A 113,845-nucleotide genomic window follows, 5' to 3' on the forward strand; every position below is an offset into this window, starting at 1 on the left:
GGCCTTCGGCGTTTTCATCCACCGTTCGGATTCGATCTACGACGACAGACCCGACGAGCGCTATCAGTTCCCCCGTCCGTACCTGACGCGCGCCGAGCAGACCGTCGGCGACTGGATCCTCTATTACGAGCCGCGCAAGGTGCCCGGGACGCGCGGCTATTTCGCCGTCGCCAAGGTTGCGCGAATCATTCCCGATCCGGGGACGCCGGGCATGTACATCGCCGTGATCGAGCCGGGCAGCTATCTCGATTTCGCCAATCCCGTATCCTTCGGCACGCCCGGCGATCCAGTCGAGCGCGGCTTACTGAATGCGGCGGGCGCCATATCCGGCCGCGCGCAATCGGCGGTGCGGCCGCTGTCGGCGGAGGATTTCAACCGCATCATCGCGCTTGGCCTGGGCGGGGACGATGCGCTGTTGCCGCGCGATGACGATCCGGCGCTCGCCAATCTGGTGCAGGACGAGCGCACGCCCTTCGCCTTCGAGCAGGAGCGCGATCGCATCGCCTATGTCGGATCGCGCATCGTGCGGGATCGCATCTTCCGCCGCGTCGTGCTGCGCGCTTATGACGAGCGCTGCGCGATCACCGGGCTGAAGCTGATCAACGGGGGCGGCCGGGCCGAAGTGCAGGCAGCGCATATCCGGCCGGTCGAGGCGAGCGGGCCGGATATCATCAACAACGGCCTCGCCCTTTCCGGCACGGTGCACTGGATGTTCGATCGCGGGCTGATCAGCCTCGATGACGATCTGAAGATCCTCGTCTCCCGCCAGATCAACGATCCCGACGGCATCCACGCCATGATCAACAAGAGCGGCCACGCCCTGCCGCCGCTGCGCCCGGCGGATCGGCCGCATCCGCATTTCCTGCAATGGCACCGCGACACCTGCTTCAAGCTTTGAGCGGCGGTGGTCTCGGTCGCCGGCCGCCCCTCACGGTTTCGCGCGCATAACGTCGATAAATGCGCGCAAGCTCGCCGGCACATGCCGGTGCCCCGGATAATAAAGGCACAGGCCGGGCAGACGCGGGCACCATGGATCGAGTACCGCGGCCACGCCCTGGCGTGCGCGATTTGCCTGAAGCGCGCGGCCCGTAAGCGTCGGCCGGGCGGCAGGACATTGAAGATCGACATCCGGTGCGACGTCCCGTTAGGGATCATCGCTCACACTCGGGAGAGATGATGGTGCGTTCGAAGATAGTCTTGCTTGGCCTGTGTTTGTGCCTCTCCGCTTGCGGCAAGCGATCCGATGCAGGAACCGAAACGAACGCAGCGGCAGTTTCGGTCGATGGAACAGAGAATGCAGCGGCGGCAATCCCTGCAGCCGGTGCTCCCGCGACCGCGGCGTTTTCCGTCGAATCCGTACCACTGTCGACCGCACCGCTTGGCGCCTTTCCCGAGTTCGCGCTGCCGACCGGCTACAAGATGCTGAACAAGCCGGTGACGCGCACTTTCGACCGGATCCCGTTCTGGACCGGCACGGCGTTCAGCCAGATCGAGGGCAAGACCTATCTGGTCGGCATCCAGGGCGAGCAGGAAAGCAGCTATAATGCCCACGAACTGAAGAAGAACATGGAAGCGATCTTCACGCAGATCGGCGCGGTGAAGATTTTCGAGGGCAAGGTTTCGCGGGAGGCGCTGGAAAGTCTGGCGCAGGAACAGCGCGACAATCTCCAGGAGCATTACGCAGCGCCGTATAATGACGATCTCGTCGAGATCTGGATCGTCCGGCGCAGCGACAAGACCCTGTGGATCAGCTTCGCCAATGGCGGCGCCAGCAGCCACATGATCGTGGTGGAGGAAAAGCCAATCGCGGTGACCGCGAAACTGCTCCCTGCCGACGCCTTGCAGACCGCGCTGGATACCACCGGCAAAGCGGTGATCCAGGTGAATTTCGCGACCGACCAGGCCGCGATCCTGCCGGATTCAAGACCGCAGATCGCCGAACTGACGGCGTTGCTGAAGGCCAGCCCGAAGCTGCGCCTGGCCATCAACGGCTATACCGACGAAACCGGATCGGACGCGCACAACCTGGCCTTGTCGGATGCGCGGGCCAGGGCGGTGATGACGACGCTGGTTGCCGCCGGGATCGACAAAGCCCGGCTGGAGGCGAGAGGCTTCGGCAAGGCCAATCCGGTTTCGCCCAACAGCGACGAAGCGGGCAAGGCGCGCAACCGGCGGGTGGAGCTGATCAAAAAGCCGTGACACCGTGGCGCGCGCCGGCCGATTTCGTCATCGGCCAGCGCGCGCCAGGTTCAGTCGATCAGGCGCAGAATTTGGCGAAATAGCCCTTCAGCCCGGCGCCGGAATCGGGCAGCGTGGTCTTCATCGCGCCGGTCTTTCCGTCGACGGTCTTCAGCGTGAACGCCAGGGTCTTGCCGGCGACGATGGCATCGCGAAACGCGACTGCCTGATCGGCGGCGACGTTGAAGGTGCTGCGCGAGAACTGAACCGCGTCGAACGGCTTGCCGTCGACCTCGATCGCCATGGTGCCGCGTTCCTTGCTGTTCGATTCGTACGCGACATCGGACGGCAGGTCGATCGACGCGCTCCATTGCTGATTGCTCGGCCCGCCCCAGTCCGCCGGGCAGCGCAAATCGATGCGGGTGTTGCGGAATGCGATCGGGCCTTCATTGGCAAGCGTGGCGAGAGTCAGGAGCGCCGAGCCCTGGAAACTGTCACTGCCGCCGGGGCTTGGCGCCGTGATCTGCCAGGTTTTGCCCGCCATGATGTCAGCGGCGCCGGCCAGTTTTTCGACCCCGGCGACATCGCCCTGATCCTTGAAACCAAGCGCCGCGTAGCAAGCCAGCTTCGCCTTGTCGTCAGCGGTCGCGACGCAGTTCGCCAGAGGATAGGCCTCGGCCGAAAGCGTGCGGGCGGCGGTGTCGAACGCGGCCGGGATGTCCTGCTGCGGGGCGTTGCCCGATTTGGAGGCGCCACCACAGCCGGCCAGTGCAAGCGCCACGCAGCCCATCAGGCCGGCACTCATGCCGCGCGCGGCGTTGACGTCGTACTGATCGAAAATCGAGATGTTCCGCATAGATACGCCTTACCCTTGGTGACAGGAGCAGCCGCGATAGCCCGCGCGGCGAGGGGCTGGCAACCGGGCGCGGCCAGGCCACCCTGGTTCTGACGAGCGCCGTCATCGGTACTCCGGTATCGGCGAAGCGGCCGCCAGTCGGCGCGACACCGCGACAGACCGGGGAAGGTCCGCGCTCTCGTGAAAGCGCTCGCGAAGCCGGCCATGATGCGCCACGCTGGTTCGCATGAATGCCGACTTTCCCCCGCCCGGCCCATCGGGTCCGCTCGACCGTCTTGGCCAGTGGATTCGTGCCAGCAAGCTACGGTTATGGCTGGTGCTCGGCCTGTGCTGGCTGGTCGGATGCATCTTGCTGTTCGCGGCCTGGATCGGCGTGGCGATCCTGCGCGGCTCGACCGAGCGGGACGCCGCTGCCGTGGCGCTCAACCTCGTGCTGGTGATCTTCCTCGCGATCGTTTGCCTCTTCGTGACGCACAGGGCGATGTATCGCTGGTTCTGGCATGTCGACCGCAAGCGCGCCGCCGGCAAGCTGCGCCCGGGAGATGCCGACCCCGCCTATGCCTCCGAGCCGACCCAGCCACCGCCGCGCATCGCCTGGCCCTGGGCCTTGCGGCTCCGCCACGCGCTGATCTACCTCGTGGGGATCGCGACGTTGGTGTACGTCTTTGCGCCCTATGAAAACCAGCGGGCCATCGTCCGTTTCCTGATCGCGCACAGCGCAGGCCCGAGTTCAGCGGCAAGCCTGAGCGAGCTCATCTTCGGCTATGTCCCGATGGCCTTTCTGGCCGCGCTGGCAATGATCCTGACCAGCCGGCAGATGCGGCGCCGCGATGCCGGGCTGCTCGATGCGCACGAGAAACTGGTGCTTCAGGCGGAGATATCGTGGCTGTTTTCGTTCGCGGCCGCCTTCACCCTGACGATGTTCCTGTGCCGGTGGGTGGGTAGCATGACCCTGGCCTATCTGTGAGGGCCTGCTTACCCCCCGAGATTGTCGGGCGCCGCCCCGCCGCTCACTGCCTGCACCCGCAGCCGCGGGAACACCGCCTCGATCGGCTTGGTATCGGGCAGCACATAGACATATCCGCCCTTCCTCTGGAACAGCGGCCGCACGCGCTTGCCGTAGAAAGCCTGGGGCACGTTGATGCAGCCGAAGGTGATGCGGTTGTCTTCCGGCGTGGGGGAGAGCATGCGCTGGCGGCGGCGTTCCTTCTTGCTCGCGCCGGGCGGGATCGGGTGCAGCGCCACCGACGTGGCGTAATCGACCCACAGCACGCGCTGCTTGCCCGCGGCCATGCCGTATTTGGCCAGGAAGCGCCCGGCCGGCGTCGTCTTTTCCGCCGGGCCGATCTCGGCGAGGTTCTTGCTGCCGATGCCGGGGGTGGCCTCGTCCCCCGGGGCGACGCCGATCAGCACGGGCGCGCGGCCGAGCGGCTTGCCCTTCGCGTCGAACAGGAACAGCGCCGCATCCTGCTTGTCGACGATGATGTAAGGCAGGCCGCGATTATCCCCCGAGGCGGCGATCCAGTCGGCGACGCGGGTTGCCGCCGCCGATGGGATCGCCGGCTCCTCGGCTGGCGCAGGTGCCGGTGCGGCGGGTTTCGGCCGCCGCGCCTTGTCCGCCGCGCAGGCGGGCGCGGACGCGGCGAGGGCAAGACCTGCCCCCGCCAGCCCCGTAACCAGCCATCGCTCGAAATGCCCCCGGCGGGAGCCGATACCGGATCTCACTGCCGGATCAGCCCCGATCAGCGCCGTGCCGCGTCAATTGCGCGGCCGCTTGCGCTGGCTCTCCCGCTGCCGCTGCTCGATGCCGTCCACCCGGCCATTGAGCTGATCGATGCGCTGTCCGTTGTTCTGCGCCTGGCCCGACGCGGCCTGCGCCTCGGCAAGGGCGGATTTCGCGGTGCCGTCGGTCGCCTGCAACTGCGTTTCCAGCGCATCGACGCGCTGGCTCACCGGAGCGATCTGCTCCCGCACATATCCCTTGGTGGCACAGCCTCCCAGGCCCAGCGCGCCGACCAGAATCACCAGCGCCGGGGCCATTTTCGTTACGTTGGGGGACATAGAGTTCTTCCAATAGTTAACGATGCGCCAACCCAAAGCGGAGCCTCCGGCTCCCGACAAACCGATTTGGCCCGGCTGTGCATCGCCTCGGATGAAACGAGCCTCCTGCGCCTATCCCGTTGATGCGACGGCGGAAGCGCGGCGGGCGATTTCCTCACCTCCCGCTCGTCAGCGCATCGATCTCGTCGATCATCCGGCGCAGCCGCGCCGCGCCGTGCCGGTTGAGCAGCCAGACCCCGGCGAAGGTCACGGTCGCGCAGATCAGCACGATCCAGGCCGCCCGCGGGGCATGCAGCAATCCGGCCACGCCGCCGCGCTCGATCACCGGGCCGATGGTCATGACGAGCACGCCCGGGATCAGCGGCAGGAGATACCAGGTGAAGATGCCGGCAAGCGCATCGCGCTGACGGGCGAGCTGGGCGCGCTGATGGACCAGGATCGGTTCGGCCGCGGCGCGCTCGGGCGGCGGCGCCGCCGATGCGAGGCGGTGCAGCTGCCGGACGACGATCAGGGTGCCGAGCACTACCATCGCCGCCCCGATCCGCATCGTGGGCAGTGGAAGGAACACGGCATAGGCCGAAAAGCAGATCACGACGAAGACGCTGGCGGCATATTCGATCGCATTGCGGCGACGGACCCGGCGGTAGAACCGGTCGGCCCCGGCGCGCACCGCGGCGAGATCGGGCAGCGCCGGATCGGCGGCGCTCGCCTGCCAGGCGTGCCTGGCGCTATCGGTATCGTTCATTCCATGGCTCCTTTCTCGGCATAGGGCCTGGCGAGCAGCGCCTTGATGCGGTGGATGCGCACCGCGACGGCGCCCGCGGACATGCCCGTCACCTCGCCGATCTCGGCCGCGCTCAGATCCTCGAGGTACAGCAGCATGACCTGCCGGTCGGCCGGCGCGAGCCGGTGGATCGTCGCCAGCAATTGCTCGACGATCCAGCGACCGGCCGTCTCGCGTTCGAGATCGCCGCCGTCGGGGATCAGCTCGACAGCGTCGAGCCCGGTCAGGCTTTCCCGCTTCAGCCGCCGCCGGGCGATGAGATGGCTGACCGCCACATTGTGCGCGATGCGATAGACCCAGGTCCGTTCGGAACATTGCCCCTCGAAATAGCCATAGCTGCGCCACAGCGCGGCGTGGATTTCCTGGACGAGATCGCGCCGCAGCTCGGCATCGGCTTCATAGCCGCGCGCGAGCCGCTCGATCGCGGCGCCATGGCTGCGCGCGGCCACCGCATAGCGGGCGTCCCGATCCTGGTTGCTGCGGCTGTGGCCCATCCATTCCCTCCGTTCGAATGTATAGTCGGACGGACGGGGGAAATCTTACGCGGGGTGGCCCGAAAAAGGCGATGGTCTTCCAGGCATGATTGCCCCTCGGAGACGAGCCCATGATCCCGCCCGCCTTCTCCCCGCCATCAATCGCTGGCACAGCGCGCGGCACCGGATGCCGCCGGGGGGAATAGCCACATGATCGATCGACTCCGCGCCCTTGCCGTCGTGCTTGCCGCCACCTTGCTGACCGGGTGCCTCACGGTGCCGCCGGCGTACGGCCCCGAAGCGGCGGATTGCAGTGCACAGACGGCCGATCCCGCCACGGCTCAGGGCCCGGTCTATTTCGTTTCCACCGGTCTGCCCGATTGCCTGGCGGGCCAGCCGCTCGCGTTGTCCGTCTCGCGCGGCACGTTCCGCCCTTATGGCGCGCCGGCCCCGCAGGCAGTGCATTATGGCCTGGCCGTGCCGGGTACGCCGGAACTGCCAGCGCTCAGCCTGGCGCCGGCCGCCGCGTGGCACGATCGGTTGCGGCGCGACCTTGCCGGGCCGCCGCGGCGGATCCTGCTCTATGTCCATGGCTACAACACCAATCCGGTGCAGGCTTTGTCCGAGGTCGACCAGATCGCCATGGCGGCACGGTTCGACGGGCCGGCGATCGCGTTTCTGTGGCCGTCGCAGCGCCGGCTCGCCAAATATACCTGGGACGAGGAAAATGCCCGCTGGACCCAGGCCTATTTCGATGCGGTGCTGGCCGATCTGGCGAAGCTGGCGCCGGAGCTGGTGCTGGTATCGCACTCCATGGGCAATCGCATTGCGATCGACGGGCTCGGCCGGCTTCAGGCGACGGCGCCCGACCTTGCTGCGCGGGTGCGCACCGTCGTGCTCGCCTCGCCGGATGTCGACCGCGAGCTGTTCGACCGCGATCTGGCGCCGGATATCGTGCGCGACGGGCGGCGCATCGCGCTGTTCGCCTCCGGCCATGACGTGCCGCTGCGCAGCAGCTGGGCGGTCCATGGCAATCCCCGCGCGGGCGATGTCGGCTGCGCGTTCCGGCTGCGGCGGAACAAGCCGGTCGACACCGAACGCTGCTATCCCGCGCCGCGCGGCGGGCCCGGCGCGCTGACCGTGATCGACGGGACGGACCTGCCCGGCAAGCCGCTCGGCCACAGCAACCATATCGACACGCCGGAGGGCCGCGCCGCGCTGCGCCAGCTGCTCGCCAGCCCCTCCGCCCTGCCCGCCGGCACGAAGGGCGTGCTGCGCCTCACCCCGGATGCCACGCCCGATTGCACAAGCGGACCGAGCCGGCTGAAGCTGGACTATAATGTGGCGCGGTGCCCGACGGCGCAGAAAAGCAGGAAGGCGAAGTAGCGCCGCTACGCCCGGCGGAGCGGCCGGGCCGGAACGCCGACCATCGTCGATCCCGCCGCCACATCCCGCGTGACGACCGCGCCCGCACCGATGACGACATCGTCGCCGAGGCGGAGCCCAGGCAGGATCGTCGCGTTCAACCCGACGAACAGGCCCGCCCCTGCGGTGACACAGCCACCGAGCCGAGCGCCCGGGCTGATGTTCGCATGGTCGCCGAGACGGCAATGGTGATCGACGCTGGCGCCGTGATTGACGATCGTCCCTCGCCCCAATTCCGCCTGCGGCCCGACGATCGCCCCGGCAAGCAGCATCGCGCCACCGGCGATGACGGCACTGGGCGAGACGATCGCGGCGGGATGGACGACGTTCCCGAACGAAGCGCCGCGCCCGGCCAGCATGTCCACGACGCGGCGGCGCAGAGCGTTCGTGCCGCACGCGACGACGAACGTCGCCCCGTCCGCGATCGCCGGCCCGGCGACGGCGTCGAGCAGGCCGAGCGGCGGGCAATCGAGCACGGCGTCGGGGCCGTCGCCCGCGATCGCGGCGAAACCGGCGACCGCCATGCCCGCGAGGCACGCCGCCTCATATACGACGGCGGCATGCTGGCCGCTCGCCCCCGCCACGATGATCAGCGCCATCTCGCCTCCGCCTGATGCCACGTCCGACCATGTCGGGTTTCGGCCGGTGTGCAAAGTCGCGGGCGAGGACAATCCCCGCACGCGCGGCGAAATCGGCGATCTCGACAGTTCCTCCCTAGTGTATTATTGTTGCAATACACTGAGGGGCACAGTCATGATTCGTCGAGCCGTTACCCGTCGATCCGGCGCAGCATTCAGAGCCGCCGCCGCGCTGCTGCTCGCAAGCGCCGCCACGCAGAGCCCGGCACAGTCCGGGAACAGCCAGCCGGTCGCGACGGAGCAGCTCTTCACCGCCGAACAGGCCAGGGCCGATTTCCGGGATCTCTATGCCGGGCTGAAGGAAGCCCAGTACGACATCAATGCCCATGTTCCGGCAACTGAGCTCGATCGTGCCTTCGCGGCGGAGCTCGCCGCGCTCGACCGCCCGATGAGCCGCTTCGAGCTGCAGACCCGCTTCCAGCGGTTCGTCGCGCGCGTGAAGATCGCCCACACGCGCATCCCGTTTCCGGCGGACACCTATGACCGCTACCTGCAGGGCGGTGGCACGGTCTTCCCGCTTGAGGTGCGGATCGACGACGGACGGGTTTTCGTGATCGGCAACCGGAGCGGCCTGCCCGATCCGGCGCCGGGCGACGAGATCACTGCGCTTGACGGCAGACCGACCGCGACCTGGCTGCCACGCCTGGCCGCTCAGGTTTCGGCTGACACGCCCTATCTGGCCTATTCGATCGTCGAATACCGCCTGCCGGGCTATCTGTGGATCGACTATGGGCGCCGGGAAACATTCGCCCTCACCGTGCGCAAGCCGGACGGGCGAGTGCGGCGCCTAATCGTTCCCGCCCGCACCGCCGCGCAGCTGGCGGAGGCCGGCAAGCAGCAGCCGCCTGCTTTCGCGCTCGACGACAAAAGGACCGCGAAGATGCTGCCCGGCGGCATCGCCTATCTGCGCCCCGGACCCTTTTACAACATTGATCCGGGCGGCAACGACTGGGACAATAAGAGCTTCGTCGCTTTCATCGATGCGGCATTCCAGGGCTTCATCGCGGCTGACGCCCGGACCTTGCTGATCGATCTGCGCAACAATCCCGGCGGCGACAGCAGCTTCAGCGATCCGATGATCGCCTGGTTCGCCACCCGGCCGTTCAGCTTCGTGTCGGATTTCCGCATTCGGGTCAGCCGCCAGACGATCGCCTCCAACCGCAAGCGGCTCGACGCGGCCGCGGCGGCCGGCGTCACCGATGCCGTCTCACCCAGGTTTGCGGCGCTGTACGCCGCTGCCCCGCCCGGCGGCATCGTCCCGTACGCGGTGGCGGCGGCCAATCCGCGCGCAAGCGCCCGCTTCACGGGCAAGGTCAATGTGCTGATCGATCGCTATTCCTATTCGAACACCGTCAACGTGGCGGCGATCGTCCAGGATTACGGCTTCGGCACGATCCTGGGCGAGGAGACGACCGATCTGGCGACGACCTATGGCGCAATGGAGAGCTTCGATCTTCCCCACACGGGCATCCCGGTCGGTTATGCCAAGGCCCTGCTGATCCGCCCCAACGGCAGCCGCGAAGCGCACGGCGTCGTGCCGGATATCCCCATCGCGACGCCCGTGGTGCTGACGCACGACGTAGTGCTGGAACGGGCGCTTGCGGCGATCGGCGCTCGGGGGAAATCACCGGGTGGCCATCGCCGGGAAAGGCGAACGCATAACCCCGCCGCCCCCCCGGTCGTTTCGCAGGACCGGCGTTATCTCAGTTTGACAGCACGAAGTCGGGGCGGGCCGTGGGACACGATTTCATTTGCAGCAACAGCGCCCCGGGCACCACGGGAGGCTGAGGCAGATTTTCCTGGCATTGCCGCAGCGAAAACTGAATCGGGGGCAACTGGACCTGAACATAGCGCCCCGGAAACCCCACCGGGCGGATCCCGCGCGCGCGCTGCGATAACAGCCTCGCCACCGTCTTGCCGAGCGTCGGACTGGCTGAACGCGTGATCATCACGGCCATGACCGAACCCTCCGGCGACAGGATCGCCGAGGCCTCGACCACGCCCTCTTCGCCCGCTCGGACGGCTTCGCGTGGATAGCTATCGTCCGTGAAGATGCTCGTGAGATTCCCCTGCTCGCGCGACAGCGGACCCGCCCGCGCGAGACCGCCATGCCGCCTATATTCGGTGCTCAGAATCTGCTTGCCGAGCGGCACTTCTTCCGCGGCGAGCCGCTGCGTTTCCCGTAGAGCGACAACTTTCAGCGGGCCGTCGACTCCCCGCAACGCGCGCTCCGTCCAACGCAGCAGCGGCAGTTCCGCTTCCTTCGTGCCGCGAATGACATAGTCCGTCAGGGTCACTACCGCCTTTGTCTTCACCCCATCATCGGGTGACGAGAGATCATCTGCAAACAGCGGCGTCAGCGCCGTACGTGCCGCGATGCCGGCCGGGGTTGGCTGGCCCGACCATGCGGACAAATGGGCAATTGCATCGTTTCGGATAGCCCGGTCGCCGCTCGACAGCCTCGGCCGGAGCAGATCCGCGAACAGGACGCGCGCCGCTTCGTTATACTGCGCCGCGTCGGCCAGCAGGGCTTCGGCCCGTTTGGCAGGATCGCTGCCTGCCGCGGCGGGGAGCAGGAGTTGGGCGGCGCTGAACTTCCGTTCCGGCGATGCGTGGTCCGTTTCAGCCAGCGCGGCACTGCGTTCGCGATCGAACCGCGGCGATTCCGGGTCGCTCAGCGCCGCAAACAGCAGCTGATCCTGCGACCAACCCAGCCGCACATCCCGCCGGTTCAGATACGTCCAGACATCCTGACGCGCGACGAAGGCGCGCAGGTCGCCAGGGGACCATGCTATTGGCGGGAGGCCCGAATAACTTTTGCCGCGCAACCAAAGCACCCGCCGCAACTCGATCGACCGTTCGGCGTCGGCGACCGCACCGCGCGCGCGGAGATAAACCGCCAACTGCGCGACGGCGTCCGGCGGCATCGCGATCAGCGGTTCGGGGCCGACGACCCGCTCCATGATCCGGATCGCCAGGGACCGATCCTGCCGGCAGCCCTCGCCCTCCCACAAGCGCTGGGCAATCCGGGACATCCCGGTCGCGCCAAGATCATGGGTTGCGAGAAAGCGATCGAGCGCGGCATGGCGCCGCAAGATCCGGCGACACATGGCGATTTCGGCCCGTTGCTCCTTCAGCGCCTGTCCGATGTCTGTTTCGGAATGCACCACTATGATCGACTGCGGCTGCTGCGCATGTCCCGTGGCGGCGCCGAGCAATGACCAGACCAGCGCGCCCGCCATCACGGCGAGATAGGTGCGATCCATGGAACTGGGCCGATCAGACATCGTCGGGCCTTTGGCAGCCCGACGAGCCGGCGAATCTCGTCACAGTTCCCTCAACCACGCATCGAAGGCAGAGATTTCCCGCAAGGCGTTATTCAGGAAAAGACCGAGATAGGAAGCATCCTCAGGACCGTAATAGGGCGCGACGGCACCCATGCCACAGCTGGATCCCGCCGCTTCCTCTTCCGTTTCGCCCGCGTGAAACGCGTCGCGACGCAGCGTGAACTGATACAGCGCAACACCTGTCCCGCTCTTGAGCAGATTGATCTCGCGCAGCACGACGGGTGACCGATCCGGCTTTCCATCCGACATACCCCAGGCCCTGATCAGATCCGCATCTTCGATCGGATGAACGCGCGGATAGTTCATGATCGGGTCGATAACGGTTGAATCGAACGCTATCGACAGTGCCGATGCACGGCGAGCGATATCGTCGGCTGAGGAAGTTGCGGCCGCATGAATCAGCGCGATCAGACGCTGGAGAGAGCGCCGGCATGCCGCATCGGAAAACCCGATGGGGCGCAGCCTCGGGACGAACGAGCAGGCTGCTGCCGGGTGGGCGAGCAGCCCGCTGGTGACGAAACCCGCCCCCGCCAATATGCCTCTTCTCGAAACATCCATAGCGCACCGCCTCCGGCCTGTCGCCGAGCAGGTTTCGCTCCCGCCGACCAGGCAGTCGATAGTGACCTATCCGCCCCGGCTTGTCAGCAGGCGCGCGAGGCAGGCGTCAGGCGTTGGGCAGCGCCAAGTGCATCGCGCAGCGCTGCTCGCCCGGCAGGCCCGCCGCGCTCTCTGCGTCCAGAATCCTGGACAGCGCGGCCGGCAGTGCGTCGGTGGCGCGTGTCCGGAAGCCGATCGAGCTGTAAAATGGGTCGTTCCACGCGACTTTCCGGAAGGTCGCGAAGGTGATTGCGGACAGGTTGCGCCCGATGGCCCAGCGGCGCGCTGCCTCGATCGAAGCCCGCCCCACCCCTAGGCCCTGCTGATCGCGGCGGACGGCGAGTTCCCGGAACCGTCGGCAAAGTGATCCGTGCGACGCGGACGTCGAACCTTCGAGACCCATCACCCCTCGGCCGAAAAGCGCCGCGCCAGATCCTGCTCGCGGAACGCGTCGGCGATGTGCTCGATGAACGCCCGGGTCTTGGCGGGCAGAAGTTTCCGGCTGGGGAAATAGCAGGATATCGCCCCGAGATCGGCGTGCCAGTCCGGCAGCAGGCGGATCAGCGCGCCGCTGGCCAGATGCCGCTCGACATAGGGAATGGCGATCATCGCCGCGCCCAGGCCCATCAGCGCCGCGCGGCAGATCGCCTCGGGATCGTTCGACACCAGCCGCGCCTCGTGCTCGAGCGTCGCTTCGGCGCCCGCGCGGTTGCGCATCCGCCACACGCGCACCCGGCCGGTGAGCGCCGAGCGCATGCCGACGCCATCGAGCGACGCCAGCTCCTGCGGGTGCTGCGGCGGCGCGCGGCCGGCCAGACAGGCGGGCGAGGCCACCGCCATCACGTGCAGCGGCGCCAGCCGCCGCGCCACCACGCCCGCCGCCAGATCCATGCCGCCGCCGATCGCCGCGTCGAAGCCCTCGCCGATCAGATCGACCTGGCGATTCTCCAGGCTCAGGTCGAGCTGGACATCGGGATTGCGCGCCATGAAGGACGGCAGCAGCGGCAGGACGTGATCCAACCCGAACGTCTGCGGCATGCTCAGCTTCAGGATTCCCGCGGGCGTCCCTGACTGCTTCGTCACATCGGCGATGGCCGAGCGGATCGATTCCACCCCGCCGCTGACCGAGGCGAGGAACCGCTCGCCGTCCTCGGTCAGCGCCAGGCTGCGGCTGCTCCGGTGGAACAGCCTGACGCTGAGATTGCGCTCCAGCATCGCCACGTTGCGGCTCACTGCCGCGGGCGTCACGCCCAGCCGCCGGGCCGCCGCGGAGAAGCTGCCGCATTCGGCGCTGCGGATGAAGGATTCCAGATTGGCCAGCGATTCCATGCAGCCATCTTAAACGAATCGTTGAAGCTGGTTCCAGCCATCAATGCCTAATCCGAACCGCATCGCCCGGTTATCTAGGCAGCTATGCCGGCCATTCGCTCCGGCGAAGATGCCGCGGAGAAGCTTTCATGGATTATGATTCAGTCATGCAGGCGAACCTCGCCCGGGTGTTCGGCGAACGCGATGCGACGCGGCGCCTGGCCGCGCTCGGCGAGCTATATGCCGCGGACGCCGTCTTTTACGAGCCGGATGCCGTGGCCACGGGCCATGCCGCGATCAGCGAGACGGTTGGACGGATATTGTCCGGCGTGCCGGCGGATTTCGCCTTCACCGCGCTCGCCCCCGCTGCCGGCCATCATGATCTCGGGCGGCTGCACTGGAAATTCGGCCCGCCCGACGGCCCGGCTGCGGTGACCGGTACCGATATCGTCCGCTTCGAAGGCGGCCTCATCAAGACGCTTCATGTCTTCCTGGATGCCCCAGGCGACTGACCCGCCGCCAATACCCCTCACGGGCGGCAAGCCGCCCCGCGCCCACCGCACCCCAAGGAGTCCTCCATGCCCCGGACCGGCCTCGACGCACTTCTGCGTCCCGAAGACAGCATCCTCGTGCTGATCGACCATCAGCCCTTTCAGTTCGCCAATCTGCACAGCCATGAGCCGACGATGATCATCAACAACGTCATCGGCCTGGCCAAGGCAGCGAAGCTGTTCGACGTGCCGACGATCCTGACGACCGTAATCGAGGAGCGCGGCGGCCATATCATCAAGGGCCTGCAGGACGTGTTTCCCGACCAGAAACCGATCGACCGCACCTTCATCAACACCTGGCAGGACCCGAAGGTCACCGACATGGTCCGCCAGAGCGGCCGCAAGCAGCTCATCCTGGCCGCGCTGTGGACCGAGATCTGCCTCGCCATGCCGGCGATCCAGGCGCTCGGCGAAGGATATGACGTGTTCATCGTCACCGACGCCTCGGGCGGCGTATCGGCGGAGGCCCACGACATGGCCGTACGGCGCATGGTCGCCGCCGGCGCGGTTCCGGTCACCTGGATGGTGGTGGTGAGCGAATGGCAGCGCGACTGGGCGCGCGAGGAGACGGCCGCCGCGCTCGCCCCCACGCTGATCGATCATGGCGGCGCCACCGGCACGGCGCTGGCCTGGGAGTTCCAGCTGCTGGCGACGCGCGCCGGCGCAGGCGCCTGACCCCGGTCACTTCCCTTCGCTGGCCAATCGTCTGGCGAGCGAACGCTTCGAGCGGTCGGCATAAGCGCGGCACGCGCCCGGCACGGTGGTGAACCGGCCCTTGCCGCCCGCCTGATCGGGATGAGCGGTGATCAGGATGTCGCACGGCATTGCCCGCATCGCGGCATAGCTGCGCTGGTATCCCGCCAAGATGGCGCGGCTCGACGGCGCGCCATAAAGATAGCCGTCGGCTGAAACCGGATTGAGGCTGGAGGCGAAGACGATCGCCCGGCAGCGCCGCGCCGCGCACGATCGCCAGCTCCAGCTCATGCTGCCGAGCGTATGGCCGGGCGTGGCGCGCGCCGTGATCACCGTGTCGCCGAGCCGCAGCGTCTGCCCGTCGCCGATCACGCGCACCGCGGGAACGGGCGGGAAGCGGCTGTCATAGCCGCGCTGCGGATCTTCGGCGGCCAGCCGGCCCGAGCGCAGCCCCTCGGCCCCGCGCGCGCTGGCGATCACGGTCGCGCCGGTATCGCGGGCAAGCGCTGCCAGCCCGCCGGCATGATCGAAATGCGGCTCGGTGCTGAGGATATATTTGATGTCGCGCGGGCGGAAACCGAGCTTCGCCACATTCGCCAGGATCGCCGGGGCGGCCTGGGGCAGCGCCCCGTCGATCAGGATCAGCCCCTTGCCGGTATCGATCAGGGCCACGCTGAGGCCGCCAAAGCCCACAACATAGCTATTGCCGAACACGCGCGCCGGCGGACGGGGCGCGAGCCATTCGGCGGCACGGTCGGCGGCGATAGGCCGGGTGAGCGGATCGCTCCGGTCCTGCGCTGGCACAGCGGCAGCCAGGGAAACGGCAAGGATGGCGGCGATTCTGGCGAGCATGGGTTCTTCTCCTTGGCCCCCAGAATGGAGTTGGCCCGCGTCGTCCGCAAAGCATCTTCTCTCGACAGAGCCATGAGCTTTGCTCATGCTTGGGCATGGAACGTGCTCAGCTGCCGCTCAATGCCCTGCGCGCCTTCGAGGCGGCGGCGCGCCATCTCAACTTCACCCGCGCGGCGATCGAATTGTGCGTCAGCCAGGGCGCGGTGAGCCACCAGGTCGCGCAGCTCGAACGCCGGCTCGGCACGCGCCTGTTCCACCGTCTGCCGCGCGGCCTCGCGCTGACGGACGACGGCCAGGCGCTGGTGCCGGTGCTGGCCGATGCGTTCGACCGGGTCGGCGCGACGCTCGATCGCTATGCCGAGGGGCGCTATCAGCAGGCGCTCAGCGTCGGGGTGGTCGGCACCTTCGCGACGGGCTGGCTGCTCGAACGGCTCGATGGCTTCGCCACGGCGCATCCGCAGATCGACCTGCGCCTTTCCATCAACAACAACCGCGTCGATCTCGCCGGCGAGGCGCTCGACTGGGCGATCCGCTTCGGCGACGGCGCGTGGCACGGCACCCAGGCCGCGCCGCTGATCGAAGCGCCGCTGACGCCGTTATGCGCGCCAGCCATGGCCGTGCGGCTGACGGCGCCGGCCGATCTCGCCCGCGAGCGGCTGCTCCGCTCGTACCGCGCCAATGAATGGACGCGCTGGTTCGCCGCCGCCGGCGCCGCGCCGCCCACGCTGCGCGGCCCGATGTTCGACAGCTCGGCGCTGATGGTGGCCGCGGCGGTGGCCGGGCTGGGCGTCGCGCTCGCGCCGGCCGCGATGTTCGGCCGCGAGCTGACCGCCGAACGGCTGGTGCAACCCTTCCCCATCGCGATCGACGCCGGCCGCTACTGGCTCACCCGCCTGCTGTCGCGGCCGGAAGGCGACGCTATGCGCTGCTTTCGCGAATGGCTTGTCGGGGAGCTTGGGTGAGCGGGCGGCCGACTTCGGCAGCGCCCTTTTCCGATCGCCCGAGTCCGAGCTATGTCAGGCGAGAAAGGCCCGACCGATGAGCGTTAAAAAGACTCGCATCATGTATATCGAGGACAAGACGGCGGGTTTGAACGGGCCAGCGCGGATCGGGCGGGTAACGCTCTCGAAATCGGGCCAGTCGCTTCACTATGGCGGGCGAACGTTTCAGCGGCTCGGCGGCCATGGCTTCAAGGCCAATTACGTCGATGTTGAAACCGGGGACCATTTCTGGATTTCCGGTCCACGAAAGGATTGCCGCGATCGGCTGCACGATGGCAGCACCAAGCCGATCGAAATCGATGACGACGTCACGGACGAATATCGAGAGATGAGGGGCCGGTAAAACGCCGTTCGCCGCAACTCCTCCTTCCTGCTGCCCTAACGATCACTGTTACGCATGTAACCTGTTCGGCGCGGTTCGCAGCGATCAGGCAACCGGCGCAGGGCAAAAACCGCTCGACTGCTGTTGCAGCAATCGCGCGACCCCGCCGCATGCTCATCTCTTCGCGGTGCAATCCCTGTGGGCTGACGTCCATTTCCGAGAGGCTCAAAATTGACTATGACCACATCCGCAAGGCTTGGGCGCCTGTTGCTTCTGCTCGCCGCAACTCTCCTGCTTATCGACGGCGTCCTGCAGTTGACGTCGCCTCCATCGATGATCGCCGCACTGGAGCATATCGGGTACCCGGCTAAAGCGGGCCCGAGCCTTTCGCTCCTTACGATCGCCTGCGCTCTTTTTCTGGCCGTTCCGATGACAAGCTTAGTGGGCGCAGTCCTCACGACTGGCTTTCTCGGCGGCGCAATCGCGGTACATGTGCCTGCCAGCGGAGTCGGGTCGCCGCCCCAGCTCGTCTGTCTGGCTCTGGGCTTCCTTGTCTGGGGCGGACTCTTCCTCGCAGATCGGCGGCTCCCCGCGCTGCTCGGATTCGGCGCAGCCACACCGGAATAATCTGCTGCTTTTATCGATTTTTGGCCAAAATGAATTTTGAGTCATCAACGACAATCGACAGCTGCGGGCGGGCTTCGAGCAATCACGACTTGTCAAACGCTAGCGCCGAGTGCGCCTGAAGCAAAGGTTGAGACGCTTCAGCTATTCACCATGAGATCAGGAAACCATGAATATGAACGAGGTCGCGGGACCTGCCACACGCATGCTCGGAATGATTACCGGGTTCTGGGTGACACAGATTGTCCATGGGGCTGCGGTAGCCGACTATGCCGAGCACCTGCAAAACCGCCCGTCAACCGCGGAGGAGCTCGCCGCACTTGCCAATATGGATACGTCGGCGGTGTTCCGTCATTTGCGCGCCTGCGCTAGCCTCGGCCTTGTCAGTTTCGACGGCCATAGGTTCGCGGCAACCCCACTGCTCGACACATTGCGACGGGATCATCCTCAGTCGATGCGCGGGTTTGCATTGTCGCAACCCGCGGCGGGCCATTGGCTGCCGTGGGGGCGTTTTACCGAGGCACTTCGCTCAGGCCGTCCGCAGGCGGCCGCTGCGCTGGGCTCAGAGATCTTCGAGTATTTCGGACGGATGCCGTCCGAGGCGGATGCATTCACTGAATCGATGGAAGGCATGACAACAGTCGTGGCCAGCGAGGCTGCACGCGTGCTCGATACATCCGGGGTCGACCGGGTCGTGGACATCGGAGGTGCAAGCGGCGCGCTGTTGGCACCACTGTTGGAAGTTAATCCGGCACTGAAAGCGACGTTGTTCGATCTGCCGAACGTAATCGAAGGTCAGGCCCTCACCAACATACCGAATCAGATCCGTCGCCGGATAGACAAGGTTGCGGGCGATTTCTTCAAGAGCGTTCCTTCGGCAGACCTCTACCTTCTGAAGTGGATTCTGCACGACTGGGACGACGACCAATGCATCACCATTCTGCGCAATTGCCGGAACGCGATAGCACCGGGCGGTCGCGTGGCGATCTTCGAACTCGTGTTGGGTGAAGTGGGCGAGACAAGTCTCGCGCCGCTTATGGACCTGAACATGCTGGTCATGTTGCCCGGTCGCGAGCGTTCGCTGGATGAATATGGCGACCTGCTCGCGAAAGCAGGCTTTGGCGATGTGGCGATCACACACACCAAGTCTCCAATGGCAGTCATCACCGCCAAACCCCGCTAGCAATGGTCAGGTCGGCGATTTCGGGCATCAGCGCGCCGGGCTCCCCGCCCGACATCGGAACGGAAACTGCACCGTCCTGTTCTTCGGCCGCTGCTCGCATTCGATGCGCGAGCGGAACTGCGCGGGCACGGCGGGCGGCGGACCGGCGGGGAGCGCGGCGAATTCCGGGCGGATGCCGTCCCTGATCGCCCGCCACCGGACGCCATAGCCTTCGTCAGAGAAGCGATCGTCGAACAGGTCGAAATTATCGAGATCGACCTCCTTGGTATATTCGATGACGAAGTCGCCGGCATCCGTCACCGCGCCGGGCGCAACCTCGATCGTCGGCGATCCGGCGACATAGGCTTTGGTCGGGAGCGGTCTTCCGCCGAAGAAGCAGATGCTGCCCGGCGGCGGCAGCTCGCCGCATGCCACGGTATAGGCCAGCAGCCGGTACCGGCCGGCGGGCACGCGGTAATATTTGGCCTTCACGTCGATCATGTTGGTGCCCATCACGGGCACGCCGGCGCCGCGCTCGAACCGCAGGACCTGCTCCGCGTCCGAACCATCCGGCCGCACCTGAATGAAATAGAGATAGGCGGTTTCGATGAACTGCCGCTGCGAGCGAACGGAGAGGCGGACGATCCCCTCCTCCGGCTTCAGCCCCTGCACGCTCTTGATCTCCCGCGGCTCGACCACCTTGGCGGGCGGAGGGGACAGGCCAGCCAGCAAGGCCAGCGCGACCATGTGCAGCATGTTCATATCGCTCCCCTTTTCCGTCGACGCCCTCTCGCGCGGAGCTGTCGCGCAGCTTTACTACGGGACAGGCTCAGTGAACAATCGAGGACGATGTGGCGCCCGCTGCGCGACCTGTGATAGCCACCGCAGCCGGATCACCCGGGGGCCACTCATGAGAATCGCCGTCATCGCCGACGTTCACGGCAATCTTGCCGCGCTCGAAGCGGTGATGGCAGATATCGCGGCGGCCGCGCCGGATGTCACCGTCAATCTAGGCGACCTGATCTCGGGCCCGTTCGATCCGGCCGGCAGTGCCGACGCGCAAATGGCCGCCGGCTATGTCACCATTGCCGGCAACCATGAACGGCAGTTGCTCGACGGAAGCCAGGGCGCGCTCGATGTCCTGTCGCGGCCGCTGCTGTCGCCCGAGCACTGGGCGTGGCTCAGGAGCCTCCCGCCCACCGCGACGCTCGCCGATGGCGACGTATTCGCCTGCCACGGCAGCCCGGCCGGGGGCGATCTGGAATATCTGCTGGAGGATGTGCGCTCGGGCCAGCCGGTGCTCGACACGCCGGACGCCATCCGGGGCCGGCTGGCCGGCATTGGCGAAGCGCGGCTCGTGCTGTGCGGCCACACTCATATCGCGCGCATCGTCGCCTCGGGCGCGGTGCTGGTGGTGAACCCCGGCAGCGTCGGCATGCCCGGCTATCGCGACGGCGGGCCCGTGCCGCACGTGATCGAGGCCGGCAGCCCGCTGGCGCGCTACGCGATCGTCGAGCGCCGCCGGCGGGGCTGGTCGGCCGCGCTTCACGCCGTGCCCTATGATTACGAAGCCGCGGGGCGCCAGGCGGAGGACTGGGGATTTCCCGGCATCGCCAGCGCCGTGCGCACGGGGCGGATGCCGGCGGCGTAAAGATCGAACGGCGTGGCGGTGGCCAGCATCACGCCTCTTCCACGCGCCTCCGCTCCAGCTTCGACGCGAACGCCGCCGACTGCATCACGATCAGTACGCCGATGCGTGGATCGAGGATCGGCAGGGTCTTGCCGAAGCACTGGACCGCCGCCCACGCGCTGACCGCCGGCCAGATGCGCACCGGCGCGGGGAAGGCCGTGCCGCCGAGCTTCGCGAAGCGGCCAACCAGGCAATCCTGCACGAGCGGCCACACCGCCTTCAGCAGTTCGTGGATCGGCAATAGCGGCTGGTGGCCCGGCCCGGTCGACGGGCGCCCTTCGTCAGCCTGGCCCAGCGTCGCCGCCATGGGGCTGAATATCTCGGCCGAGGTCGGCACCTGCGCGGGCGGAAGGCCGTTGGCCATGGCCGTGCCCGTCAGCAGACGCCACAAATTGGCGTTCGCCGGCACGGCCGGGCCGGGGCCGCCATAGAACATCTCGTTCAGCGCATCGCCGGCATGGTAGGTGAATCCGTTCGCGGCCTGCAACGTCAGCAGCCGGTCTCCGGCGATCGCTTCGCCCAGCGCGACGCGCTCGAGCACGGCGCGCTGGCAGCAATAACCGCACACCGCGCCCGCCGCCGCCAGCAAGGTCTCGGCATGCAGCCGCCCGTCGACCGCCAGGCGGATCGGCAGATTCTCGGTGAGATGCGCAAAAGCGAGATTGCCCGCGACCATGTCCGGCGTGCCCTGCCACGGCATCGCGGCGCCCGATCCACCACCCTCCCCACCGCCGCCACGCGGCGACGGGGGTGGGGATGGGGGCGGGGGCGGTGCGCTCACCTTCCGGCCGAAGAGGGGCTTGTTCATCGGGATGGGATAGGAAGGAAACGATAAGCTTTGGTATATGTCCGCATCACCAAGGCGAGACTTCGATCGGCCCTTAACCGGTTGGCGACGTAGCCGAGACTATCGTTGCGCCGGCATCGAAGGATCGGACCATGTGGCGCTGGCTGGTGATATTGCTCGGGGGCATCGTGATCGCGCCGCTTGCGCTGGAGTCGTTCCACCGTACGGGCGGTTCGCCGGCGCGACATCGCGATATGGGGGAGACCATAGCGCCGGAGAAAATTCACAGCAGCTGGGGCAAGCGGCTCGATCCGCGCGGCGCGATTCCGAACAGCGGCTTCAAGGCGTTTTATTTCAGCCGCGACAATCCCGGCAGGGTGGTGTTCGAGGAGAATGTCGACAGCATCGCCATCAAATATGCCTGGGCCGAGTTCCATCAGATCAACTCGCCCCAATTCGGCGCCTATTGGGTCGGCAAGCTGAAATTCTCCAGGCCCGTTACCCGGCAGATCAGCGTCAGCCAGAGCTGGGCCAAATCGCGCATCCTGATCGACGGCGAGATCGTGTTCGACGAAAGCAATGACAGCAGGACATTTTCCCACGATTTTTCCAGGGGAGAACATGTCATGGAAGTGGAGTTCATCAACAACTGGCACACGGTCGAATATAAAGTGACCGTCGATGATCGTGTCGACACGATCGAGGATAGTCAGATTCCCGAATATATCGCGGACAACGGCAAATATCCTTCGAATCTATATTATGTCGGCCTGTACGAAAGCGCATCCCGGGACACGAGTGTGAATGTCACACTGCCGCACACCGGAAAGCCAGTGGCGCTCTGGCTGACGTCTTACGAAGCGATCGACTGGAACATCCTATCGTCCGATGAGGTATCCAGTGTGATCGTCAGCTCATATGCCCCCGGAACGCGCGTGCGGGGGACGCACGTGTCTCGGGTAGCGCGGATCGGCCGGGCGATCGGCGTTCACAGCGAGACCAGACGGTGCAGCTGCGCCGGGGGCATGTTCCACTGCGAGGATGAACGGGATCTGGAGGATGTCGCGCGCGCGCTGCGTTCGGTGACGAACATGGCGCTTACCGGCTACGCCGTGAAATACAGTGCATCCGAACTAACGATACGCCCTTATGGCCGGGACGACGAGCGCCGGATTCTGGACCAGCGCGCGGCGAGCGAAGCGGCGCGGAAAGTTTGCGTGGGCAACGCAAATCCGAACTTCGACAAGCTGATGAACTGAACACGTCCCGGATCGCCGGCCTCGAACCCGGGAACCATGCACCACAGCCTGCCGTTCCTGATGTCGAACTCAGGGGAAGGCACGCGTCATGATGAAGTCCAAGCCATTCATTATCGTTGCCACGATCATCGCCGCCATCATCGGCGCCTGGGTCGGCATGAACATGTTCAGCTCCGGCTTTGCGCTGTTCGTCGCGATCGCTGGCTTCGCGCTGATCGGATACCTTATCTATAACGCCCTGCGCCGGAATCGCCGCGTCGAGACGGTCAGCGCCGGCGAGCGCGCGCGGATCCTGGCCGAGAGCCCCGTCGCGGGCGCGCGGGCGCTGATCTATCGCGAGGGCTTCATCGGCAAATTATCCGGCTTCGACATTTCGATCGACGATGTGCCCTATGCTCAGCTCAGGAGCCCCCAGTCAGTCGCGATCGATCTGGCGCCGGGCGATCATCACATGCTCGCCAGAGTCGCCGGCAAGAATCAGCCGCCATTCGCCTTTTCGGTCGGTGCCGGGGAAACGGCGGTTATCCGCATCGGCATGGGTATCGCCGGCCCGGAGATCTCGCGCGACGAGGGCATGCGGATACCCGCGAAGCTGGCCACGATCCCGATGGTTCGCCCCGACACGGCCTCTGCGCCGGGCCTGGCGCCGGCCGGCAGTTTCGCGTGATCGCGGGCCGACATTGCTCCGTACCTGACGCGTGAAGAGCATGACGATCCCATCCCCGGATGAGCGAGCCGCAGCAGGGCGTGGCACAGAGTTGTCGCGCCGACTCGTGCTGCTTGGCCTGATCGCGGCGCCGCTGGACGGGCTGGCGGCCGCCCGTCCCCGACGAACCGCAACGGCCCTGCTTGCCGCGGCGCGACGGCAGATCGGCGTGACGCTCACTTATGATCCCAGTTATACCGGCCTCGCCTTCCCGAATGGCGACGTGCCGCGTGCAAAAGGCGTCTGCACCGACGTGATCATCCGGGCCTATCGCGACGCGTTCGGCATGGATCTGCAGTTGCTGGTGAATACCGATATGCGCAGCGGCTTTGCCGCTTATCCGCGCCGCTGGGGGCTGAAGGCGCCGGACCGCAGCATCGATCATCGCCGCGTGCCCAATCTCGCGGTATTCTTCGCACGCCAGCATGCCCGGTTGCCGATCCCGCAGGACCCGAACGACTGGCAACCGGGCGACATCTTCACGAGCCTGATCGATGGGCGCCTGCCCCACACCGGCATCGTATCGGATCGGCGGCCCGGTGGCCGGGCGGGCTATGTCATCCACAATATCGGCAACGGCACGCGCGAGGAGCTGGCGCTGTTCCAATATCCGCTAACGGGTCGCTATCGCTGGGCGCTGGATGGCTGAAAGGACCGTTTGTCCGCTCTCCGATTGCGAACCTGACCAGGCTTGGTAAGCCAGCACGCATAGTCGGGAGGTGCATTTGGTCGATTGGCAGAAGCGCGATGCCAGGGCAGTGAACAGGCGCTACGAGGTGTTCGCCGATTATTTCCAGTTCTATCTCTGGGATGCCGGCGAGCGGCCCGATCCGCCGGTGGATTTCACCGAGGAAGACATCGAACGCCGGATCAAGGCGGCCTCCTTCATTGTCGTCATCCAGCCCGTCCGCAATATGACCGTCCCCGTGGAGATCACAATCGCGGACGCGCCTCCACCGCTCGCGCCGGACGATTGGGATCACATCGTCGAGGCAAGCATCGAGCTGCCCTCCGGCCGCCTTGAAATTCACGAATGCACGGGCGGATCGATCGACATCATCTCCGTCCCGCCCGGAACCTACCGGATGAGAGCATGCTTCGGCGGCCTGGACAGCCTGAGTGACGATGGGCTGGATGGTGACGATCTGTACCGGATCAGCCTGTGGCCGGCTCCCTTTGCACCGGTCGAGATACGGAAACACCATGCGGAGCCCGGCTGACCGGCCGTGCCGGCACATCCTGCACCGCGACGCCCTCGCTCATCTCGGGGACCCGGGCCATGACGCGGCCGTCCGGCGCCACGATCGCCGTGCAGCCGAAGCTCACCAGGTCGCCACTCGCCCCCGTCACGTCGGATGATGCAATCCAGCATCCGGTCTCGCGCGCACGATCCTTCAGGTTCGCGAGGCTCTTTTCCCGCCAGCGTTCGGCCGTTTCCGGGCGAAGCAGATTGTTGAGCGGATAGAGGACCAGCGCAGCATGCTGCTCGGCGATGCGCCGCGCGGCATCTTCATGGTTCGCATCGTTGCAGATGTTGATGCCGTAGCGGGTCCCCGCTTTCAGAAAGGTGGGAAAGGCGCTGCCGGCGGTGACGCCCGGTTCGTTGGGATGGGCCTTGTCATATCGGCCGACGATCCGGCCGCGCGCGATCACGAACGCGCTGTTGACGACGCGCTCTCCCGAAAGCGCGAAAGCGCCGATGACCAGCGTGGCCCGGAAAGCCGCCACCCGGCTGCACAGAGTGGCCAGGGCATGATCCGATGCCGCGCGGGCGCGCGACCGGATCGTCAGGGGATCATAGGAATGCCCCAGCAGGAACGCTTCGGGAAACACGACCAGGTCCACCGCTTCTTCGTCGGCCCAGCGCAGCCGACGCGCCACGATGTCGCAGGTCACTTCGGCATCATCGGATATGGGTGAACATTGTACGGCGGCGATACGCATGGGACACGGCCTAGCGCACTTGCAGCTGGCGACGAAGGTCCCTGTTGAGCCCCTGTTACGGAGGGTGCAGCCAGCCTTCGCCCCCAGTTGCGCGAACGACCAAAGGGTATCAGAGCAGCCTTCACTCGATTGGGGGGCCCGAACGGTGAATATAGTCAAACTGGCCGGCATCATCGTCGGCGCCGCTCTCCTTTGCGCGGCGTCTCCGCCATCGCGGACCGATCCGGCGCTCGACAGGGTGCTGGCGACCTTCGACCAGGACGAGCACCCCGACCTGCGCGGGGTCGTCGTGCTCCGCGACGGTCGCGTGGTGGCGGAACGTTATTATAATGGCGAAACTGCTGACACGCTCCACGACGTCCGCTCGGCCGGGAAAAGCGTGACCGCGCTGCTGCTCGGTATCGCCATCGATCGCGGCAATATTCGCAGCGTCGCCGATCCGGTCTCGGCTTATTGGCCCGAATCCAGCGGCAGCGCGATCGGGGATGTCGTCCTCAGCGACGTGCTGACGATGCGGTCCGGCCTGGCGGCGTTCGACGAGGATCCGGCATCGCCGGGCAATGAGGACAAGCTGGATGAGGCGGCCGATCCGCTGGCGTTCCTGCGCGCCGTTCCCCGCGCCGATTCGCCGGGCTCGCGCTATCGCTACAACTCGCTCACGGCCTATACCGCCGGCGTGGTGGTGGCGAAGGCGACCGGCGGGACGATGGCCGATTTCGCGCGATCGTCGCTGTTCGGGCCGCTGGGCATCACCCGCTGGAGCTGGGCGGCGGACGCCGCCGGCTACACCAAGGGCCAGGGCAATCTGTCGCTCACCACGCGCGGTTTCGCGACGATCGGGGAGATGGTGCGCGGCAAGGGCCTGTATCGCGGCCGCCGGATCGTCAGCGCGGGCTGGATCCGCGATGCGCTCGCGCCGAGAGTCGCGATCGCCGACAGCGACCCCTATGCCGATGGCTATGGCTATTTCTGGTACTCGAAGGTGCAGCAGATCGGTGGAAAGCCGGTCGCCGTCTCCTTCGCTTCGGGCAATGGCGGCAACAAGATCTATGTCGTCCCCAGCCGCCATATGGTGATCGCGATCACCTCGAGCGCCTATGGCCGCGGCTATGGGCAGCGACGGTCGGAAACGATCCTCAAGGCAATCCTGTCGGCGGATGGCTCATAACAGGGGCTATGCCGGATCGAGGATGCGGGCACGCCTCAATCGTCGGCAACCGCTCTCGGGCTCAGAAAGCCATATGTGCAGACGGGGCTGACGTCGCCGGCAAGACAATCCGACCAGCGAAAGAGCTTTTCTATCTCGACCACAGGGCCGGTGCTGCCGCCGCCGCCCATGCCGATATAGGCCGTGCCGGTGATCCTGCCGACGATCGTGACGTTGGTGAGATCTTGCACCAGCTCCGGGTCGTAAGAGCCAGTCGTGCAGGCGTTGAAGGTCTGATTGGTCGCATCGGGCGTCCAGCGCGGTTCGCCGGCATCGCCGCTGACGGCATAGATGATCGTCAGGCAAACGCCCTTGTCGGTTGCGGCCATGTGATGCACGGCCCCGGCCCATCGGATGCGTTTGCCGAGATTCCGCGCCTCGATCGCCTGATCGGGAGAGAGCCGGGCGGCCTGGATCGTCCGCAGCACTTCCGTCTCGGCCGGACCGGCGGTTGCCCAGGCGGACATTGGGCTCGCCGCCGGCTTCGCGATTTCGTTCTGCGCGGGCGGGATCGACGAGCTGACGCACCCAGCCAAACCCACGCAGCAGCAAAGCGCGCCGGATATCGATCGGTTGAACCGTCCGATCGGGTGACGTCGCGCTCGCGAGAGGGGTTTGGCGGTCATGGTGGCGCCCTAAGCGCCCCGGCAAGGGAACACAATTCGTCCAACGGCCTTCTGAAGCGTCCGGCTTCCGGCCTGTTCCCTCTCGAACCTGCCGGACGGTTCTCAGACGATGCCGACGGCGGCAGGTCCGGCCTTGCCCCCTTCAGACATTCTTTGCCGCCACCGCCGCGAGTTCCTCGAGATCGAGATCCAGTTCCAGATTGTGAAGCGTCTTGTCGTCGATATCGCCGGCGCGGTGCAATCGAACGAGTTCGAGGCGCCCGGCGGCGACGGCGGCAATCACCAGGTCGAAGTGCCTGGCGATATTCTCGGTAAACGCTGACTCGTTTTCGGAATATCTCGCGGTCTGCCTGGCCCGAAGGCCGTAATTTTCGAGCAGCCGTGGATGCAGGGGGCTGCCATCGGGACCATAGGCGCTGCGTTCCACGAGCTCGAGTTGCGCCTGCGCCATCGCTGCCTCCGCAGCGCCCAGGTTCAGGCGCGCCGGCGGCGCCGTCTCGCGCAACCCCGCCGCACGGATCACCAGCCCAAGCGTCGTACCCTGGAGCAGCACCGTCACCAGGATCGCCGCGAACGCCGTTACCAGCATCAGGTCCCTTCCCGGCATCGCCTCCGGAAGCGTCAGGGCGACGGCGAGGGTGACGACGCCGCGCATGCCCGCCCAGCTCATCACGGTGGCGGCACGCAAACCCAGCGGAGGCTTCGCGACCAGCCCTGCGCGATGAAGGAGCGCGAGAACACCGTCGCTACCGAACACCCAGAAGAACCGCGCAAGCGTCATCGCCAGCACCACTCCGAAAACGGGCACCGCCATGTCCGCCCAGACGGTCTCTACACCGCCCACGCGATCGAGCACGCCGCGCAGGGAAAAGCCGATCAGGATGAACACCAGGGCCTCGAACAGGAACACCATCACCTGCCAAAAGGCGGTGCCGCGCATTCGCGCGTTCGCGCTGAAGACCACGTGCTGGTACCAACCGCAGACCAAGCCCGTCGCGACCGTGGCGATCACGCCCGAAGCATGGACCGCCTCGCCTGCAAGATAAGAGGCCCAGCAGACGATCATCGAGCTGATGATCACCAGCATATCGTCCTTGAGACGCCGCATCAGCAGCACCCACGCACCGCCTATCGCGCCGCCAACCGCGACACCGCCAATGGCGAGGGTCATGAAGCTCATGCTCGCCTGCCCGGCATCGAACACGCCGGTGAGCGCAGCGGCGACCGCGAAGCGAAACAGTACGAGCCCTGTTGCGTCGTTGAGCAGGCTTTCTCCCTCAAGCAAGGTGATCAGGCGACGCGGGAGCGTCACGCGCTGCAGCACCGCCCGGGCCGACACCGCATCGGGCGGCGACACGATCGCGCCCAACGCAAAACAGGCGGCCCAAGGCAAGGCTGGCGCCAGCATATGCACGACGACACCCACCACCAGCGTGGTGAACAGCACCGCCCCGACAGCAAGCGACACTATGCCGCCGATGTGCCGCCTGAACGAGGCGATCTCGGTGAAATAGGCACCATCCATCAGCAAGGGCGGCAGAAATAGCACCAGGACCAGTTCGGGATCCAGCGCCACCGCGGGCAAGCCCGGCACGAAAGCGAGCGCTCCGCCGCCGACGAGCAATGCCACGGCGGGCGGAAACCCGACGCGCGTCGCCGCCCAGTGGAGAACCAGCACCGCGATCAACAGCGCGAATATCAATTCGAATGTCTCGACCGGATGCACAACAATCTCCCGATAGCCTGGCACCTGGGCGCCTCGTCGGGGTGGCTGTCGGTGATCGGGGACGGCTCGGCAATCGCTCTTTTGACGATCGAGCACGCCCGACGCCCATCGCAAGCGCGGATGACGCGGTCCGATGGTCAGTGGCGCACGTCAATAATGGACTTATTTGCCGGTCGTTGTCGGATCCACGGTCCAGCCACGATCGCTCGGCGTCACAGGGATGGAGCATCCGCGCGAACAAACCGGGTCTGGCGACCACACCACCCGTCATGGTCGCTGTCTTCTTCACTTTCTCGACAATGATCGACTTGATAGGTGCAGTCAGCCTTGCTTGCGACTTCGGCTCTGCAGGCAGCGGCACGGACCCTGACGCGCGACATCCGGTTCATTGACGTCGTGTCCGCCACACCGACTATCTGTAGCTGGTCGAGCAACACGATACCGCTCTCGATCCGCGCGATCGTCCTTGAACTGGGAACGGCGTTGTCCCCGTCCATGCCGATAAGGGCCAGAACGGCGAAAGCTATGGGCATGAGTTTGAATCTCTCACAAACCTGTAATGCGCGCAAATCGCCATCAGGCAAGTGCGGGTGTGTCAACCAATGCTGCGGTGCCAGCCAAGAGCAATGAAGGGGGAAAGCGCCTTCATGTGTTCGCCATCTGCGATATCGTCCTACCCCCCAATTTCGGCCGAAGCCGTCGTCCACCCGAGGCCCGGAATCGTGATCGATCGTTTCCCCGCCAGATCGACCCGCGTCACGAAGATGTTGCGGCCTTCGATATAGCTCATCACGCGGCGCGCGCGGCCGAGCGAGCTGGTGCCGTAGGTGCGCGCGACCGCCTCATCGCTCGGGCACGGCTCGCCTTCGCGCGCGGCGCGGGCGACCAGCAGGAAAGCGCCGAGCATGTCGTCGGGCAGCTCATTCGCCGTCTCCAGCGCCTGCTGCCATTCCTCGTCGAGCCGGTCGAAGATGCCCGCGCGCGCCGCGGCGAGGCGGCGGGCAAAGGCGGAGGGGTCGAGCGGCGAGCGCTTCACCCCGGCCATGCGGCAGCGGACCTGGAAATCCTGGAACAGCACCGCGGCGCTGCGCAGCGTCGCCTCGGGATCGTCCATGATCGCGCGGAGCACCTGGACGGTGACCTCCTCCAGCTCCTCGGGCGACTGCTCCGGCGCGCTGTCATGCTCGCGCGGCGGGGTGGCCGCGAGATCCTGCAGCAGCTGCGCTGCCGGCGCCGTGCGCGGCGCGGGCGAGACGCCGGGCGGGAGCATCGGGAACAAGGTGCTGGGCGGCTCCTCTATGCCTTCGCGCAGGAAGGTCATCATGTCGTCGGACGGGGCCTGGGGCAGCGGGGTCAGCACCGGGCTGGAGCTGCGCGCGCTGGTCTCCACCGTGCCGATCTTCACCATCACCGGTCGGCGCGAAATGGCGGGGCCGAGGCCGAGAAAGGTGCCGCGCTGGAGATCGCGGATCGATTCGGCCTGGCGCCGCTCCATGCCGAGCAGATCGGCCGCGCGCGCCATGTCGATGTCGAGGAAGGTGCGGCCCATCAGGAAATTGCTCGCCTCGGCCGCGACATTCTTGCTGAGCTTCGCCAGTCGCTGAGTCGCGATGATGCCGGCCAGGCCGCGCTTGCGCCCGCGCGACATCAGGTTCGCCATCGCCGACAGCGAGGCGCGGCGTATTTCCTCGCTCACCTCGGCGCCGGCCGCGGGGGCGAAGATCTGCGCTTCGTCGACCACCACCAGCGCGGGATACCAATGCTCGCGCGGGGCATCGAACAGGCCGTTGAGGAAGGCGGCGGCGCAGCGCATCTGCCCCTCCATCTCCAGCCCTTCCAGGCTGAGCACGACCGAGGTGCGATGCTCGCGGCAACGCCCGGCGAAGCGGGTGATCTCGCCCACCGAATAATCCACCGCCTCGATCGCGACATGGCCGTACGGCGCGAGGGTGACGAAATCGCCCTCGGGATCGATCACGACCTGCTGCACCTGCCCGGCGCTGCGTTCGAGCAACCGCCGCAACAGATAGGATTTGCCCGATCCGGAATTGCCCTGCACCAGCAGGCGGGTGGCGAGCAGTTCCTCCAGATCGACGCAGATCGCCTTGCCCGCGCCGTCTATCCCCATATCTACCTGAAACGTCATGTCGCAGCGCATGGCGGATCGGCATGCGCAAGGGCAAGCGTTTAGCGCCGGACCGACCGCGCCGCCGCGATCCGATATGGCACGTTGGCCGTCCCACGGCGCCAACGAGCGCGGGCGCAGCTATGCGATTCGGCATGGCGCGCTGCGCAGGACGCTCGATCCGGCCCGTGAGAGTCCGCAAAACCCCTTAGTTCAATTATGCGACGCGTTAGCGCTACCGCCGTTCACGCCGACCGATTTGGAACGCGTTCCTTTTGCGGTGGTGGGATGGGCCGGGGGCGATGCCTCCGGCCCATCTTTTCAGCCCCAGTTTCTCGAGGCGCGACTCAGTCCTTGTCCTCCTTCGGCGCGGCGATGGCCGGCGGCGGCGCTGCCGCGGGCGCGGCGGCGCCGGTGAGCAGGCCGTTGAGCGTGCCGCCGGCCATGCCGATCTCCGCCATCAGCGCATCGATCAGCGGCCCGCCGACGCGGTAGCGCATCGCCGCGGCGACTGCCGAATCCGCCAGGTTGCCGCTGCCATTGCCGCTTCCGTCGGCCCCGCCCCCGTCGCCGTGCAGGCCGCGCGCGTCGAGAATCGAGATCTTGTCGATCTGCTCCATCGGCTTGCTTGCCGCGGCGATGATCGCCGGCAGCGCTTCGAGCATGGCGCGGCGCACCAGCAGCGCGGTCTGCGCGTCGTTCAGCACGTTGGTCGCTTCGTTGAGCGCGGTCTGGCCGGCGGCATCGACCTTGAACGCGGCGGCGCGGCCTTCGGCGCGGGCCTTTTCCGCGTCGGCGTCAGCGGTCGCCTCGGTGCGCAGCGCGATCGCGCGGGCCTCGGCCGCTTCCTTCTCGGCGGTGGCGGCGACGGTGATCTGCACTGCCTCCTCCTGCGCGCGCTGAGTCGCGGCGATGACCGCGACGTTCTTGTTGCGGTTGGCGATCTCGGTCGCCTTGGCGGTCGCGACGCTTTCCTCGGCACGCACGGCGAGCGCGCGGGCTTCGTTGGCGGCGGCGGTGGCGGTCGATTCCTCCTCGGATTTCTGCGCGGTCTGCACAGCCGTGGTGATCCGGGCGAGCTCGATGTTGCGGTCGCGCTCGATCGTCGCCGTCTGCACTGCGCCGTCGCGCGCGATGGTCGCCGTCTGCACCACCTTGTCCGCCTCGGTCTGCGCGACCGTCTGCGCCTGTTCCGCCGAGATGCGCGCGAGTTCGGCGAGCCGGGTCTGCTCGGCCTCCGCCGTCGCGATCGCCGTTGCCTGTTCCGCGCGGCGGGCGGCGAGCGTCTGCTCCTGCGTCAGCCGCGCCTGCTCGGCCGCCTGCGCGATTTCGAGCGACTGGTTGTTGGCATCCAGGTTGCGCTGCTCGATCTCGACCCGATTGGTCGCGACGATGTCGTTGCGGATCTTCTTCCGCTCCTCGATCGTGCGCGTCAGCACGGTCAGGCCCTCCGCGTCGAAAGCATTGTTTTCATTGAAATGTTCGAACGCCGTCTGGTCGAAATGGGTGATCGAGACCGATTCCAGCTGAAACCCGTTCATGTCCAGATCGGTCATCAGCGCTTCCTGCACCTTCTGGATGAAATCGGCGCGGTTGGCGTGGAGATGCTCCATCGTCATCGTCGCCGCGACCGAGCGCAGCGCCGAGACGAGCTTGCCGTCGAGCAGCGACTTCACCGCATCCGGGCTGTTGACCGATTCGCCCAGCGTCTGCGCCGCGGCGGCGATCGATTGCGCGTCGGGCTTCACCTTAATGTGGAACAGGCCGACCACATCGACGCGCAGCTTGTCGAGCGTGATCAGCGCATCCTTGTTGAGGCGCGACACTTCGAGCTTCACGGTGGTCAGGCGGACCTGCATCAGCTCGTGCAGCACCGGGATGACCATGATGCCGCCGTTGAGCACGACCTTCTCCCCGCCGAAGCCGGTGCGGATCAGCGCGACGTCCTTGGTCGCGCGGCGATAGAGCCGGGTCAGGATCAGGCCGATAACGATCAGGCCGAAAAGGATGATCCCCGCATAGATGAGGATGTTCAGTAGTGAACCGTCCAAGAAAGCCTCCTGTTGGTGAAGATCAGATCGGGCGCAGCGTGGTGCTGGCGTCCGGGACGACGAAGAAGGTCGGGCCGTCCTTGCGGACGAGCAATGCCGTCTCGCCCTGGGCGACGACATCGGCGTCGTCATGCGGCTCGACCATGATGTAATGGGCCTGGCCGTGCTGGTCGATCACCTTGGCCCGGGCCGGATGGCCGCGGCGGGCAGTGCCCTCCAGCACGGTGCCGCGGCGCATGATCAGGTCCTCCGCATCGATCACGGTCGATTCATAGCCCGGCATGATCCGCGCGAGCCCGGCCGAGGCAAAGGCATTGGCGACGCCGCCGGCGACGAGCGCGCCGCCGGTCGCCAGGCCCCAGTGCAGCGGCGCGCCGAGCAGGCCCTGCGCGATCTGCTGGATCGCGATGCCCGCGAGGGTGAAGCAGCCGAGCAGCGCGGTCAGCCAGATCAGGATCGGCAGGCGATCGCCCAGGCCGAGCCAGTCGAGCAGGCCGTCGGCATGCGCATCACCGATATGGGGATGCAGGTCGAAACTGCCGAAGCCGAGCCCGATCGCCTCGATCAGGCCGATGCCGATCATCACCACGAAGGCGATGGCGAAGGGCGCATATTCGGGGGTGAGGAACTGAGCGAACATTCCGGGATCATATCAGCTTCCCGGGTGGGACCTAGCGAATCCGGACAGGGTGGTGCCGGTTTTCGGGACGGCCCAACCTGACCCGCCGCGACGAGACCGGAACAATCGGCCCCGCTCGGCCATTGTGCGGCTGGGAAGCGCGGGGGCGACGAACGGAGTTGTTGCCATGAACGCGAAGATCATCGGCGCGGCATTTGCTGCGGCTGCCCTGCTGTCGGCATCGCCGGCCCTGGCCAGCAAGCGCGATACCGCGCGTACCACGGTCGCCGCTGCGGAAGCCAAGATCAGCATGAACGACAAGGCGGCGCTGACCGGCCAGGCGGCCGACATCCAGGCCCGTGCCCGCGCCGCGCTGAGCGAAGCGCAACTGCAATGGAGCCTGAGCAAGGAAGACAAGACGATCGCCGCCGCGACCGAAGCAAGTGCGCTCGCCGATCTCGCCGCGGCGACCCAGCAGAAGCAGGTCGCCCAGGATGAAGCCCGAGCCCAGGAGACGGCGCTCGTCCCGCAATGACCGCGGACCGCCGAACCTATTTCAGGAGAGAATGATGCGTAAATTGATGATGACTCTGCTCGCCGGCGCGACGCTGGCCGTCGGCACGCCGGCGCTGGCCGACAAGACCGACCGCGTGGTGGTCGACCAGTATCGTGCCAAGATCGAGGCGGCGCGAGCCGATCCGCTCGTCGCCCGCTATGGCGCGGCGCAGCTGGATGAAGCGGCCTCGGCGCTGCCCACGCTCGCCACCGATCTCGACAAGGACCGGGCCGACCGGGCTCGTTCGACCATCGTTCGGATCGATGCGCTGATCGCCGCAGCGCGCGCCAATGCGCAGACCGCGATCGCCAAGGACCGCGCCGCCAACGCCGCCGTCGCCAACCAGGAACGGCTCGCCACCAGCGAAGCGCAGGCCGAGCAGGCCCGCACCGATGCCGCGCGGGCGCAGCAGGACGCCGCCGTCGCCCAGGCCGATGCCGCCAAGGCGCAGGCCGATGCCGAAGCCGCGCGGCGCCAGCTTGCCGACCTGCAGCTGAAACAGACTGCGCTCGGCGCAACTTTGGTGCTGCAGGACGTGGTGTTCGAAACGGGCAAAGCCGATCTGAAGCCTGGCGCCGAAGCACGGCTGCGGCCGCTTGCGCAATATCTCCAGGCCAATGCCGCCGTGAAAATCCGCATCGACGGACATACCGATGCGCAAGGGTCCGATGCGGCGAACCAGCAATTGTCGCAGGCGCGCGCCGGCGCAGTGCGCGCGGCGCTGGGCGCGATGGGTGTCGATGCGGCGCGGATCGAGGCAGTCGGGCATGGCGAAAGCGCGCCTGTCGCCGACAACAAGACTGTGTCCGGCCGTCAGCAGAATCGGCGGGTGGAGATTACGCTGATCGGCCAGCAGGCCGGGTAACGGCGCGCGGCGCCGGCACTAAAAATGCGCCGGCGCCGCTGTCGATCAGCGCGTGAAGACTGAGGATCGCGCCTCCTCCCCGGAAGAATGGATGAAGCGCGTGACCGCGTGCACCACCTTCGAGGTGTTTGCGCCGCGTGCCAGAGCAATGTCGCCCAGGACCAGCATGAGGATAGCGGCCAGGATGAACTTCATGATTCGCAGAATAGCGGAACTGGATTAACAAATTACCCACATGGCGGGCGGTAATCAGCCCAGCGGCACAATGAAGCGATCAGCCCCGCGAGACGCCGGGCCGGGTCGTCTGCCGCGCCCATGGCTCGACACCCAATTGCGTCGGCAGCGCCTGAAGCAGCTCGTTCAGCGCCTCGTTGCGCGGGGAGCGGCATCCGCGATCATGGTTCAGCGTCGTCACCGTGCCGTCCGCGGCCGTCCAGGTCAGGTGATACTGCTGAAGATCGGAAATGCGCGTCTCGCACGTCGTTTCGGCCGTCGCGCCGGTAGCGGGGCGATAGGGTGCCAGGCCGGCAGCGGTGCGGTCATAAGCGGTCCGGCCGGCTGCGCGGGTGCGCTGGCCCAGCACGGCGGTGTGGCGCTCGCCATCGAACGCGACGGTGCCGTCCGGCGTGATGCCGAGCTTGTACACCGGGCAGAAGCCGAAGCACGGCCCGACGGAAACCGCGATCGTTTCCAGCGCGGCCGGCGCGCCGGGCCCGGCCTTCGGCGCGGTGGCGCAGGCCGAAAGGCCGCCGATCGCCGCAATGCCGATCAACCCAGCTACTGATGCGAAGCGAAATCCAAGCATGTCTTCTCCCGTCGATACTGCCCGACCGCTACACGGGCCGACCTGAATGACGGGCAACGCGCGAGGGGCTCAGCGGGGCCCGGGGCCGATGATCCTTCCGCGGATCCACGCCGCCACCGTCTCCGCAGCAGTGATCGGGATCATGTGCCCGCCCTCGATCAGGGTCAGCTCGACGCGCGGGACCTCGACCGCGATGCGCCGCCCGTGCACCTCGGGATCGAGGATCGCGTCCTCCCGTCCGAACAGGATCGCGACGGGCACCGCCAGGCCGGCATAGCGCGCCGCCAGCGCCGCCATGTCGGCGCGCGCAGCGGCAAGATCGGCCGATGCGGCATCGAAGGCGCCGGGCCGCAGCACGAGTTGCGCGCCGCCGCGAAGGGCGAAGTCGGCCGGCACCGCCTCCGGCGCGAACACCGCGACGGCGCCCTTGCGCCCGGAGAGCAGCCCTATCGGCGTCGCCAGCGTCAGGGCGACAGCGCGTCGCACCGCGGGAGAGCGGATGGCGATGCCGCGAAACACCGGCGGCACCGCCTCCTGCGGCTGAGTGAGCGGGGAGATCAGCGCGAGCCCGCTGACCTTCTCGGGATGATCGAGCCCCAGCGCCAGCGCGACCGCGCCGCCCAGCGAGTGCCCCACGACCAGCGGCCGATCCAGCTCGAGCCGGTCGATCAGCCCGGCGATCAAAGCTGCCTGAGCCGGGATGGCGGCGGAGGGTGCCGCGGCGGAATAGCCCGCGCCCGGCCGATCGACCAGAATCACGCGGTGATCGGCGACGAGCATATCGGCCAACGCATAGCTGAAATTGCGCATCTGCCCGCCGAGCCCGTGGATCATCACGATCGCCGGGCCATGGCCGCGATCGGTGTAATGAAGGCGCACGCCATCAACGACGACGAAGCTGCCATCGGCGGGGATGCGGCGCTCGATCCGGTGCGCGGCGAGGCGGGAAAACGCCGCGAGACCGGCGGTCAGCGCCACTACGCCCGCCGCGATAGCGCCAATCATGTCGTGTCGCCGCCAGGGCAATGCGCGATGCTCATGGTCTCTCCCGTCGCGGCGCATCCTTTCACAGGCGCCGCCCGGTGTCACGCATCGCGGGCGGACTGACCAACGTCACACGCCTACAGTAGGAAATCCGATCCCGTCAGCGCCATCAGGCCGGTCAGCTGGACCTGGAAATCCGCCACACCATCCCCGTTCACATCGCCCGACACCAAAGTGTTGCCGCCCGACATCTCGTAGCGCAACTGACCCGCAGCCCCGGAAAAGGCAGAGGTGCCGATGAACGCGAAGGCCTGGTTGCCGCCCGCCATGCTGTTCGCGTCGATCGCGGTGAGCGCGATGACGTCGCCCTGGGAATGGACGAAATCGGTGATCACGTCGCGCACCGACGCCGTTGATTCGGAGACGGCGGAGAAAACGAACTGATCGGCACCCGCACCGCCGGTCAGGCGATCGGCACCGGCACCGCCGTTCAGCCAGTCATTGCCAGCGCCGCCCTGGATGATATCATTGCCTTCCCGGCCATAGATCGTGTCTTCCTCACCGGTGGGGCGCAGCGACGGATTGGTGCTGCTCGGCGTGATCGTATCGGCGGCCGACGTGCCGTTGATCGTGCGGCCGTTGACGTCGGTGACGGTGATGGTCAGCGCCTGGGTATCAATCAGCTGCCCGTCGCTCGCGCCCACGACGACCGAATAGATATTGTCGCCATTGGCGTCGTCCGGATCTTCATAATCCGGCACGGCGGCGAACCGCAGCGCCCCGGTTTGCGCGTTGATGACGAAGCGCGCCGCATCGGCACCGCCGACGATCGAATAGCTGGGCGCGGTGCCGTCCGGGTCCACCGCAAGCACCGTGGTGACGGCGGTGCCGTTTTCGGCGGCCGCGATCGACGCGGCGGCGGCGCCTCCGCCGGAGGAGATCGCGATCCCCTCATTCACGTTGAGCACCGCGATCGAAAAACTCTGGGTTGCGCTGAACGCGCCGGACGAGGCTGCCACCGTAACCTTGTACGATCCATCACCGTTCGCATCGATCGGCGCTTCGAAATTCGGCGCTGCGACGAACGCCAGCTGGCCCGTCACTGCATCGATCGCGAACAGGCCGGCATCGGCGCCGCCCGCAATGGCATAGCTGACCGTGTCGCCGTCCAGGTCGATCGCCGCGACCGTCGTGACCCCGGCCTGATTTTCGGACAGGGAGAGCATGACGGTGTCCGCGCCGCCGCCGGAGACGATCTTTACGCCTTCATCGACATTGCCGATCGTGACCGACACCGTCTGCGAGGCGGTCTTGTTGCCGTCAGTCGCCGACACCAGGACGTCATAGACATTGTCGCCGTCGGCATCGCCGGGGGCTTCGAAATCGGGTGCGCCCACCATGCTCAGCGCGCCCGTCTGGGCGTCGATCGTGAAATGGGCTGCGTCGGCGCCGCCCGCGATCGCGTAGCTGATGGGATCGCCATTCTCCGAGATGGCAACGACCAGCGCCGTGGCCGGCGCATTCTCGTCGGCCGAAATCGCCAGCGCCGGCGCGGCGAAGCCCAGCTCGGCTGTCTCGTTTCCGACCGTGATCGCGATCGACCGGTAATCGAAATATTCCCCGTCGGTGGCGCCGACGATCACGTCATAAACATTGTCGCCGTCCGCATCCGCCGGTGTCTCGAAATCCGGCGCGCCGACGAAGCACAACTGGCCGGTGCCGGCGTCGAACGCGAACAGTGCCGCATCCGCACCGCCGGCGACGAAATAGGCAGGCGTATCGCCGTCGATGTCCTCGGCCAGCACGACGGCAGCGACAATGCTGTTTTCCTCGACTGAAGCAGTGGCGCCCGAGACGATCGACAGCCCCTCATTGGCGTTGACGACCGTCACCGCGAGCGATTGCGAATCCGATGTCGTGCCGTCGGCCGCGCTGACGACGACGTCATAGACATTGTCGCCGTCCGCACTGCCCGGCGCTTCGAAATCGGGCGCGGCCAGAAAGGTCAGCGCGCCCGTCGCGGGGTCGATATGAAACAAGGCTGCGTCAGCGCCGCCCATAATCTGATAGACGATCGGGGCGCCGGCGCCGTTCGCGGCCGCGACGATCGTCACCGCCGTGCCATTTTCCGCCGCCGCGACCGCCGCGGTGTCGCCGCCGTCCCCCGAAGTGATGCCGACCGACCAATGCGGTGCGAACACTTGTGCCATCACCTGATCGTCATCGGCACCCGACCCGTTGAGATCGGTCCAGGTCACCACGAAGGAGCCGTCGGCAAGGCCGACGATACCCGGATCGATCTGATCGCCATTCGCCTGGGAATTGACCTGGAGTGGCCCGCCGACCGCCTGGCCATCGGCACCGATCACCTGGACGAAGACGCCACGGCCCGATCCATCGCTGAGTGGCGCACCGTTCGCCGTGAACGCAAGCGCCAGCCCGCCGTCGGACAGCGCCGCGAGCTCCGGGCCGACCGCAATGCCGGAGAGCATGGTGGGCACGTCGATCTGGCTGCCGATTCGCACGCCGGCCGCCGAGAAGATCTGGATGTGATGCGCCGACGAATCATTCCAGGCGACCGCGAAATTGCCGTTGGCGAGCGTGACCACCGAGGATTCGACGGAGGTGGCGGCCACATTATTGACGACGAATTCAGTGCCGACGCGCGTGTTCGCCGCATCGAAGATCTGCGCCTTGATCACCCAGCCGGCGCCGCGATCCGTCCAGGTAACGACATAGCCACCGCCGGACAGCGCCGTGATCGACGAATCCGCCTGATTCCCCACGGTCGCGACATTGACCAGCGTATCGGCCCCAGTCGCGGTGCCGGTCTGATCGAAGGCCCGCACATGGACGCCCGAACCGGTGGTGTCGCCGCCGGTCGTGCGGTTGTCCTCCCAGCTCAGCGCGAATCCGCCATCGGCCAGCGCCGCGATATCGGGCATGCGGATGCTCGATGCGGTGGTCGCAGAAACAAGCGTCAGGAGTGATCCGGTCGCCACACCGCTGGCGTCGAACAGCTGCGCCCTGATCGCGCCCGAGACCATCCACGCAACGACATAGCCGCCATCGGCAAGGTCGGTGACGGTCGGCTGAATGACGCCGTTGCCGGGCGCGACGACCGTCTCGCTGCCCAGCGGCGTGCCGTCGGCGGCGTAGAGCTGCGACCTGATCGACCGGTCGGCCGAGGTGTTGAAATCGGCATCGACCCAGGTGACGACGAAATTGCCGTTGGCCAGTCGGTTCACATCGCCATGCGCCTGCGATCGCGCATAGGTGGAATTGACCGTGATCTCATCACCCAGCGCCGCATATACCAGAGTGTTTTCGCCGCTCATGCCCCGTCTCCGACATCCATGTTCGGACGAGGATTACCGACTATTTGCTTAGAAAGCGTAAAGGCCGAAGACATTGGCGCTGCAACAATAGATGTCGACACTATTGGGCAGCGCCACCTTAACTAATAAGCATCAATGTTACTTTCGATATAGGCGCGCCACGGAGCCGGCCCGCCGCAGGGAGCCGTCGCCGAAAACCGTCGGCGCCGGATCGCCGGAGTGGGTGATCCGAGGGATCGGAGCGTCGATTCAAACCTTCCGCCAGACGCCTTAATCCACCCTTCATGTGCAGCCCAAAGCCCCCCAAACCGCAATCCATTCCCGAGCGCCAGGCGCTCAAACTGCCCGATGGCGGCGCCACCGCGCCGCGTGTCGACGACGATATACGTCGCCGGCGCGCGCTGATGGCGTCGGTGTTCAACGGCATCCTCGGCCCCGGATCGGGACCGTCGACCACGACGGTATTGGGCGGCTGATGGCCTCCCCCACCCCCTTGGGCTCCCCGATCCCGCCCGCCGCGATGCCGGCGATCAAGGAACGCTGCAACCGGCGCCTCGCCGCGCTGAAGGCGGCCCGCCAGCCCTATGAGCCCGAATGGGCGGAAATCTCGAGGTTCGCCCAGCCGGCACGGTCCCGCTTCCTCGTCTCCGAAAACAACCGTAATTTCCGGCGGACGAATGGCGCGATCTATAATTCGCACCCGATCCTGAGCTTCCGCACCTTGGCCGGCGGCATGACGAGCGGCCTCTCCTCGCCCTCGCGTCCATGGTTCCGGCTGACGCCGTTCGATGCCGACCTGGCCGACGATGGCACGGTGAAGACCTGGCTGAGCGAAGTCGAGCGGCGGATCTACGCCTTTCTCGGCGGGACCAATTTCTACGGCGCCGTGAAGGCCGGTTATGCCGAGATGGGGCTGTTCGGCACCGATGCCTGCGTGATGGTCGAGCATGATCAGGCGGGCGCGGTATGCCACGCGCTGACCGCCGGCGAATATTGGATCGCGCTGTCCGACGCGATGGTGCCGGACACGCTGTACCGCCGGTGCTCGATGTCAGTGCATCAGCTGGCGCAGTCTTTCGGACTGGAGACGGCGAGCGACTTCGTGCGCACCTGCTACACCAATGGGCGCTATGACGAACAGGTGCCGGTGATCCACGCGATCGAGCCGAATGACGACCGTGCCATGGGCGTGAAGACGGCGCGCGGCAAACCGTGGCGATCGGTCTATTGGGACGACAATGACGGCCGCGCCGACCGCGTGCTGCGCGTCTCCGGCTATGAGGAGCAGCCCTTCTGGGCGCCGCGCTGGGACACCACCGGCGGCGACACCTATGGCACCGCGCCGGGCTTCGATGCCCTGCCGGACATGCGCGAGCTGCAGTTGCAGACCAGGCGCAAGACCAATGCGACCAAATTCCTGGTGGAGCCCGAAAAGATCGTGCCAGCCAGCGTGAAGCTAACCGGCAACGCCGGCAATATCGTAACGGCGAGCGGGGTCGACGCCGCCGGCGTGATCGTCCCCTACACGATAAACCCGTCGGCGATCGGGGCGATCGCGGAGGATGTGCAGCGCTGTGCCCAGGCGATCGACCGGCTGACCTATGCCGACCTGTTCATGGCGATCACCAACATGGACGGCGTGCAGCCGCGCAACGTGGAGGAGATCGCCAGCCGCAACGAGGAGAAGCTGACTCAGCTCGGCCCGGTGATCGAGCGTGTCAACAACGAGAAGCTCGAAGTGGCGATCGACCGCGCCTTCGGGATCATGGCGAGGCGCGGGCTTTTGCCGCCCGCCCCGCCGCAGTTGCAGGGCCAGCCGGTGAAGGTCGATTTCGTGTCGATCCTCGCCCAGATGCAACGCATGGTCGGGCTCGGCCAGATCGAGCGGACGGTGGCCTTTGTCGGCAATCTGGCGGCACGCTTTCCGGAAGCCGCCGACCGGCTGGATGTCGATGCGATCGTCGACGACTATGCCGACCGCGCCGGTGCGCCGCCGCAGATCATCCGCTCGGTGGGGGACGCCGAGGCGCTGCGCAGCGGGCGCGCGCAGGAAGCCCAGCTGGCGAAACTCGCGGCGATGGCCGGACCGGCCAAGGACGGCGCGGCGGCGATGCAGATGCTGGGGGCGATGGGCGGGGCGCCAGACGGCGGGGGGCCAGCGTAACTTCCTTCTCCCCCTGTGGGAGAAGTCGCGCGAAGCGCCGGATGAGGGGGAGTGGGGCCCGCACCATTCACCGCTGTCCCCCTCACCCTTCCTATCGCTGCGCGATGGGCCCCTTCCCTCTCCCACAAGGGGAGAGGGAGATCAGAGAGGCACTCATGCTCGAAAAAACCGACAAGCTCGTACTGCTCGAAAACGCGCCGTTTCGCCGCTTCCTGCTCTCGCTGGTCCAGACCGCCGGCGTGTTCGACGCGACCGCGACCGTGGCCGACGGTCGGCACCTCTATCTCGAAGGCCGGCGCTCGCTCGCGCTCGAGATCCTGCGCGATCTGGACGACGCCCAGCCGGTTTCGCTGCCGGCCGGAATCCCCGCGGCGACCTTGATTCAAACTCTGCACGAACTGGCCCATTCCACTCGCAAGGAGAATGCCCTTGAACGACGAAACAGCTTTGCCGAACCCGGAGACGACGACGCCTGAGGCGGACGACGGCTTCGACGATTTCGAACCCTCCGCGCTTGCCGGCGATGCGCCGGACGACGCGGATTTCACCGAGGATGATGCGGTGGAGGCCGCGCCTGGCATCCCCGACAGCTACCAGCTCACGGCGCCCGAGGGCCTGACCCTCGATCCCGTGGCGATCGAACTGGCCACGCCGGTCTTTCGCGAACTCGGCCTCTCCAATGAGCAGGCCAACAAGCTGATGCCGGTCGCCGGTCAGTTCGCCCAGGGGCTGATCGACCGGCACCAGCGGCAGATGCTCGGCCAGGTCCAGGCCGATCGCAAGGCGTGGCTCGACAGCGCACGAGCCGATCCGGAGATCGGCGGCCAGCATTGGTCGAAGACGATCGGCACCGCGGCCAAGGCGCTCGACGCGCTCGGCTTCGTCAAGGGCAGCCCGTTCCGCGTGCTCCTCGACGAGAGCGGCCTGGGCAACCACCCGGAGATGATCCGCGCCTTCCAGCGGGTCGGCCAGGCGATCGGCGAGGACGGGTTCGAGCGCTCGTCCGGCATCCAACACTCGAAGCGGGACAGGGCCGAGACGCTCTACCCCCAGGATACTCCCCAAGAAAGGTAAGACATGGCGACCATCGGCAACAGCTTCATCAACCTGATCGATCTCTACAAGGGCGCCGGCGGCGCGGACGCGCAGCTCGGCGAAGTGGTCGAGGTGCTGCGGCAGCTCAATCCCGTGATGGAGGACGCGGTGACCGCGCCTTGCAACCTGGGCACGAGCCACCGTCACACCATCCGCACCGGCCTGCCCGACGTGACCTGGGGGCGGCTCTACCAGGGCATTCCGCAGAGCAAGTCGACCACCCAGCAGGTCGAGGATACCACCGGCTTCGTCGAGGGTCTTTCGACCGTCGATACCCGGCTGCTCGACATCTCCGACAATCCCGGCGGCGTGCGCCTGTCCGAGGGGCGCGCCTATCTCGAGGCGATGGCGCAGGAGGTTTCGCGCGGCTTCTTCTACCACAACACCACGACCACGCCGGAGAAGTTCAAAGGCCTGGCCGCGCGCTATTCGAACCTCGGCGGCGGCGGAGCCGGCAACCAGATCATCAATGCCGGCGGCGTCGGCGCCGACAATACCTCGATCTGGTTCGTAACCTGGGGCGACGACTATACCACGCTGATCCACCCCAAGGGCTCCAAGGCGGGCGTGGTGCGCGAGGACAAGGGCGAACAGCGCGCCACCGACGGCAACGGCAACGTCTATTATGTGAAGGAGGAGCTGTTCCGCCAGCATATCGGCGTGGCGGTGCGCGACTGGCGCTACAATGCGCGGATCGCCAATATCGACGTGTCGAACGTGATGGCGGGGTCCATCGACCTTTACGGCTTCATGCGCCAGGCCTGCTACAAGCTGCAGGGGCGGCGGGCGGCCAAGCTGGCGTCGAACGTCGCGGCGCAGGGCCGCACCGTCATCTACATGAACCGCGACATGCTGCAGGCGCTCGATGCGCTTGGCACCAGCTCGACCAACGGCGCGCTGATGCTCAAGCCGATGGAGCTGCAGGGCGAGGAGGTGCTGTCCTACCGCGGCATGCCGATCCGCGAAACCGACGCGCTGATCAATGCGGAGAGCGTGGTCAGTTGAGCAATGCCTGCTCTTCCCTGCTTCCCCGGCGAAGGCCGGGGCCCCGCGGGGAAGGCAGCCGTCACTTCGCGCAGCGCCAGCCAATTCGCCTCCCCCAACTGGGCCCCGGCCTTCGCCGGGGAAGCCAAAGAGGAACAATGACATGATTTTCGACGCCACCACCCTGTTCTCGAACGCCCAGGCGGTGACCGCCACGGCACCCTCGACCAACATCATCGATCTCGGCGCGACCGGCACCGTGTTCGGTGCCGCCAGCGCCATCGTCCGCGATATCGGCAAGGGGCGGGAAATCACGCTCCGCGCGAGCGTTGTCGAGAGCTTCAACAACATCACTTCGCTGAGCATCGGCATCGAAACCGACGACAATGCCGGTTTCGCAACGCCGAAGACGGTGTGGACCTCGCCCGCGTACACGCTGGCGCAGCTCGCGGTGGGCGCGACGCTGTTGCTGCCGGATTCACTGCCGGTCGGCACCGACGAGCGCTATCTGCGGCTGAAATATACCGTCGCCGGCACCGCGCCGACGCTCGGCAAGATCACTGCCGGCGTGACCGCGGGCAACCAGACCAACCCGTGACCGCGAAGGGAAGCGCCATGAAGCAGCCCCGCGCCTATATCGCGCCGCATGACGTCTATACCGGCGGCGAGTTCTACCGCCCGGGCCAGCCCTTCACCACCGACGGACCGCGCGGCGCGGCGTGGCGTCCGATCGCGGCGGAGCGGACCACACGCGCGCGCCAGGCGGCATCGGCATAGCCATGCGACGGAAGCGGGCCACGTCCCCGCTTCCGTCGCACCCGTCGCTTGGTCGACTCTTGGACGCAGGCGCGTTGTCGTATCCGGACATATCCCGCACCCGTGGGCGACCCCAACTGCGGAACATCCCATGGCAACCCAGCTCGCGCCGCGCGCACCGACGAAGACACGGGAATTCCACAACCACCATTTCGATTCGACCGTCTGGAACGACTTCGCCTTTCGCGACGACGATATCGTCATCGCCACCTACGCCAAATCGGGCACCACCTGGATGCAGCAGATCGTCGCGCAGCTGATCTTCAACGGCGATCCCGACGTGAACGTGGCAGAGCTGTCGCCCTGGATCGATCTTCGCGTGCCACCGAAGCAAGAAAAGCTCGCCGCGGTGGAGGCGCAGACACACCGCCGTTTCCTCAAGACGCACCTGCCGGTCGATGCCCTGCACTTCGACCGCATCGCCAAATATCTCTATATCGCGCGCGACGGCCGCGACGTGCTGTGGAGTTTCCACAACCACCATATCAACGCGACGCCGGAGTGGTACGCGCTGCTCAACGACACGCCTGACCGCACCGGCCCGCCGGTGCCGCGGGCGGACCCCGATATCCGCCGCTATTTCCGCAACTGGCTGGACAATGACGGCGATCCGTTCTGGCCGTTCTGGGAGAATGTACGCGGCTGGTGGGCGATCAAGGACCAGCCCAATGTGCTGCTGGTGCATTTCGAGGACCTGAAGCGCGACCTGCCCGGCGAAATGAAACGCATCGCCGACTTCCTCGAGATCGAGATCGACCGCTCGCGCTTCCCGCAGATGGTCGAACATTGCGGTTTCGACTGGATGAAGGCGCACGCGTCCAGGGCCGCGCCGCTGGGCGGCGTGTTCTGGGACGGCGGCGCCGAGACGTTCATCAACAAGGGCGTCAACGGCCGCTGGCGCGACACGCTGAGCCTGCGCGACGTCACCGATTACGAGATGCGCAGCGTGGCCGAACTCGGCCCGATCTGCGCCCGCTGGCTGGCCGGCGGGGTACGGGCGGTCTGACGCCGATTTTCCGGGCCCGCGCTGCGCGCGCAGGCGTTGGCGGGGGACAAGGAGAATCACCCCTATGCCGATCCGCCCGCTCGCCCGCACCACCCCGCTGATCGCCCTGTTGCTGCTGGGGGCATGCGGCGGCAAGGCGGAGGGCGATCCGGCAGCGGCCAACAGGACGGCCTTCGTGCCGCCGCCAGTCGTGCCCGCCAAGGCGCTGCCCGGCCTGGCGCCGGACACGCCCGTCACTGCCTATATCGGCCATTATCCGAACGATCCGGTCGGCGGCGTGCTGTTCTTCGACCGCACCGACGTGTCGCAGGCGCTGCTCGACGCCGTGCGCGACGGCACGGTCCGCGCTCAGTTCCGCGAATCGCGGGGACCGGAAAAGCCGATCTTCGCGCGCGGCGAGCGCGTGGCGGCAACTGGCTGCACGCCTGAAGATTGCAGCGGCCGCAGCTGGACCTTCCTGTTCGATCCGGCGACCGGCACCGGCGAGGCCTGCCATCGCGACGCCGCGACGATGGGCAATTCGAGTCGATGGCTGGTGCACGGCACGGCCTCGACCCGCGCCGGGCCGTGCCCGGGCGCTTGACGGAACGCGCTTCACCCTCTGGAAAAACAATTCGCAACGGTGCATTCAGGCGCCCTCCAGGCTTGGCCCGTCACGCGGCCGGCGATCAAGGAAGAGGTTCATATGAGGTACGTCGCGGTCCGGTCGGTTCTTTGTCTTTCCCTCCTGTGCGCAGCGCCGGGCGTGGCGCTGGCGCAAAAGGAGAAGGCGCCGGCAGCGCCTGCCCCCAAGATTTCCAAGGAAGCACGACCAGCGCTCGCAGCGGCGCAGGAAGCGCTCAAGAAGAAGGATTACGCCACCGCTGCCGCCAAGCTCACCGAGGCCGAGGCCCTGGCGAAGAGCAATGACGACCGTTTCACGATCGGATCGATCCGGCTCGATCTGGGCAAGGCGCAGAACGATACGGCGATGCAGGCGGCTGGCATCGAAGCCGTGCTCGAGAGCGGTTTCCTGCCCGCGGCCAATGTCCCCATGTTCAGCACCGCAGCGGGTCAGCTGGCATATAACAACAAGGACATGGCCAAGGCCGACAAATATCTGACCCAGGCAATCGCGAGCGGCTCGACCGACCCGGGCGTCTATGCGCTGCTGATGGAAGCGAAGATCGGCGAGAAAAAGCCGGCCGAGGCGATCGAGGTGTTCGAGAAGGCCGTTGCAGCAAAGCCCGGCGGCGTTCCGGTGCCGCAGGACTGGTATGCGCGTGCGATCGGTGTCGGATATCAGGCGAAGCTGGCGCCCGAGGTGGAGCGCGTCACCCGGGCGCGGGTCGCGGCCTATCCCAGCCCGGTCAACTGGCGCGACGCGCTGATCAGCTATCGTGAGCTGAACAAGGTCGACACGCAATATTCGATCGACCTGATGCGCCTGTTGCGCGTGGTGAAGGGGTTGAAGGGGCAGAACGATTATCTGTCCTATGTCGAGGGCGTGTATCAGAAGCTGCCCGGCGAGGCCTCCGCGGTGCTGGCCGAAGGCGTGGCGAGCGGCGACATCGTGCTCGCGACGAACATGACCGCGCGCGAATTCAACGATGTCGTGAAGACCAAGGTCGCGGGCGACAAGGCCAGCCTGGCCGCCGGCGCTACGCATGCCAAGGGGCCGAGCGGCACCGGCCCGATCGCGCTGGCGATGGCCGACGCCTATTTCGGCTATGCCGATTATGCCCCGGCGATCGAGCTGTACCGGGTCGCCCTGGCCAAGGGCGGCGCCGATGCGAATGTCGTCAACACCCGGCTTGGCGCCGCGCTGGCGCTGAGCGGCCAGGCCGATGCGGCCAGGGCGGCGTTCGGGGCCGTTACCGGGCCGCGGGCGGGGCTGGCCAAATACTGGCTGGTGTGGATCGACCAGCAAAAGGCCTGACGGACGGTGCGCGGGGCGATCGCGCCCCGCGCAACCGCTCCCCGCGCGGCGCGTTGGACGAGTCGTTCGCATTTCTTTGCAAAGGCACGCCATGACGCATCAACGCCCCCTGCCCGACGCCGCCGTCTCGCCCTACCCGATTCACCCAGCCCCGATCGATGAGGCAGCTGAGCCGGTGGCCTTCACTATCCCGACACGCGGTGAGGACGAAGCGCCCCGGCCGGGTGCAAGCCTGGTCGATCGGTTCGCGCTGCCCGAGAACCTGCCGTTGAGCGTGATCGGCATGGGCGCCGCGATCGGGCTGGGCGTTGCGGCAGTGGTCGGCGCGGTGCTTTACGGCCGGCGCAAGCCACAGCCGGAGGCGGAGCCGGCCCCGGCGCCGCGCCCGCGGCGCTCAGCCCGGACCGGCAAGGCAGCTGCGGCCGGCAAGAAGACCGCGGACGACAAGACCAAGCGTGGCACGCCCGATCGCGTGCGGGTCGCGGGCGGAGAGCCCTATGAAGTCAATTATTTCGCGCGCAAGCACGGCCTGACGCCAACCAGGGCGCGCGCGATCATCGCCCAGGCCGGCTCCGATCGCGCGAAGGCAAACGCGCTGGCCAAGGGCGACAAGGGCAAGGCGTAAGCTGACGGGTCCGCGTTGCGACTGCGGCGCGGCCCCATCTTCCAAGCTTGAGCTGATTCTACCTTATGACGTGGTATCGAGGATGGCCTCGGACGGCGCCTCGATCAGCGAGCGCACCCGCGCCGCCAGGGCGTCGATCGCAAAGGGCTTGGTGATGATCGCAGTGCCCGGATCGAGGAAACCCGGCGCCAGAGTGGCGTTTTCGGCATAGCCGGTCATGAACAGGATCTTGAGGCCGGGACGCAGTTCCCGCCCGGCGTCCGCAATCTGGCGGCCGTTGAGCCCCGGCAATCCGATATCGGTGATCAACAGGTCGATGCGCTCGCGCGAGCGCAGCAGTTCGAGTCCTTCCGGCCCGTCGCTCGCCTCGATAGCGCGGTAGCCAAGCTCGGTCAGCACCTCGACGATCAGGCTGCGCACGACCGGCTCGTCCTCGACGACCAGTACCAGTTCAGCCGCATCGGTCGGCGCGGCGGACGGCCGATGGGCCTCCGGCTCGTCGCGGTCGATCGCTCCGAAATAGCGCGGCAGCCACAAATGGAAGCTGGTGCCCCGGCCAGGCTCGCTTTCGATCGTCGCATAGCCTTCGGACTGGCGCGCGAAGCCATAGATCATCGACAGGCCGAGGCCGGTGCCCTGGCCGAGCGGCTTGGTGGTGAAGAAGGGTTCGAACGCGCGCGCGATGGTATCCGCATCCATGCCGGTGCCGGTGTCGGTCACGCTGATGCAGACATATTGGCCGGGCTCGAGATCGCGGTGTTTCGCCGCCGCGTCCAAATCCGCGTTCGCCGTCTCGATCGTCAGCCGGCCGCCATCCGGCATCGCGTCGCGTGCATTGATGACGAGATTGAGGATCGCATTTTCGAGTTGGTTATGATCGCACAATGTCCACCCCAGATCCTCAGCCAGGACCAGATCGAGTTCGATCTGCTCGCCGAGCGTGCGGCGCAGCAGATCCTCCATCGACGCGATCAGCGGATTGGCATCGACCGGCCGAGGATCGAGCGGCTGGCGGCGCGAGAAAGCGAGCAGGCGGTGCGTCAGCGCCGCAGCCCGGTTGGCGGCATTGGTCGCGCCCGCCAGAAAGCGATCGACACCGTCGAGTCGCCCCGCATCGAGCCGCCGCTGGATGATCTCCAGGCTGCCGGTGATGCCCTGCAGCAGATTGTTGAAATCATGCGCGATGCCGCCGGTGAGCTGGCCCACTGCCTCCATCTTCTGCGACTGGCGCAGCGCTGCCTCGGTCTCCGCCAGCGCCTCGGCGGCTTCCGTCTCGGCGGTGATGTCCCGGCCGAAGGTATAGAAGGTCCCGCCCTCGGGGACCGTGGTCCAGGCGAGCCGGCGGCGGCCGCCGTCCTTGGTCAGGAACACGCGCTTCGTTTCCATGACAGAGACGCCCGTCGCGAGCTCGCTCAGCGCCTCGCGGCTGGCCGGAAGGTCCTCCGGCGCGACGAATTCCTGGATATGCCGGCCGATCGTCTCCTCGGCGGTCCAGCCGAGCAGCTTGGTCCAGGACGGGTTCACCGCGGTGATCTGGCCGCCGATCGATGCGACCACCTTCACCACCGGCGACAGACTCCAGATCCGTTCGCGATCGCGCGCGAGGCTGCGCTCTTCCGTGATGTCGCGCCCGACGGCATGGACGCGCCCGGCATCGGGCACAGCCGTCCACTCGAGCAGGCGATAGCCGCCGTGCTTGCGGGCATAGCGATTCTCGAACGCCAGGGTGGTCGCGCCGGACGCCAGCAATTCCATCTGCGCCGCCGTGACCGCGACGTCGTCGGCGTGGAGGAAATCGACGATGTTCCGTCCGACCATCTCCTCTTCGCCCCACCCGAGCAGCCGCGTCGCCGACGGGTTCACCGCCGTCACCACGCCGTCGAAGTCGCACACCAGCATCAGATCCTGCGACAGCATCCACAACCGGTTACGGTCGCGCAAACTCTCCGCTTCCGACAGCTTCTGTTCGTGGATGTCGGTGTTGGTGCCGATCCAGCGCAGGATCCGGCCATCATCGGCCCGGATCGGCACGGCGCGGACGAGATGCCAGCGATATTCGCCGTCGGCCCGGCGGATCCTGAATTCGATTTCGTAATCGGCACCACTCGCGAGCGACGCCGCCCATAGCGCCTCGGCGTGCGCGCGATCGTCGGGATGGACGGTGAATATCCAGCCGTCGCCCGCCAGCTCGGCCGGCGACGCGCCCGTATAATCGAGCGTACGCTGGTTGAACCAGTCGATCCCCCCGGTCGGCGGCGACGTCCACACGTGATTCGCCATCGCCTGGGCGAAGGCGCGAAACTGGGCCTCGCTGGCGTTTATGGTCTCAAGTCGCGCCCGTGCCTCATATTGCCGCAGCCGTGCGCGGAGCGCCGAGCGCGCCAGGCTGACCAGCGTCGTCGGATGGAACGGACGTTCGAGAAAAGTGACGTTGCCGAGCGTTTCCAGCAGGCGCACCGCACCGGGATTGCGCTCCAGCCCACCACCGCGCTGAGTCAGCAGGATGAAGGGGAAATCGGACCATTCTTCCTGCTCCCGCAGAAAGGCGTCGAGCGGATGAAGGTCGGCGCCGCGCAGCGCCTCCTCCGTCACCAGCGCGAAGCCGGCCCCAGCCCGAAGCTCGGCGACCAGCGCCGGGAGATCGGGCGAGACGAGCGCTTCGATCCCGGCCTCGCCCAGCATGGCAGCGGCAATGGTCGCATCACGGCCAAGTGGGGCAAGGACGATCGCCCATTGGGGGGCGGAGGTCCGATTCATGCGGGGATCACGCTGGCGCGACCTCCCCCGCGGACTGGCCGATCAACGACGGAATACCACGCAAAACACCCTGAAACGCGGTGAGCGGTTCGCCGAGGGTGATGCCCTCCGATCCGATGCGGAACTCGCGGATCGTGTCCTCGTGCGGGCCGGTCCGCTTCTTGACGATTGATATCGCCCGTCGCACGCGGCCCACCGCCTCGAAATAGCGCAGCAGGACGACGGTGTCTGCGAGATAGGTGACATCCACCGGCGACTTCATGTCGCCGACCAGGCCGTGCTGCGCGACCGTCAGGAAAGTCGTCGCCCCCTGGCGATTCAGATATTGCAGCAGTTCATGCACGTGCAGGATCAGCGCCTGCTCCTCCGGCATCGCCGCCTGATATCCGTTGACGCTGTCGATCACCACGGTGCGCGCGTCGTGCGCTTCGACACAAGTGCGCACGCGCTCCGAAAATTCGCCCGGCGTCAGTTCTGCGGCATCGACCTGTTCCAGCGTGAGCGCCCCGCGTTCGATCATCGCTTCTAGATCGATCCCGAGCGCTTTCGCGCGAGACTTGAGCAGCCCCAGTTCCTCGTCGAACACGAACATCGCCGCGTGCTCGCCGCGCGCCACCGCATCTGCGACGAAGGTGAGTGCCAGCAAGGATTTGCCCGTGCCCGCCGGGCCGATGATCAGGGTGCTGGATCCCCGTTCGAAGCCGCCGCCGAGCAAGGCGTTGAGTGGCCCATGCTGAGTCGGCACCAGATCGCGCGTGAAGCCGGTCTTGTGCTCGGCCGATACGAGCCGAGGAAAGGCTCGCACGCCCCCGGTCTCGATCACGAAATCATGATAGCCGCCACGATAGCGCTGCCCGCGATATTTGATCACCCGCAGGCGGCGGCGCTCGGCGCCATAAGTAGGCGACAATTCCTCCAGCCGTATCACCCCGTGAGCAACGCTGTGGACGGTCTTGTCGAGTTCCTCAGTGGTGAGATCGTCGAGCATCATTACGGTCGAGCCGTGGCGCGAGAAATAGTGCTTCAGCGCCAGGATCTGACGGCGATAGCGCAGCGAGCTCTGCGCGAGCAGCCGGATTTCGGACAGGCTGTCGAGCACGACGCGGTCGGGCTTGATTTGCTCGAACGCCTCGAAGATGCGCCTGGTGGTCTCGCCAAGCTCGAGATCGGACGAATAAAGCAGGCTCTGCTGCTGATCGTCGTCGAGCAGGCTTTCCGGCGGCACCAGCTCGAACACCTCGATCTTCTCGTCCAGTTCCCAACCATGGGAGCGCGCGCTTTCACGCAATTCTTCCTCGGTTTCGGACAGCGTGATGTACAGGCAGCGTTCGCCCGCCGCCGCGCCTGCCATCAGGAACTGGCTGGCGATCGTGGTCTTGCCGGTGCCGGGTGTGCCCTCGACGAGATAGAGGCGACCGCGGGTGAAGCCGCCTGCGGTAATATCGTCGAGCCCGGCAACACCCGTCGCCGCCTTGTGGCTTCGCGTACTCATCATGGTTCCATCATTGACGGCGCCCGGATCGGACGCAAGGGATCATCACACCAAGCCTTAGGGCCTGCCCACATGGTGCGCCTTAACATGGACGTAGTCGGCCCGGTGCGGCCATGTGAGGCGGTCAGGTCGACCGACGGTCTGGTCATACCCGGGATCAACCCGCGTCTCCGAAAATGGTTGCGGCCGCGCAACGGCGTGCGATCCATACGCAATATGCCCAATTGAGCGTGCCCGGACGAGCGTGCATCGCATCGGCCTCCGGTTCGCCGGTTCCTCATCGGACGAGGTCGCCATGATTCAGCAAGCACGCAAGGTCGTCATCATCGGGGGCGGCGTCGCCGGCCTCTGCGCCGGGGTATATGCCCGGAAATGCGGTTATGAGGTCGAACTCCTCGAACAGCATGACAGCCCGGGCGGGCTCGCGACGCGCTGGCGGCGTGGCGATTATGTCTTCGAAACCTGCCTGCACTGGCTGCTCGGCTCCAACCCCGACGGCGCGCTGCACGAGGAATGGCGCGAAGTCTGCGACGTGGATTCGCTCACCTTCCTCCAGCACGAGGAATTCATCCGGGTCGAAAGCGAGGACGGCAAGGCGCTGCACGTCTTCGCCGATATCGACTGGCTCGAGGCGGAGTTGTTGACCATCGCGCCTGAAGACGCCGAAGAGATCGGCAATTTCACTACCGCGATCCGCCACCTGATGGACGTGCCGATCCCCGACCCAAGCGCCGGCTGGCCGGAAAAGGGCCTGGCATTGCTGCGGACCCTGCCCGAAATGCCGCTGTTGTGGCGGCTCTCGCGCATCACGGCGCAGGACTATGGCGCCCACTTCACCAATCCCCTGATCCGCCGGTTCTTCGGCGAGGGTGCATCGGCCCAGATGGCGGTGCTTGCGGTGACCTTCGCGCTGGCGTGGCAAAGCGCGCGCAATGCGGGCTATCCGATCGGCGGCTCGCAGGCGGTGATCCAGTTGATTGCCGACCGCTTCGCCAGCCTGGGCGGCACCCTGCGCTGCGGCGCGACGGTCGAGCGCATCCTCGTAGAGGACGATGCGGCGGTGGGCGTCCGGCTGGTCGGCGGCGAGACGATCGCGGCCGACTGGGTGATATCGGCCGCCGACGGCCATGCCACGATCTATGATCTGCTCGGCGGCGCCTATACCGATGCGAGCATCGAACGCATATTCGAAACCTATGTGCCCTTCCCATCCTATCTCCAGGTCTCACTGGGCATAGCGCGCGACTTGTCGGACGAGCCCGGTTACCTGACGCGCGTGCTCGATCGGCCACTCGAGGTCGATCCTGGGACCATGCTCGAACAGGTTGCGTTCCGGCTGTTCCATTATGATCCGACCTGCGCGCCGGCGGGCAAGACCGCCGTCACCTGCTTCCTGCCGACCCGCAATTTCGCGTACTGGACGGGCCTGCGCGAGGATCACCCCGAACGCTATCATGCGGAAAAGGACCGCATCGCCGAGGCGGTCGTCGCGATCCTCGAGCGACGCATGCCCGGCATCGCCGCCGCGATCGAGGTGACCGACGTATCGACGCCCGCCACCGTGATCCGCCTCACCGGCAATTGGCAGGGCAGCATGGAAGGATGGCTGATGACGCCGGACACCGGATTCGGCGACTTGCCCATCACCCTGCCCGGCCTCGACCGCTTCGTCAGGGCCGGCCAGTGGGTCCAGCCTGGCGGCGGCCTGCCCGGCGGGCTGATGACGGGGCGGGCGGCAGTGCAGGCCATCTGCCGCGTGGACCGGCGCGCCTTTTCGGCCTGAACCCCCGCTTCAGGCCGCCACGCCGCCGGCCAGCCCCACGCCATCGAACGCCGCCGGCGGTTCCGCCAGCACCGTTTCGGGGCAGCAGCGCGCGATTGCCTCGATCACGGCGGCCAGCGCCGCCGCATCGGACGGGAAAGCGAGATGCGCGCAGGCCACTTCGATGCTGCAATCGGCTTCGCCGGCGCCGCCACGGGCGGCCGAGACCGGGATGATTCCGTCGCTGCGCGACCAGATCGCAGCGGTAGGCACCGGTGGCTTCTCCGACAAGGTGCACGCGATCGGCGGCGCATCGACGCGGTGGCCGGCGATCCATTCATACACGCGCGCAAGCATCGTCGCGCTCAGATCGCCGGAAAAGGGGCTGCCGAGCGTAATGACTGCGCGGACGCGGTGCGGCGCGGCCTTGGCATATTCGCGCGCGATGAGGCCGCCGAAGCTCCACCCGAGCAGGATAACCGGCCGGTCGTCCCGCCGCTGCACCTGATCGAGGCGGCGATCGAGCCGTTCGAACAGATCGGCCGATGCGCCCAGATTGCGCCCCAGCCCCCAGCGATAGGCGCGGTAGCCCGCGCACAACAGCCCGAGGCGGAGCGGCCGCATCGCCGCATCGGTCGCCAACAGGCCAGGCATCACCACGATGCGCGGTCCGCCCCGGCGGGCGATGCGCCGGCGAAGCGTCCGGCCTTCCGGAACGACGCTGCGGACGAGCAGCCAGCATTCGCGAAGCATCTGCGCGGCGGCGTCGTACGGGGATTTACGGTCGGCCGGATCGTCGCAGGCAGCTATGGTCATCACGGTCGAACGTTCCTCCCGCGGCGAAGTTGCAAAACGCAATGGTCGCGCCGCGATGCGATGCCGGAGGTCATTTCCCTTGGCAGGCGCGGCCTGCTATAGCGCCGGCATCGCCATCGGATCGAGCATCCGCTGAGCGGCTGAGTGATTCCATTTGCGCTCTCGCTCCCTGCTCCGGACCGTTCCGACACAGGCTTTCGCCGACGCGGACAACTGCCCGTTTTACCGTGGAGGATCGCCGTATGTCACGCGCCATGAACGTCAACATCGACCAGGCCGAGGTGATCGCCCGCTGCGCCAAGCACAATGCAGCGATCAGCGCGATAGAACCCCTGCTTTCCGGCGGCACGCGCGTCGTCTTCGTGAATGCCGACGGCGCAGCGGTGATGCGCGCGGCGTTTGGATCAAAGGTGATCGACGGGGTCGTCAGCCGAACCAAATGGATCAGCGGGCAATAGCTGGAGAGACGCCAGTCCTCGGCACCTTTCGCATTCCAAATCGAGCAAGCGTCTGTTAGGGGCGCCAATCGCCGGTGCGACAGATTCTCCGCCCAGAGGGAACTGATGGGAAGCGGCATCGTTGCGTCCTGTATTAAGGGGACCCTATGACCGAGCCGCGTACCGATCAGTCCACCAGGGGGACTGCGGCGCAGGGCAACGGCATCCTGCCGGTGCTGATTACCTTTGCGCTGCTGTTCGTTCTTTCGGCCGCCGTCTGGTTCGTGCTCGACCGGATCAGGGTCGACGAACTTCGCACCGCGGCGGTGCCGCAGGCCGGCGCAGAGCACCGCGTTGCGGCGCCGGGAACAAAGGCCCGGACGCAACGCGTTGCTGCGCAATAACGGCGTAGCGCACCGTCACGACCCTGCCACCACGGCCTTGCCGGACATTACTTCGCGCACCGCGCGGGCGAGCTGTTCATCGCGAAAGGGTTTGGCGAGCTTTGGCCAATTTGCCTCCGTCTCTGCGGAGATTTCCGCATAACCTGAGACAATGAGCACCGGCAGACTGGCGGGCAGCACGGCGGCAAGCTGCGCGCCCGTCATCTCCGGCATGGCATAATCGGTGACGACCAGATCGACCTCGCTCCCTTCGAGGAGAGCGAGCGCCTGTCGGGCGGACGTCGCCTGCAACACCCTGTGCCCCATATCCTCCAGCATCGCCGCGGTGTTGGTGAGCACCAGCGAGTCATCGTCCACCGCGAGCACGACTAGCGGGTCCATTGCCCGCGGCGCGACTTTCGCCACCTCGGCGGCCTTCACGCCGACGGGTTGGTCCTGCGATATCGGCAGCCATAACTCCGCCCTGGTGCCCTTGCCGGGCCTGCTCTTCAGGATCAGCCGACCGCCGCATTGCGCGGCGAAACCATGGACCATCGACAATCCCAGCCCGGTACCCTTGCCCACGCCCTTGGTCGTGAAGAACGGTTCCATCGCGCGCAGCAGCGTAGCCTCGTCCATACCTTCGCCACGATCGGCGACGGACAGGCGGACATAGTCCCCCGGCGCCAGATCCGTGTCGCGCCCGACCCGCTCCTCTTTGCCTTCGATCATGATGCGTCCGCCGCCCGGCATCGCGTCGCGCGCGTTCACCACCAGGTTCATCAGCGCGAGCTCCAGCTGGGATGGATCGGCATGAACTGCGCGCAGCATCAGGGGGAAGTGAGTCTCGATCGATATTCCGGCGCCGATCGTGCGGTGGAGCAGTTCGGCCATACCGCGCACCAGCGCACCGACGTCTACCGTCTCCGGCTGCAATTCCTGGCGCCGCGCGAAGGAGAGCATGCGCTGTGTAAGCGTCGCTCCGCGCTCGGCCGCGCTCATCGCATTGTCCAGGAAACGCCCGATCTCGGCGCCCTCCCCCAGGCGCCGCCGCGCGAGATCCAGGCTGCCGATGATCACCGCGAGCAGATTGTTGAAATCATGCGCCACCCCGCCCGTCAGCTTGCCGATCGCATCCATCTTCTGCGCCTGGAAGAACGCTTCCTGCGCCTGATCGAGTGCCTGCTGGGCTTGGCGACGCTCAGTCAGATCACGTGTGATCTTGGCGAAGCCGATCAGCTTGCCCTCGGAATCCAGGACCGGGTCGATCACCACTGAGGCCCAGAAGCGCGTACCGTCCTTGCGTACGCGCCAGCCCTCCGCCTCGAACCGTCCTTCGTGTTCCGCCCGACGGAGGGCGGCGGCGGGCAGCGCGGCCGCTCGATCCTCCGGCGTATAGAAACGCGAAAAATGTTCTCCGAGAATCTCGTCCTCGCGGTAGCCCTTGAAGCGTTCGGCGCCCGCATTCCAGCTGACGATCGTGCCGGCCAGATCGAGCATGTAGATCGCGTAGTCGGTAACGCTCTGCACAAGCAGGCGGAACCGCTCCTCGCTCCGCCGCAGCGCCTCGTCCGACGCGCGCCGTTCGGTCAGGTCGCGCGTCACCTTGGCGAAGCCGATCAGCGATCCGTCCGGATCGCGGATCGGATCGATCACCACATTGGCCCAGAACAGCGTGCCGTCCTTGCGTACCCGCCAGCCCTCGGCCTCGAACCGGCCTTCGGTGTCGGCCGTCGCGAGCGCCCGGGCGGGAACCCCGGCCTGACGCTCTTCAACTGTATAGAAACGGGAAAAATGCTGGCCGATGATCTCGTCGGCGCGATAACCCTTGAAACGCTCAGCGCCGGCATTCCAGCTTACCACCACACCGGTGGGATCGAGCATGTAGATGGCATAGTCGGTGACGCTCTGCACGAGCAGGTCGAAGCGAGCGCCCGTCACTACCTTCGCCTTGTCCGCAATGCCCATCACCCCCCGATCCGACCACCCCGGACTTTATGTCCGCGGAAACCTAATAATATCCCCAGCCAGCCCAACCAGCGTTGGGGGCGATGGTTCCCGTAAAGGGGCAGCGGCGCTTCAGGGGATTGCCAGCGGTGCGTGCTTGCGCTCTCATCGTCGCCGTCATGTCGGGGGTCGAGCGATGCAACGGGATGAGGCCTGTGGTTTCGTGCGCGACGTTTTCGCCTGCCCGGCCGATGTCGCCGAGCAGGTAGTCGATCGTGGGCGGATTCGCGCCTTTGCGCGCACCGCCGTCATCGTACGTCAGGGCGACTGGCTGACGCTGACGTATCTGCTTTTCGTCGGGCGGGCGCACGCTTTGCTGTACGGCGCCGAGGGACAGATCGTGCTGCTGCACGAGTTCGGGCCGGGCGACCTGTTCGGTGCGCTCGGTGAGGCAGATGCGGCGCGGCAGGATGCCGATATCGTCGCGATCGACGATATCAGGACCCTGACGCTTGAGGCGGGTGAACTGGTGCTGTTGGCTGGTCGTTACGCCTGTGTCGGTCTCGCGCTTTCGCGGATGCTGCTGCAGCGGCTGCGCCAGGCCACTGAACGGATGTACGAGCGCACTGCGTTATCAGCGGTTGGTCGGGTCAATGCCGAACTGCTGCGCCAGGCGCGGGGCGGCGTCGATCTGACGATCCGTCCGGCACCCGTCATCGCAGAACTCGCGCTCCGCGTGGCGACGACGCGCGAGACGGCGTCGCGCGCGATCAATGCGCTTGAGCGGCGTGGCATCATTCGCCGCGACGGCGACGGACTGACGGTCGTCGCGCCGCACCGGCTGGAGGAAATGATCCTATGAAAGCGGCCTGAGCGCGAACAGGTCGATCGGTGCGGCACCCGCCGGCGCGCTGAGCTCCCCGATGAATTCCGTGCGGAATGCCTCAGGCGCCGCGACGGCCAGCGCCGCCGCGAAATCCCCGGTGATGCAGGCGGTACCCGCCGGCGCCGAGGCCGCAGCGGCCCGCGCCAGATCGCGCGCGCGCCCGATCAGCCGCGCCGAACCGCTGAAGGGATCCCGCAAACATTCGGCGATGCCATATTGGCCGCCGACGCTCAGCATCGCCTCCGCCAGAATCCCCGCGGCCGCGGCGGCCTGGCCGATATCGTCATAGGCAAGGACGACATCGTCTCCGGTGAAGCTCGCCGCCATATCCGGCGTCGGGCACCGGTCCAGCGCAGCCTTGATCGCCTCGAGCCCGGCCTGCCGAACGTTCTGGTCGACATCCGTCGCCGGAGCGCGAACCGCCAGCGCGGCGGCGCGGCGGCGCGGCGCGATCGGTACGGTCCCGGGCGCTACCTCGACATCCTCACGCGCGGCGCGGACGACATGCTGGCGTCGCCCGGTGCGCGCCCAGGCATCCCGCGACCGCGCCGACGCGCCATCGGCTGCGTCATCGTCATCGGCCATAACGAGTAATTGCACGCCCGCGCTCGCAAGCAGGCGCGCGTTGATCAGCGCGGCCCCCATCGCGATCTCGTCGGCAAGGGCGATCATGGCCTCGTCGGGCGGAGACGGTGCCGGCTCCACCGCCCGCACCGTCTCGGCGGCGGCGAGCGCGGCATCGAAGCGCCGGCGCCATTCCGGGCCGTGCGGATCGACCGACAGCGCCGCGAAGCCATCGACACCGCCCGGCAGGAGGACGTGCAGCGCCGCGCCGCGCTCGATCAATGCCTCGGCGACGATGATGTCGGCACCGGCCGCCAGCGCGCCGTAACCGAAGCCGACGCGTTCCTGCTCCAGCACCGCCGCGATCTTGCCCGATAGTGCGGCCGAGGCGGAATCCGCGCGAAACGCCATATGCCCGCCGAAATGGAGCGAGCGCGGCGGCCGATGCGCATCGAGCCAGGTCGCGTCGAGCCCCTGTTCCGCAAGCACGATGGCGAACTGGCGCAACGTCGAGGCATGATCCTCCCAGGCGTGCGGCGCGAGCGCCATTGCGTCGGCCAGGGCATCCTGCGCGTCCTCGTCGCGGCCGAGCAGCAACAGCGCCTCGGCACGAGTGGCGGCACGATAATAGGGCGTCTCGGGCTCGTCCGGCAGGCGCTCGATCCGGTCCAGCACCTCCTGAGCCAGCAGGCGCGAGGCATCCGGATCGCCGCAGAGCAACGACAGGGTGGCGGCGTTGATCAGCGGATAGGTCGCCCCGCCCAGCTCCGCGGCGCTGCGATACGCGGCCGCCGCATCGGCATAGAGCCGCCGACGCGCCGCCCCCGACGAGCGCAGGCCGAGGTCCTTGAGCAGGCGCCCCTTCACCGAGAGGGCCGCGGGATCGCTTTCCCGGCCCGGCAAATCCATCGCAGCGTAGAGTTGCCATGCCCGATCGAGCGCGCCGGCACGGGCATGGGCAATCACCGACAGCAATTGCGCACGGTACGCTGGCTCCGTGGTCATGAGCGCTCGATCATGGGCAGATCATCCTCGTGTTCCGTCGAACCTCGGCGCCCCACCATTCCGGATTCCGGATCGGAGCCAGTCGGCATGATAGTGCGCCTGGACGTGCTTGACGATGCCCCAGGCGCAGGTGCCGGGCACCGACCAGTCGCCCGGATGGGAAACTGGCCGGGATCATGTGTTCAGTCTTCGGATCGGTCGGCATCGGCCCAGCGCTAACAGCATGGCGACGGCCGCGAGCGTGACGGCCGTCACGCCGCCATTTCGGCACCGCGCCCCGGGGATTTGGCGAACCGTCCGAAAGAAATTTCCAACCACGTCGAAATATCTTAATGGGGTGTTGCCGATTGTTTCGGCGAGCGCGCCCGCGCAATGCCGACGCGACGTTTCACGTCGATGGCAGATCGACTTGCCGGGTGCGTGCGCCGTTTCGGGGACGCCGGGTAGCGCCGGCCGGGACAGGGGGATGAGGCGCCGATGCCGATTGCTTTTCGACGGTCCTCCCTCATGCTGGTCGCCGGCACCATCCTGGCCCTTTCGGCCTGTTCCGGATCCGAGGAAAAGCCGGCACCGCCGCTGCCCAAGGTCACCGTCGCCGTCCCGTTGCAGCGCGACGTGGTCGACTGGGACGAATATGTCGGCCGGTTCGAAGCGATCCAGGACGTGGAGGTGCGCCCGCGCGTTTCCGGCACGATCGATCGCGTGCTGTTCGGCGACGGGGAGCGCGTCCGGTCCGGCCAGGCGCTCTTCATCATCGATCCGCGCCCCTATGCCGCCGCGCTCGCCCAGGCGCAGGCCCAGTCGGCCAAGGCCAATGCCGCGCTGATCAACGCCCGATCCGAGCTGGCGCGCGCCGACAAGCTGCTTGCCGCCCAGGCGATCAGCAAGGAGGAATATGAGACCAAGCAGGCCAATGTGCGCAGCGCCACCGCCGATCTCGCGGCGGGGCAGGCGAACGCCCGCACCGCGGCGCTCAATCTCGGTTTCACCACCGTCCGCTCGCCGATCACCGGACTGGTATCCGATCGCCGCGTGAGCAAGGGTAATTTCGCACAGGAAGGCACGACCATCCTGACGCGCGTCGTCTCGACCGATCCGATCTGGTTCTCATTCGAGGGCGCCGAAAGCTTCTACCTCAAATATCTCCGCCAGGCGCGCACCGGCGAGCGCGGCTCCTCGCGCAACACCCCCAATCCGGTCGAGGTGCAGCTCGCCGACGAGACCGGGTACCGGTGGCGCGGCCGGATGGACTTCGTCGACAATGCGATCGACACCAATTCGGGCACGATCCGCGCTCATGCGGTGATCGCCAACCCGACCGGCTTCCTGACGCCGGGCATGTTCGGCCGCGCGCGTCTGCTCGGCTCGGGCACCTATCGTGCGATGCTGGTGCCGGACGAGGCGATCATCACCGATCAGACCCGCAAGCTGGTCTATGTCGTCGGCAAGGACGGCAAGGCCGCGCCGCGGCCGGTGGAAACCGGCCCGCAGGTCGAGGGGCTGCGCGTCATCAAGACCGGCCTCGCCCCGACCGACCAGGTGGTGATCGAAGGGATCACGACCCTGCAGCCGGGCATGGCGGTGAAGGCGACGACCGGCAAGCTGAAGCCGCGCGCCGCCGATACCGCCCCCACCTCGCAGCCCGGGACCGCGCCGCCGGCGTCCGAAGCGACGGTGGATTGATCTGGTGAAATTCCCCCATTTCTTCATCGAGCGACCGATCTTTGCCGCCGTCCTGTCGGTGCTGATCGTGCTGTTCGGCCTGGTCGCCTATCCCGGCCTGCCAGTCGCGCAATATCCCGAGATCGCCCCGCCGACCGTGGTGGTGACCGCCAATTATCCCGGCGCGACCGCCGAGACGCTGGCCGAGACGGTCGCCGCGCCGCTCGAGGAATCGATCAACGGCGTCGAGAACATGCTCTACATGTCCTCCTCGGCGACGGGCGACGGCGCGCTGCAGATCACCGTCACGTTCAAGCAGGGCGTGAATGTCGATCAGGCGCAGGTGCTGGTGCAGAACCGCGTCTCGACCGCCGAGCCGCGCCTGCCCGCCGAGGTGCGCCAGGTCGGCGTGACCGTGCTGAAGAACTCGCCCGACATCCTGATGGTGATCGCCCTCACCTCACCCGACGGATCGCTGACGCAGCAATATGTGTCCAACTATGCGACGACTCAGCTGATCGACCGCATGGCGCGCATCCAGGGCATTGGCGGCGTGCGCGCGTTCGGCGGCCGCGATTACAACATGCGCGTCTGGATCGATCCCGATCGCGCGGCATCGCGCAACCTTACCGTCGACGAGATCGTCGCGGCGATCAGCGCGCAGAACGCGCAGGTCGCCGTCGGATCGGTCGGCGCACCGCCGTTCAACCAGGGCGGAACCGCCTTCCAGCTCGGCATCCAGACCAAGGGCCGCCTGTCCAGCCCGGAGGAATTCGGCGAGATCATCGTCAAGCGCGACGATCAGGGTCGACTGACCCGTCTGCGCGACGTCGCCCGGGTGCAGATCGGCGCGCAGGATTACGGGATCAACGCTTTCCTGTCCGGCAAGCCGATGATCGGCATCGCCATCACGCAGCTGCCGGGATCCAACGCGCTGACCACTGCGGAAGCCGTGAAGGCGGACATCGCCGAAGCCGCCAAGAGTTTCCCGCCGGGAATGGCGTACAGCATCCCCTATAACCCGACCGAATATATCGAGGCGTCTATCGACGCGGTGTACGAGACTTTGTTCGAGGCGATCATCCTCGTCGCGCTGGTCGTGCTGCTGTTCCTGCAGAGCTGGCGCGCGACGATCATCCCGCTGATCGCGGTCCCGGTATCGCTGGTCGGATCGCTGGCGATGCTCGCCGCTTTCGGGTTCAGCCTGAACAATCTGTCGCTGTTCGGCATGGTGCTGGCCGTGGGCATCGTCGTCGACGACGCGATCGTCGTGGTCGAGAATATCGAGCGGCTGATGGAGGAAAAGGGGCTGACGCCCCGCCAGGCGGCGCATGACACGATGGACGAGGTTTCGGGCGCGCTGATCGCGATCGCGCTGGTGCTGTGCGGCGTGTTCATCCCGACCAGCTTCATCCCCGGCATCTCGGGCCAATTCTATCAGCAGTTCGCGCTGACCATCGTGTCCGCGGCCGTGATCTCCGCCTTCGTATCGCTGACCCTGTCGCCGGCGCTCGCGGCGATCGTGCTCAAGCCGCGGCATGAAAGCGAACCGCGCGCCGGGGTGCTCGGATGGCCGACGCGGTTCGCGCAGGGCTTCAACCGCGGTTTCCAGCGTCTGGGCGAGCGCTTCGGCAAATTCACCGCGCGCGCCGTCCGCGCGCTGGCGCTGGTCGGCATCGTCTATGCCTGCCTGATCGGCCTGGCCGGCTGGCGGTTCAGCGTGACGCCGTCCGGCTTCATCCCGGCGCAGGACCAGGGATATCTGATCGCGGTGATCCAGCTGCCGCCCGGCGCCTCGTTGCAGCGGACGACCGAGGTGATGGCCCAGGCGACGAAGATTGCGCTGGCCAACAAGGCAGCCCAGGGCACGGTCGCCTTTGCCGGCCTGGACGGCGCGACCTTTTCCACCGCGCCCAATGCCGGCGCGATGTTCGTTCCGCTGAAACCCCATGGCGACCGGGAGAGCGCCGACGAGGTCGCGAACGAGCTGCGCGGGGCATTCGGCGCGATCAACGGCGGCAATATCCTGGTCGTGCCGCCACCACCGGTGCGCGGCATCGGCACGGGCGGCGGCTGGAAGATGCTGATCGAGGATCGCACCAATCTGGGGCTCAAGGCGCTCGAGGCAGCGGCCTTCCAGATGATGGTGAAGGCCAACCAGACCGAGGGCATCACCAGCGCCTTCACCACCTTCAACAACCGCACCCCGCGCCTGTTCGCCGATATCGATCGCGAGCGCGCCGAGCAGCTCGGCGTGCCGGTGGAGAATGTCTTCTCGACGCTCGGCACTTATCTCGGCTCGACCTATGTCAATGATTTCAACTTCCTCGGCCGCACTTACCGCGTGACCGCGCAGGCCGACGCGCCTTATCGCGACCAGATCTCCGACGTCGGGCATCTGCGGACGCGCTCCGCCTCCGGCGAGATGGTGCCGCTCGATGCGGTGATGACGCTGCGCAACGACAGCGGGCCGTACCGCGTGGTGCGTTATAATCTCTATCCGTCCGCCGAATTCCAGGGCGATACAGTGCGCGGCTTCTCCTCCGGCCAGTCGCTGACGGCGATGGCCAAGCTGGCGGAGGAGACCTTGCCCAAGGGCATGCGGTTCGAATGGACCGAACTCGCCTTCCAGCAACAGGCGGCGGGCAACACGGCGGGGGTCGTGTTCGGCCTTGCCGTGTTGTTCGTGTTCCTGCTGCTCGCGGCGAATTACGAAAGCCTGGTGCTGCCGCTGGCCGTCATCCTGATCGTACCGATGTGCCTGCTCGCCGCTATCCTGGGCGTGAACCTGATGGGCGGGGACAATAATATCCTCACCCAGATCGGCCTCGTCGTGCTGATCGGCCTGGCCGCGAAGAACGCGATCCTGATCGTCGAGTTCGCGCGGCAGAACGAGCTGGCCGGCATGGAGATGCACGAGGCCGCCGAACATGCCGCCGAGCAGCGTCTGCGCCCGATCGTGATGACCTCGATCGCGTTTATCCTCGGCGTGCTCCCGCTGGTGATCGGCAGCGGGCCGGGCGCTGAGATGCGCCAGGCGCTGGGCGTGGCGGTGTTCTTCGGGATGATCGGCGTGACCACCTTCGGCCTGCTGTTCACGCCGAGCTTCTATGTGATCAGCCGCAAGCTGGGCGACTGGGTGTCCTCGAAAATGCGGCGCGGGAAGCCGGCGACGCCGCCCGCCGGAGAGCCGGTGGAGAAGCCGGCATGAAGCGGATTCACCTCTCCCCGTCCTTCGTACTGAACTCATCGGGGATTCTGGCCGCCGCTCTCGCTCTCTCCGCCTGCACCGTGGGTCCGGACTATACGCGCCCGGCCACGCCATCGGCTTCGGCCGGCGGCTTTGCCGAGACCGGGCGCACCAGCCGGGTCGCGGCAACGCCGTTGCCGGATCGCTGGTGGCAACTCTACGCCGATCCAGTGCTCGACCGGCTCGTCACCGATGCGCTGGCGCACAATACCGACATTCGCGCCGCCGCGGCGAACCTCGCGCGCGCCCGCGCAGTGCTGTCGGAACAGCGCGGCGCGCGGTTGCCGACGACCGATCTCAGCGCCCAGGCGACCCGCAGCCGCACCCAGGCCTTCAGGAGCCCGACCGGCCAGGCGTTCGAGACCGATTTCTACTCGCTCGGCTTCGATGCTTCCTATGAAGTCGACCTGTTTGGCGGGGTCTCGCGCGCGATCGAAGCTGCGCGGGGCGATACCGACGCGGCCGCGGCACAACTCGATGCCGCTCGGGTGTCGGTCGCGGCCGAGACAGCGCGGGCCTATGCCACTGCCTGTTCCAATGCTGCGCAGCGCGCGGTCGCGATCGAGACGGTCGCGCTGCAGCAAAAGACGCTCGACCTTACCAATACCTTGTTCGAGGCCGGCCGCGGCACGCGCCGCGACGTGCAACGCGCCGACGTGCTGCTCGCCAATACCCAGGCGCAAATCCCGAGCTTCGAGGCCGAACGCCGTGCCGCGCTCTATGCGCTAGCGGCGTTGACGGGCAATGCGCCCGAGGCGATCGATGCCGATGCCGACCGATGTCTGGCGCCACCGCGGCTCACGGTGACCGTGCCAGTCGGCGATGGCGCGGCGCTGCTCGCCCGGCGGCCCGACGTTCGCGCGGCCGAGCGCACGCTCGCCGCCGATACCGCGCGGGTCGGCGTCGCGACGGCTGACCTCTATCCTTCGATACAACTGCTCGGCTCGATTGCGTTCGGCGCGCAAAAACCGGGCGACATCTTCAAATCGGCGGGCCGCTCCTGGTCGCTTGGCCCGCTGATCTCGTGGAGCTTTCCGAACATGACGGTGGCGCGCGCCCGCGTCCGCCAGGCAGAAGCCGGGGCCGATGCCTCGCTCGCGCAGTTCGACGGCACGGTGCTGACCGCACTCAAGGAAGTGGAGCAGGCCCTCGCCCGCTATGCCGGCGCGCTCGATCGCAACGCCGCCCTCGCTCGCGCTGCTCAGGCGAGCACCGACGCTGCGAGCCTGTCGAAGCTGCGCTTCGACTATGGTGCCGACAGCTTCCTGCTGCTGATCGAGGCCGAACGCGACCGGGCCGATGCCCGCGCTGCGCTCGCGCAATCCGATGCTGCGGTGGCGGATGCGCAGATCAGCCTGTTCAAGGCGCTGGGCGGCGGCTGGCAGGATGCGCCACTACCCGAACGACGCGATCCAGCGAGGCGCTGAACGGCGCAGGGCGTTCATGCAAACAGGTGGGAATCGGCACCGGCACGATAATTGACAAACGGCATTTACTTCTCTATATCGTTAAATATTGTTCACATCGTGAAGGAAAGGCCATGGGCCAGGCATCACTCGCTTCAGCCGTGTTCTACCGCGATCCGTGGGCGGCGATCGACTTTCTGGAAAAGGCCTTCGGGTTCGAACGCGCAATGGTCATCAGCGATGCGGACGGCGCGCTCGCCCACTCGCAGCTGAGCTTCGGCGACGGCTATATCATGGTCGGCAGCGAATGGGCCGACTACACCGCCAGCCCGGCGAGCATCGGGGGCAAGAATAGCCAGACTGTGCACGTCAACCTCGACAGCGACATCGATGCGCATTGCGCCCGGGCCCGCGCCGCCGGTGCAGCGATCGAACAGGAGCCGGCCGATCAATTCTATGGCGACCGCACCTATCGCGCGCGCGATCCCGAAGGGCATGTCTGGACCTTCGCGCAGAATAAGCGGCCCTTTTCCGTCGAGGAATCGGAAAAGGCGACCGGCCTCAAGATCGAGCTCTTCTCCTGAGCGCGGCCGCCGCAATCGACCGCACACTCGCCGCGCTGGCCGATCCCACGCGGCGGCGGGTGGTTGAATTGCTGCGTGATCGACCGCACCGGGCGGGTGAGCTGGCCGAAAGCATCGGGCTAAGTCCTCCGGCGCTCAGCCGGCATTTGCGCACGCTCAAGGCCGGCGGCCTGATCGAGGAAGTCCATCCGGACTATGATGCGCGGGTGCGCATCTATGCGCTCAAGGCAGGATCGATGGCGCCACTCAAGGCCTGGGTCGATCTGACCGAGCAGCTCTGGGCCGATCAGCTTGCGGCGCTGAAAGCCCATGTCGAGGCGCCGCTATGAACTCGCGCGTGATGGTCGCGCTGCGCATCGCGGCACCGCCCATGCGGGTGTTCGAGGCGTTCACCAGCGAGATCCATCTCTGGTGGCGGCCCAATGCGTTTTTCCGTTTCACACCGGCCGGACCCGGCATGCTGGCGATCGAACCAGGACAAGGCGGGCGCTTCACCGAGACCCAAGCCGACGGCACGGTGTTCGAGATCGGCCAGGTGACGATTTGGGAGCCCGGCGCGCGGCTGGGGATGACCTGGCGACAGGCCAGCTTCACCGGCGAGCAATCGACTCATGTCGATATCCGCTTCGAAGAGCTCGGCACCGAGACTCGCGTTACTGTCGAGCACCATGGCTGGGACGCGGTGCCGACGGCGCATGTCGCGCGGCACGGCATGGGCAATGTCCTGTTCCTCCAGCGCCACGGGCAATGGTGGCGGGATCTGCTGACGGAATTGAAGGCGGAAGTGGAGGCATAAACCGCGGCACCATGAGTTCAGCCGATCTCCAGCCGGCCGTTTAGGCGGATCGGCTGGTTGAGGTTGAAGAAATTGGGTGAGGTCCGTTTCACCACCTGGTGGATCGACTCGAACTGCTCGGCTGTCCCCGCGCCGGCGATACGCACGACATAATCCAGCTGCTGATAGCCCGGCACGACGGCATCATCCATGCCCAGGTAACCGCGCAGATCGAGTTCACCCCAGGTCTCGATCTCCAGCTCCGTCAGATCGATGCCGATCACTGACGCGTTCGCGACATAGCCGACCACCAGACAGGCATTCAGCGCCGCCATGAGCAGCTCTTGCGGGTTCGGAGCGCTGTCCTGGCCCATCAGTTCGCGCGGCTCGTCGGCCAGGATCGTGAAGCTGCGATCGACCGGGCTTCCGCCGATCTCGCAGCTTCCGACGATGGTCTCGCTGCTGGTCTGTCCGGCCCAGCGAGTCGTTACGCGAAAAGCGGCTTTAGCCTTGCCGGGATCGGCGCGAATGTCCTCAACCATCGCGACGAGTGCCGGCAGATCGAGGCCGTTGACAGGTTCGCACGTCGTCAGGTCAGTCATCGCAATATCCTCATGGTGATCGGAAACGGGCGCAAGCGGCCCGGTCCGGGCGGATCGACGACCCGCCCGGACGCTCATGGCTCCGGGAAAAGACTGCGATGGCCGTACCCTCCTGCAGTTCGACCATGGGCCTTATTATGCGCCGCCCCTTCCCGCAGGTGAGCAGCATGCGAGCCCGCTATTCCGGCACCGTTTCATTGCGGATAAAGCGCGTTACGGTTGCAACGCCGCGGCCTTCCGAATGGCTGGATCAGCCGGTTTTCGGCTTGTCCTCATAATAAAGCGGCCCGAGGGCATCGATGATCGCCACCGCATCGAGCGCACGATCGGGCTCGACGCCGGCATCGACGCAGCGGATCGTCAATTCGGTCTTGAAGCCCTGCGGCACGCTGCTGATCTCCGTGCCATATTGCATCGTTTTCAACTGACGCACGAAATCCTTGCGCTCGACCACGATGAAGGCCGGCTTGCCGGCAGCACGCGCCACTTCCGCCGCGCGCAACAGCGTCATTTCCTGGACCAGCGCCGCCGACGGTGTGTTGCCGAGGAACTCGACCTTGGTGGTACCGTCCGGATTGGCGGTGGTGCGAAACCCGTCGGTGCGGCTGATCCCGCTCAGCAGGCTGGTGCCCATGCTCAGCGCGCCGCCGACCAGGGCACCGAGAATATTGGGACGGGCGCGTTCGTAATCGACCACTGACCGCGGCGTCTCCGGCGCGAGCAGCGCCTGTTGAACGACGCCAGCCAGCGCCTTTTTGCGTTCCTCGCCAAGGCCCTGCATGAAGGGCGCAATGTCCGGCACCAGCGCAGCGTCCTTCGCGGGAGCCGCCGTCCGGAGCGCGGTCAGCAGCTCGACCGTCGCCGCATCGCGCGGCAGCGGGGTCGCGACAAGCGCAGCGATCGCATCGGGCATACGGCCCTCGGCCACGGCGACGCGTGCCTCGATCTGGCGCCCGCGCATGTCGACATAGCGATCGAGCGCGCTCCAAGCCGTTCCCGCCATTTCAACGGTTGCGCCTTCCTTGGGCACTGGCTTGGCCGCACCCACCCGCGTGCGGACCTCGGCAAGATCGCGCCGGGCACCCGCGGGATCCCCGGTGGCAGCGCGCGCATACGCCACATGGAGCGATACCATCGTGCTGACGATCGCAGACGATCCGCCCGGCGCGCGCATGAACAGCAACAGGGGTTCGAGCGGCCCGGCGGGCCAATCGATGGTGACGGCCGGACGCAGCGCGAGGACGCCGGCGAAATTGCCCACCTCCGCTTCCTTCAGCAGGGCGGTCATCGCTGAACCAGGGGCGAGACGCCTAGCGGCCAGCCAGGGCGATGGCGACGCCTTGCCGACGGGCCGGCCGGCTTGCAGAATCGTGGCCGCAACTTCCTGCACCTGCAGCGCATAGGGCCGCGCCGCACTCGCCGCCTGCGCCAGTGGAACGGCGCCGACCATATCGCCGGATTGAGCCCGGGCGAGCGCGCGCAGCAACTGGAGCGAAACGCCCATGCTGCGCTGGTAGAAGCGGTCTCCGGCAAGACCGGCGGTGGCGGCCTCCGCCAGGTCCAGATCGGCCAGCGCCGCGGCCGGATCTTCCGCCTGGAGATGGGCGGCCGCCCGCGCGCGCAGCAGATGTGCCCGCCTCAGCGACTGGCCCGGCAGCAGGCGGGGGCTGGCAAGCGCGCGCGTACAGGACGCGACGACGACGTTGGGAATGGAGACTCGCCCGAAAAAGGAGCGCTGGCTCGCTTCACCCCGCATCCCGTCATCTTGCCGGCCCGGATGAACGCGCCCGTCGCACGCCTCGAAATCGCTCTTGTCCGACGCCGCCGCCGGCATCGCGGCGAGCGCGCCCAGCATGCCGAGCGCGACTCTGCTCCCCAACCGCATTTCCCTGCCCCCTCAACAGTTTGCCCGCTGGATATTGCAGCAGGCCCGGCACGCAATCAACCTGTTCCCATCAAGGGCCAAGCGGCAATCGTGCAGGACTTCACGCAGTGCAACCGGTATGCGGGATCGACATTTGAGGGGACAGGCAATGAAACGTCGCGCGATCATCGGGTTCCTGTGCCTCGCCTTTCCGTCCGCGCTCGGCGCCGCCTCGCCCGATCCGGCGGCGATCGCCGATGTCGACCGGATTTTCGCTGACTGGCAACTGGCGGCGCATGTGCCGGGCCTGGTCTATGGCGTAGTGGCGGACGGCAAGCTGGTCGCGGTGCGCGGGCTGGGCGTGCAGGATATCGATACCGGCACGCCGGTCACCGCCGACAGCCTGTTCCGCATCGCCTCCATGTCGAAGGCATTCACGGCTCTGGCGATCCTGAAGCTGCGCGACGAGGGCAAGCTGTCGCTCGATGCGCCAGCAGAGCAGTACGTGCCCGAACTGAAAGGCCTGGCGTATCCGACCCGCGACAGCCCGCGGATCACCGTGCGCAACCTGCTGACGCACAGCGCCGGCTTCGTCGAGGACAATCCCTGGGGCGATCGGCAGCAGGTTCTGACGGAGCCGGAATTCACTGCGCTGCTGAAAGCCGGCGTGCCGTTCGCGCGGACGCCGGGCCTGGCAATGGAATATTCGAACTTCGGCTATGCCACGCTGGGACGGATCGTCTCCAACGTGTCGGGCATGCCCTATCAGGATTATATCCGGCGCCGTATCATGGCGCCGCTCGGCATGGGCGCGACCGGTTATGACGTGCTGGCATCGCCGCCAGCCAAGCGCAGTATCGGCTATCGCTGGCAGGATAATCGCTGGGTGCGCGAGCCGGATATGCGGGACGGCGCGTTCGGGGCAATGGGCGGGGTCGAGACAAGCGCGAACGACTATGCGAAGTGGGTCGCCTTCCTGCTGGCTGCCTGGCCGGCGCGGGACGATGCCGATACCGGCCCGGTGCGGCGCGCGACCGTGCGCGAGATCGTGACCGGCGCCAATTTCGTCGAGGCCGCGACGCGCAATCCGGCGATCGGCGCGGCGCCGTGCCGGCAGGCCCGGGCCTATGCGATGGGCTGGTGGGCGACAGACGATTGCGATCTTGGGCGGGTCGTCGCTCATTCGGGCGGTTATCCCGGCTATGGCTCCTATGTGATGCTGTTGCCCGACAAGGGGATTGGACTGTTCGCCTTTTCGAGCAAGACCTATGGCGGCGCCTCCGTGCCGGTGTTTCGCGCGGCGCTCGCGCTGAACAAGGCTGGCGCCTTGCGCGACCGGACCGTACCGCTCAACCCAGACTTGGCCTCCGCCTATGATTCAGCGCGCGCGGTTTGGCGGTCGCGCGATATCGCCTCGGCCCCGCTCGCCAACAACATGCTGATGGATCGCGATACGGCGGCGTGGAACGGCATGATCGACGCAGTCCAGACCGAAGTCGGCACCTGCCCGGCGACCGAGCCGATCACGCCCGTGTCCGCGATGGAGGGCAGGTTCAGCTGGGCCTGCACGCGTGGCCGGGTTGATGGCCGGGTCCAGCGCGCACCCACCGTCGCGGTCACGCTGCAGGCTCTGGAATTCACCAGCGCGAGGCCGTGATCGCGGGCGCTGCAGCGGCTTTCAATAAAACGATAGCGTTCGCTACGAACTAGGGATAGCCTCCGACTCGTTATCGCGTTTGGGGAGCGAGTGATGACGACATGGCGCAAGGCGTTGCTGGTGAGTGTGGCCGCGGTTTGGGCAGTGCCCGCCATCGCGCAGGAGGCGCCGCCCGCAGAGGCGGACGGCGCGGGCCGCGCTCAGGTCCAGGACATCGTCGTCACGGCGCAGCGCCGCGAACAATCGCTTCAGGCGGTGCCGATCAGCGTCACTGCGTTCAATGCCACGAGCATCGCTGCTCTGAGCGCTGAATCGATCGGCGATCTCGACAGCTTCACGCCGGGCCTGTCGATCAACGACACATCGGTGACGCAGCCGTCCTTTGCGATCCGCGGCGTGCAGACAGACGATTTCGGGATCGGCACGGAGCCATCGGTCGGCATCTTCGTCGACGGCATCTATTCGGGGCGATCGGGTTCGGCGCTGGTCTTCTTCAACGACATCAAGCGGGTCGAAGTGCTGAAAGGGCCGCAGGGCACCTTGTTCGGGCGGAACACGTCGGGCGGCGCGATCTCGATCATCACCAACCAGCCCGATGCCGAACGCTCGCTGACAGGTACGCTGCAGGTCGGCAATTATCGCAAGGTGCGGGCCGACGCGACGGTCAACATCCCGCTCACCGACACGCTGTTCCTGCGGCTCAACGGGGTGTCCAACTATCGCCGGGGCTATCTGACCGATGCGGTGACGGGGGAGAAGCGCGAGGGCGAAAACAACAAGTCCGGCCGCGCCGCACTGCGCTGGGCGCCGACCGGCGACACCGATTTCGTGCTCGCCTATGATCATGACGATACCGCCAAGGACGGCCCGTTCGCGATCGGCATCAGCACCCACGCGCTCAGCACCGATCCGGCCGGTCCGTTCGCCAATGACGTGATCGATGACAAGGAGACGCGGATCCTGAACGCAGTCTCGTTCATCGCGACGCACCATGGCGGGCCGTTCACCCTCACCTCGATCAGTTCGTTCAGGAAGTTCGAGACGCATAACCGCGAGGACGAGGACGGCACCGCAGATGCGACGCGCTATTTCGATACCGAGAATATCGAGAAGAACAGCAGCCTCTACCAGGAAGTGCGGATTGGCTTCGATAATGACCGGCTGAGCGCGATCGCCGGCGCCAGCTATTTCCACGAGCGCGGGCGACAGACGAGTGCCGCGACGTTGCTGACGGACTCGCTCGATCGTCTTTTGGGTAACGTCGCGGGATTCCCCGTCTTTTCGTTGCTCAACCAATTTGGCGGCCTGCCGGTCTTCGGGCTGCAATATCGCGAAGATATGAACAACCGCGCGGCGAACGATTCCTATGCCGCGTTCGGCGATGCGACCTACAAGCTGACGGACCGGCTGAGCCTGACGGCGGGCATCCGCTATACACGCGACCGGAAGCGCTTCACCTGGAGCAATGGCGCATTCATTGCGCCGGGGCTGGATGCGATCTCGGCACCAGGATTGCTGTACAATGCCATTTTCGGCTTCAACCTGCCGGATGTTCCAATCAGCGTCGGCGATTTCTACCGTGGGGTGCTTGGCCCGAACGGAGTGATCTTCGATGTGGACACGCTGGAGGGGGTGCCGTTCACGCGGCGCGCCACCTTCAGCGACGTCAGCCCGCGCTTCGTGGCGCAATATGACGTGAATGACGACGTGCATCTCTATGCATCCGCTTCGCGCGGCTACAAGGCGGGCGGATTCAATTCGACCGAGATCAATTCGTTCTTCTCGCCGGAGAAGGTGTGGAATTTCGAAGGTGGCTTCAAATCGGAGCTGTTCGATCGCCGGGTGCGCTTCAACCTGTCGGGCTATTATTTCAAATACCGCAATCGCCAGTCGATCAGCCTGGAGCCGAACACCAATCCCAATTGTGTGCCGCCGATCCCGGCGGGAACGATCTGCCTGCCGCAATATGTCACGCGGTCAGGCGATTCAGAAGCCTATGGCGTCGATCTGGAGACCCAGTTCGTGCTGTCGCGCGATTTCCGGATCGGCCTGACGGCTGGGGCGATCGAGTCGAAATGGGTGACGCGGATCCAGCAGGGCGTCGACATCTCCGGACAGCCGACCGGCGAACCCGCGTTCCGCGGCGTGTTCAGCGCGCACTACGACCACGATACGGGCCATGGCTCGATCTTCGCTGACGCGAGCTACAGCTACACCTCGCGCCAGCGCCTGAACGACGCCCAGCGGGCAATCGAAAACTCGTTCGTTGACGGATCGGGCGTACCCTATGTCGATCTTGCGGTGCTCGGCACGTTGCGCGCGCCGCGCAACATCATCAACGCGAAGATTGGCTGGCGCTCGCCGGACGACCATGTATCGATCTCGGTCTATGCCGAGAATCTGCTCGACAAGCGCTATTACCGGACGCTCAATCCGATCTCTGCCGACAGCTTCAATACGCCCTATGTCCGTGCCGACCGGCCGGGTTTCTACGGCGTCGAACTCGGCTTCCGTTTCTAGAACAAAAGGACAGGGGATGATGGCGAACAGGATCGCATTTCTCGGCTGCGTCGCGGCACTGGCCGTGGTCGGCGGCTGCAACAGCGGACCGAAGACCGATGCACAGGGCTTCGTGATCGATCCCGATTTCGAGAAGAATCTTCAGGCGAAGCTGCTCGACGCGAAGCCGGGCGCCGTGATCGAGATCCCCGCCGGCAAATATGCGCTGAGCCGCGGCCTGAGCCTGACCGCCAATGGCGTGACGGTAAAGGGCGCGGGCATGGACAAGACGATCCTGTCCTTCGCGAAGCAGACTTCGGGGGCCGAAGGGATGCTCGTCACCGGGGACGATTTCACGATCCAGGATCTCGCCTTCGAGGACAGCAAGGGCGACGCGCTGAAGGTCAACGGCGTGAAGAACACGGTGATCCGCCGCGTGCGCGCGGAATGGACCGGCGGCCCGAAGACCTCCAACGGCGCCTACGGCCTCTATCCGGTGCAGGTGACGAACGTGCTGATCGAGGGATCGGTGGTGAAGGGCGCATCGGACGCCGGCATCTATGTCGGCCAGTCGAGCAACATCATCGTTCGGGACAACCGCGCCGAGGGCAATGTCGCCGGCATCGAGATCGAGAATTCGAGCCATGCCGACGTCTATGGCAACACCACGACCGGCAACACCGGCGGCATCCTGGTGTTCAACATGCCGAACCTGCCGGTGCCGGGCAGCAAGACGCGCGTGTATCGCAACAATGTCTTCGCCAACAACCACGCGAATTTCGGGGCGAAGGGCAGCGCGGTCAGCTCGGTGCCGCCGGGATCGGGGGTGATCGTCAATTCCAATGACGAGGTCGAGATCTTCGACAACGACGTGAAGGACAACAAGACCGCCAACGTCATCATCTCGAGCTATTATTCGACCGGCTTCGACACCAAGGCGGGGATCGCAGCGGCCTATGATCCCTATCCCGAGAACATCTATGTCGCCGGCAACCGCTTCTCCGGCGGGGGCGACGATCCCGGCCCGCGCTATGCGCCGCTGAAGGCGCTGACCGGCGGCCGCTTGCCGGATGTGCTGTGGGACGGCTTCACCAACCCGAAGCTGAAGACGGCCGGCATCTGCGTGCAGAATGGCGACGCGAAGCTGCTCAATGTCGACGGGCCGGGCGGGTTCGCCCGGGCGCGGATCGAGACCGGCATGGATTGCGCGCCCGCCACGCGGCTGCCCGAGATCAGCCTGCCGGCCGTCATGACGAAGGACAGCGGCAAGCCATCGTGATCCACCGAGCATGACTTTGCGCCTCCTCGCCGCCCTGGTCGCGGCGCTGATCCTCGGCGCGTGCGGCGCTCAGCCCAAAGCGGTGACGTTCCATGCCGAGGACAATCCCGAGAAGCTGTCCGACTGGGGACTGTTCGCGGTCGGCGGCGGGCGCATCGCCGCCCGGCCCGGCATGGTGACCTATGAACTGCAGACGCCGCTGTTCAGCGACTATGCGCAGAAATGGCGGACGATCTGGATGCCCAAGGGGGTGCACGCGACCTATCGGGCCGATCGCTGGTTCGATTTTCCGGTCGGCACGATCGTGACCAAGACCTTCTATTATTCCACCCCGGCCGGCGCGGCTCAGCCGCAGACCAGCGCCGAAGTGCTGAAGGTGACGCCGGCGACCTACCAGACCGGGGTGGACGGGCTGAATCTCAGCCATGTGCGGCTGATCGAGACGCGGCTGCTGGTGCGGCGCGCCAGCGGCTGGGTAGCGCTGCCCTATGTGTGGAATGCCGAGGGCACCGACGCGACGCTGGAGCGGACCGGGGCGGATGTGCCGCTCACCCTGGTTGATGGCGTGAGGCGCACGCCGATCGCCTATAGCGTGCCCAACCAGAACCAGTGCGCGGGGTGCCATGTGCAGGATTTCCGCACGCGGGCGATCGAGCCGATCGGGCTCAAGGCGCGCCATCTCAACCGGGAGTTTCCGTACACGGGAGAGCCCGGAAATCAGCTCCGGCGGCTGTCCGGAATGGGGTATCTGAAGGGGGTGCCGGGTATCCTGATACCGCACGCTACCGACCTCGCCGCGCAGGCGCGGGGGTATCTCGATATCAATTGCAGCCATTGCCACAACCAAGTCGGCGCAGCGCGGACGTCGGGGTTGTGGCTTGATGCCGCGACCAACGATCCGCGGCTGCTCGGGATGTGCAAGCCGCCGGTTGCGGCCGGGCGCGGGACCGGGGACCGGCCGTTCGACGTGGTGCCGGGCAAGCCCGACGCGTCGATCCTGCCCTATCGCATGGCCAGCACCGACCCGGGCGTGATGATGCCCGAGCTCGGCCGCAGCCTGTCGCACCGGGAAGGGGTGGCGCTGGTGACCCGCTATATCACCGCGATGAAGGGCGCCTGCACGGAGGATCGCGGTCCGCAGCGAGTGACGGCCCGATGAGCTGGACGAACTGGTCAGGCAGCGTGAAGAGCGCAGCGGCGGTGGTGCGGCCGAAGACCGAGGCCGAGCTGGCCGTCGCGGTGCGCGGCGCGCGGAAAGTGCGCGCGGTCGGCGCGGGGCATTCCTTCATGCCGCTGTGCGAAAGCGACGGGCTGATCCTGTCGCTGGAGGATCTGGCCGGCACGCTGACCATCGCGCCCGACCGCAAGACGGCGCGCATCCCGGCGGGCTGGAGCATCCGGCGCCTGACCGCGGCGCTGTGGGACGAAGGGCTGGCGCTCGCCAACCAGGGCGATGTGAACCCGCAATCGCTCGCCGGAGCGATGGCGACGGGCACGCATGGCACCGGCCGCGACCTGGGCAATCTCGCCACCTTCGCGCGCGGCTTCCGGCTGATCGGGGCCGACGGCGCCGCCTGGTGCGACGCGACGACCAATCCCGACCTGTTCCAGGCGCAGCGCCTGTCGCTCGGCCTGTTCGGGGTGGCGACCGAGATCCTGTGCGACGTCGTCCCGGCCTATCATCTGGCCGAACGGATCGAGAAACGGCCCTGGGGCGAGATCCGCGAACGGTTCGACGAGCTGGTCGAGCAGGAACGCCATGTCGAATTCTGGCTGTTCCCGCATGCCGACAGCGCGATCCTGAAGACGCTCGTGCCGTGCGATCCATGCGATCCGCCGGCATCCACCAGCGACATCGAGGAAGCGACGTTTCGTCGGCTGCTCAATCTCGGCGCGCTGGTGCCGCGGTTGATCCCGACCTTGCAGCGCGTGATGATGAAGACCAACATGAACGGCAGCCGGCGCGGGCCGAGCCACGCGATATTCCCGTCCGACCGCACCATCCGCTTCGAGGAAATGGAATATGAGATGCCGCGCGCGGCCGGGCTGGAGACGCTCGACGACATGGTCGGCTGGATCAGGCGCAAGAAGCTGCCCGTCGCCTTTCCGTTCGAATTCCGCATCGTCGCGTCGGACGATATCTGGATGAGCCCGATGAATGCCGGGCCGGTCGCGGCGATATCGATGCACCAATATGCCCGCATGCCGTGGCGCGACCTGTTCGCCGGCGGCGAGGCGATCTTCCGCGCGCATGGCGGCCGGCCGCACTGGGCCAAGCGGCACAGCCTGTCGCGGACCGATGTCGATGCGCTCTATCCGATGGCTGAGCGTTACCGCGCGGTGCGTCGCGCCGCCGATCCGGGCGGCAAGTTTCTCAACCCGCATCTGGCGGAGCTGTTTTCCTGATGGACGACCTGGAACTGCACAGCCATCTGATCGGGCAACAGGGCTCGCGCGGCGCGCTCAACACGCCGGTGCTGGTGCTCGATCTCGACAAGCTCGACCGCAACATCGCCGCGCTGCAGGCGCTCGCCGCCGCGCGCGGCGTCGCGCTTCGGCCGCATGCCAAGACGCACAAGAGCGTCGACATCGCCCGGCGCCAGATCGCCGCGGGCGCGGTCGGCCTGTGCTGCGCCAAGATCGGCGAGGCGGAAGTGCTGGCCGATGGCGGCATCACCGGGCTGCTCATCACCTCGCCGGTGAGCGCACCTGGCGCGATCGAGCGGCTGGCGGCGCTGGCGAAGCGCGGGATCGGGCTGATGGCGGCGATCGACAATCCCGCGATGGTCGCGCCGTGGCAGGCCGCGCTGGCGGCGGCGGGCGCGATGCTCGACGTGGTGATCGACGTCGATCCCGGCATCAGGCGCACCGGCGTCGCCTCGCCCGAGGCGGCGGTCACGGTGGCCGAGGCGATCGCACGATCCGGCAATCTGGTCTATCGCGGCGTCCAATATTATTGCGGGGCGCAGCAGCATATCGAGGATTATGCCGCGCGCCGCGCCGCGATCGTCGACCGCACCGATTATCTGCAGACCGTGATCGCCGCGCTGACCGAAGCCGGATACCAGCCCGAGATCGTCACCGGATCTGGCACCGGCACGCATCGCATCGATCTCGAGCTCGGCCTGTTCACGGAGCTCCAGGCCGGATCCTATGTCTTCATGGACAAGCAATATCTCGATTGCGATCTGGCCGACGGGCCGCAACCGCCGTTCGAGACATCGCTCTCCGTCGATTCCCGGGTGGTGAGCGCGAACCATGAGGCGCTGGTGACGATCGACGCCGGGTTCAAATCGCTCTCCACCGATGGCGGCGCCGCCCAGGTGCAGCGCGGCGCGCCACCGGAGACCCTGTTCCTGTTCATGGGCGACGAGCATGCGGCTTTGGTGTCGCCCGAGATCGGCGCGCGGCTGCGCCCCGGCGATCCGGTGAGCCTGACCGTGCCGCACTGCGACCCGACGGTGAACCTGTACGATCATTATCATGTCGTGCGGGGGGATACTTTGGTGGAGATCTGGCCGGTCAGCGCGCGGGGGCGGGCGCGGTGATGCTGACACGGTGAGGATCCAAGCAACTATTGTGTCTCCGCGAAGGCGGAGACCCAGTCTGGGCAAGTGTCAGGTCGGATCGTCCCCCGGACGATCCTCGAACCTGCGGGGCAGGTTCGACCCGACACTCCTTCGCGGGAGCACAAGGAGGCTTGCGCAACTGCTTCATCGATCTGCCGGCGCCCCTTCCAACGAGACAGGCGCCCGATGAATCTCCGCACCGATCGCGTGCTGGCGATATTCGTCGTCGGCGTGATCGGTGTGCTGATCCCCGGCCTGCAGCCGCAACTGCTCGGTGCGCTGGCGGCGGAGGGGCGGCTGTCGGTGACCGCGCTCGGCATATTGGCGACGGTCGAGTTGCTGGCGATGGGCATTGCGGCCGGCGCGGCCGGCTTCGTCCTGCCGGTGACGCGGTTGCGGGCGATCGCGGGCGCGGCGCTACTGACAGCGGGCGGGGCCGACCTGCTGACGCCATGGCTCGATAGCGGGCCGCTGTTCGGCGCGCGGATCGTCGCCGGGCTGGCCGAGGGCGTGCTGATCTGGATCATGATCGGCTTCATCATCCGCACGGACCGGCCGGAGCGCTGGTCCGGCATCTATCTGGCGATCCAGACGCTGGCGCAGTTCGCCCTCGCCAGTGCGATCGGTTATTCAGCGGCGAGCAGTGCGGGCGGGTTCGGCGCCTTGGGTGCCGTCACCCTGGCCGGCCTGCTGGCCCTGCCGTGGCTGCCGGATTCCTATCCACCGTTGCTGGCCAGCGACGATACGGGCGGCATGCCCCCGGCGCGAGGGCTCATCGCGCTGGCCGGGGTGGTCGCCTATCTCGCCTTCATCGTCGCGATCTGGGTCTATCTCGAGCCGCTCGCGCTGGACCATGGCATTGCCCCGGCGACGATCCATCTGATGGCGCCGCTAGCGCTCGCCATGCAGGTGATCGGGGCCGGCGTGGCGACGCTGCTGGCGGGACGCCTGCCGGCGCGGCTGGCGATCGCGGTCGTCGGCCTGCTCAACCTCGGGCTGCTCGCGATCCTGGCCGCGCCGCCTTCCCCGGCCGCGTTCGTCGCGGCGACGGCAGTCTTCGGATTCCTGTGGCTGTTCATCCTGCCTTTCCAGATCACGATCGCGATCGCCGCCGATCCGAGCCGGCGTGCCGCGCTGCTGATCGGCGGCGCGCAACTGACCGGATCGAGCCTGGGGCCGCTCCTGGCCGGCATCCTGATCGGCGAGAAGGACGTCGGGCGCGTCTTGTTGTTCGGTGCGGGTTGCGCAATTGCAGGCATGGGGGCACTGATCGGTGCCGGCACAAGACGGAGACCAGCGGGAGTGACCTGACGAATGCCCGGGCTTGCCACCAAACGCCCTCGCCCCAAACAGGAACGCGCCCAGCAAACCTATGAATTGCTGCTCGACGTGGCCGGCGCTCTCCTTGCGGAAGTCGGCATCGATCGCATTTCGACCAACATGATCTGTGCGCGCGCCGGCCTGACCCCGCCAGCACTGTACCGCTATTTCAAAGACAAATACGATATATTGGAAGCGCTTGGCCTGCGCCTGATGGCACGCCAGAATATCGTGCTGGAGCAATGGATCGCGCGCCATGCCGATCGCGGGATCGAGGCACTGCGCGACGGCATCGAGGAACTGCTGCGCGAGACCGCCGAAGTGACGCAGAGCGAGCCCGGCGCGGTGTGGACGCTGCGGGCGCTGCACGCCTCCCCCCGGCTGGTGCATGTCCGCCTGGAATCGCACCGCTACGTCACCGACCGGCTCGTCGAGGCCTATATCCAGTATCTGCCGGGGGTCGATCGCGAAGCCCTGTGGCAGCAGGTGCGGTTATCCGTCGAACTCGGCTTCGCGGCCGACCAGATGCTGCAGGAGGAAACGCGCGTCTCGGCGGAGCTGGTATTCAGCAGCGTGGCGCGGATCCTGCGGGACCATAGCCTGCTCCAGGCTTGATCCGCGCGTAGCGCTTCAAGCCGGCGCGAGGCTGGCGATCAGCTGGCCGGCGGCCACCAGATCGGCGGTGTCCATGCCTTCGACGAACTGCCCAATCAGCGGCTGCAATAGCGCGCGTGCTGCTTCCGGCCGCGCCTGCTCGTCGTGAAGCGCCGCCAGATCGATTGCCGTCCGCAATTCCCAGGCAAGCGCGCCCTGGCGGCGGCTGAGATCGAGCGACGCGAGAAAGCAGCTTTCGGCTTCGGCGCCGCGAGGGTGCGGCATTGCGCAGAGCAGGCGACCCTTCACGCGGAGCAATTCGGGCAGGTAGGACAAAGGCCCGTTCGCCTCGACCAGTGCTAGCGTCTCATCGACCAGAGCGAGAGCCTCGGCAAAGCGGCCGGTGATCGTCAGACCCTGGACCAGCGCAATCCTGAAGGAGGTGGTCAGCAATTCATAGCGCGCCCCGCGGAGTTCCTCGAGGCAGGCGCGCAGGCTTTCGACGCCCGCCACCGCGTCGCCGCCCCGAATGGCCAGCTCGGCGCGAAAGGCGCGTCCGACCACGACATAGGGACCATGCGGCGCGGACCGGGCGCGCGCGCAGAACAGATCGATATGTTCGGCCGCACTGTCGAGATCGCCGGTCCAGAAGAAGACGGACACGGCCCAGATCAGCGCAACCGATAGCGTTACCGGATGATCGGCCGAAGCGGCCTCACGCACGCTGCGCCGCGCGCAATCCAGCGCCCGGACCGGATAGCCCTGCAACCAGAAGGTGCGGGCCAGCGCGGCACCGGCCAGGTTGCGCCCGTCGAAGCCGAGATAGGTTGTCCCGCCAGGCAGCGCGACCGGGCCGTGGCGCAACGCCGCCTCCAGCTCGCGGCGGGCATCGACGAGATCACCGGCGAAATGCAGCGAGAGGCCGAGCAGCGCATGCGCCAGCGCTAGGGCGGCGGGGTCCTCCATCGCCTGCGATACCGCCGCGCCGCGACGGCCATAATGCAGCGCCGTGCGAAAATCGCCGAGCCGCAGATGGAACATCTGCAACGGGCCGAGCAGCTGCAGTTGGTTGAGCGCATCGCCGCGCCGGTCGGCGATGGCGAGGCTGCGGTTCAGCGCGGCACGCGCCTCCTCACTGCTGCCGCGGGTGAACATCAGCGAAAGGCCGAGCGCCGCCTGCAGATGCATCTCATCGGCCCCGCCCCGCACCCTGCCCTCCAGCGCGCCCAGCGCCCGTTCCGACCAGCGATGACATTCCGTGAGCAGCGACATCGCCAGGAAGACCGGTGCGGCGGCGGCGGCGAGATCGATCCCGATCCGCTCATCGCCGCCGGGAGCGAAGCTCCAGTCCAGCGCAGCGCGCACATTGCCAAGCTCTGCGAGGCGGGGCGACCGTTCGGCGGCACTCGGCAAGGCGGGCCATTCAGCCGCAGTCTGCACCAGCCAGCGCCGGTAAAAGGCAGCATGGCGCGCCGCCAGATCGGCATGATCGGAGGCATCGGCATCGATCGTGCGCAGATAATTGCGGGTGGTGTCGAGCAGACGATAGCGCATCATCGCGCCCGCGGGGCGGGTGGCGACCATCGATTTGGCGACCAGCCCGTCGATCGCGGCAAAGACGACCGAGGCCTCGACAGTGCCGCCGGGCACGACCGCGAGCGCCGCCTCGATCGTGAAATTGCCGACGAAGATGGCGAGCCGGCGCAGCACGACGCGCTCGACCTCGGACAGCAGGCGATAGCTCCAGTCGAGCGTTGCCTGCATCGTCTGCTGGCGTGGCGGGGCGGTACGCTGGCCCTGCCACAGCAGCGCAAGCCGCTGATCGAGCAGCGCGACGGTATGCCGCAAGCCGTACGTCCCCACCCGCCCGGCCGCGAGTTCGACCGCCAGCGGCACGCCATCGAGCTTGCGACACAGCCGGGCGACGATCGCGGCCTCGGCATCGCCCAGCTCAAGCTCGGCGCCGCTCGCCGCGACGCGATCGACGAACAGCCGGGCGGCGGGAAAGGCCAGCACGTCTTCGGCGGTGAGGCCCGGTTCGTCCGGCGGGGCGGTGAGCGGCGCGAGCGGGTGGACGCGCTCGCCCTCCACCCGGAGCGCTTCGCGGCTCGTCGCCAGGATATGGACCTGCGGCGCGGCGCGGAAGATGCCCTGCGCCAGCCGCGCCGCCGCATCGACGACATGTTCGCAATTGTCGAGCACGAGCAGGAGGCGCCGGTCGCGCAGCCAGGCGATCAGCCCGGGCGCGGGATCGTCCGACTGGATCGAGATACCGAGCATCGACGCAACCGAAGCGGCGACCAGGGCGGGATCGCTCAACGTGCCGAAATCGATGAACAGGACGGCACCGGCGAAGCGATCGAGCAGGGCATGCCCGACCGCCACCGCGACCGTGGTCTTGCCGACCCCGGCGGGGCCCGTGATCGTGACGAAGCGAGAGGATTCGAGCAGGGCCGAGATGGCGGCGACGCTTGCATCCCGACCGACCATGCGGCCGAGGTTGCCGGGCAGGAAGCTGGCGCCGGTCCAACCCGTTGCCACGGTGATCGGCAAGGACTGAGCCCCGCCGGAATGCGTGACCGGCGCCACGAAGCAATAGCCGCGCCCCGCCAGAGTCGCGATGTAGCGCGCACCGTCCCGGCCATCGCCCAGCGCCTTGCGCAGGCCCGCGATGTGGAAACGCAGGCTGCCTTCCTCGACCACGACATCGGGCCAGATCAGCGCCATGAGTTCCCGCTTGCCGATGATCTCATTGGGGCGCGAAACGAGCGCAATCAGCGTATCGAGCGTGCGGGCGCCCAGCTCGACCGGTGAATCACCGCGCAGCAGCAACCGTTCGCCGGCGATCAGCCTGAACGGTCCGAAGGAGAGCATGTCCCCGCTGTGCTGCCCCTGCTCCGCCATGGCGTTTTCTCTCGCGGCCATGAGAGGGCCGTGGGATGTGTAGGGGATGGTCCGGGATCGCACCATAGTGGATCAAATGCGTGCCCGCTTCGGTTGAACAACGCCGGAAAGCAGTCGTTTGCTTTACCCCCGTGCAACACCGTACTAAAACCCACGCGACCGCATGTAGTCTCTCTTGCGTTCGTCAGTCATCGAAATGAAAATGACGCGACGAATATCTTTGATCAGTAAGTATCCACCTGCAATCTTGCCAGACACCTCCGCCCTGACGATCCCCGATTCACGCCACTCGCGCCGCAGTGACTCAGCAAGCAATTCTCCGGAATGTGCGGCTTGCCAGTTAAGTCTGATTCCCCGGCGCTGACATTTATCTGCTATCAGCACATAGCCGTGTTCGAACGAACCCACGACCGTGCCCGTCCATCGCACGTTGGTGCCGCTCCACCCAGCCAGGTTTCTCGGCAAATCGCAAAGGCTCGCGTGCTGCGGAGCGGGCGCACTACAGGAAATCGGCGCGAAGGCGATTATCAACAATGCCCACCGGTTCATGTTGCTTGCATACGCCAACGGTCAATGTCCGCAAATGGGATTTCGGTGACAGTTTACGAATTAGCCTTGCGCTTCGGTCCACGCCGTTGCGGCGCGAGCGTTCGGCCGGTTTGCCGCTCGATCGCCTCGATCCACGCGGCGCCGCCCAACGGCCTGCCGGTCGTCTCGGACTGGCGGAGCGCTGCATAGGCTGCGGCATCCTCCTCGTCGCCGAGAAAGGCGCGGAAATCGCCCGTTCGGTCGAGCACTGGTTGCACCCTGACCACGCCGTCGTCCTCACCCGCGAAATGGGCGGCGGTGCTCGACCAGCGCCAGTCCTCCGGCCTGTCGACCAGGCGCGCCCGAACCGGGTTCATCGCGACGTAGCGGGCGGCACTGGCCAGATAGGCATCGTCCATCGCCACTGAGCCAAACCGGCCCTGCCACAAATGCCCGGTCCAGCGATGCCGCGCGTTGATGATGCGGGTGTAACGGCGATGAAGTTCGGCAAAGGTGCGGCGCAGGCCATCGGGGTCCGACGGAGTCAGGATGACATGGACATGGTTGGGCATCAGGCAATAGGCCCATATTTCAGCCTCCGCCTTGAAGGCCGCCTCGCCGAGCAGGTCGCGATAGAGCGCATAGTCCGCGTCTTCGAAAAAGGTCTGGCCGCGCCGGTTGCCGCGTTGGGTCACATGGTGCGGGATACCGGGGATCACGACTCTTGCCAGGCGGGCCATATGTTTGCCGTAACGAGGTGAGGGTAATTAGTAAACTGTCACCGAAATATGGCAATCTACTATTCAGCGCACTTATAGTGTGTTGGATCCCAGCCGTAATCTGCCTGATCTCCTTCGACTTCCAACCTGACCGCTTTGCCTCCACACGCCTTTTGCGCTTCGGCTGCGGCCTTGCCATCCAAAAGGTCGATGGGACGCGGATGCCTGTTGGCGCGCTTGTGCTGGGCTATCAGATCGCTTGGGTCGCTGGCGCAGCCGCCGGTTACTGTGGCCAGCACGACGGCCATAACATGAGGTCTCATTCGGCCTCCGGCGCTCTTAGACCCTAAGTGGGCACGATGCCGACACGAGGAAATGTCCGCAAGTGGGCGATTGCAGTCATTCCGGATTTGCGGGCGCGCGACTCGGTGCCGAACGCCTCTGCCAACATCGGTATCGCCACCTCGGCGCGGGCCCATCGCTAACTCCTAACAACAGCTGACAAGTGCTGACGGGCGTTTCACCATCGCCCCGCCTACCTGCTGCGGACCGCATCACGCATCGCAGGAGACATGTCATGAACGCGATATCGCCCACCCGTCGCGGCTTGCTCGCCAGCTCGGCCGCCGGCGTCGCCATCGGCCTTTCGGTGCTTGCCGCGCCGGGCCTCGCGCGGGCCGCGCTGGCCGGGGACGCCGCGATCCGGCCGTTCCGCGTCCGGGTGCCGGAGGCCGAGCTTGCCGATCTGCGCCGCCGGGTGCGGGCGACGCGCTGGCCGGCGCGGGAGACCGTGGCGGATCAGTCGCAGGGCGTGCAGCTGGCGAGCCTGAAGGCGCTGATGGAATACTGGGGCACTGGCTATGACTGGCGCAAGGTGGAGGCGCGGCTGAACGCGCTGCCGATGTTCGTGACGGCGATCGACGGGCTCGACATTCAGTTCATCCATGTCCGGTCGCGCCATGCCAATGCGCTGCCGCTGATCATCACGCATGGCTGGCCGGGATCGATCCTGGAGCTGCTCAAGGTGATCGGCCCGCTCACCGATCCGACCGCGCATGGCGGCAGGGCCGAGGATGCGTTTCATCTCGTCCTGCCCTCGATGCCCGGATATGCCTTCTCGCAGCAGCCGGCGCAGACCGGCTGGGGCGCCGATCGCATCGGGCTGGCCTGGAACGAACTGATGGGGCGGCTGGGCTATAAGCGCTATGTGGCGCAGGGTGGCGACTGGGGTTCCGTCGTGTGCGACCGGATGGCGCGGCAGGCGCTGCCGGGGCTGATCGGCATCCATGTCAACATGCCGGCGACGGTGCCGCCCGAGCTGATGCGGGCGATCCTTGCCGGCGACCCGGCGCCGGCCGGGCTTCCCGTCACGGAGAAGACGGCGTTCGAGGCGCTCAGCGTCTTCTTCGGCCGGAACGGCGCCTATGGCAGCATGATGTCAACGCGCCCGCAGACCGTGGGGTACGGCCTCACGGATTCGCCAGCCGGGCTCGCTGCCTGGATGTACGACAAATTCGCACAATGGACGTATAGTGGCGGCGTGCCCGAACGCTCGCTCACCCGCGACGAGATGCTCGACGACATCTCGCTTTACTGGCTGACCAACAGCGCGATTTCGTCTGCCCAGCTCTATTGGGAGAACAACGCCAATAATTTCGTGGCGGTAGACGTCGCGATCCCGGCCGCGATCACGGTGTTTCCAGGCGAGATCTACCGCGCGCCGCGCAGCTGGGCCGAGCGCAGCTATCACCAGCTGATCTATTTCAACGAAGTCGACAAGGGCGGCCATTTCGCCGCCTGGGAAGAGCCGGCGCTGTTCAGCGCCGAGCTTCGCGCCGCCTTCCGATCGCTACGCTGAATCCCTTTTTCCAGAAGGAGCCGATCATGGCCGATACCAGGATCCTCTACACTGCCCGCACCCACACCGTTGGCGGCCGCGAGAATGGCGCGGCGCGCAGTTCCGACGGGCGGCTCGACATCCGCCTGTCGACACCGGGCAGCGACCGCCCCGGCACCAATCCGGAGCAGCTGTTCGCGGCCGGCTGGTCGGCCTGTTTCGAAGGCGCGCTGGGCATCGCGGCGCGGCGCATGAAGATCACCCTGCCCGCCGGCCTGGCGATCGACGCCGAAGTGGATTTGTGCCTGAACGACGGCGACTATTTTCTGCAGGCGCGCCTGAACGTCAGCCTGCCCGACATCGACCGCGAGACAGCCCAGGCGCTGGTCGACGCAGCCGACCGGACCTGCCCCTATTCCAAGGCAATCCGCGGCAATGTCGACGTCGTGATCGCGCTGGTCTAGCCGTGACTGGACCTTCCCGGAATCGTGTGCGCCTGATCGGCGGCATCGCGCTGGCGGGTGCCGCGGCGATCGCGCTGGCGGTGGGCATCGGCCAGGCCCGGCACTGGCCGGCCGGCGGCGCGGCCATGGCCGAACCCACCCCGGCCAGTGAAGCGAAGGGACGCAGCATGCCCAACCCCGCCGTGCCCGCACCCCTATCGTCGCTGTTCGACGGACGGGAGTGGCTGAACACCCCGCCGCTGCGGCCCGAGGATCTGCGCGGCAAAGTCGTGCTGGTCAATTTCTGGACCTATTCCTGCATCAATTCGCTGCGGCCGCTGCCCTATCTGCGCGCCTGGGACGCCAAATACCGCGCGCAGGGGCTTGTCATCATCGGCGTCCATGCGCCGGAATTCGGCTTCGAGAAGAAGCTGACCAATGTACGCCAGGCAGTGGCCGAGCAGGGCGTGCGCTTTCCCGTGGCGCTCGACAGCGATTTCACCAGCTGGCGGGCGTTCGGCAATCGCGGCTGGCCCGGCTTCGTCTTCATCAGCGCGGACGGACGCGTCCGCCACGAGCGGCTCGGCGAAGGCGATTATGCCGAATCCGAACGGCTGATCCGGCAATTGCTTGCCGAAGCGGGCCATGCACCCCCGACGGGATCGATCGCGGACATTCCCGGCCAGGGCATTCAGGCCGCACCCGACTGGGCCAGCCTGCGCTCGCCCGAGACCTATATCGGCTATGGCCAGGCGGAGCGTTTCGACGCGCCGGGCGGCGTGCGGAAGGACGCGCCGGCGCGGTACGCGGCGCCGGCCGACTTGCCGCTCAACCATTGGAGCCTGGCCGGCGCTTGGACCGTCGGGGGCGAATATGCGACGCTCAACGCCGGCGGCGGGAGCATCCGCTACCGCTTCCACGCGCGCGATCTTCATCTCGTGCTGGGCGCGCCAGCGGGCGGTGACGCGGTGCGCTTCCGCGTCCTGATCGACGGCGCAGCGCCCGGCACGGATCACGGCACCGATGTGGATGCCGAAGGCTGGGGCACGCTGCGCGAGGACCGGCTCTACCAGCTCGTCCGGCAGAGCCGGCCCGTCGCCGATCGCACCTTCGAGATCCAGTTCTCGGCGCCGGGCGTGCGTGCCTATGTCTTCACCTTCGGATAGACCGCTCCACCATCGAGGATCACCCCATGACCAGCACCGCGACACCGGAAGATATCGACCAGGACCGCCGCCAACTGTTCGGGGCGGCGGCGCTGGGGGCGGCGGCCCTGCCCTTCTTCGCGAGCGCGGCCGCCGCGCAGACGGCGCCGGCGCGGCCCGCCGTGCCCGGGTTCGGGCCGCTGAAGCAGATCGATGCCGGCCTGCTGACCATCGGTTATGCCGAGGCCGGACCGCCCAAGGGGCCGGTGGTGATCCTGCTGCACGGCTGGCCTTATGACATCCACAGCTTCGTCGAGGTGGCGCCGTTGCTCGCCAGGGCCGGCTACCGGGTGATCATCCCCTATCTGCGCGGCTATGGCACGACGCGGTTTCGTTCGCCCGACACGGTGCGAAACGGCCAGCAGGCGGTGTTCGCGGTGGACGTGATCGCGTTGATGGATGCGCTGCACATCCCGACCGCGATCGTCGCCGGGTTCGACTGGGGCGCGCGGACGGCGGATATCGTTGCCGCCTTGTGGCCGGAGCGGTGCAAGGCGCTGGTTTCCGTGAGCGGATACCTGATCGGCAGTCAGCAGGCCAACAGCGCGCCGCTGCCGCCCAAGGCCGAGCTTGGCTGGTGGTATCAATTCTATTTCGCGACCGAGCGCGGGCGGATCGGGTACGAGCGCAACCGGCATGATTTCGCGAAGCTGATCTGGGAACTGGCGTCGCCGCGCGCGACCTTCGATGCGGCGGTGTTCGAGCGCAGCGCGGCGGCGTTCGACAATCCCGATCATGTCGCCATCGTGATCCACAATTATCGCTGGCGGCTCGGCCTGGCCGAGGGCGAGCCGCTCTACGCCCCGATCGAGACGAAGCTGGCCGCCGCACCGGCGATCGCGGTGCCGACGATCACGCTGGAAGGCGATGCGAACGGCGCGCCGCATCCCGAACCGGCCAGCTATGCCGCGCGGTTCACCGGCAAATATGCGCACCGCACGATCACCGGCGGCATCGGGCACGACCTGCCGCGCGAGGCGCCGGCGGCCTTTGCCGAGGCCGTGATCGACGTGGCGCGGCTGTGACGCCGGCCGGCTGAGCCCCTCACTCCGTCGCCGCGACGACATTGTCGTCGGAGTTGCGATCGATGCGGACATTGTACGGATCGGCGCCGGCAAAGGCCGGCTTCTTCGACGTAACCAGCTTCAGCGTCTGCGTGCCGGTGCGCAAAGGCAGGCGCTGGAGCAGCAGCACGTCCTTCTTCGCGAAGGCGCCGCGGCCGGGCATCGCGGCGAACAGGCCGATCTCGGTCGTCTCGGCCATCGGCGCCTCGGTCTCCTTGCCCTTGCCGTCGGCGTAGAGCTTGCGCGCTTCGATCGTCAGGGTGGTTTCGAAGCGACCGTCGGGCAGTTTCTTCACCACAGCAGCTTTGGTCTTGATGTCGTAGAGCGTGATGCGTTCGAACAGATCGGTGATCAGCGCCTGCTCCTCCGGGCTGGCGCCCTTGCGGAACTCGGCGATCAGATCGAGCGAGCGCGGGAACGGCGCGCCCTTGAAGCGGAAGCGGGTGAGATAGCGTTTCAGCGCCGCGTTGACGCGTGCCTCGCCCAGCGCGTCCTTCAGCCGATACATGACCAGCGAGCCCTTGCTGTAATGGATATATTGCTGGTCCTCGACCCGGTAGAGCGGCAGTTCCTCGATCACTTCGCCGCCGCGGCTGCGCAGATAACGATCGAGCTCGAACTTCAGGAAGCGGCGGATCTGATCGCGGCCGTAGAGCTTCTCCATCACCATCAGCGCCGAATATTGCGCGAGGGTCTCGGTCAGCATGGTCGCACCCTGCATGTCGGCGCCGATCGCCTGGTGCGCCCAATATTGATGGGCGAGCTCATGCGCGGTGACATAGGTGACATAGTCGATCTTGTCGGGATCGGAGAGGTCCGCGATGAAGCCGATCCCTTCGGAATAGGGCATCGTGCCGGCAAAGGCCTGGGCGAACTTCTGGTAATCCGGGAATTCGATGATGCGGGCCTGGCGGAACTGATAGGGCCCGAAATTCGGCTGATAATAATCGAGGCTATGGGCGAACGCCGCGAGCATGCGATCGACATTGGCGCCGTGCCGCGCATCGTAATAGACTGCGAGATCGACGCCATTGTGCATCCGGTGCTTCTCGACATAGCGCGCCGACTGGACCGAATAGAAATTCTGGATCGGCGCATCGACCACAAAGCGCGCGGTGCGCCGGCCGTTGGCGGTCGTGTCGCCGACCTTGTAGCCGGGCGCGATCGGGGTCTGGCCGGCATCGGTGGTGACGGTGATGTCCGTCCTGATCCAGTCCGTGCGGATCTGGTTGAAGCGGGTCGCGGACAGATCCTCGAGCTTTGCCGGGCGCAGTTCGGGCGTCAGGCCGTATTTGCGGCGCTTGACCCGGTCCTGCAGCAGGCCGGTGTAATCCATCCCGATCGAGGGCACGAACTGGAAGTTATTGACGAAAGTGCCGTTCTGCACGACGCGCGTGTCGTTGCCGCTGTTGCGAAAACCGCGCTGCGTGCGCTCGGTGCGGAAGGTCAGGCTGGTGGCGGCGCCCGGCGCGAGCGGGGCCGCGAGGCGATAGATGCGGTACTGGTATTTCGGATAGTCGCGCGCCAGCCTCGCGCCCGGGATGGCGACCGAGACCAATTTGGTCGAGCGATCGGCGAGGCGGACATGCACGTCACTGAGCGGCGTCCCCGTCTTGTTGACCAGGGTCAGCACGCCGCTGGCGCTGAGGCCGGGTTCCTGCGGGCGCAGATCGACCGCGACGCGCGCGGCGGTGACGAGTGGCTGGGGCAGCTTCCGATAGGGCAGCAGCGCCTTTTCATAATCGGCCATGAAGGCCTCTTCGGAGACCGGCGTGCCATAGTCGTTCAGTACATGGGTGTTGTAGAAGATCCACGCGCCCGAAGCGACGAACACGGCGAGCGCAGCGCCGCCGACCAGCCCGGCCGGCCCGGCGAGCCGGCGCGGCAGGCGCTTCAGCCGCGGCCGCAGCCGCGTCTCGGTGCCGCGCCGCCAAAGCGCATGGGCGAGCACCAGCAGGATCACCGCGAACGCCGTCCAGTAAAGCCGCAGCCACCAGGCGCCGATCCAGAACTTGCCCAGGCCGTTCATGTCGGAGAGCGGCACCTGCGGCGACTGGCCGTAATTGTACAGCGCATCGCCAAAGCCGAGATTGCGCAGGGTTACGCGGATGATGATGAAATAGAACACCATCAGGCCCCAGCCGAGATATTTGTTGGGGCTGAGCGCCTGGATGAACACCGCCAGCACTGCGATCAGGGTGAACATGATCGTATCCGGCAGCACGTACCAGAGCAGATATTTGCCGAGCTCGAAATTCGTATAGCCGTGCAGCAGCTGCGCCACGACGCCGGCGAACACGCTGACCAGCAGGGTCGCGCACATCACCAGCACCACCGCCAGCGCCTTGGGCACGACATAGGCCCAGTCGGGGATCGCCGAGGCATCGATGATCTCGTGAATCTTGCGGTCGCGCTCGCGCCAGACCAGCTCGCCGGCATAATAGATCGCGATGATCACCGGGATGATGCCGAACGATCCCTCGATCAGGCCGATCAGCACGCGCGTCACCGGCAGCACGGGCGTGCCGAACACCTCGCCGAGATCGACCATCGCGGCGGCGGCGTTGAACAGGCCGAGCGCCATCAGCACGAAAAAGGCCGGGCTCTTGAACACCTGGCCGAGCTCGAGCGCAGTGCGGGCGCGCAGTTGCGCAAACGCCGTCGCGCGGCCGAAGCTGGGCGTCGCCAGCGGGTCGACCGGCTCAGTCGGGGCCGGCGCCTCGACCTGCTCCTGCAGCTTCAGTGCGCGCCGGCTCGCCTTTGACGGGCGCGCGCCGAAGCGGAAGGTGGCGGTCGCCACGGCCAGCGCGGCGAGGCCGATCGCGACGATGATGGCGCGGTTGAACAGCAGGATGCCGTCGACCGGCGCGACCAGCGTGTTGCGATCGGCCGCAGTCCAGTATTTGCTCGCATAGGAAAAGGCGCCGATGCCGAACGGCTCACCATAAGCGCCGGCCAGCTCATAGGCCGGATTGCGATCGAGTACGACGCTGGCGACCGTCCACAGGATGAGGAAGGCGACCACGCCGAGATAGGTCGCCATCATCGAGCGGGTCATGGTGGCGAGTGTGAAGAACAGGGCCGAGGTCAGCAGCAGATCGGGCAGCGCGAACCAGAGATAGGGCACGGCATAATAAGACAGGACGTTCGGCCCGAGCGTCTCGCTGTCGACCCATGGCATGAACGACCCGATCCACACGCCGAGCGGCACGGCGAGGAAGCCGAGCGCGGCGGCGAGATAGGCGCCGGAATAGCGGCCCATGAGATAGGCGATGCGCGTGATCCGCGTCGCGCGGACGATCGGCCCGAAACCGGTCTCATCGTCGCGCACCACGACGTTCGCGACGAAGGCGGTCGACACGAACATGTAGAAGACCGACATGATGATGACGACCTGCGCGATCGCGAAGGGCGCGTTCTTGTGGACGTTGCCGCCCGATCCGATCCGGATCTGGTCGACCGTCGTCGCCCCGAAGGCGAGCAGGAAGAACACCACGATGGCGACCCAGAGCACGGGGTTGCGCAGCTGGTAGCGCAGCTCGAACCGGGCCACGCCCGCGAACATGCCCATGATCAGGCCGCGCGCCGCGACGCATCGAGCGTCGAGAAATAGACGTCCTCGAGCCCCCCGGAGACAGGGTGGAAGCCTGCCCCGGGCGCGGCATCCGCCAGGACGTGGATAATCGTCCTGCCGGCGAACAGCCGGGTCGAGATGACACGGTGGCGCTGGCGCTGATCCTCCAGCTCGCTGCGCTCGATCGTCTTCTGCCAGATACGGCCGCGGGTCGCCTCGATCAGATCGAGCGGTGCACCTTCGAGCAGGATGCGCCCTTCCGCCAGCACCGCCATTTGCGGGCAGAGATCGGCGACGTCCTCCACGATATGCGTCGAAAGGATGACGACGACGCTGTCGCCGATCTCGCCGAGCAGATTGAGGAAGCGGTTGCGCTCCTCCGGATCGAGGCCGGCGGTGGGTTCGTCGACGATGATCAGCTTCGGTCCGCCGATCAGCGCCTGGGCGATGCCGAAGCGCTGGCGCATGCCGCCGGAGAAACCGGCCAGTGCCTTTTTGCGCACGCCCCAGAGATTGACCTGGTTGAGCAGGCTCTCGACGGTCGCCTTGCGTTCGCCGCGGCCGGATATGCCCTTCAGCACGGCCATGTGATCGAGCATGTCGTATGCAGAGACGCGCGGATAGACACCGAAATCCTGCGGCAGATAGCCGAGCACGCGGCGGAGCTTTTCCGGTTCGGCGATCACGTCGAGCCCGTCGAAGGTGATCGCGCCCGAAGTCGGCGTCTGCAGCGTCGCGACCGTGCGCATCAGCGTCGATTTGCCGGCGCCGTTCGGGCCGAGCAGGCCGAACATGCCGGGCGGGATGGTCAGATCGACGCCGTCGAGCGCCCGCGTACCGTTGCCATAGACATGGGTGAGCTTCTCGATCTTCAGCATTGAGTCCCTCCGGTTGAAGGGAAATTAGCAGGTGTATTGCGCTTGTAAAGCAGCTCGATGGGTATCCGTGTAAATAGGCGCGTGGCGAACGCCGTGACCGGCCAGACCGGGCCGGTTCCACACCCCGACGTCAAAGAAGGGCGCGCAGACGAAACGTGTGTTTTTCCAGATACTCCGATTTCGGTTATAAATATCGCCAAGCTCAACGATCGAGTTGGTCGCACCTTCCCCTCACCCAATTCCGTATGCAAAGCATAGTATCTGCGAGAACAAAGCACTCACGGAATATGGAGACTCGCTCCATCTTTGAGCATTACATGAAATTGTAGTATATCGTCCTGGCGACTCGACGTCGTATCAGCAGGAGAGACAATATGGGACTTCCCAAGGTGCAACGAGAAGCGTTGACGCTTCAGCGACTCCATCATCTGCTCGATCCGGGCCGGGTTTATTATCGACCGGTCGTATTCGATATATTGCAGCGCGCCGATGCGGCCGAACTGAAGGCGCTGATCGTCGGGGCGCAGGAGCTGAAGGCCGAATATGGCGACCTGGACGGTGTCATCAAGGCGGCCGAAGGGGCCCTGCGGAAAGCCAAGTGATCGTCGAGCGGGCGGACCAGGCGCTGCCGGTTCGCTATTCCGGCCTCGACGATATCCTGAAACGCGTGCCGGTGAGCGTGGTCTGGGAGATCACGCTCGCCTGCGACCTGGCGTGTCAGCATTGCGGATCACGCGCCGGGCGGCGACGGCGCGACGAACTGAGCACGGCCGAAGCGCTGGATCTGGTCGACCAGATCGCCGAGCTCGGGGCGCGCAGCGTCGGCCTGATCGGCGGCGAGGCCTATCTGCGCAAGGACTGGCTTCAGATCATCAGCGCGGTCCGCGCCGCCGGCATGGAATGCGACCTGCAGACCGGCGGGCGCAACCTTTCCGATGCGCGGGTCGGCCAGGCGGCGGCGGCCGGGCTGAACGCGGTCGGCATTTCGATCGACGGGATCGGCGCGACGCACGACCGGCTGCGCGGGGTGATCGGATCGTTCGAGATGGCGCTGGAGGCGATGCGCAACGTCCGCGCGCACGGGCTGGAGGTCGGCGTCAACACGCAGATCAACGCCCGCACCCTGACCGAACTGCGCCCGCTGATGGACATCATCATCGATGCCGGGTGCAACAACTGGCAGCTCGCCATCACCACCGCGATGGGCAATGCCGCGGATCACCCCGACATGCTGCTGCAGCCCTGGCAGATGCTGGAGGTAATGCCGCTGCTGGCCGAGTTGGCCGCCGAAGGCCGCGCGCGCGGCCTGTTCCTGCAGCCAGCGAGCAATATCGGCTATTTCGGGCCGCATGAATCCGCGCTGCGCAACGTGATGAACGACGAGATCCATTTCCACGGCTGCAATGCGGGCGACACGGTGCTGGGGATCGAAGCCGACGGCACGATCAAATCCTGCCCGGGCCTGCCGAGCCCTTATGCCGGCGGCAATATCCGCGAGCGGCGGCTGCGCGATATCTGGGAGAATGCCGAGCCGATGGCGTTCAACCGGCGGCGCACGATCGACGACCTGTGGGGCTATTGCCGGACCTGCTATTATGCCGAGACCTGCATGGCCGGCTGCACCTGGACGGCGCATGCGCTGATGGGGCGGGCGGGCAACAACCCGATGTGCCACCACCGCGCGCTCGATTTCGCCGAACGCGGGCTGCGCGAGCGGCTGATCAAGGTGAAGGACGCCACCGGGCGATCGTTCGACCATGGCGAATTCGAGATACTGGTCGAGCCGGCCGATGGCTGAGCCCGGCCGCATCCCCGTGCCGTTGCGGCTGTGCCGCGGGTGCCGGCGGTTCGTGCGGATCGAGAATGAAGCGTGCGATTTCTGCGGGGCCGACCTGGCCGCGCTGGAAGCCGCGCATGAGGCCGGCGCCTCCGAAATCCGCGCGGCGACCGCTGCATTGCGCGCGGCGCTGGCGGCACTGCCTGACCGTTAGAACAGAATCTGGTTGGCTGGGATCGCCTATCCCCGCTCGCCCTGAGCTCGTCGAAGGGCCGTTTTCCTTCCGCAGAAGAGAAGAGCAGGGCTTCGACAAGCTCAGCCCGAACGGCGATAGGAGGATCGCCCCAAGTCGAACGTGTCAGCCTGGCATCGAACGGATACACGGTGGCCCGTCCGGCTTTCGCCGACCGGACCGCCGGCTCAGGCGAAGATTTCGCTCAGCGCCTCGGTAGCCGGGCCGTCCTTCCAGTCGCGCAGCTCGATATAGAGCGAGGTCTGGATGGTCGCGACAACGGCGGTGAGCAGGGTCGAGATCACCGCGCTGCCGATCAGGAACCAGAAGGGGATTCCCTGCTGCATGGCGGCGAGGAGGCCCTGCGTGCCATAGACGGCAATCATAACGGCCCCGCTGATCGCGGAGAAGATCCAGTAGAGCACGACGATGACCACGCCGACCCCGAACACCGACCAGCGCGCGCCCTTTGTCAGGAAGCGGCTGCGGCCGAATGCCCCGATCACGCCGGTCCCCTCCTCGACCAGGGCGGGTGCCGCGACCGCCCACATGACCCAAAGCAGGATGCCCGGCACGATCAGGAACACGAAGCCCAGCATGACGCCGAGCCCGAGCAGGATGCCGAGCAGGAACAGCGGCACCACCGACCGCAGCCCGACCGTGGCCGATTCAGCGAAGCTCGCCTCCCGCCCCTCGCTGTGCGCGGCGGTGGCGCGGACCAGCGCGCCCTGGGTGAGCATCGCGAAGACGATGCTCAGCACGGCCGTGACGATGGCCATCGTCGCGTACAGCGCGGGCGTGATCGCGCCGGTGAGGAAATTCTGCTGCGTAAAGCCGAGCCGTTGCCCGACGAGATTGATGACGACCCCTGGCACCGCGCCGAACAGAAACGAAATGCCGAAGACGGTGACGGGATTGCTGCCCATCGTGCCGAACGCCCGGCTGAAGATCCGGCCGATCGAGACCGTGCGGTCCCCCGCCTCGCTTATGCTCGTGGCCATGATTTTCCCCCGTCTGTCGGTAGTTGCGCGCCATCGCGATCCTACCGCGCGGTAGCCTGACGGCAGCGCCGGACTGTGTAAAGCCCCGATTTATATCCATTTTGGCGGCATTTTCGGTGATTACACCGCGGCCTACAACGAGTAGTCTGGCCGCGACGCGCAGCCGGGGGACTATGTGAGCGGGGGTAATACGCAGCAGGCGGCGACCGCCGCCGAGCGCTTCACTGCCGCCCATGATGCGTTGAAGGCCGATCCGTCGGTGCAGTTCGCGCTCGCCCCTGCCCCACCGCCGCCCCAGCCGCCGGCGTGGCTTAAGGCGCTGTGGGAATGGCTGACCGAAGTGCTGGAGCCGGTCGGCCGGTTCCTCGGCTGGATCAGCACCTTCATGCCCGATGCGCCCTATGCCCGCATCTTCCTGTGGACGGTCATCGCGATCGCCGCCGCGGCACTGCTGTGGATGGCGTATCAGCGCATCCGCTACGGCGAATGGCGCTTGCCGCGCCGCCGGCCCGCGCCAACCCGGGCGGCCGAGCTGCCCGAGGAGGAATGGGCGCCCGACGCAGCGCAGGGCCGGGCGTGGCTGAACGAAGCCGACGCCATGGCCGAGCAGGGCCGCTATGCCGAGGCAGTGCATCACCTGCTGTTCCGATCGATCGAGGATATCGCACGCCGCCGGCCGCGGCTCGTGCGGCCGGCCCTCACCAGCCGCGAACTGGCTGCCGCCGAGGCCATCCCGGCCCCTGCGCGCGACCTGTTCGCCGGTATTGCGCGGCTCGTGGAACGCAGCCTGTTCGGCGGCCGGCCGGTCGCCGCCGACGACTGGACTACGGCCCGCGCGGCCTATGCCGATTTCGCGCTGCCCGGGACGTGGCGCGCATGAGCGACATCGCCATCGGCGCCCGGGGCAGCAGCGGGGACGGCGCGTTCCGGGCGCGGACGATCGTGCTGATCCTGGCGATCGGCATCCTGGGCTTCATCGCGACGCTGGTGCTCGGCGCCTATGCGCCGGATCTGAAATCGGGCCGCAACGGCGGGGCGCATGCCCTGTCGCCCGCCGCGACGGGGTTCAGCGGGATCGTGCGCCTGGCCGACGCGACCGGGCGCGACCCGTGGATCATCCGAGATGCGCGGCTGCTCGATACCGAGGACCTCGTCGTGCTGACGCCCGAAACCGGGGCGACCGACCTGTCCGCCATATTGGCACAGCGGCTCGGCAAGCCGACGCTGGTCGTGCTGCCGAAATGGCAGACGGTCGGGGATCCGGACCGGACCGGCTGGGTGCGGCATCTGGGGCTGAAGCCGGCGGGCCAACCGAACGGCGTGCTCGCCCCGCGCGACGAGCTGCGGGTCGCCCGCCGGCGCAGCGGCGGCGCGCCGCTCGTCACCGCGCCGGACCTGCCGCGGGACATCGCGTTCGTCTCGCCCCGGCCGCTCCAGACCGTCTCGGGCGGCGGGCTGATCCCGCTGATCACTGACCGGCAGGGGCGCGTCGTGCTCGGCCAATTGCCGGATCGCACCTTGTATGTGCTGGCCGATCCCGATCTGCTGTCCAACATCGGCATGGCCGATGCGCGGCAGGCGGCGTCGGCACTCGCGCTGCTCGACTGGCTGAATTCGAACGAGGCCGAATCGATCTATTTCGACGTGACGCTGAACGGCTTCGGCCGATCGCCGAGCCCGCTCAAGCTGGCCTTCGACCCGCCCTTCCTGGCGATGACGCTGGCCGTCGCGGTCGCCGTGCTGCTCGCCGCCTGGCAGGGCGCGGTGCGGTTCGGCGCGCCGCGGCGGCGGCCGCGCGCGATCGCCTTCGGCAAGGCGGCGCTGATCGACAATGCCGCCGCGCTGGTGCGCAAGGCCGGCCGCTATGCGATGCTCGGCGGCCGCTATGCCGACATGACCCGCGAGCGGGCGGCCAGCGTGTTCGGCGTCTCGCCGCAATTGCGGGACGGGGCGCTCGACGCGCATCTCGACGGGCTCGGCCGGCCGGCGCGGTTCAGCGACCTCGCCGAGGCGGCCCGCAACGCGCGCGACCGGCATGCGGTGCTGGCGGCGGCGCAGGCGCTGCACAACTGGTTATGGGAGAAGAACAGGTGACGACAGACGAGGTGCGCGCGCTCGCCGCGGCGATCCGCGGGGAAATCGGCAAGGCCGTGGTCGGCCAGGAGGAAAGCGTCGAGATGATGCTCGTCGCGCTGTTCGCGGGCGGGCACATCCTGCTGGAAGGGCCGCCGGGCACAGCCAAGACGTTGCTGGCGCGCAGTTTCGCGGTGGTCGTCGGGCTGGATTTCGGGCGCATCCAGTTCACCCCCGATCTGATGCCGGGCGACATCATCGGCGCCAATGTGTTCAATTTCCAGACATCGACCTTCACGCTGACGCGCGGGCCGATCTTCACCGACCTGCTGCTGGCGGACGAGATCAACCGCGCGCCGCCCAAGACCCAGGCCGCCTTGCTCGAGGCGATGCAGGAGCGCACCGTGACGATCGACGGGGAGAGCCTGGCGCTGGGCAACCGCTTCATGGTGGTGGCGACGCAGAACCCGATCGAGCAGCAGGGCGTCTATCCCCTGCCCGAAGCGCAGCTCGACCGGTTCCTGTTCAAGCAGACGGTCGATTATCCGTCGGCGGCGCAGGAGCGCCGGATCGTCGCGATGCACGGCGCGCATCTCGCCATGTCGCCGGCCGACTGGGGGGTCGAGCGGCGCGCCGATGCAGCGACGATCGACGCCGCCGTCACCGCCGTCGCCGGGATCAGGCTGGTCGACGAAGTGATCGATTACATCACCGCGCTGATCCGCGCGACGCGGGACGTGGCCGACCTGGAAAGCGGCGCGAGCCCGCGGGCGGGCGCCATGCTGGCCGGCGCGGCACGCGCGCGGGCAGCGATCGACGGGCGCGATTTCGTGATCCCGGACGATGTGAAGGCGCTGGCCCCTGCCCTGCTGCGCCACCGGCTGATCCTGTCGCCCGCAGCCGAGATCGACGGGCGATCGATCGAGCAGGTGCTGACCGGCATCATCGAGGCGATCGAGGCCCCCCGTTGATCTATCCGACGCGCGCGGCGGTGCTGGCGGCGGCGGCGGGTGCGCCCGTCGCGCTGCTGATCGCCGTGTTCCTACCGGGGCGCTGGTATGCCGGGCTGGCCTGGCCGGTGGCGGTGCTGCTGCTGACGGTGATCGACGCGCTTTCCGGCGCGCGCCGGGGCAGTGCGCAACTGGCGCCGATCCCGAGCGCCTGCGTCGGCGCGACGATCGATGCGACGGTGAGCGTCGCCCTGACCGGCGGCCGGCCGCCGCGCGCCGCCGAGATCGCGGTCGCGACCAGCCCGCTGCTCGCGGTCGAGGATGACGGACGGCTGTGGATCGACCTGACCGACGGGCGCGGCGCAGCACTGCTGCCGCTGACCGCGGTACGCCGCGGGCTGGCGCGGATCGACCGGCTGTGGCTGCGCTGGCGCGGTCCGCTCGGGCTGGCCTGGACTCAGCGCGAGATCGCGCTGGAGACGAGCTTCCCGATCCTGCCCGACATCCGCCCCGTGCGCGAGCGCGGCGCGCAGATCTTCCAGCGGCACGCGCTGCAGGGGCTGATCGCGCAGATCGATCGCGGCGACGGCGCCGATTTCGAATCCCTGGTCGAGTTCCGATCGGGCATGGACCGGCGCGCGATCGACTGGAAGCAATCGGCGCGGCACATGAAGCTGCACGCCAAGGAATATCGCACCGAGCGCAACAACCAGATCGTCTTCGCGATCGACGCCGGACGGCAGATGACCGAGCCGGTAGCCGGCCTGCCGCGCGTCGACCGCGCGGTTTCGGCGATGCTGCTGACGGCCTGGGTGGCGCTGAAGCTCGGCGACCGGGTCGCGCTGCACGCGTTCGATTCCCGCCCGCGCATCGCGAGCGGCCTGATCTCCGGCCCGGCCTCGTTCGCCGAGCTGCAGCGGCTGGCGGCGGCGATCGACTATAGCGGCGAGGAGACCAATTACAGCTTCGCGCTTACCACGCTCGCCACGCGCCTGACGCGGCGATCGATGATCGTGCTGTTCACCGAATTCGCCGACCTGACCACCGCCGAATTCCTGGTGCGCGCCGCCGCCAGGATCGTCAAAACGCATCTGCTGCTGATCGTCGTGCTGCGCGACGAGGAAGTGGAGGCAATCGCCGACCGCGAACCACAACATGCCGACGACGTGACCCGCGCCGTGACGGCCGCGGCGTTGCTCAAGGACCGGCGGATCGTGCTCACCCAGTTGCGGCATCTCGGCGTACACCTGATCGAGAGCGAGCATGACCGGGTCAGCGAACGGCTCGTCGAGGGCTATATCGATCTCAAGCGGAGGAACCTGTTGTGACGTCGGGCACGATTCCGCCACCCGGCCGGGCATCGGCATTCGTCGAGGCGCAGCCTATGCTGGTCAATGCCAGCCGGTTCCGCAAAGTCCACGAGGCCGATTGGGCGCGGCTCGAACAGCTGGTGACGCGGTGCGAGAAACGATCGGTGCGGGCGCTGGCCGACGAGGATCTGCTCGCCTTGCCGCTGCTCTATCGTTCGACGCTGTCGACCCTGTCGGTCGCGCGCGAGACCTCGCTCGACCGTTCGCTGATCCGCTATCTCGAACAGCTGTGCGCGCGCGCCTATTTCCAGATCTACGGCGTACCGACGTCGGCGCTGCGCCAGCTCGGCCATTTCTTCGCGCATGGCTGGCCCGACGCAGCGAAGGCGTTGTGGCGCGAGACGCTGGTCGCGCTGCTGCTGACGCTGGCGGGCGGGCTGGTCGGCTATCTGCTGGTGACGAGCGATCCGGCCTGGTTCTATGCGCTGGTGCCCGACGGCATGGCGGGCGGGCGCGACCCGACCGCGTCCGCCGCGACGCTGCGCGCCACGCTCTACAATAGCGACAAGGAGGAAGTGCTGGCGACCTTCGCTGCATTCCTGTTCACGCATAATGCCCAGATCGCGATCTTCTCCTTCGCGCTGGGCTTCGCCTTCGCCGTGCCGACGGCGATGCTGATCGTCTATAACGGGCTGCTGCTCGGCGCGATGATCGCAGTGTTCGCGGCGAAGGGCCTCGGCTTCGAATTCGCCGGCTGGCTAAGCATCCACGGCACCACGGAAATGTTCGCGATCATGCTGGCCGGCGCGGCGGGTTTCCGCATCGGCACCGCCATTGCCTTTCCCGGTCGGCTGGCCCGCGGCGATTCGGCGGTCGCGGCCGGGCGCACCGGCGCGGTCGTGATGGGCGGTGCGGTGATCATGCTCGCAGTGGCCGGGCTGCTGGAAGGCATCGGCCGCCAGACGGTGACGGGGGATGCCACCCGCTATGCGATCGGGCTGGCGATGCTCACCGGCTGGATGGTCTATTTCTACCTGCCGCGACGGCGGGCCTGATGCGCTGGCCGTTCCGCAAAAAGGGATCGCGCTCGCCGCAATCGCTGCGCCGCAATTTCGTGACGCCGGAGGGCGTCGACCTGCAGCTCGAGCTGGGCGGCGCCGGGGTGCGCGCGGCGGCATTCATGCTCGACGGGCTCGCCATCCTGATCGTGCTGATCATCGTGACGATCATCATCGCCCTGTTGTTCACCGCCCTCAAATCGGACGCCGTGAGCATATTGTGGATGATCGGGTTCTTCCTGCTGCGCAACGGCTGGTTCGCGCTGTTCGAGATGGGCGGGCGTGGCGCGACGCCGGGCAAGCGGCTGATGGGGCTGCGCGTGGTGGCGCGCGACGGCGCGCGGCTGACCGGCGGCGCGGTGCTCGCGCGCAACGCGATGCGCGAGATCGAGATATTCCTGCCGCTGTCGTTCCTCGCGATGCAATCGGCCCATGGACAGGCCGATGCGTTTCTCGTCCTGTTCTCGCTGAGCTGGAGCGGGATCTTCCTTTTCTTCCCGCTGTTCAATCGCGACCGGCTGCGCATCGGCGACCTGATCGCCGGAACCTGGGTGGTGCGCACCGTGAGCGGCGCGCTGGGCGACGATCTTGGCGCGACGCTGTCGCGCGAGCGCCGGACCTTTCCGGAGGCAGCGCTCAGCCTGTACGGCGTGTACGAGCTCCAGACGCTCGAAGAAGTGCTGCGCGGCGGCCGCGACGATGCGATCGCGACGGTCGCGGCGACGATCCGGCGCAAGGCCGACCTGCCCGACGATGGCGACGATTACCGTTTCCTGTCCGATTATTACGCCGCGCTCTGCGCCCGGCTCGAACGCGGGCTGATGGTCGGCCAGCGGCGCGCGGACAAGTTCGCGGCGGTGCGGACGCGGTAGCCGTCGTACCGGCAAATTGCCAAGCGCCGCCAAACGCGCAACACTCCCCGGCAAAAGGGAGAGGGCGGTTGGTCTATGTGCTGGGCGGCTGGCAAAGCGACTTTGCGCGGAACTGGAGTCGCGAGGGCAGCGATCTGGCGGATGCATTCGTCGCGACGGTGCGGCAAGGCCTGGATGCCGCGGCGCTCGACGCCGACGAGATCGAGACCGGCCATGTCGGCAATTTCGCCGCCGAGCTGTTCGCCGGACAGGGCCTGATCGGTGGATTCTTCGGACTGGTCGATCCGGCGTGGAACGGGCTGCCGACCGCGCGGCACGAGGCGGCGTGCGCATCGGGCAGCGTCGCGGTGCTGGCGGCGACGGCCGAGATCGAGGCCGGGCGCTACGATCTGGCGTGTGTCGTCGGGATCGAGCAGATGCGCAACGTGCCGGGCCGGATGGCGGCGCAGCATCTGGGCGCGGCGGCATGGACCGGGCACGAATTCGCCGATGCCGAATTCGTCTGGCCGCGCGCTTTCTCCGATCTGGCGGACGAATATGACCGGCGATACGGCCTGCGATACGAGCATCTGATGCGCATCGCCGAAATCAATTTCGGCAATGCGAAGCGCAACCCCAATGCACAGACGCGCGGCCATCACTTCACCCCGGCGCATTTCACCGCGGACGATATCCTCAATCCAGTGATCGAGGGGCGGACGCGGAAAATGGATTGCGGACAAGTGACCGATGGTGCGGCGGTGCTGTTCCTCGCCTCCCCCGCGCGCGCCGCCGCCTATGCCCGCCGGCGCGGCGTGCCGCTGGAGAGCCTCGCGCGGATCAGCGGATGGGGGCATCGTTCGGCCCCCATTTCCTATGCGGCGAAGGTGCAGGCGAGCGCCGACGATCCTTATGTCTTCCCGCAGGTGCGCCGGGCGATCCTCGATGCGCGGGCGCGGGCCGGCACCGACATCGCGGCGATCGACGCGGTCGAGACACATGACTGCTTCACCGCGACCGAATATATGGCGATCGACCATCTCGGCCTGACCGATCCGGGCAAATCCTGGCAGGCGATCGAGGACGGGTCGATCGAGCTTGGCGGACGCCTGCCGGTCAATCCTTCGGGCGGCCTGATCGGGCTGGGCCATCCGGTCGGGGCGACCGGCGTGCGGATGCTGCTCGATGCGTCGAAGCAGGTGACCGGCGCGGCGGGCGCCTGTCAGGTCGAGGGGGCGCGGCGCGTACAGACGCTCAACATCGGCGGATCGACCACCACCACGGTGAGCTTCATCGTCGAGCGCGCGGCATGACCGCGCTCACCTTGCTCGCGACCAATGCGGGATTGCTGATCGCCCTGTTCCTGCTGCTGTGGCTGATCTGCCTGAAGACGCGCGACGTGACGCCGATCGACAGCGTCTGGGCGCTGGGCATGGTCTTCCTGGCGGCGGCGAGCTTCCTCCACAGCGGGGGCGATCCGACGCGCAAGGCCTTGCTGCTTGGGCTGTGCGCGGCATGGGGCCTGCGGCTTGGGCTGTATCTGCTGTGGCGCTGGCGCACCCATGGGCCGGATCGGCGCTACGGCAAGATGTTCGCGACGGTGGAGGAAGCGAAAGGCTGGGGTTTCGGCAGGGCTTCGCTGCTGCTGGTCTTCGCCACCCAGGCGCCGTTGCTGTTCATCGTGTGCCTGCCGGTGCAGCTCGGCATGATCGACGCCGCGCCGCCGGCCGGGGCCGCGGCCATCGCCGGCGCGGCGATCGCGGTGGCCGGCATCCTGTTCGAGAGCATCGGCGACTGGCAGCTGGTGCAGTTCCGCCGCGATCCGGCCAATGCCGGCGCGGTGCTTGCGACGGGGCTGTGGCGCTATACCCGGCACCCCAATTATTTCGGCGATTCGCTCACCTGGTGGGGGCTCTACCTGATCGCGGCCGAGAGCTGGTCGGGGATGTGGGCGCTGCCGGGGCCAGTGCTGCTGACCTGGACGCTGATGCGATGGTCGGGCGTGCCGACGATCGAGGGCCGGTTGACGCGCAAGCGGGCTGGCTATCGCGATTATGTGCGGCGGACGTCGGGGTTCGTACCGTGGTGGCCGAAGGCGTGATTTCTCCCTCTCCCCTTGTGGGAGAGGGAAGGAGGAGCGCAGCGACGGGAGGGTGAGGGGGAGTGAGGTTCGGAACCGCGACGGCGCGTGTCCCCCTCACCCTTCCCATCGCAAGAGCGATGGGCCCCTTCCCTCTCCCCTTGTGGAGAGGGAGTTCAAGTCTGCAACATCGCTCGTTCCGCCCAGTGCGCATGGGTGCCGCTGCAGATCTTGTGGGGGAGCGCGATGCGGCAGACGGGGCCGGCCTCGAACCTTTTGCAATCGATCAGCACGCATTCCGACGTGCCACGATTTTCGTCGGTGATGAAGCTGACGAGATAGCCGTCATCCTCCTCCACCGCGTTCGTGCGCGGGGCGAAGGGGGCTTCGCTGGCGTAGCGGCCCTCCTCCAGCATCAATTGCCAGGACTCGCCGGTATCCAGATCGTGCTTCACGAAACCGTTGAACAGGAACCAGCCGGGCTTCGACGTGGTCGAATAGATGTAGCGGTGCTTCCGGCCCGCGACGCGCTGGTTGATCATGCCGAATTCGAGGATGCGGTCGTCGAGCCGCTCCTCCCGCGTCGAGCCGTCGGCCAGGTTGAAGCGCCAGCGGTGCAGCTTCGGGCGGAAGCTGTGCTCGTCGACATAGGCCATGAGGTGGCCGTAGCCATCGGCATTGTCGAGCGGCGCGGGCGTCGGGTTCTCCTGGAAATAGCCGTCCATCACCACCTCGTCGCCTTCCTCATAGGCGTTGAGGAAATGCAGGACATAAGTGGGCTCGGCCTCGAACCAGCGGATCTGCTCCGGGCTGCCGTGCCGCGGGATCAGCGCGAAGCGGGCGGGCACGCCTTCATGCAGGCGTGCGGCGTGGATGTCGCGCCTGAGCAGATCGGCATCCCAGAACACCGGCAGATCGTTCACGATCGACCAGTGTTCGCTGAAGGTCATGTCGTGCGGCAGCCGCGGCCCCGGCAGCGGCACCGGGATATAATGCGTCAGCCGCCCGTCCCGATCGACCACGCCGTAATGCATGAAGGGCGGGTACTTCGAATAGTTGAAGAACATCAGCTCCCCGGTGGAATCGTCCACCTTGGGGTGCGCCGAAATGCCGTCGAGCGGCACCCAGGGCGCCATGCCGTGCTGATCGAGCGTCTCCGGATCGAGCACATAGCCTTCGCCACATTGATAGAAGGTAGAGATCGCCTTGCCGGCATGGACGATGATGTCGGTGCTGCTGCTGTCCTTGAGCGATCCGTGCGCGCCGAAGCCCGGCCGCTTCGAAGTACCGGGGCGATCGGCCAGCCCGCCCCATAGCGAGCCGCCTTCCTCCTGTTCGGCCTGGAAGCAGCGCGTGCGGACGAAGCGGTTGCGATAGCTCGCGGTGCCGTTGCGGAAATCGATCTGGTGAATCATCCCGTCGCCATCGAACGGGTGATAGCGGCCGAGCGGCTGGTGCACCTGGTTCTCGGTATTACGGAGATAAACGCCGTCGATGTCGTGGGGAATGGCGCCCTCGATCACCTCGAGGCCGATCGCGGTCACTTCCTCGTGCAGCGGCGTCCAGGCCCCGTTGAGATAGGGGTGGTTGCTCGGGCGCAGCGAGGATGGAACGGGCGTGCGGTCGACGATCTGCATGGCGGTCCTCCCCGATTTTTTGGCCATCCTACGCCGCGCTTCGCCGATCGGCCAGCGGGATGGCGGAGCCGGTGGCGAGCCTTTAGGCTGGCCGCATGTTTCAACGATTCGCCTCGCTCATCCTGTTGTGGTCCTGCATCGGGACCGCCGCCGCCCAGACCGCGCCCGCCCCCGCGCCGGTTCCGCCCGCCACGGTGCGCGTCGCGCTGACGACGAGCGAGGGCCCGATCCTGATCGAGCTGGAAAAGGTGCGGGCACCGGCGACCACGGCGAACTTCCTGCGTTATGTCGATACCAAACGGCTCGACGGCACGACCTTCTACCGCGCCATGAAGCTGGCGCCGGAGTTCGGACTGATCCAGGGCGGATTGCGCAACGATCCGAAGAAGCTGTTCCCGCCAGTCGCCCATGAACCGACCACCAGCACCGGCCTGAGCAATACGGACGGCGTGATCTCCATGGCGCGGGACAAGCCGGGCAGCGCGACCGCGGATTTCTTCATTTCGATCGGCGATCTCTCCTCGCTCGACGCCAAGCCCGACCAGCCGGGCGACAATCTCGGCTTCGCGGCCTTTGGCCGTGTCGTCGAAGGGATGGACGTGGTCCGCCGGATCGCCGCCGCGCCGACCTCGCCGACCGAAGGCGAGGGCGCGATGAAGGGACAGATGCTGGCGCCGGCGATCCGCATCCTCACCGCGCGCCGGGTGCCGTAATCCCCCGGAACACTTCGTCGCACGCATCGCCCCACTCATCGCCGGTTCAGCTATGCCGTGCTAAGAGCGGGCAACACTCAACCACGAGGGTCCACCAATGCGTGTCCTTACCTCACTCATTCTCGGCGCCGCGCTGATCGGCACCGCCGCCGCCGCACCCGCCGCCGAACGCGACAACAGCAAGGGCGAAGCCAAGCTCGCCAAGGCGATCGCCGGCCGCGTCGCCGGCAAGCCGGTGAATTGCATCAACCTGCGCAACATCACCTCCTCCCAGATCATCGACCGCACCGCGATCGTCTACCAGGTCGGGCGGACGCTGTACGTCAACCGGCCGCGCATCGGGGAATCGTCGCTCGACGACGACGATATCCTGGTGACGAAGACCTATAGCAGCCAGCTTTGCAGCCTCGACACGATCAGGCTGCTCGACCGCAGTTCGCGTTTCGAGACCGGCTTTGTCGGCCTGGGCGAATTCGTGCCCTATGTGAAGCCGAAGAGCTGATCCGGCGGGACTTGTGCCGCCGCCCGGGATCGACCACGGTCCCGGGCGAGGCCGAACGGTGATGGCGCGAAGCTGACCGAGGCGGCGGGGAATGTGAAATTCCCCCGATCCCCCTACGATCCAGCGTTGTTTACCGGAGCCTGCCATGTCGAGAATCCCCGTTCGCCCGTTCCTCGTCTCCAAGGATGACGAAGGCGTTTTCCGTGTAACGGTGCGCACGACCCGCTATAATTCGCAGGGCTATCCGCTGGTTTCCGAAGAGAAGCTGGAGGACGGATTCCGCACCCAGACGGCGGCCAAGGCCTATGTCCGGGAGCAGTACCGCGCCGAGGCCGGGGATATCGCCACCAAATAGGCCGCCACTGACAGACGGGAGCTTGTTGCCGTGACCGATTCGATCGACGACCACATCATCGACACGCCCGACGGGCCGATGACCTGGGCGGCGTGGAAGAAGAAGCACCCGGTACAGATCCCGTCGCGGCGGACCAAGGGCAAGGACCTGCCGGTCAAGGTGAAGCGCTTTACCGAAAAGCCCTGAGGCTCAGCGGTCGAGCATCGCCAGGCCGGCCTTGCCGTACCGCTCGCCCGCTACCACGCCCGGTCGGAGCGCTGCGTCGAGCCCGGCCAGATCGGCGGCGTCGAGCCGCAGTTCTGCCGCCGCGACATTCTCCTCCAGATAGGAACGGCGCTTGGTGCCCGGGATGGGGACCACGTCGTCGCCCTGGTGCAGCAGCCAGGCCAGCGCGATCTGGCCGGGCTTTGCGCCCTTCGTCACGGCCAGCGAGCGCACCGCATCGGCGGCGCGCATGTTGGCGGTGAAATTCTCACCCTGGAAGCGCGGATCGAGACGCCGGTAATCGCCCTGCGGATATTCCTCCGCTGGCAGCGCCGTGCCGGTGAGGAAACCGCGACCGAGCGGGCTGAACGGCACCAGCCCGATGCCGAGTTCCCGCAGCACCGGCAGGATCTCCGCCTCCAGCCCACGCTCCCACAGCGAATATTCGCTCTGCAGCGCGCTGACGGGCTGCACTGCGTGCGCGCGGCGGATATTGGCCGCGCCCGCCTCGGACAGGCCGAAATAGCGCACCTTGCCCTCGCGGATCAGATCGCCGACCGCGCCCGCCACATCCTCGATCGGCACGGCCGGATCGATGCGGTGCTGGTAGAACAGATCGATATGATCGGTGCCGAGCCGCGCGAGCGAGGCTTCGGCGACGGCGCGGATATGCTCCGGCCGGCTGTCGACGCCGCCGGTCTGCTTGCCGCCCTGGATATCGAAGCCGAACTTGGTCGCGATGACGACCTGGTCGCGCTTGCCCGCAAGCGCTCGGCCGAGCAGTTCCTCGTTGACGAAGGGGCCATAGACTTCGGCCGTGTCGAACAAGGTCACGCCCAGATCGATCGCGCGGTGGATCGTCGCGATGGATTCGACATCGTCGAGGCTGCCATAATATTGGCTCATCCCCATGCAGCCGAGGCCCAGTTCGGAAACCTCAAGCCCCTGCGTACCGAGGGTGCGTCGCTTCAGCATTCGGATGTCTCCGGTGGTGGTGGTGCGGATATGGGTGAGCGGCGTCGCGATAGGAACGGTCGGCGACAAATCTCCCGCACCCCTTGAATCCTATATCATATTAGGGAACAACGCCGCGCAACAAGAATGCGCGCGCAACGGGAGAGTATGATGTCGATATTGGTGAAGATGGCCGCTGCGCTGTCGCTGCTGGCCGCGGTGCCGGCTTATGCCGCGGACCGCTCGCCGGAGCAGGTCGTCAAGGATCATGTCGCGTCGATGAAGAGCGCCGATGTCGACAAGGTGATGAGCGACTATGCCGACGATACCGTCGTGATCACGCCGCCGGGCCTGGTACCCGGCCAGACGCCGGCCAATGCGCCGGGCGTCTATTCGGGCAAGACGAATGCCCGCAAGGTGTTCGTCGTGCTGACCGGCAAGGACAGCATCGAAGGCATCCGCGCGATGGAGACGATCGTCGAGCCGCTGGGCGGCGACGTGGCGCTGCTGCGCTGGATGCAGTTCCGCGGCACGCCGAAGCAGGTTTCAGGCATCGACGTCTTTGTCGTGCGCGGCGACCGCATCGTCGTGCAGGATATCGTGCTCGACCCTGCCAAGCCCTGACGGCGACGCTTGACAGAGCGGCCGCGAGGCTGCTTTCTGGGGCAATGGGGACCGCGATCTCCCCATGAGGCGACAGGCTGAAGTATCGCGTCCCTTGACCTGAGGACGCATCATGCCCGCGATCAACGCCATTGCCATCGACAAGCTCGCCCGACTGATCGGCACGCCCGGCTGCCCGGCGATCATCGATATCCGCACCGACAGCGAATTCGCCGCTGATCCCCGGACGATCCCCGGCGCGGTGCGCCGCGCCTTCGCCGCCACGGCTGACTGGGCTCCTGCCCTGGCCGGGGCCAGCGCGGTGATCGTCGGCGACGGCGACACCGCAGCGCACGGTGTCGCCGCCTGGTTGCGGCAGCAGGGCGCCGAGGCCGATGTGTTGGAGAACGGCGTGGCCGGCTGGGCGGCCGCTGGCCACGCCATGGTCGACGCGGCCGCGGTGCCGCCGCGCGACGCCGCCGGCCGCACGCTCTGGGTCACCCGCGCCCGGCCCAAAATCGACCGTCTCGCCTGCCCTTGGCTGATCCGGCGTTTCGTCGATCCAGCCGCCCTGTTCCTGTTCGTGCCGGCGCCCGAAGTCGCCGGCGTCGCCGAGCGGATGGCCGCGACGCCGTTCGACGTGGAGGGTGACGGCGTGCGCTGGACGCATCGCGGCGACCTCTGCACCTTCGACGCGATGGTCGAGGGGTTCGGCCTGGGCCGGATCGAGCCGCTCGCCCGGCTCGCCACGATCGTGCGTGGGGCCGATACCGCACGGCTCGATATCGCGCCCGAAGCGGCCGGCCTGCTGGCGATCTCGCTGGGGCTGTCGCGCATGCATTCGGACGATCTGGCGCAGCTCGGCGCGGGGATGCCGGTGTATGACGCGCTGTATCGCTGGAGCCGCGACGCGACGGGCGAGACGCATGACTGGACGTCGCACACGCCGCCGCGGAAGCGCGGCAAGTGACCACCGTCACCGCGTCGGCACCGCCGGTGCCGGCGCCGGTATCGATCGGCGAGGCCTTTTGGGTGTGGCTGCGCATCGCTGCCCTGTCGTTCGGCGGGCCGGCCGGCCAGATCGCGATGATGCACCGCGTGCTGGTCGAGGAGAAACGCTGGATCGGCGAGCATCGGTTCCTGCACGCGCTCAATTACTGCATGCTGCTGCCCGGCCCCGAGGCACAGCAGCTCGCCACCTATATCGGCTGGCTGATGCACCGGACCAGAGGCGGGATCATCGCCGGGGGCCTGTTCATCCTGCCCGGCCTCGTCTCGATCATGGTGCTGAGCTGGATCTACGCGCTGTACGGCCAGCTCGGCATCGTCTCGGCACTGTTCTTCGGGCTGAAGGCGGCGGTGCTGGCGATCGTGCTGCAGGCAGTGATGCGCATCAGTGCGCGGGCGCTGAAGAACCGGGTCATGCTCGGCATCGCGGCGGCCGCCTTCCTGCTGATCTTCTTCGTCGGCATCCCCTTTCCGATCATCGTGCTCGCGGCCGGGCTGGCGGGCTATGCCGGCGGACGCGCGGGGCTGGCGGCATTCCGGGTCGGCGGCGGGCACGGCATGACGAAGGGCGCGATCGTCGAGGACCGCGACACGCTCCTCGGCGAGGAACTGCCCGATCACGCCCGGATGGGACGCGGCGAGGCGGGGCGGATCGCACTGGTGTGGCTGGCGCTATGGCTGGTGCCGGTCGCGGTGCTGCTCGCGTGGCTCGGCCCGGATGACGTGTTCAGCCGGATCGCGACCTTCTTTTCGACCATGGCGATGGTGACGTTCGGCGGTGCCTATGCGGTGCTTGCCTATGTCGCGCAGGAGGCAGTGCAATCCCATCACTGGCTGCGCCCGGGCGAGATGCTCGACGGGCTGGGCATGGCCGAGACGACGCCGGGGCCGCTGATCATGGTGCTGCAGTTCGTCGGCTTCATGGGCGCCTATCGTGACCCCGGCATGCTGCCGCCGCTGCTCGCCGGGACGCTGGGCGGGCTGCTCGCGACCTGGGTGACGTTCATCCCCTGCTTCCTGTGGATCTTCCTCGGCGCGCCGTTCATCGAGCGGCTGCGCGGCAACCCGGCGGTGGCCGGTGCGCTCTCGGCGATCACGGCGGCGGTGGTCGGGGTGATCCTCAACCTCGCCATCTGGTTCGGCATCCACACGATCTTCCGCGCGGTGCAGCCGTTCAGCGCCGGGCCGTTGCGGTTCGACCTGCCGGTGGCGGCGAGCCTCGATCCCTGGGCGCTGCTGCTCTCGATCGCGGCGATCGTCGCGGTGCTGCGTTTCCGCGCGGGCACGATCCCGACGCTGGCGGCGACCGCGGCAGCGGGCATCGCGCTGTATCTCGCCGGGGTGACCGCGTGAGGCTTGTCGCGGCGTGCCTGCTGCTGTTGCTGCCGGTCCAGGCGCCTGGCCAGACGACTCCTGCCCCGCCGAAATCGGGGCTCGATCTGAGCGGCAGCATAAGGCTGCGCTACGAGACGATCGACGGCCAGGCGCGGACCGGCTTCAACACCAG

The 113,845-nt window shown here is 66.9% G+C and carries 109 protein-coding genes and 1 pseudogene (2 of these 110 running past the window's edge); 71 read left to right on the forward strand and 39 right to left on the reverse strand.

The genetic code is table 11. The features are described from left to right. Together U1769_RS01410 and U1769_RS01415 are read left to right on the forward strand one after the other, a co-directional pair. Positions 1 to 898: the 3' portion of an HNH endonuclease gene (locus tag U1769_RS01410; protein WP_332711054.1), read on the forward strand. Its footprint begins 2 nt before the window's first position; 898 of the gene's 900 nt are visible here — the last part of the coding sequence; only part of the start codon is in view: it crosses the left edge, with 1 base visible at position 1; its stop codon occupies positions 896 to 898. A 281-nt stretch (positions 899 to 1,179) separates the two neighbouring features. Continuing rightward, entirely contained in the window at positions 1,180 to 2,199 is a 1,020-nt protein-coding gene (locus U1769_RS01415; protein WP_332711055.1) for an OmpA family protein, read from the forward strand. 58 nt (positions 2,200 to 2,257) lie between these two features. On the opposite strand, the gene U1769_RS01420 is transcribed toward U1769_RS01415, so the two are convergent. Beyond that, positions 2,258 to 3,034 carry a hypothetical protein gene (locus U1769_RS01420; RefSeq protein WP_332711057.1) on the reverse strand — a complete coding sequence of 259 codons (777 nt, stop codon included), beginning with the start codon at positions 3,032 to 3,034 and terminating at the stop codon, positions 2,258 to 2,260. A gap of 226 nt (positions 3,035 to 3,260) precedes the next feature. Between U1769_RS01420 and U1769_RS01425 the strand changes: the two genes are divergently transcribed. Continuing rightward, positions 3,261 to 4,001 carry a hypothetical protein gene (locus U1769_RS01425; protein ID WP_332711059.1) on the forward strand — a complete coding sequence of 247 codons (741 nt, stop codon included), beginning with the start codon at positions 3,261 to 3,263 and terminating at the stop codon, positions 3,999 to 4,001. A gap of 8 nt (positions 4,002 to 4,009) precedes the next feature. On the opposite strand, the gene U1769_RS01430 is transcribed toward U1769_RS01425, so the two are convergent. The 4 genes from U1769_RS01430 to U1769_RS01445 form a co-directional block, all read right to left on the reverse strand. Next, on the reverse strand, positions 4,010 to 4,714 hold the full coding sequence (locus tag U1769_RS01430) for a hypothetical protein (RefSeq protein WP_332713576.1): 705 nt from the start codon (positions 4,712 to 4,714) through the stop codon (positions 4,010 to 4,012). Positions 4,715 to 4,792: 78 nt separating this feature from the next. Continuing rightward, positions 4,793 to 5,095: a hypothetical protein gene (locus tag U1769_RS01435; protein ID WP_443030163.1), complete on the reverse strand. Its 303-nt coding sequence runs from the start codon at positions 5,093 to 5,095 to the stop codon at positions 4,793 to 4,795. A 154-nt stretch (positions 5,096 to 5,249) separates the two neighbouring features. Continuing rightward, entirely contained in the window at positions 5,250 to 5,840 is a 591-nt protein-coding gene (locus tag U1769_RS01440; protein ID WP_332711062.1) for a hypothetical protein, read from the reverse strand. Beyond that, entirely contained in the window at positions 5,837 to 6,373 is a 537-nt protein-coding gene (locus U1769_RS01445; RefSeq protein ID WP_332711063.1) for an RNA polymerase sigma factor, read from the reverse strand. Before U1769_RS01445 ends, U1769_RS01440 begins: the two co-directional genes overlap by 4 nt. A gap of 189 nt (positions 6,374 to 6,562) precedes the next feature. Between U1769_RS01445 and U1769_RS01450 the strand changes: the two genes are divergently transcribed. Further along, on the forward strand, positions 6,563 to 7,738 hold the full coding sequence (locus U1769_RS01450) for an alpha/beta hydrolase (RefSeq protein ID WP_332711065.1): 1,176 nt from the start codon (positions 6,563 to 6,565) through the stop codon (positions 7,736 to 7,738). 5 nt (positions 7,739 to 7,743) lie between these two features. Here U1769_RS01450 and U1769_RS01455 read toward each other — a convergent pair whose 3' ends face one another. After that, positions 7,744 to 8,397: a NeuD/PglB/VioB family sugar acetyltransferase gene (locus U1769_RS01455; RefSeq protein ID WP_332711066.1), complete on the reverse strand. Its 654-nt coding sequence runs from the start codon at positions 8,395 to 8,397 to the stop codon at positions 7,744 to 7,746. Between the two features lie 898 nt (positions 8,398 to 9,295). Between U1769_RS01455 and U1769_RS01460 the strand changes: the two are divergent. Further along, a pseudogene (locus U1769_RS01460) lies at positions 9,296 to 9,952 on the forward strand (S41 family peptidase); the annotation flags it as partial. A 166-nt stretch (positions 9,953 to 10,118) separates the two neighbouring features. On the opposite strand, the gene U1769_RS01465 reads toward U1769_RS01460, so the two are convergent. From U1769_RS01465 to U1769_RS01480, 4 genes are all read right to left on the reverse strand, one after another. After that, complete coding sequence (locus U1769_RS01465) at positions 10,119 to 11,681, reverse strand: energy transducer TonB (RefSeq protein ID WP_332711068.1); 1,563 nt, start codon at positions 11,679 to 11,681, stop codon at positions 10,119 to 10,121. 60 nt (positions 11,682 to 11,741) lie between these two features. Next, positions 11,742 to 12,320 carry a hypothetical protein gene (locus U1769_RS01470; RefSeq protein WP_332711069.1) on the reverse strand — a complete coding sequence of 193 codons (579 nt, stop codon included), beginning with the start codon at positions 12,318 to 12,320 and terminating at the stop codon, positions 11,742 to 11,744. A 106-nt stretch (positions 12,321 to 12,426) separates the two neighbouring features. After that, entirely contained in the window at positions 12,427 to 12,669 is a 243-nt protein-coding gene (locus U1769_RS01475; RefSeq protein ID WP_332711071.1) for a GNAT family N-acetyltransferase, read from the reverse strand. 92 nt (positions 12,670 to 12,761) lie between these two features. Continuing rightward, positions 12,762 to 13,688, reverse strand: coding sequence for a LysR family transcriptional regulator (locus U1769_RS01480; RefSeq protein ID WP_332711073.1), 927 nt, complete (start codon positions 13,686 to 13,688; stop codon positions 12,762 to 12,764). Positions 13,689 to 13,816: 128 nt separating this feature from the next. On the opposite strand from U1769_RS01480, the gene U1769_RS01485 reads away from it, so the two are divergent. After that, positions 13,817 to 14,179: a nuclear transport factor 2 family protein gene (locus tag U1769_RS01485; RefSeq protein WP_332711074.1), complete on the forward strand. Its 363-nt coding sequence runs from the start codon at positions 13,817 to 13,819 to the stop codon at positions 14,177 to 14,179. Positions 14,180 to 14,245: 66 nt separating this feature from the next. Then, positions 14,246 to 14,893, forward strand: coding sequence for a hydrolase (locus U1769_RS01490; RefSeq protein WP_332711076.1), 648 nt, complete (start codon positions 14,246 to 14,248; stop codon positions 14,891 to 14,893). Between the two features lie 6 nt (positions 14,894 to 14,899). On the opposite strand, the gene bla is transcribed toward U1769_RS01490, so the two are convergent. Beyond that, positions 14,900 to 15,763, reverse strand: coding sequence for a subclass B3 metallo-beta-lactamase (bla, locus tag U1769_RS01495; RefSeq protein ID WP_332711078.1), 864 nt, complete (start codon positions 15,761 to 15,763; stop codon positions 14,900 to 14,902). A gap of 95 nt (positions 15,764 to 15,858) precedes the next feature. On the opposite strand from bla, the gene U1769_RS01500 reads away from it, so the two are divergent. From U1769_RS01500 to U1769_RS01515, 4 genes are all read left to right on the forward strand, one after another. Next, a complete protein-coding gene (locus U1769_RS01500; RefSeq protein WP_332711080.1) occupies positions 15,859 to 16,725 on the forward strand; it encodes a LysR family transcriptional regulator in 867 nt (288 codons plus the stop codon). 76 nt (positions 16,726 to 16,801) lie between these two features. Further along, positions 16,802 to 17,107: a 1-deoxy-D-xylulose-5-phosphate synthase gene (locus U1769_RS01505; RefSeq protein WP_332711082.1), complete on the forward strand. Its 306-nt coding sequence runs from the start codon at positions 16,802 to 16,804 to the stop codon at positions 17,105 to 17,107. 216 nt (positions 17,108 to 17,323) lie between these two features. Next, positions 17,324 to 17,713, forward strand: a complete 390-nt coding sequence (locus U1769_RS01510) for a DoxX family protein (RefSeq protein ID WP_332711083.1) — start codon at positions 17,324 to 17,326, stop codon at positions 17,711 to 17,713. Positions 17,714 to 17,885: 172 nt separating this feature from the next. Then, positions 17,886 to 18,893 carry a methyltransferase gene (locus U1769_RS01515; RefSeq protein ID WP_332711085.1) on the forward strand — a complete coding sequence of 336 codons (1,008 nt, stop codon included), beginning with the start codon at positions 17,886 to 17,888 and terminating at the stop codon, positions 18,891 to 18,893. A gap of 27 nt (positions 18,894 to 18,920) precedes the next feature. Here U1769_RS01515 and U1769_RS01520 read toward each other — a convergent pair whose 3' ends face one another. Beyond that, positions 18,921 to 19,634 (reverse strand): hypothetical protein, encoded by a 714-nt coding sequence (locus U1769_RS01520; RefSeq protein ID WP_332711087.1) that lies wholly within the window; start codon positions 19,632 to 19,634, stop codon positions 18,921 to 18,923. 148 nt (positions 19,635 to 19,782) lie between these two features. Between U1769_RS01520 and U1769_RS01525 the strand changes: the two genes are divergently transcribed. Continuing rightward, positions 19,783 to 20,523, forward strand: a complete 741-nt coding sequence (locus tag U1769_RS01525) for a metallophosphoesterase family protein (protein WP_332711089.1) — start codon at positions 19,783 to 19,785, stop codon at positions 20,521 to 20,523. A gap of 28 nt (positions 20,524 to 20,551) precedes the next feature. On the opposite strand, the gene U1769_RS01530 is transcribed toward U1769_RS01525, so the two are convergent. Next, positions 20,552 to 21,370, reverse strand: a complete 819-nt coding sequence (locus U1769_RS01530) for a hypothetical protein (protein WP_332711090.1) — start codon at positions 21,368 to 21,370, stop codon at positions 20,552 to 20,554. Positions 21,371 to 21,501: 131 nt separating this feature from the next. Here U1769_RS01530 and U1769_RS01535 point away from each other — a divergent pair, with 131 nt between their 5' ends. The 4 genes from U1769_RS01535 to U1769_RS01550 all read left to right on the forward strand — a co-directional run bounded on the left by U1769_RS01535 (position 21,502) and on the right by U1769_RS01550 (position 24,534). Next, complete coding sequence (locus U1769_RS01535; protein ID WP_332711092.1) at positions 21,502 to 22,608, forward strand: hypothetical protein; 1,107 nt, start codon at positions 21,502 to 21,504, stop codon at positions 22,606 to 22,608. Between the two features lie 88 nt (positions 22,609 to 22,696). Further along, positions 22,697 to 23,275 carry a hypothetical protein gene (locus U1769_RS01540; RefSeq protein WP_332711094.1) on the forward strand — a complete coding sequence of 193 codons (579 nt, stop codon included), beginning with the start codon at positions 22,697 to 22,699 and terminating at the stop codon, positions 23,273 to 23,275. A gap of 91 nt (positions 23,276 to 23,366) precedes the next feature. Continuing rightward, positions 23,367 to 23,963, forward strand: a complete 597-nt coding sequence (locus U1769_RS01545; RefSeq protein WP_332711095.1) for a DUF1287 domain-containing protein — start codon at positions 23,367 to 23,369, stop codon at positions 23,961 to 23,963. Positions 23,964 to 24,039: 76 nt separating this feature from the next. Beyond that, complete coding sequence (locus U1769_RS01550; RefSeq protein WP_332711097.1) at positions 24,040 to 24,534, forward strand: hypothetical protein; 495 nt, start codon at positions 24,040 to 24,042, stop codon at positions 24,532 to 24,534. Here the strand turns inward: U1769_RS01550 and U1769_RS01555 are convergent. Further along, positions 24,470 to 25,432 carry a carbon-nitrogen hydrolase family protein gene (locus U1769_RS01555; protein ID WP_332711098.1) on the reverse strand — a complete coding sequence of 321 codons (963 nt, stop codon included), beginning with the start codon at positions 25,430 to 25,432 and terminating at the stop codon, positions 24,470 to 24,472. The two genes, U1769_RS01550 and U1769_RS01555, sit on opposite strands and share 65 nt — an antisense overlap. Between U1769_RS01555 and U1769_RS01560 the strand changes: the two genes are divergently transcribed. Further along, a complete protein-coding gene (locus U1769_RS01560; RefSeq protein ID WP_332711100.1) occupies positions 25,404 to 26,426 on the forward strand; it encodes a serine hydrolase domain-containing protein in 1,023 nt (340 codons plus the stop codon). The genes U1769_RS01555 and U1769_RS01560 overlap by 29 nt on opposite strands. A gap of 35 nt (positions 26,427 to 26,461) precedes the next feature. Here U1769_RS01560 and U1769_RS01565 read toward each other — a convergent pair whose 3' ends face one another. The 6 genes from U1769_RS01565 to U1769_RS01590 all read right to left on the reverse strand — a co-directional run bounded on the left by U1769_RS01565 (position 26,462) and on the right by U1769_RS01590 (position 33,633). Continuing rightward, positions 26,462 to 26,932, reverse strand: coding sequence for a Slp family lipoprotein (locus U1769_RS01565; protein WP_332711101.1), 471 nt, complete (start codon positions 26,930 to 26,932; stop codon positions 26,462 to 26,464). A gap of 301 nt (positions 26,933 to 27,233) precedes the next feature. Beyond that, positions 27,234 to 28,841, reverse strand: coding sequence for a Na+/H+ antiporter (locus U1769_RS01570; RefSeq protein WP_332711103.1), 1,608 nt, complete (start codon positions 28,839 to 28,841; stop codon positions 27,234 to 27,236). A gap of 188 nt (positions 28,842 to 29,029) precedes the next feature. Next, positions 29,030 to 29,350, reverse strand: coding sequence for a hypothetical protein (locus U1769_RS01575; protein ID WP_332711105.1), 321 nt, complete (start codon positions 29,348 to 29,350; stop codon positions 29,030 to 29,032). Positions 29,351 to 29,490: 140 nt separating this feature from the next. Then, positions 29,491 to 30,963 carry an ATP-binding protein gene (locus U1769_RS01580; protein WP_332711107.1) on the reverse strand — a complete coding sequence of 491 codons (1,473 nt, stop codon included), beginning with the start codon at positions 30,961 to 30,963 and terminating at the stop codon, positions 29,491 to 29,493. Positions 30,964 to 31,289: 326 nt separating this feature from the next. Beyond that, a complete protein-coding gene (locus U1769_RS01585) occupies positions 31,290 to 32,993 on the reverse strand; it encodes a flotillin family protein (protein ID WP_332711109.1) in 1,704 nt (567 codons plus the stop codon). A gap of 22 nt (positions 32,994 to 33,015) precedes the next feature. Beyond that, on the reverse strand, positions 33,016 to 33,633 hold the full coding sequence (locus U1769_RS01590; protein ID WP_332711111.1) for an OB-fold-containig protein: 618 nt from the start codon (positions 33,631 to 33,633) through the stop codon (positions 33,016 to 33,018). 166 nt (positions 33,634 to 33,799) lie between these two features. Here U1769_RS01590 and U1769_RS01595 point away from each other — a divergent pair, with 166 nt between their 5' ends. Together U1769_RS01595 and U1769_RS01600 are read left to right on the forward strand one after the other, a co-directional pair. Then, positions 33,800 to 34,147 (forward strand): hypothetical protein, encoded by a 348-nt coding sequence (locus tag U1769_RS01595; protein ID WP_332711113.1) that lies wholly within the window; start codon positions 33,800 to 33,802, stop codon positions 34,145 to 34,147. A 34-nt stretch (positions 34,148 to 34,181) separates the two neighbouring features. Beyond that, positions 34,182 to 35,033 (forward strand): OmpA family protein, encoded by an 852-nt coding sequence (locus U1769_RS01600; protein ID WP_332711114.1) that lies wholly within the window; start codon positions 34,182 to 34,184, stop codon positions 35,031 to 35,033. 45 nt (positions 35,034 to 35,078) lie between these two features. Here U1769_RS01600 and U1769_RS01605 read toward each other — a convergent pair whose 3' ends face one another. The 4 genes from U1769_RS01605 to U1769_RS01620 form a co-directional block, all read right to left on the reverse strand. Then, a complete protein-coding gene (locus tag U1769_RS01605) occupies positions 35,079 to 35,228 on the reverse strand; it encodes a hypothetical protein (protein WP_332711116.1) in 150 nt (49 codons plus the stop codon). Between the two features lie 79 nt (positions 35,229 to 35,307). After that, positions 35,308 to 35,838, reverse strand: a complete 531-nt coding sequence (locus tag U1769_RS01610; RefSeq protein WP_332711118.1) for a DUF6438 domain-containing protein — start codon at positions 35,836 to 35,838, stop codon at positions 35,308 to 35,310. A 69-nt stretch (positions 35,839 to 35,907) separates the two neighbouring features. Beyond that, positions 35,908 to 36,843: an alpha/beta fold hydrolase gene (locus U1769_RS01615; protein ID WP_332711119.1), complete on the reverse strand. Its 936-nt coding sequence runs from the start codon at positions 36,841 to 36,843 to the stop codon at positions 35,908 to 35,910. 116 nt (positions 36,844 to 36,959) lie between these two features. Next, positions 36,960 to 40,160: a cadherin domain-containing protein gene (locus U1769_RS01620; RefSeq protein WP_332711121.1), complete on the reverse strand. Its 3,201-nt coding sequence runs from the start codon at positions 40,158 to 40,160 to the stop codon at positions 36,960 to 36,962. A gap of 284 nt (positions 40,161 to 40,444) precedes the next feature. On the opposite strand from U1769_RS01620, the gene U1769_RS01625 reads away from it, so the two are divergent. The 11 genes from U1769_RS01625 (at position 40,445) to U1769_RS01675 (ending at position 48,768) form a co-directional block, all read left to right on the forward strand. Then, a complete protein-coding gene (locus U1769_RS01625; protein ID WP_332711123.1) occupies positions 40,445 to 40,636 on the forward strand; it encodes a hypothetical protein in 192 nt (63 codons plus the stop codon). Next, positions 40,636 to 42,324: a portal protein gene (locus U1769_RS01630; RefSeq protein ID WP_332711125.1), complete on the forward strand. Its 1,689-nt coding sequence runs from the start codon at positions 40,636 to 40,638 to the stop codon at positions 42,322 to 42,324. Before U1769_RS01625 ends, U1769_RS01630 begins: the two co-directional genes overlap by 1 nt. A gap of 104 nt (positions 42,325 to 42,428) precedes the next feature. After that, a complete protein-coding gene (locus U1769_RS01635; protein ID WP_332711127.1) occupies positions 42,429 to 42,800 on the forward strand; it encodes a Bbp19 family protein in 372 nt (123 codons plus the stop codon). Further along, positions 42,754 to 43,398, forward strand: a complete 645-nt coding sequence (locus U1769_RS01640; protein WP_332711129.1) for a hypothetical protein — start codon at positions 42,754 to 42,756, stop codon at positions 43,396 to 43,398. Before U1769_RS01635 ends, U1769_RS01640 begins: the two co-directional genes overlap by 47 nt. A gap of 3 nt (positions 43,399 to 43,401) precedes the next feature. Continuing rightward, complete coding sequence (locus tag U1769_RS01645) at positions 43,402 to 44,424, forward strand: major capsid protein (protein WP_332711131.1); 1,023 nt, start codon at positions 43,402 to 43,404, stop codon at positions 44,422 to 44,424. 142 nt (positions 44,425 to 44,566) lie between these two features. Beyond that, the gene (locus tag U1769_RS01650; RefSeq protein ID WP_332711132.1) at positions 44,567 to 45,001 is read left to right on the forward strand and encodes a Bbp16 family capsid cement protein; all 435 of its coding nucleotides are present in this window, start codon (positions 44,567 to 44,569) and stop codon (positions 44,999 to 45,001) included. A 17-nt stretch (positions 45,002 to 45,018) separates the two neighbouring features. After that, the gene (locus tag U1769_RS01655; protein ID WP_332711134.1) at positions 45,019 to 45,180 is read left to right on the forward strand and encodes a hypothetical protein; all 162 of its coding nucleotides are present in this window, start codon (positions 45,019 to 45,021) and stop codon (positions 45,178 to 45,180) included. Positions 45,181 to 45,310: 130 nt separating this feature from the next. After that, the gene (locus tag U1769_RS01660) at positions 45,311 to 46,225 is read left to right on the forward strand and encodes a sulfotransferase domain-containing protein (protein ID WP_332711136.1); all 915 of its coding nucleotides are present in this window, start codon (positions 45,311 to 45,313) and stop codon (positions 46,223 to 46,225) included. Between the two features lie 64 nt (positions 46,226 to 46,289). Continuing rightward, positions 46,290 to 46,808, forward strand: coding sequence for a hypothetical protein (locus U1769_RS01665; RefSeq protein ID WP_332711137.1), 519 nt, complete (start codon positions 46,290 to 46,292; stop codon positions 46,806 to 46,808). Positions 46,809 to 46,910: 102 nt separating this feature from the next. Beyond that, the gene (locus U1769_RS01670; protein ID WP_332711139.1) at positions 46,911 to 48,143 is read left to right on the forward strand and encodes a tetratricopeptide repeat protein; all 1,233 of its coding nucleotides are present in this window, start codon (positions 46,911 to 46,913) and stop codon (positions 48,141 to 48,143) included. A 91-nt stretch (positions 48,144 to 48,234) separates the two neighbouring features. Continuing rightward, positions 48,235 to 48,768: a DUF3606 domain-containing protein gene (locus U1769_RS01675; protein WP_332711141.1), complete on the forward strand. Its 534-nt coding sequence runs from the start codon at positions 48,235 to 48,237 to the stop codon at positions 48,766 to 48,768. A 63-nt stretch (positions 48,769 to 48,831) separates the two neighbouring features. Here the strand turns inward: U1769_RS01675 and U1769_RS01680 are convergent, their stop codons facing one another. Further along, positions 48,832 to 51,525, reverse strand: a complete 2,694-nt coding sequence (locus U1769_RS01680) for a PAS domain-containing hybrid sensor histidine kinase/response regulator (RefSeq protein ID WP_332711142.1) — start codon at positions 51,523 to 51,525, stop codon at positions 48,832 to 48,834. A 7-nt stretch (positions 51,526 to 51,532) separates the two neighbouring features. Continuing rightward, positions 51,533 to 53,017 carry an ATPase domain-containing protein gene (locus tag U1769_RS01685; RefSeq protein ID WP_332711144.1) on the reverse strand — a complete coding sequence of 495 codons (1,485 nt, stop codon included), beginning with the start codon at positions 53,015 to 53,017 and terminating at the stop codon, positions 51,533 to 51,535. Positions 53,018 to 53,312: 295 nt separating this feature from the next. Between U1769_RS01685 and U1769_RS01690 the strand changes: the two genes are divergently transcribed. Next, on the forward strand, positions 53,313 to 54,800 hold the full coding sequence (locus U1769_RS01690; protein ID WP_332711146.1) for a phytoene desaturase family protein: 1,488 nt from the start codon (positions 53,313 to 53,315) through the stop codon (positions 54,798 to 54,800). A gap of 9 nt (positions 54,801 to 54,809) precedes the next feature. Here the strand turns inward: U1769_RS01690 and U1769_RS01695 are convergent, their stop codons facing one another. After that, the gene (locus U1769_RS01695; protein WP_332711147.1) at positions 54,810 to 55,595 is read right to left on the reverse strand and encodes an alpha/beta fold hydrolase; all 786 of its coding nucleotides are present in this window, start codon (positions 55,593 to 55,595) and stop codon (positions 54,810 to 54,812) included. 242 nt (positions 55,596 to 55,837) lie between these two features. Here U1769_RS01695 and U1769_RS01700 point away from each other — a divergent pair, with 242 nt between their 5' ends. Together U1769_RS01700 and U1769_RS01705 are read left to right on the forward strand one after the other, a co-directional pair. Then, positions 55,838 to 56,053, forward strand: coding sequence for a hypothetical protein (locus tag U1769_RS01700; RefSeq protein ID WP_332711149.1), 216 nt, complete (start codon positions 55,838 to 55,840; stop codon positions 56,051 to 56,053). Between the two features lie 146 nt (positions 56,054 to 56,199). Continuing rightward, positions 56,200 to 56,436 (forward strand): hypothetical protein, encoded by a 237-nt coding sequence (locus U1769_RS01705; protein WP_332711151.1) that lies wholly within the window; start codon positions 56,200 to 56,202, stop codon positions 56,434 to 56,436. Positions 56,437 to 56,451: 15 nt separating this feature from the next. Here U1769_RS01705 and U1769_RS01710 read toward each other — a convergent pair whose 3' ends face one another. Continuing rightward, positions 56,452 to 58,383, reverse strand: a complete 1,932-nt coding sequence (locus U1769_RS01710) for a hybrid sensor histidine kinase/response regulator (protein WP_332713579.1) — start codon at positions 58,381 to 58,383, stop codon at positions 56,452 to 56,454. Between the two features lie 175 nt (positions 58,384 to 58,558). Between U1769_RS01710 and U1769_RS01715 the strand changes: the two genes are divergently transcribed. Then, entirely contained in the window at positions 58,559 to 59,224 is a 666-nt protein-coding gene (locus tag U1769_RS01715; RefSeq protein WP_332711153.1) for a Crp/Fnr family transcriptional regulator, read from the forward strand. Here U1769_RS01715 and U1769_RS01720 read toward each other — a convergent pair. Next, positions 59,219 to 60,817 (reverse strand): tetratricopeptide repeat-containing protein, encoded by a 1,599-nt coding sequence (locus U1769_RS01720; protein WP_332711155.1) that lies wholly within the window; start codon positions 60,815 to 60,817, stop codon positions 59,219 to 59,221. The two genes, U1769_RS01715 and U1769_RS01720, sit on opposite strands and share 6 nt — an antisense overlap. Before the next feature lie 477 nt (positions 60,818 to 61,294). Here U1769_RS01720 and U1769_RS01725 point away from each other — a divergent pair, with 477 nt between their 5' ends. From U1769_RS01725 to U1769_RS01750, 6 genes are all read left to right on the forward strand, one after another. Then, a complete protein-coding gene (locus U1769_RS01725; RefSeq protein WP_332711157.1) occupies positions 61,295 to 62,500 on the forward strand; it encodes an efflux RND transporter periplasmic adaptor subunit in 1,206 nt (401 codons plus the stop codon). A 4-nt stretch (positions 62,501 to 62,504) separates the two neighbouring features. Next, a complete protein-coding gene (locus U1769_RS01730; protein ID WP_332711158.1) occupies positions 62,505 to 65,690 on the forward strand; it encodes an efflux RND transporter permease subunit in 3,186 nt (1,061 codons plus the stop codon). After that, positions 65,687 to 67,156, forward strand: coding sequence for an efflux transporter outer membrane subunit (locus U1769_RS01735; RefSeq protein ID WP_332711160.1), 1,470 nt, complete (start codon positions 65,687 to 65,689; stop codon positions 67,154 to 67,156). The genes U1769_RS01730 and U1769_RS01735 overlap by 4 nt, the downstream gene beginning before the upstream one ends. A 113-nt stretch (positions 67,157 to 67,269) precedes the next feature. Further along, positions 67,270 to 67,719: a VOC family protein gene (locus U1769_RS01740; protein WP_332711162.1), complete on the forward strand. Its 450-nt coding sequence runs from the start codon at positions 67,270 to 67,272 to the stop codon at positions 67,717 to 67,719. Between the two features lie 14 nt (positions 67,720 to 67,733). Then, on the forward strand, positions 67,734 to 68,048 hold the full coding sequence (locus tag U1769_RS01745; protein WP_332713582.1) for an ArsR/SmtB family transcription factor: 315 nt from the start codon (positions 67,734 to 67,736) through the stop codon (positions 68,046 to 68,048). Then, on the forward strand, positions 68,045 to 68,515 hold the full coding sequence (locus tag U1769_RS01750) for an SRPBCC domain-containing protein (RefSeq protein WP_332711163.1): 471 nt from the start codon (positions 68,045 to 68,047) through the stop codon (positions 68,513 to 68,515). Before U1769_RS01745 ends, U1769_RS01750 begins: the two co-directional genes overlap by 4 nt. Positions 68,516 to 68,532: 17 nt before the next feature. Here the strand turns inward: U1769_RS01750 and U1769_RS01755 are convergent, their stop codons facing one another. Continuing rightward, positions 68,533 to 69,096: an OsmC family protein gene (locus U1769_RS01755; RefSeq protein WP_332711164.1), complete on the reverse strand. Its 564-nt coding sequence runs from the start codon at positions 69,094 to 69,096 to the stop codon at positions 68,533 to 68,535. 250 nt (positions 69,097 to 69,346) lie between these two features. Then, positions 69,347 to 70,975 carry a hypothetical protein gene (locus U1769_RS01760; protein WP_332711166.1) on the reverse strand — a complete coding sequence of 543 codons (1,629 nt, stop codon included), beginning with the start codon at positions 70,973 to 70,975 and terminating at the stop codon, positions 69,347 to 69,349. A 154-nt stretch (positions 70,976 to 71,129) separates the two neighbouring features. On the opposite strand from U1769_RS01760, the gene U1769_RS01765 reads away from it, so the two are divergent. From U1769_RS01765 to U1769_RS01800, 8 genes are all read left to right on the forward strand, one after another. Then, complete coding sequence (locus U1769_RS01765) at positions 71,130 to 72,617, forward strand: serine hydrolase domain-containing protein (RefSeq protein ID WP_332711167.1); 1,488 nt, start codon at positions 71,130 to 71,132, stop codon at positions 72,615 to 72,617. Between the two features lie 93 nt (positions 72,618 to 72,710). Further along, a complete protein-coding gene (locus U1769_RS01770; RefSeq protein ID WP_332711169.1) occupies positions 72,711 to 75,137 on the forward strand; it encodes a TonB-dependent receptor in 2,427 nt (808 codons plus the stop codon). A 19-nt stretch (positions 75,138 to 75,156) separates the two neighbouring features. After that, complete coding sequence (locus tag U1769_RS01775) at positions 75,157 to 76,395, forward strand: parallel beta-helix domain-containing protein (protein ID WP_332711171.1); 1,239 nt, start codon at positions 75,157 to 75,159, stop codon at positions 76,393 to 76,395. A gap of 10 nt (positions 76,396 to 76,405) precedes the next feature. Further along, positions 76,406 to 77,554, forward strand: coding sequence for an SO2930 family diheme c-type cytochrome (locus U1769_RS01780; RefSeq protein ID WP_332711173.1), 1,149 nt, complete (start codon positions 76,406 to 76,408; stop codon positions 77,552 to 77,554). After that, positions 77,551 to 78,801, forward strand: a complete 1,251-nt coding sequence (locus U1769_RS01785) for a D-arabinono-1,4-lactone oxidase (protein ID WP_332711174.1) — start codon at positions 77,551 to 77,553, stop codon at positions 78,799 to 78,801. Before U1769_RS01780 ends, U1769_RS01785 begins: the two co-directional genes overlap by 4 nt. Continuing rightward, positions 78,801 to 79,943 carry a DSD1 family PLP-dependent enzyme gene (locus U1769_RS01790; protein ID WP_332711176.1) on the forward strand — a complete coding sequence of 381 codons (1,143 nt, stop codon included), beginning with the start codon at positions 78,801 to 78,803 and terminating at the stop codon, positions 79,941 to 79,943. Before U1769_RS01785 ends, U1769_RS01790 begins: the two co-directional genes overlap by 1 nt. A 207-nt stretch (positions 79,944 to 80,150) precedes the next feature. After that, positions 80,151 to 81,275, forward strand: coding sequence for a hypothetical protein (locus tag U1769_RS01795; RefSeq protein ID WP_332711178.1), 1,125 nt, complete (start codon positions 80,151 to 80,153; stop codon positions 81,273 to 81,275). Between the two features lie 3 nt (positions 81,276 to 81,278). Beyond that, positions 81,279 to 81,899, forward strand: a complete 621-nt coding sequence (locus U1769_RS01800; protein ID WP_332711180.1) for a TetR/AcrR family transcriptional regulator — start codon at positions 81,279 to 81,281, stop codon at positions 81,897 to 81,899. 15 nt (positions 81,900 to 81,914) lie between these two features. Here U1769_RS01800 and U1769_RS01805 read toward each other — a convergent pair whose 3' ends face one another. The 3 genes from U1769_RS01805 to U1769_RS01815 form a co-directional block, all read right to left on the reverse strand. Then, a complete protein-coding gene (locus tag U1769_RS01805; RefSeq protein ID WP_332711182.1) occupies positions 81,915 to 84,803 on the reverse strand; it encodes an ATP-binding protein in 2,889 nt (962 codons plus the stop codon). 581 nt (positions 84,804 to 85,384) lie between these two features. After that, complete coding sequence (locus U1769_RS01810) at positions 85,385 to 86,050, reverse strand: transposase (protein WP_332711184.1); 666 nt, start codon at positions 86,048 to 86,050, stop codon at positions 85,385 to 85,387. 59 nt (positions 86,051 to 86,109) lie between these two features. Beyond that, on the reverse strand, positions 86,110 to 86,337 hold the full coding sequence (locus tag U1769_RS01815; protein WP_332711186.1) for a hypothetical protein: 228 nt from the start codon (positions 86,335 to 86,337) through the stop codon (positions 86,110 to 86,112). Between the two features lie 269 nt (positions 86,338 to 86,606). Here U1769_RS01815 and U1769_RS01820 point away from each other — a divergent pair, with 269 nt between their 5' ends. Genes U1769_RS01820 through U1769_RS01835 form a run of 4 tightly spaced genes read left to right on the forward strand, consistent with a single transcriptional unit; the run spans position 86,607 to position 90,539 of the window. Beyond that, entirely contained in the window at positions 86,607 to 87,887 is a 1,281-nt protein-coding gene (locus U1769_RS01820) for an epoxide hydrolase family protein (RefSeq protein WP_332711188.1), read from the forward strand. A 26-nt stretch (positions 87,888 to 87,913) separates the two neighbouring features. Beyond that, entirely contained in the window at positions 87,914 to 88,330 is a 417-nt protein-coding gene (locus U1769_RS01825) for an organic hydroperoxide resistance protein (protein ID WP_332711190.1), read from the forward strand. 2 nt (positions 88,331 to 88,332) lie between these two features. Further along, entirely contained in the window at positions 88,333 to 89,475 is a 1,143-nt protein-coding gene (locus U1769_RS01830; RefSeq protein ID WP_332711191.1) for a redoxin family protein, read from the forward strand. Between the two features lie 26 nt (positions 89,476 to 89,501). Beyond that, on the forward strand, positions 89,502 to 90,539 hold the full coding sequence (locus tag U1769_RS01835; RefSeq protein ID WP_332711193.1) for an alpha/beta fold hydrolase: 1,038 nt from the start codon (positions 89,502 to 89,504) through the stop codon (positions 90,537 to 90,539). Between the two features lie 19 nt (positions 90,540 to 90,558). On the opposite strand, the gene U1769_RS01840 is transcribed toward U1769_RS01835, so the two are convergent. Continuing rightward, entirely contained in the window at positions 90,559 to 94,149 is a 3,591-nt protein-coding gene (locus tag U1769_RS01840) for an ABC transporter permease/M1 family aminopeptidase (protein WP_332711195.1), read from the reverse strand. 2 nt (positions 94,150 to 94,151) lie between these two features. Then, the gene (locus tag U1769_RS01845) at positions 94,152 to 95,030 is read right to left on the reverse strand and encodes an ABC transporter ATP-binding protein (RefSeq protein WP_332711197.1); all 879 of its coding nucleotides are present in this window, start codon (positions 95,028 to 95,030) and stop codon (positions 94,152 to 94,154) included. A 374-nt stretch (positions 95,031 to 95,404) separates the two neighbouring features. On the opposite strand from U1769_RS01845, the gene U1769_RS01850 reads away from it, so the two are divergent. Genes U1769_RS01850 through U1769_RS01860 form a run of 3 tightly spaced genes read left to right on the forward strand, consistent with a single transcriptional unit; the run spans position 95,405 to position 97,021 of the window. Further along, the gene (locus U1769_RS01850; RefSeq protein ID WP_332711199.1) at positions 95,405 to 95,632 is read left to right on the forward strand and encodes a hypothetical protein; all 228 of its coding nucleotides are present in this window, start codon (positions 95,405 to 95,407) and stop codon (positions 95,630 to 95,632) included. Further along, a complete protein-coding gene (locus U1769_RS01855) occupies positions 95,629 to 96,828 on the forward strand; it encodes a radical SAM/SPASM domain-containing protein (protein ID WP_332711201.1) in 1,200 nt (399 codons plus the stop codon). The genes U1769_RS01850 and U1769_RS01855 overlap by 4 nt, the downstream gene beginning before the upstream one ends. Further along, positions 96,821 to 97,021 carry a hypothetical protein gene (locus U1769_RS01860; protein ID WP_332711203.1) on the forward strand — a complete coding sequence of 67 codons (201 nt, stop codon included), beginning with the start codon at positions 96,821 to 96,823 and terminating at the stop codon, positions 97,019 to 97,021. The genes U1769_RS01855 and U1769_RS01860 overlap by 8 nt, the downstream gene beginning before the upstream one ends. Before the next feature lie 206 nt (positions 97,022 to 97,227). Here U1769_RS01860 and U1769_RS01865 read toward each other — a convergent pair whose 3' ends face one another. Next, positions 97,228 to 98,040, reverse strand: coding sequence for a DUF7847 domain-containing protein (locus U1769_RS01865; protein ID WP_332711205.1), 813 nt, complete (start codon positions 98,038 to 98,040; stop codon positions 97,228 to 97,230). Between the two features lie 175 nt (positions 98,041 to 98,215). Between U1769_RS01865 and U1769_RS01870 the strand changes: the two genes are divergently transcribed. From U1769_RS01870 to U1769_RS01905, 8 genes are all read left to right on the forward strand, one after another. Beyond that, positions 98,216 to 98,920: a DUF4129 domain-containing protein gene (locus U1769_RS01870; protein ID WP_332711207.1), complete on the forward strand. Its 705-nt coding sequence runs from the start codon at positions 98,216 to 98,218 to the stop codon at positions 98,918 to 98,920. Then, entirely contained in the window at positions 98,917 to 100,134 is a 1,218-nt protein-coding gene (locus U1769_RS01875) for a DUF4350 domain-containing protein (protein ID WP_332711208.1), read from the forward strand. The genes U1769_RS01870 and U1769_RS01875 overlap by 4 nt, the downstream gene beginning before the upstream one ends. Continuing rightward, positions 100,116 to 101,084 carry an AAA family ATPase gene (locus U1769_RS01880; RefSeq protein ID WP_443030164.1) on the forward strand — a complete coding sequence of 323 codons (969 nt, stop codon included), beginning with the start codon at positions 100,116 to 100,118 and terminating at the stop codon, positions 101,082 to 101,084. The genes U1769_RS01875 and U1769_RS01880 overlap by 19 nt, the downstream gene beginning before the upstream one ends. Further along, on the forward strand, positions 101,081 to 102,391 hold the full coding sequence (locus U1769_RS01885) for a DUF58 domain-containing protein (RefSeq protein ID WP_332711212.1): 1,311 nt from the start codon (positions 101,081 to 101,083) through the stop codon (positions 102,389 to 102,391). Before U1769_RS01880 ends, U1769_RS01885 begins: the two co-directional genes overlap by 4 nt. Positions 102,392 to 102,447: 56 nt before the next feature. Beyond that, positions 102,448 to 103,428, forward strand: a complete 981-nt coding sequence (locus tag U1769_RS01890) for a stage II sporulation protein M (RefSeq protein WP_332713585.1) — start codon at positions 102,448 to 102,450, stop codon at positions 103,426 to 103,428. Continuing rightward, on the forward strand, positions 103,428 to 104,303 hold the full coding sequence (locus U1769_RS01895; RefSeq protein ID WP_332711213.1) for an RDD family protein: 876 nt from the start codon (positions 103,428 to 103,430) through the stop codon (positions 104,301 to 104,303). Before U1769_RS01890 ends, U1769_RS01895 begins: the two co-directional genes overlap by 1 nt. 77 nt (positions 104,304 to 104,380) lie before the next feature. Continuing rightward, on the forward strand, positions 104,381 to 105,595 hold the full coding sequence (locus tag U1769_RS01900) for an acetyl-CoA acetyltransferase (protein WP_332713588.1): 1,215 nt from the start codon (positions 104,381 to 104,383) through the stop codon (positions 105,593 to 105,595). Next, on the forward strand, positions 105,592 to 106,383 hold the full coding sequence (locus U1769_RS01905) for a DUF1295 domain-containing protein (protein WP_332711215.1): 792 nt from the start codon (positions 105,592 to 105,594) through the stop codon (positions 106,381 to 106,383). The genes U1769_RS01900 and U1769_RS01905 overlap by 4 nt, the downstream gene beginning before the upstream one ends. A gap of 155 nt (positions 106,384 to 106,538) precedes the next feature. Here the strand turns inward: U1769_RS01905 and U1769_RS01910 are convergent, their stop codons facing one another. Further along, a complete protein-coding gene (locus U1769_RS01910) occupies positions 106,539 to 107,999 on the reverse strand; it encodes a carotenoid oxygenase family protein (protein ID WP_332711216.1) in 1,461 nt (486 codons plus the stop codon). 95 nt (positions 108,000 to 108,094) lie between these two features. On the opposite strand from U1769_RS01910, the gene U1769_RS01915 reads away from it, so the two are divergent. From U1769_RS01915 to U1769_RS01930, 4 genes are all read left to right on the forward strand, one after another. After that, positions 108,095 to 108,712 carry a peptidylprolyl isomerase gene (locus U1769_RS01915; RefSeq protein WP_332711218.1) on the forward strand — a complete coding sequence of 206 codons (618 nt, stop codon included), beginning with the start codon at positions 108,095 to 108,097 and terminating at the stop codon, positions 108,710 to 108,712. Between the two features lie 97 nt (positions 108,713 to 108,809). Beyond that, positions 108,810 to 109,214, forward strand: a complete 405-nt coding sequence (locus U1769_RS01920) for a hypothetical protein (protein WP_332711220.1) — start codon at positions 108,810 to 108,812, stop codon at positions 109,212 to 109,214. Positions 109,215 to 109,359: 145 nt separating this feature from the next. Next, positions 109,360 to 109,569: a hypothetical protein gene (locus tag U1769_RS01925; protein WP_332711222.1), complete on the forward strand. Its 210-nt coding sequence runs from the start codon at positions 109,360 to 109,362 to the stop codon at positions 109,567 to 109,569. A 30-nt stretch (positions 109,570 to 109,599) separates the two neighbouring features. After that, the gene (locus U1769_RS01930; protein ID WP_332711223.1) at positions 109,600 to 109,755 is read left to right on the forward strand and encodes a hypothetical protein; all 156 of its coding nucleotides are present in this window, start codon (positions 109,600 to 109,602) and stop codon (positions 109,753 to 109,755) included. A gap of 3 nt (positions 109,756 to 109,758) precedes the next feature. On the opposite strand, the gene U1769_RS01935 is transcribed toward U1769_RS01930, so the two are convergent. Next, positions 109,759 to 110,745, reverse strand: a complete 987-nt coding sequence (locus U1769_RS01935) for an aldo/keto reductase (protein ID WP_332713591.1) — start codon at positions 110,743 to 110,745, stop codon at positions 109,759 to 109,761. Between the two features lie 153 nt (positions 110,746 to 110,898). Between U1769_RS01935 and U1769_RS01940 the strand changes: the two genes are divergently transcribed. From U1769_RS01940 to U1769_RS01955, 4 genes are all read left to right on the forward strand, one after another. Continuing rightward, positions 110,899 to 111,351 (forward strand): nuclear transport factor 2 family protein, encoded by a 453-nt coding sequence (locus U1769_RS01940; protein WP_332711225.1) that lies wholly within the window; start codon positions 110,899 to 110,901, stop codon positions 111,349 to 111,351. A 112-nt stretch (positions 111,352 to 111,463) separates the two neighbouring features. Beyond that, positions 111,464 to 112,300 carry a chromate resistance protein ChrB domain-containing protein gene (locus U1769_RS01945; protein WP_332711226.1) on the forward strand — a complete coding sequence of 279 codons (837 nt, stop codon included), beginning with the start codon at positions 111,464 to 111,466 and terminating at the stop codon, positions 112,298 to 112,300. After that, the gene (chrA, locus tag U1769_RS01950; RefSeq protein WP_332711228.1) at positions 112,297 to 113,691 is read left to right on the forward strand and encodes a chromate efflux transporter; all 1,395 of its coding nucleotides are present in this window, start codon (positions 112,297 to 112,299) and stop codon (positions 113,689 to 113,691) included. Before U1769_RS01945 ends, chrA begins: the two co-directional genes overlap by 4 nt. Beyond that, positions 113,688 to 113,845 carry the start of an alginate export family protein gene (locus U1769_RS01955; protein ID WP_332711230.1) on the forward strand. Its footprint extends 1,186 nt past the window's final position, so the window shows 158 of its 1,344 coding nt (coding positions 1–158); its start codon is at positions 113,688 to 113,690; its stop codon lies beyond the right edge, outside the window. Before chrA ends, U1769_RS01955 begins: the two co-directional genes overlap by 4 nt.

The sequence above is a fragment of the Parasphingomonas zepuensis genome (assembly GCF_036663735.1).
Classification (GTDB): domain Bacteria; phylum Pseudomonadota; class Alphaproteobacteria; order Sphingomonadales; family Sphingomonadaceae; genus Sphingomonas.

Bases quoted from the DNA above. Each gene is read 5' to 3' on its own strand.
- U1769_RS01420 (WP_332711057.1), bottom strand. From the start codon at position 3,034: ATGCGGAACATCTCGATTTTCGATCAGTACGACGTCAACGCCGCGCGC.
- U1769_RS01425 (WP_332711059.1), top strand. From the start codon at position 3,261: ATGAATGCCGACTTTCCCCCGCCCGGCCCATCGGGTCCGCTCGACCGT.
- U1769_RS01435 (WP_443030163.1), bottom strand. From the start codon at position 5,095: ATGTCCCCCAACGTAACGAAAATGGCCCCGGCGCTGGTGATTCTGGTC.
- U1769_RS01440 (WP_332711062.1), bottom strand. From the start codon at position 5,840: ATGAACGATACCGATAGCGCCAGGCACGCCTGGCAGGCGAGCGCCGCC.
- U1769_RS01445 (WP_332711063.1), bottom strand. From the start codon at position 6,373: ATGGGCCACAGCCGCAGCAACCAGGATCGGGACGCCCGCTATGCGGTG.
- U1769_RS01450 (WP_332711065.1), top strand. From the start codon at position 6,563: ATGATCGATCGACTCCGCGCCCTTGCCGTCGTGCTTGCCGCCACCTTG.
- U1769_RS01465 (WP_332711068.1), bottom strand. From the start codon at position 11,681: ATGGATCGCACCTATCTCGCCGTGATGGCGGGCGCGCTGGTCTGGTCA.
- U1769_RS01470 (WP_332711069.1), bottom strand. From the start codon at position 12,320: ATGGATGTTTCGAGAAGAGGCATATTGGCGGGGGCGGGTTTCGTCACC.
- U1769_RS01480 (WP_332711073.1), bottom strand. From the start codon at position 13,688: ATGGAATCGCTGGCCAATCTGGAATCCTTCATCCGCAGCGCCGAATGC.
- U1769_RS01485 (WP_332711074.1), top strand. From the start codon at position 13,817: ATGGATTATGATTCAGTCATGCAGGCGAACCTCGCCCGGGTGTTCGGC.
- U1769_RS01490 (WP_332711076.1), top strand. From the start codon at position 14,246: ATGCCCCGGACCGGCCTCGACGCACTTCTGCGTCCCGAAGACAGCATC.
- bla (WP_332711078.1), bottom strand. From the start codon at position 15,763: ATGCTCGCCAGAATCGCCGCCATCCTTGCCGTTTCCCTGGCTGCCGCT.
- U1769_RS01500 (WP_332711080.1), top strand. From the start codon at position 15,859: ATGGAACGTGCTCAGCTGCCGCTCAATGCCCTGCGCGCCTTCGAGGCG.
- U1769_RS01505 (WP_332711082.1), top strand. From the start codon at position 16,802: ATGAGCGTTAAAAAGACTCGCATCATGTATATCGAGGACAAGACGGCG.
- U1769_RS01510 (WP_332711083.1), top strand. From the start codon at position 17,324: ATGACCACATCCGCAAGGCTTGGGCGCCTGTTGCTTCTGCTCGCCGCA.
- U1769_RS01515 (WP_332711085.1), top strand. From the start codon at position 17,886: ATGAACGAGGTCGCGGGACCTGCCACACGCATGCTCGGAATGATTACC.
- U1769_RS01520 (WP_332711087.1), bottom strand. From the start codon at position 19,634: ATGAACATGCTGCACATGGTCGCGCTGGCCTTGCTGGCTGGCCTGTCC.
- U1769_RS01525 (WP_332711089.1), top strand. From the start codon at position 19,783: ATGAGAATCGCCGTCATCGCCGACGTTCACGGCAATCTTGCCGCGCTC.
- U1769_RS01530 (WP_332711090.1), bottom strand. From the start codon at position 21,370: ATGAACAAGCCCCTCTTCGGCCGGAAGGTGAGCGCACCGCCCCCGCCC.
- U1769_RS01535 (WP_332711092.1), top strand. From the start codon at position 21,502: ATGTGGCGCTGGCTGGTGATATTGCTCGGGGGCATCGTGATCGCGCCG.
- U1769_RS01540 (WP_332711094.1), top strand. From the start codon at position 22,697: ATGATGAAGTCCAAGCCATTCATTATCGTTGCCACGATCATCGCCGCC.
- U1769_RS01555 (WP_332711098.1), bottom strand. From the start codon at position 25,432: ATGATGCCGGCCAGTTTGACTATATTCACCGTTCGGGCCCCCCAATCG.
- U1769_RS01565 (WP_332711101.1), bottom strand. From the start codon at position 26,932: ATGTCCGCCTGGGCAACCGCCGGTCCGGCCGAGACGGAAGTGCTGCGG.
- U1769_RS01575 (WP_332711105.1), bottom strand. From the start codon at position 29,350: ATGCCCATAGCTTTCGCCGTTCTGGCCCTTATCGGCATGGACGGGGAC.
- U1769_RS01580 (WP_332711107.1), bottom strand. From the start codon at position 30,963: ATGACGTTTCAGGTAGATATGGGGATAGACGGCGCGGGCAAGGCGATC.
- U1769_RS01590 (WP_332711111.1), bottom strand. From the start codon at position 33,633: ATGTTCGCTCAGTTCCTCACCCCCGAATATGCGCCCTTCGCCATCGCC.
- U1769_RS01595 (WP_332711113.1), top strand. From the start codon at position 33,800: ATGAACGCGAAGATCATCGGCGCGGCATTTGCTGCGGCTGCCCTGCTG.
- U1769_RS01600 (WP_332711114.1), top strand. From the start codon at position 34,182: ATGCGTAAATTGATGATGACTCTGCTCGCCGGCGCGACGCTGGCCGTC.
- U1769_RS01605 (WP_332711116.1), bottom strand. From the start codon at position 35,228: ATGAAGTTCATCCTGGCCGCTATCCTCATGCTGGTCCTGGGCGACATT.
- U1769_RS01610 (WP_332711118.1), bottom strand. From the start codon at position 35,838: ATGCTTGGATTTCGCTTCGCATCAGTAGCTGGGTTGATCGGCATTGCG.
- U1769_RS01615 (WP_332711119.1), bottom strand. From the start codon at position 36,843: ATGATTGGCGCTATCGCGGCGGGCGTAGTGGCGCTGACCGCCGGTCTC.
- U1769_RS01620 (WP_332711121.1), bottom strand. From the start codon at position 40,160: ATGAGCGGCGAAAACACTCTGGTATATGCGGCGCTGGGTGATGAGATC.
- U1769_RS01625 (WP_332711123.1), top strand. From the start codon at position 40,445: ATGTGCAGCCCAAAGCCCCCCAAACCGCAATCCATTCCCGAGCGCCAG.
- U1769_RS01630 (WP_332711125.1), top strand. From the start codon at position 40,636: ATGGCCTCCCCCACCCCCTTGGGCTCCCCGATCCCGCCCGCCGCGATG.
- U1769_RS01635 (WP_332711127.1), top strand. From the start codon at position 42,429: ATGGGCCCCTTCCCTCTCCCACAAGGGGAGAGGGAGATCAGAGAGGCA.
- U1769_RS01645 (WP_332711131.1), top strand. From the start codon at position 43,402: ATGGCGACCATCGGCAACAGCTTCATCAACCTGATCGATCTCTACAAG.
- U1769_RS01650 (WP_332711132.1), top strand. From the start codon at position 44,567: ATGATTTTCGACGCCACCACCCTGTTCTCGAACGCCCAGGCGGTGACC.
- U1769_RS01655 (WP_332711134.1), top strand. From the start codon at position 45,019: ATGAAGCAGCCCCGCGCCTATATCGCGCCGCATGACGTCTATACCGGC.
- U1769_RS01660 (WP_332711136.1), top strand. From the start codon at position 45,311: ATGGCAACCCAGCTCGCGCCGCGCGCACCGACGAAGACACGGGAATTC.
- U1769_RS01665 (WP_332711137.1), top strand. From the start codon at position 46,290: ATGCCGATCCGCCCGCTCGCCCGCACCACCCCGCTGATCGCCCTGTTG.
- U1769_RS01670 (WP_332711139.1), top strand. From the start codon at position 46,911: ATGAGGTACGTCGCGGTCCGGTCGGTTCTTTGTCTTTCCCTCCTGTGC.
- U1769_RS01675 (WP_332711141.1), top strand. From the start codon at position 48,235: ATGACGCATCAACGCCCCCTGCCCGACGCCGCCGTCTCGCCCTACCCG.
- U1769_RS01680 (WP_332711142.1), bottom strand. From the start codon at position 51,525: ATGAATCGGACCTCCGCCCCCCAATGGGCGATCGTCCTTGCCCCACTT.
- U1769_RS01685 (WP_332711144.1), bottom strand. From the start codon at position 53,017: ATGAGTACGCGAAGCCACAAGGCGGCGACGGGTGTTGCCGGGCTCGAC.
- U1769_RS01690 (WP_332711146.1), top strand. From the start codon at position 53,313: ATGATTCAGCAAGCACGCAAGGTCGTCATCATCGGGGGCGGCGTCGCC.
- U1769_RS01695 (WP_332711147.1), bottom strand. From the start codon at position 55,595: ATGACCATAGCTGCCTGCGACGATCCGGCCGACCGTAAATCCCCGTAC.
- U1769_RS01700 (WP_332711149.1), top strand. From the start codon at position 55,838: ATGTCACGCGCCATGAACGTCAACATCGACCAGGCCGAGGTGATCGCC.
- U1769_RS01705 (WP_332711151.1), top strand. From the start codon at position 56,200: ATGACCGAGCCGCGTACCGATCAGTCCACCAGGGGGACTGCGGCGCAG.
- U1769_RS01710 (WP_332713579.1), bottom strand. From the start codon at position 58,383: ATGGGCATTGCGGACAAGGCGAAGGTAGTGACGGGCGCTCGCTTCGAC.
- U1769_RS01715 (WP_332711153.1), top strand. From the start codon at position 58,559: ATGCAACGGGATGAGGCCTGTGGTTTCGTGCGCGACGTTTTCGCCTGC.
- U1769_RS01720 (WP_332711155.1), bottom strand. From the start codon at position 60,817: ATGACCACGGAGCCAGCGTACCGTGCGCAATTGCTGTCGGTGATTGCC.
- U1769_RS01725 (WP_332711157.1), top strand. From the start codon at position 61,295: ATGCCGATTGCTTTTCGACGGTCCTCCCTCATGCTGGTCGCCGGCACC.
- U1769_RS01735 (WP_332711160.1), top strand. From the start codon at position 65,687: ATGAAGCGGATTCACCTCTCCCCGTCCTTCGTACTGAACTCATCGGGG.
- U1769_RS01740 (WP_332711162.1), top strand. From the start codon at position 67,270: ATGGGCCAGGCATCACTCGCTTCAGCCGTGTTCTACCGCGATCCGTGG.
- U1769_RS01750 (WP_332711163.1), top strand. From the start codon at position 68,045: ATGAACTCGCGCGTGATGGTCGCGCTGCGCATCGCGGCACCGCCCATG.
- U1769_RS01755 (WP_332711164.1), bottom strand. From the start codon at position 69,096: ATGACTGACCTGACGACGTGCGAACCTGTCAACGGCCTCGATCTGCCG.
- U1769_RS01765 (WP_332711167.1), top strand. From the start codon at position 71,130: ATGAAACGTCGCGCGATCATCGGGTTCCTGTGCCTCGCCTTTCCGTCC.
- U1769_RS01770 (WP_332711169.1), top strand. From the start codon at position 72,711: ATGACGACATGGCGCAAGGCGTTGCTGGTGAGTGTGGCCGCGGTTTGG.
- U1769_RS01775 (WP_332711171.1), top strand. From the start codon at position 75,157: ATGGCGAACAGGATCGCATTTCTCGGCTGCGTCGCGGCACTGGCCGTG.
- U1769_RS01780 (WP_332711173.1), top strand. From the start codon at position 76,406: ATGACTTTGCGCCTCCTCGCCGCCCTGGTCGCGGCGCTGATCCTCGGC.
- U1769_RS01785 (WP_332711174.1), top strand. From the start codon at position 77,551: ATGAGCTGGACGAACTGGTCAGGCAGCGTGAAGAGCGCAGCGGCGGTG.
- U1769_RS01790 (WP_332711176.1), top strand. From the start codon at position 78,801: ATGGACGACCTGGAACTGCACAGCCATCTGATCGGGCAACAGGGCTCG.
- U1769_RS01795 (WP_332711178.1), top strand. From the start codon at position 80,151: ATGAATCTCCGCACCGATCGCGTGCTGGCGATATTCGTCGTCGGCGTG.
- U1769_RS01800 (WP_332711180.1), top strand. From the start codon at position 81,279: ATGCCCGGGCTTGCCACCAAACGCCCTCGCCCCAAACAGGAACGCGCC.
- U1769_RS01805 (WP_332711182.1), bottom strand. From the start codon at position 84,803: ATGGCCGCGAGAGAAAACGCCATGGCGGAGCAGGGGCAGCACAGCGGG.
- U1769_RS01810 (WP_332711184.1), bottom strand. From the start codon at position 86,050: ATGGCCCGCCTGGCAAGAGTCGTGATCCCCGGTATCCCGCACCATGTG.
- U1769_RS01815 (WP_332711186.1), bottom strand. From the start codon at position 86,337: ATGGCCGTCGTGCTGGCCACAGTAACCGGCGGCTGCGCCAGCGACCCA.
- U1769_RS01820 (WP_332711188.1), top strand. From the start codon at position 86,607: ATGAACGCGATATCGCCCACCCGTCGCGGCTTGCTCGCCAGCTCGGCC.
- U1769_RS01825 (WP_332711190.1), top strand. From the start codon at position 87,914: ATGGCCGATACCAGGATCCTCTACACTGCCCGCACCCACACCGTTGGC.
- U1769_RS01835 (WP_332711193.1), top strand. From the start codon at position 89,502: ATGACCAGCACCGCGACACCGGAAGATATCGACCAGGACCGCCGCCAA.
- U1769_RS01840 (WP_332711195.1), bottom strand. From the start codon at position 94,149: ATGGGCATGTTCGCGGGCGTGGCCCGGTTCGAGCTGCGCTACCAGCTG.
- U1769_RS01845 (WP_332711197.1), bottom strand. From the start codon at position 95,030: ATGCTGAAGATCGAGAAGCTCACCCATGTCTATGGCAACGGTACGCGG.
- U1769_RS01850 (WP_332711199.1), top strand. From the start codon at position 95,405: ATGGGACTTCCCAAGGTGCAACGAGAAGCGTTGACGCTTCAGCGACTC.
- U1769_RS01860 (WP_332711203.1), top strand. From the start codon at position 96,821: ATGGCTGAGCCCGGCCGCATCCCCGTGCCGTTGCGGCTGTGCCGCGGG.
- U1769_RS01865 (WP_332711205.1), bottom strand. From the start codon at position 98,040: ATGGCCACGAGCATAAGCGAGGCGGGGGACCGCACGGTCTCGATCGGC.
- U1769_RS01875 (WP_332711208.1), top strand. From the start codon at position 98,917: ATGAGCGACATCGCCATCGGCGCCCGGGGCAGCAGCGGGGACGGCGCG.
- U1769_RS01880 (WP_443030164.1), top strand. From the start codon at position 100,116: ATGGGAGAAGAACAGGTGACGACAGACGAGGTGCGCGCGCTCGCCGCG.
- U1769_RS01890 (WP_332713585.1), top strand. From the start codon at position 102,448: ATGCTGGTCAATGCCAGCCGGTTCCGCAAAGTCCACGAGGCCGATTGG.
- U1769_RS01895 (WP_332711213.1), top strand. From the start codon at position 103,428: ATGCGCTGGCCGTTCCGCAAAAAGGGATCGCGCTCGCCGCAATCGCTG.
- U1769_RS01905 (WP_332711215.1), top strand. From the start codon at position 105,592: ATGACCGCGCTCACCTTGCTCGCGACCAATGCGGGATTGCTGATCGCC.
- U1769_RS01910 (WP_332711216.1), bottom strand. From the start codon at position 107,999: ATGCAGATCGTCGACCGCACGCCCGTTCCATCCTCGCTGCGCCCGAGC.
- U1769_RS01915 (WP_332711218.1), top strand. From the start codon at position 108,095: ATGTTTCAACGATTCGCCTCGCTCATCCTGTTGTGGTCCTGCATCGGG.
- U1769_RS01920 (WP_332711220.1), top strand. From the start codon at position 108,810: ATGCGTGTCCTTACCTCACTCATTCTCGGCGCCGCGCTGATCGGCACC.
- U1769_RS01925 (WP_332711222.1), top strand. From the start codon at position 109,360: ATGTCGAGAATCCCCGTTCGCCCGTTCCTCGTCTCCAAGGATGACGAA.
- U1769_RS01940 (WP_332711225.1), top strand. From the start codon at position 110,899: ATGTCGATATTGGTGAAGATGGCCGCTGCGCTGTCGCTGCTGGCCGCG.
- U1769_RS01945 (WP_332711226.1), top strand. From the start codon at position 111,464: ATGCCCGCGATCAACGCCATTGCCATCGACAAGCTCGCCCGACTGATC.